This is a genomic window from Cognatishimia coralii, assembly GCF_037478305.1.
Lineage (GTDB): Bacteria > Pseudomonadota > Alphaproteobacteria > Rhodobacterales > Rhodobacteraceae > Cognatishimia > Cognatishimia coralii.
Genome location: NZ_JBBGAZ010000003.1, coordinates 54,365 through 169,707, shown reverse-complemented (window position 1 = coordinate 169,707; position 115,343 = coordinate 54,365). Strand labels below are relative to the sequence as shown.

Below are 115,343 nucleotides of genomic sequence, written 5' to 3'. Positions count from 1 at the left end.
TTGATAGGCATTGTCGGAATGCAGCATGGCGCGGTCGGCCACCGGCAGGGACAGATCCTGCGCCCAGCCACAACGGGCATAATGGCGGAAGTCGATGCCCAAAACGCGGCCCGTCTCGTCAAAACCGACATCATAGTCGATGCGGAAATCATGCCGCTTGCCGGTTATCACCATGTCATCGTCGCGGTCATAGCGCATTTTACAGGCGCGTCCGGTCTTTTGCGCGGCAATCGCGCAGGCCACGGCCAGCGCATTGCCTTGGCTTTCCTTGCCGCCAAAGCCACCACCCATGCGGCGTGTTTCCACACGGACCGCATTCATCGGCACCCCAATCGCATGGGCCACTTTGTGCTGGATCTCGGTCGGATGCTGGGTCGAGGAATTGACCACCATATCGCCATTGTCTTGCGGCTGGGCAAGGGCGGCTTGGCCTTCGAGATAGAAATGCTCTTGCCCGCCCATGGTGATGCTGCCCGACAGAGACTTTGGCGCATCCTTCAGAGCCTGCGCGGCGTCACCCGCCGACCAGATCCGGGGGGCGTCCTCAAACCGGCTATCGGCGGCCAAGGCATCCTCGATGGTGAGGATCGGGGTTTCTTGGGTGAAAGAGATCTCGCCGAGTCGAGCGGCCTTGCGTGCGTTCAGGTGACTGTCCGCGACAACAAGGAAGATAGGTTGACCCAGATAGTGGATAGCGCCATCGGTCAAAAGGGGTTCATCGTGGATCGACGGGCTGACGTCGTTGTCAAATGGCAGATCATCGGCCGTCAGAACCGCAACAACACCCGGAGCCGCGCGGGCTGCGGCGAGGTCCATGGATGTGATCCGGCCACGCGCAATCGAAGACAGTCCAAACGCCAGATGCAACGTGCCGCGGGGGGTAGGAATATCATCCACATAGCGCGCTTGTCCGGTCACATGCAGGGCAGCGCTGTCGTGGGGGCGAGAGGTGGCGACACTCATGGCGAGACCTCCAGAACTGAGGCCGCGATGCCTTGGTCTTCAAGCAAATAGCGGCGCAGCATATTGCGTGCTGTTTCAAGGCGATAGCTGGCCGAGGCGCGCATGTCGCTCATCGGTGTAAAATCCTCTGCGAATGCAGAAAGCGCCGGCGCGATACCCTCTTCGCTCCAGTCTGCCCCCATAAGGGCTTCCTCAACCGACGTCGCGCGTTTTGGCGTCGCGGCCATGCCTCCAAAAGCGATCCGAGCAGAGGTCACGACGCCTTCAGACACGCCAATATTGAACGCGCCCAAGACCGCGGAAATATCCTGATCAAAGCGTTTGGAGAGCTTATAGACCTTCAACCGATCCTCTTGCCGCGGGATCGTGATCCTCTCCACGAATTCTCCGGCTGCGCGATCCTGCTTGCCGTAGGCGATGAAGAAATCCTCGATCGGCATCGACCGTCGTGCATCACCTTTGCGCAGGTAAAGCGTTGCCCCCAGTGCGATCAAGGCGGGCGGGTTGTCCCCAATCGGAGATCCATTGGCCACATTCCCCCCAAGCGTTGCCGCATTGCGGATCTGCGTGCTCGCGTAACGGCGCAGCATTTCGCCATAGGACGGGTGATGCGGCTCAATCGCAGCCCGCATCGCGTTCATATCCACCATGGCGCCAAACGAAAGTTCTGTGTCAGAGACGCTGATATCTTTCAGATCGGCACAACGGCCAAGAAAAATCACCGGATCCAACTCGCGAAGCTGTTTTGTCACCCAAAGCCCCACATCTGTCGCGCCTGCGACCAAAGTGGCGTCGGGATGGGCGGCATAGACCTCGGCCAGCTCATCGCAGCTTGTGGGTTGGAACTTGGAGCCTGCCTCCACCTTCGGCAAGTCGTCTTTCACCCAAACGGGCACCGGTTTGTCCTGCGCCGCCTCCGCCGCACGGACGATCGGCGCATAGCCGGTGCAGCGACAGAGGTTGCCCGCCAACTGATCATCATGATCCGTCGCGCCATTGCTATGGGCCGCGACCATCGACGCAATGAACCCCGGCGTACAAAACCCGCACTGGCTACCATGATGCTCGATCATCGCTTCTTGCACAGGATGCAATTCACCGTCGGGGCCAGAAACGCCCTCAACAGTCCGCACCGATTTTCCCTGAAGCTGCGGCATAAACAGAATGCAGGCATTCAGCGCCTTGGTGCCGCCCTCGTCTTGCACAACGACCGAGCAGGCCCCGCAGTCGCCCTCATTGCAGCCCTCTTTGGTGCCGCTTAATCCACGTGTTTCCCGAAGCCAGTCCAGCAACGTCTGCGTTGCCTGGACATTGCGCACATGCGTGGTCTCTCCGTTCAGAAGAAACGTGACGTCCATGTGATAGAACCCGTCGCCTTACCGATGTCATGCCTTGGTGCGGAACTTCGATGCGACGTAGAAGATCCGCGGCCCCCTGGGTGTAACTATTTTCAGGATAGAAACAGCGCACCCGTCGTGGCAAGACAAAAGAGCCTGTTTTCCAAGCGTTTGCACAATTGGTGCGCGGGGTGGGCCGTGGGCGACCACACCTTAATCCCTTGAGACTCAAGATAATCGACTTGATTGTGTTGCAATCCAAGAAAGTCCTTCGGCCAAGACCGCGCCGAAATTTTAGGCACATCACAGCGGATTCACCCGTTTCCCCGCGCGTCTCTGTGAGCTAGCTTTGCCCCCATGAGCAGCCAACCCCGATTCATCCACCTCCGCGTCCATACCGAATATTCCCTGCTGGAAGGCGCGATGCGCGTCAAGAAACTGCCGGGGCTTTGTGCGGATATGGATATGCCCGCCGTCGCGATCACCGACACCAATAATATGTTCGCGGCTCTGGAGTTTTCCGTCGGCGCGCAAGGGGCAGGGGTGCAGCCGATTGTCGGCTGTCAGGTCGATCTGCAAATGCCCTATGACGATCCCTCGGGTCGCACACAAAAACCCGCGCCCGCGCCTTTGGTTTTGCTGAGCCAGCGCGAAGAGGGCTATGAGAACCTTATGAAGCTCTCCTCCTGCCTCTATGTCGATAAAGGCGGGCAGATGCCGCAAGTCACCATGGAGGAACTCGAGGCACAATCAGGTGGTCTCATCTGTCTGACCGGAGGCCCGGACGGCCCTATCGGTCGTCTGCTACAACAAGGCCAACGTCCCGCCGCCGAAGCGATGATGGAGCGTCTGCATCAGATTTTTGGCGACCGCCTCTATGTGGAACTGCAACGTCACCCCGGAGAAGACGGCGCGCCGCAGGCCGAGCGACTGACAGAGCGCGGTTTTGTCGAAATGGCCTATGCGCGAGACATCCCGCTGGTGGCCACGAATGACGTCTATTTCCCAAAGACTGAGATGTATGAGGCCCATGACGCGCTGATCTGTATCGCCGAGGGCGCCTATGTGGATCAGGCGGATGGCCGCCGTCGCCTGACCAACCAGCATTACTTCAAGTCGCAGCAAGAGATGATCACGCTCTTCGCCGACCTGCCCGAAGCGATTGAGAACACGGTCGAAATCGCCAAACGCTGCGCCTTTGCCACATATCGCCGCGATCCGATCCTACCGAAATTCGCCGATGACGAGGTCGCCGAACTCCGCCGTATCGCTAATGAAGGCCTGCAAAAGCGACTGGCCGTTATCCCTCATGCGGTCTCTGTCGAAGAATACCAAGAACGACTCGATTTCGAGCTGGGCATCATCGAGGGCATGGGCTTCCCGGGCTACTTCCTGATCGTTGCAGACTTTATCCAATGGGGCAAAGATCAGGGTATCCCTGTGGGGCCGGGCCGGGGCTCTGGTGCAGGCTCGCTCGTGGCCTATGCGCTCACGATCACCGACTTGGATCCGCTGCGCTATTCGTTGCTGTTTGAGCGGTTCCTCAACCCCGAACGGGTCTCGATGCCTGACTTCGACATCGACTTCTGTATGGACCGCCGCGAAGAGGTCATCCGCTATGTGCAGGAAAAATATGGCCGTGACAAAGTCGGGCAGATCATCACCTTCGGTGCGCTTTTGTCCAAAGCTGCGGTGCGCGACATTGGTCGTGTTCTGCAGATGCCCTATGGGCAGGTGGATCGCCTGTCCAAAATGATCCCGGTCGAGGGCGTCAAACCTGTCTCCATCGAAAAGGCGCTAAAGGACGAACCACGCCTGCGCGAGGAAGCCAAATCAGAAGAGGTCGTGGACCGACTTCTGAAATACGGCATGCAGGTGGAGGGCCTTTTGCGCAACGCCTCCACCCACGCCGCCGGCGTGGTGATCGGAGACCGACCGCTAGATGCTCTGGTGCCGCTCTACCAAGACCCGCGCTCGGATATGCCGGCCACCCAGTTCAACATGAAATGGGTCGAGCAGGCGGGGCTTGTGAAGTTTGACTTCTTGGGTCTGAAAACTCTGACCGTGGTCGAGAACGCCGTCAAACTGATCAAGAAATCCGGCCGCGACATCCATGTGACTGCCGAGGGCGTTCAGCTCTACGACCCGCCAGAAGGCGCGGTGAACGAGATCAACGCTATCCCGCTGGATGATGAGGCCACCTACAAACTCTACGCCGCCGCGAAAACCGTCGCCGTGTTCCAGGTGGAATCCACCGGCATGATGGACGCGCTCAAGCGCATGAAGCCCACCTGTATCGAGGATATCGTGGCACTCGTGGCGCTGTATCGTCCCGGTCCGATGGAGAACATCCCGACCTATTGTGAAGTCAAAAACGGGCTGCGTGAAATCGAATCTGTGCACCCCCTGATCGACCATATTCTTGAGGAAACTCAAGGGATTATCGTCTATCAGGAACAGGTTATGCAGATCGCTCAGGTGATGGCGGGCTATAGCCTTGGCGGCGCGGATCTGCTCCGCCGCGCCATGGGTAAAAAAATTAAGGAAGCGATGGACGCGGAACGTCCGAAATTCGAAGCAGGGGCCGCCGAAAACGGCGTCGACAAAAAGAAAGCCTCCGAGGTCTTCGACCTCTTGGAAAAGTTCGCCAACTACGGCTTCAACAAATCCCACGCGGCGGCCTATGCGGTCGTGAGCTACTACACCGCCTGGCTCAAGGCCAATCACCCGGTAGAGTTCATGGGCGGCGTGATGAACTGCGATATCCACCTCACAGACAAGCTCGCGGTCTATTTCGAAGAGGTCAAAAAGGCGCTGGGCCTGCCCTGGGTACCGCCCTGCGTGAACCGCTCCGAGGCGATGTTTACGGTGGTCGACGGCGCTCTGGTCTATGCGCTGGGCGCGTTGAAAAACGTTGGTGTCGAGGCGATGACCTTGGTGACCGAAGGCCGCAAAGTTGATGGTGTCGACAAACCCTTCGCAACGCTCTTTGATTTCGCCCGCCGCGTCGACCTGAAACGCGTGGGAAAACGCCCACTAGAAATGCTCGCGCGGTCTGGTGCGTTCGACCAACTCGACCGCAACCGCCGCAAAGTCTTCGAAAGCCTTGAGCAACTCGTGAACTATTCCGCCGCGATCCATGAACAAAAGGCCTCAAACCAAGTCAGCCTCTTTGGCGAAGCAGGTGATGACCTGCCCGAGCCGCGCCTTAGCAAAGTGGCCGATTGGCTGCCCGCCGAGAAACTGGATGAGGAAGCCAAAGCCATCGGCTTCTTCCTCTCAGGCCACCCGCTCGAAGACTATATGGGCGCGCTCAAACGCAAGCAGGTTCTGACGTTGGATGAGCTGACCGAAAAGGCACGTGGCGGGCCTTGCGTTGCGAAAATCGCGGGCCGCGTGTCCGGCCGCCAAGAACGCAAATCCGCCCGCGGCAACCGCTTTGCCTTTGCCCAGCTCTCTGACCCCACAGGCGCATATGAAATCACAATTTTCAGCGAAACGCTTGAAAAGTCACGCGAATATCTCGACGTCGGCTCCAAAGTCGTCGTCACGGCCGAGGCCACAATGGAAGCCGACCAGCTCAAGCTTCTCGCCAAATCCATCGGCCCGATTGATACGGTGGTTGCGGATGCAGGGTCGTCAGGGCTCAAGATCTATGTCGAAGGCGTCGAAGCAGTTGGCACAGTCGCCAGCATTCTTGAACGCGAACGTCACGCGGCCAAGTCTGGCCCCAAAGGCCCGGTTGTCTTTACCATGATGAGCGGAGACCTCCCCGGCGAAGTCGAGATCGATACGGGCAACGAATACCCCGTGAACCCGCAACTCCGCGGCGCGATCAAACATATTGATGGGGTGATGGCGGTGGAGGATTACTAAAGCAGCTCGCGCATCGCGCGCTGCCGCTCGGCTCTTCGCTCAATAATGCGGCGGCCGCTCATCCCCCAGAACAACGCCACCCGAGCCCGCCGACTCCCGATCCGCCTCGCGCTCCAACAGCATCTGAACCCGCCGCTTCAGCAGCACCAGTTCCGTATCCTGACGCGCAATCACGTCCGACAGTTCCTCAACCGTGCGGGTCAAATGGGCGATCTGTTCTTCTAGCTTTTCCATGCTCTCCACATAAGCCGCGCGCAAAGCCCCCGCAATCCCCCTCATTCTCTTGCCACAAATATCCGCGCCGCAGGCAAGCCGACAGGCTTTCGGTTGCCTGCCACCTAGGGGGCTGCTAAGGGGCAGGCATTATTTGAACCAAGGACCAGAGAGATGGCCAAAGTAAAGAAAGCCCCGCGCCCTAAGGCTCAGACGCCCAAGGGTTTCCGCGACTATTTCGGCAGCGAAGTGACTGAACGCGCCGAAATGCTGCATCAGATTGCAGGGGTTTATCATCGCTATGGTTTTGAGGCCTTGGAGAGCGCTGCGGTGGAAACCGTCGAGGCGCTTGGCAAATTTCTGCCCGATGTGGACCGCCCCAACGAAGGTGTCTTTGCCTGGCAAGAGGCCGATGAAGACGGGCAGGGCGATTGGATGGCCCTGCGCTATGACCTGACAGCCCCTTTGGCGCGCGTCTACGCGCAACATCGCAATGACCTGCCGACCCCGTATCGCCGCTATGCGATGGGACCGGTTTGGCGCAACGAAAAGCCAGGACCAGGTCGTTATCGTCAGTTCTATCAGTGTGACGCAGACACTGTGGGCACTGCCTCGATGGGCGCGGACGCCGAGATCTGTGCCATGCTCAGCGACACGCTGGAAACCGTTGGCATTCCACGCGGAGACTATCTGGTCCGCGTGAACAACCGTAAGGTCCTCAATGGCGTCCTTGAAGCTATGGGTCTTGGCGACGATCAAGCCGCCCGAGATAACGTGCTGCGGACCATCGACAAGTTCGACAAAGTTGGCGAGGCGGGCGTGCGCGAACTTTTGACCAAAGGTCGTCTGGATGCCTCCGGTGCTTTCATCGATGGCGTTGGTCTCAGCGACGATCAAGCCGAACCTGTTATTGCCTTCCTCACATCGAAAGCTGCGGATGTGGCCAAGACCTTCGAGAACCTGCGCGGCGCAGTCGGTAGTTCGGCCATTGGTGCCGAAGGCATCGCAGAGCTTGAGCAGATCGGAGACCTCTTGGCAGCAGGCGGCTACGGCAGCGACCGCATCGAAATTGACCCCTCTGTGGTGCGCGGTCTGGGCTACTACACGGGCCCCGTTTTCGAGGCAGAGCTGACCTTTGAGATCTTCGACGAAAAGGGGCGCAAACGTCAGTTTGGCTCTGTTTCTGGTGGGGGGCGCTATGATGACCTTGTGAAACGCTTCACGGGCCAATCGGTTCCTGCAACGGGTGTTTCGATTGGCGTGGATCGTCTGCTCGCAGCTCTGCGTGAAAAGGGCCGTATTGGTGGCGCGGTCACCGGCCCAGTGGTCGTGACCGTCATGGATCGCGACCGCATGGCGGATTACCAAGCCATGGTCACAGAGCTGCGCAACGCGGGCATTCGGGCCGAAGTCTATCTTGGCAATCCAAAGAACTTTGGCAATCAGCTGAAATATGCGGACAAGCGGAATTCTCCTATTGCGGTCATCGAAGGCGGCGATGAAAAGGCCAATGGCGTCATCCAGATCAAAGACCTGATCCTGGGTGCCAAAATCGCCGAAAGCGCCACGCTTGAGGAATGGAAAGAACGCCCAAGCCAGTTCGAAGTGCCGCGGGGCGACTTGGTCGCAAAGGTGCGCGAGATCCTTGCGGCGCAAGCGGAAGACTAAGCCATGGCTGACAAAGCAAAGATCCGCGCACGCGCCGCTGAACTGCGGGCGGGGTTTGAAGCGGCGGGGGCAACCGTCGCCGAAACCTCGGTTCTGCAGCCGGCCGAAGTGCTCTTGGACCTCTATGGCGAGGACATTCGGGGCCGCGCCTATGTGACCTCAGATGCGCTTTTGGGCGAGCAGATGCTGCGCCCGGATTTCACGGTGCCTGTTGTGCAGATGCATATGGCTGAAGGGGCAGAGCCCGCGCGCTATACCTATTCCGGCGAGGTCTTCCGTCGCCAAGAAGACGATAGCAGCCGCGCCAATGAATACACGCAGGTCGGCTATGAGGTCTTTGATCGTCAAAACCCAGCTGCTGCGGATGCCGAGGTCTTTACCCTCGTGCGCGATGCCGTGGCGCATTTGGACCTGCGGGCCGCAACCGGTGACATCGGCCTTTTGGCCGCAGCGGTTGCAGGCCTTGAGACCACCGAGCGTCGCAAGGCAGCCCTCGCGCGTCATCTCTGGCGGCCGCGCCGGTTCCGCGCTTTGCTGGATCGGTTTGCCAAACCAACGCCTTCGGACAGCCATCGCGCCAAATTGGCTTCCTCCGCTGATCCGTTTGCCGAGGCAGGCCCAATGATCGGTCTGCGTGGCGCGGATGAGATCGAAGCCCGGATTGCGGCGATCAAAGAAGACACCGCTGCGGAACCAATTTCGGCAGTTCAGGTTGACCTGATCGACGAGTTGCTGAACGTCCGCGAAACCCTGCCGTATGCGCTGGATCGTCTGCGCGACATCGCCGTTGACATGCCCGCGATCAGCGGCGCCGTCACGCGATTGGAACACCGCATCCGAGCCTTGTCTGAGCGCGGCGTCGACGTCGAGGCGCTGGAATTTGAGGCCAGCTATGGGCGCACCAGCATGGAATACTACGACGGCTTCGTCTTTGGGTTCTATTCTGATCAGCGTGGCGATCTTCCCGCCGTGGCCTCGGGCGGGCGCTATGACGCGCTGACGAGGGTCTTGGGCCAAGGCAACGAAATTCCCGCCGTCGGAGGCGTCATCCGCCCCGAAGTGGTCCTGCAACTGGAGGGCTCGGTATGACGATCAAGCTGGGTGTGCCCTCTAAGGGCCGTTTGATGGAAAAGACCTTTGACTGGTTTGGTGCACGTGGGATTTCGCTCGCACGGACCGGATCTGATCGCGAATATGCGGGCAAGGTCGACGGGATTGAAGGTGTTGAACTGGTCTTGCTCAGCGCCGGAGAAATCCCGCGTGAGTTGTCCGCGGGTCGGATCCATCTGGGTGTCACAGGGACCGATCTGGTGCGCGAAAAGCTGGGGATGTGGGAGCAGCAGGTCAAAGAACTCGCACCACTTGGCTTTGGCGGAGCGGATCTGATCCTTGCGGTCCCTGCCTGCTGGGTCGATGTGGAAACGCTGGATGATCTGGACGCCGTGGCCGCGGCCTTTCGCAAAACCCACGGATTCCGCCTGAGGATTGCGACGAAGTATCACCGGCTGGTGCGAGAGTTTCTGCGGGACGCAGGCGTGGCGGACTATCAGCTTGTTGATAGCCAAGGCGCGACCGAAGGCACGATCAAGAACCTCACCGCCGAAGCCGTCGCGGACATCACCTCAACGGGCGAGACTCTGCGGGCCAATCACCTCAAAATCCTGTCGGATGGGTTGATGTTGAAGTCCCAAGCGACGCTCTTCAAGTCGCGCAAAGCCCCGGTTGATGACGGAGAGAAAGCAATCCTGACTCGCCTGGTTGAACAACTCGGGATTGAGAACTAAACAAAAAAGCCCCGGAGCAGATGCCCGGGGCTTTGTTTCTGTTTGGTGGCTTTATTACCAGCAGCTGACCAAAACGGTCATTTCCCCTGCATATTCAGTAAGATCAACCGGATCGAGCGCACCCAGTTGGTCGCCACTCGCCGCGCTAAGGCCCGAAGCCGCCAAGAGCGATTGGATCGCGTCAGAGTCAGCTTTAAGGCTCACATCATTTGGCAATTGCCGAGCGCCAGTGTCGCGCGCCATCAGCATGCCGACCACATTGCCACCTATGTCAAAGACCGGCCCACCCGCATCACCCGGTTGCGGCGCCAGAGCCAGACGGGTCAGCTCCGTCTCTCCGCCCAGACCGCGAAGATCCTGGACGGTGCCATAGGTAAGGGTCGGCGCGCCCAGAAGGCCTTCAAAGGAATAGCCCGCAACCGCAACCTCAGACGTGCGCGGCAGAGCCGAGGCGCGGAAGGTTGCCACGGAAATCGGCGCGATACGTTCTTTCGGGCGCAGGACGGCAACACCGAGGCTGTCTTCCTGACCAACGACTTCGGCCTCGTAGTCTTCATTCACCGTGATGCGCTGGCAGGTGCCAATGGCCTCAGTTGTCGTCACAACCGTACCCGCGCCATCAGTGAAAAAGCCGGTGCGCGAGAATTTCGGACGGCGTACTTCCAGACCAGACAGCAGGTCGATGTCATCCAGCAATTCAAGCCCCGCATCCGGTGCCAAAGTCCCACCGATGCGGGTGAAAGATGTCCGCATTTCACCAAGGATCCGGCGGCGGCGTTCTTCGTCTCCAGTCGGCCAGACAAGGGTGAAGCCTTTGATTTGACCATCCCGCAGGCCGACTTCGGTGAACGAAACGATCTCGTCATCCGCGCCTTCCAGAGTGAAACCGTTCTTGGTCAGACGACGATCACCGTCCAGCGGCACAATCTTGAGCGTTTGCATGATCTCATAGAGGCCTGCCAGCGTCGTGCGGTTGCCGTCCTGGGAAATCAGGATCACCTGCGCGTCAATGTCGCCGCGTGGTTTGAAGGTGACAAAGGGGTAGATAGGGTCTGTCTTCGTGACAACACCGGTCGGGATCTGGATCTCGATGCCAGAGTCAAACTCAGTCACCAGACGCATGTCCATACCGTCCAGGATCGCATTATAGGCCCGCAGGATCTCGGCGCGCTGCAGGGTCGACATGACGCCGGTTGGCTCATATCCGTTGTCTTCCTGCCACGCAGCCATCGCGTTGCGGGTTCCGCGCCCATATGCGCCGTCGATTGCGGAATTGTAGAAGCCAGCCCATTGCAACAGGCGCTGCAGATCTTTCTTTTGCTCGCGATTGAGCTGATCTTCCGATGCCCGCGCTTCGCGAACCGTTTCGCCGGGATCTCTGAACTCTGGTTCTTCTGGGACAACTGGAACTGGCGTTGCCACCACTTCCGTGGTCGCGGTTTCTTCAGCCACTGCCTCTTCTTCGGTCGCGGCGACCGCTGGTGCCGCCCCGAGCGTGGTATTCAGAGGCCAGAATTGTTCGTCAAACGCCGAAGAGAAGGTGATGTAGGAATCGCGCGGGATGAGATTGCGCCGGCGCAAGTCTCGCAGCCGACGATCCGCTGTCACGCGGTCAAATGGCCCAAGCGCGATCGCGTACCAGCCGCCACCCAGAGCGAACCCATTCACGTCCTCAAGATCCTGCGCATATCGTTGCGCTTCGACGGTGGCCTCGGTCAGGCTCGGGCGGGCTTTGATCTGTACCCAAACGCCACTTGATTGCGCCGACGCAAATTGCGCACAAAGCAGCAGGGCAAAGACAAAAGAAAGAAACTTACAACGCATCGATAACATGGCCCTTTGGCTACAGAAATTTCCAGTCCAGCGCAGTTTTAACAATTCTCAAGGGGCATGCACTCGAAAATTGAGCTTTCGTGCAATTGACCCGCCGGTGTGTTGCGCATAGGAACTAAACGCGTTTGATATGGGCAAGGCAGAGCAATGACAGACGGTAAACCCAAGTCTTTCCAAGAGATCATTTTGCGGCTTCAGGCGTACTGGGCGGCAAAGGGCTGTGCGATTATGCAGCCTTACGACATGGAAGTGGGCGCGGGCACGTTTCACCCGGCGACCACCCTGCGCTCTTTGGGCAGCAAGCCTTGGGCCGCAGCCTATGTTCAGCCCTCACGCCGTCCGACCGATGGGCGCTACGGTGAGAACCCCAACCGCTTGCAGCATTATTATCAGTATCAGGTGCTGATCAAACCCAGCCCGCCGAACCTGCAAGAGCTCTATCTTGGGTCACTTGAGGCGATCGGCATCGATATGGAGCTTCACGACATCCGCTTTGTTGAGGATGACTGGGAAAGCCCTACGCTCGGTGCTTGGGGGCTTGGCTGGGAAGTGTGGTGCGACGGAATGGAAGTCAGCCAGTTCACTTATTTCCAACAGGTTGGCGGCCATGATTGCCATCCGGTGTCCGGCGAGCTGACCTATGGTCTGGAGCGTCTTGCGATGTATGTTCTGGGCGTCGACCACGTAATGGATATGCCGTTTAACGACCCATCTGCGCCGATTGCCTTGAAATACGGTGATGTGTTCAAGCAAACCGAAGAAGAATACGCGCGTTGGAATTTCGACGTTGCGAATACCGAAGTTCTTTTGCGCCATTTTGAGGAAGCTGAAGCGGAATGCGAAGCGATCCTGAGCCAAGAGCACGACGATCCCAAAACAGGCAAACGCATCATCATGGCGCATCCGGCGTATGATCAATGCATCAAGGCGAGCCATATCTTTAACCTGCTCGATGCGCGTGGCGTGATTTCTGTTACGGAACGTCAGGCCTACATTGGCCGTGTGCGGGCGCTAGCCAAGAAATGCGCGGATGCCTTTGTCTTGACCGAAGCAGGTGGCGGAGCGGCCGCGTGAACGGAAAAATCGTCGGAGCATTCATTCTTATGACGGCATTGGCAGCGGGCATCGCGCTCTATGTGTTTCAGGTCTATGCCTTTTATGAACCCGTAGAGGCCTCGGGCAACGCGGACGTTCAGATGACCCTGTTGGCCAGCAATCAGCCCGAAGTGATCCTCTATGAGAACTTTGAAGCGATTGACGCCGAGAGCTCTCCGATCCGCTATCGCGCGTGTTTCACGACGACCATGAGCCAGCCTCTGCTGACCGAGACCTACAAGCCCTATGACAAAGCCGTGCCGAATGTGGCGCCGGGTTGGTTTGACTGTTTCAACGCGGATGAAATCGGCGCGGCACTGTCCAGCGGCGAGGCACTGGCCTTTCTGGGCACCGAAAACATTCACTATGGCATCGACCGCGTGATCGCTGTGATGCCCGACGGCCGAGGCTTTGCCTGGCACCAGATCAACCCTTGCGGAGAGACCGTCTTTGACGGCGATCCCGCTCCGGCGGGCTGTCCGCCGCAACCCGAAGGCTGAGTGATATGCCCGATCTTTTGATTGAACTTTTCTCCGAGGAAATCCCCGCGCGTATGCAGGCGCGGGCCGCCGAGGATCTGAAAAAGCGCGTGACCGATGGGTTGGTGGCCGCGGGTCTGACATATGCGCATGCCTCCAGCTTTTCGACCCCGCGGCGTTTGACCCTCGCGCTTGAGGGGATGCTCGCGGAAAGCCCAACGGTGCGCGAAGAGCGCAAAGGCCCCAAGGTGGGCGCGCCGGAAAAGGCGATCGAAGGCTTTTTGCGCGGTGCTGGCCTCACCATGGATCAGCTTGAAGAACGCGACACGCCCAAGGGCGCGGTTTACTTTGCGACCATCGAGAAAGCCGGGCGACCGGCTGCCGAGATTGTGGCTGAGGTTCTGGAAGAAACCATCCGAAATTTCCCATGGCCCAAGGCGATGCGCTGGGGGGCAGGGGCCTTACGTTGGGTGCGGCCTTTGCATTCGATCCTGTGTTTGATCACGGATGAAGCCGGATCCACTGTTGTGCCGATGGATGTGGATGGGATTGCCGCTGGCGATACCACCGAAGGCCACCGCTTCATGGGCAATGGCCGTTTTGCGGTGACCTCTTTTGAGGACTATGAAGCGCAGCTAAAGCGCAATCATGTGATCCTGAATGCCACCGAACGCGCCGATGCGATCTGGGCCGATGCGCAGAACCTTGCCTTTGCACAAGGCCTAGACGTGGTTGAGGACAAAGGCCTTTTGGCCGAGGTTGCGGGACTTGTGGAATGGCCTGTGACCTTGATGGGCGACATCGCCGAGGACTTCCTCGGCCTGCCACCAGAGGTGCTGCAGACTTCGATGAAAGAACACCAAAAGTTCTTTTCCGTGAAGAACCCCAAAACGGGCCGTATCGAGAAATTCATCACCGTCGCCAACCGCGAGACCGCCGACCAAGGCGCGACCATTCTGGCGGGCAACCAGAAGGTTCTGTTCGCGCGTCTGTCGGATGCCAAGTTCTTCTGGGAGAACGATGTGCGTGTCGCCAAAACCGGCGCGAGCGAGTGGCTTGAGAAGCTGACCCATGTGACCTTCCACAATAAACTCGGCAGTCAGGGCGAGCGGATCGACCGCATCGCAGCCCTCGCGCGTGAGATCGCGCCGATTGTGGGGGCGGATGCGGATCTGGCCGAGAAGGCCGCGCGCTGGGCCAAGGCGGATCTCAGCTCTGAGATGGTCTATGAGTTCCCAGAGCTGCAGGGTCTGATGGGGCAATATTACGCGGAATACGCGGGTCATGAGTCGGAAGTCGCGGCGGCGGCGACTGAGCATTATTCGCCGCTGGGGCCATCGGATAATGTGCCGACCGCGCCGGTGTCTGTGGCCGTGGCGCTGGCGGATAAACTGGATGTTCTAACGGGCTTCTGGGCGATTGATGAAAAACCAACGGGGTCGAAGGATCCGTTCGCGCTGCGTCGTGCGGCGTTGGGGGTTATTCGGTTGGTGCTTGAGAATGGCGTTCAAACCAAATTGGATCGCTTTTTTGATACCCAGCTTATTCGCCACAAAGTGAAGTTGAACGAAGATACTTTGGACAGTGGCGAAACGGCCTTGCTCAAAGATCTGTTGACCGAAATCGCGCGACATGGCGTGTTTGGTGCAGCTCTTGAGACGATCAAACAGAAGTCGGCTGAAAGCCGAGCACCAGAGGTCGTTGCGCCTGTTCCCGATATTTCCGATGACCTGTTGGGCTTCTTCCACGACCGCCTCAAAGTCTTCCTGCGCGATCAGGGCATTCGCCATGACGTCATCGACGCCTGCATCGCGATGGAGGGCAATGACGACATCGCGCTGCTCGTGAACCGGGCGCAGGCGTTGCAGGCCTTCCTTGGCACGGATGACGGGGAAAACCTGCTGCAGGGCTTCAAACGCGCCAACAACATCCTGACCCAAGCCGAGGAAAAGGATGGCGTCGAATATTCCTTTGGGGCCGAGGTGAAATTCGCCGAAGACGCAGCTGAGAAAGATCTGTTTGCAGCGCTCGACAAGTTCGAGGCTCCGATTGCCGAGGCCATCCGGGGCGAGGATTTCGCCGCCGCCATGGCCGGCCTCGCAGGTCTGCGCGCGCCGATTGATGCTTTCTTTGAGGCCGTGCAGGTCAACAGCGACAACGACGTGGTGCGCCGCAATCGCCTGAACCTGCTCAATCGCATTCGCGTGCTGTGCGGCTCGGTCGCCGACCTGACCCGCGTTGAGGGCTAAGAGCGCTCTTCCAGAGTGTGAAACAGGTGGGTGAAGGTCGCGGCCCCCAAGATCGGGATCAAGAGGTTCACCAAGGGCACCGACAGCGGGATCGCCATCAGCGTTCCCGCGAGCCAGATGGTGGCGAAATGTTCGCGGCGCAGCTCTTTGGCGCCGTCACGGCCAATACGGCGCATGGCGGCGATGAAGAAATATTCGCGGCCCAGAAGGAAGCCGTTCAGTCCCCAAAAGATCAGCGGTGCAAAGGGCGGCAGCGCTAAATAGATCAGCAAAGCCAATATGTTGGCTCCGATGAGAACTCCTAGGAAGTTCACCGTGTCTTTCATTGCTTCGCTGAAGGGCACCGGATCAGCGGGCGGTAGATAGGCGAAATGTTTGTCCTCAACAGCGCTCGCGATGCGGTCAAGGAAGAGCGACGTAAAGGCCGAAGCCACGGGCACCATCAAAAAGACCGACAGCAGGATGATCGCAAAGAAAGAGGTCGCGTTGATAATCCACGCGCCCCATCCGCCTTCGCCCATTTGGGCCGCGGCCAGATCATAGAGGCCGAGTGTGTTGAGCACTGCCAAAAGCCCGAAATAAGCTGCGATCAACAGCCCGATTGTTAGGCCAAGCCCCAGAAACAGCACATTTCGAAACCGAGGGTCTCCCAGCTGTCCAAGTGCCTTGAAAAAGCTGGAAAATATTACGCCGAGTGCCATGTGACTTTCGCCTCTATATCAGGACGTGGGCGCTCTGGGGGTGCGGATTTCTCAGTCCCGATGTGGATCAAGCCTGCCACGCGCTCATGTGGCGCAAGGCCGAGGCCTTGTTCGACGAATTCCCGGTCGTGGCTCGCCCAGCCCGACAGCCAATTTGCGCCCCATCCGGCGGCCAAGGCTGCGTTCAAGAGCGCCAGACAGACGGCACCCGCAGAATAGGTCTGTTCGATCTGTGGGATTTTCTCTGAGATGACAGGGCTTTCGACAACGACCACGGCGAGGCCGCTGGTTTCAAATTGGATAGCCCCTTTGTCGATATCGGCTTGGTCTTTGCCCAGCCGCAGGCCGCAGTTCCGTGCCATTGGGGCGAGCTTTGCCAAAGCCGCGCGGTCCAGAACCATCAAACGCCAGGGCTCGAGTTTTCCGTGATCCGGCGTGCGCAGCGCGGCCGTTAGGATCGGCTCCAACGCAGTGCGATCTGGCACCGGATCGATCAGCGTCTTTTGCGGACGGGACCGGCGCGACAGGAGGAAATCGAGGGCGGCTTGGTTGCGGTCAGGCATAAATGACGGGGCCTTTCAGAAAAGTCTTAGGCCAGATGTCATTGTTCCTGACGTGATTTCAACCTTTCGGGGGTGGGTTTTTGAAGGTTTCCGCCATTTCGCGGATCAGCTCGGCGTAAAACGCCTGCGTCCGCGCGTTGGGTTGGCGGGTGCGCAGGGTGGCTTCCATTGGGTCGGGGGCTGCGATCTCGCTTTGGGCCAGTTCGGTCATGACTGCATGGCCGCAGAACGGGACATAGGCCTCGGAATAGCCGCCCTCATGCACGCAGACCACGCGACCGTCGCAGATATCATCGGCGAGGCGCATCACCTGTTTGGTCATCGCGGCAAAGGTCTCGGCCGTGGCCAGCATCCGCGAGAGGGGATCAAAGGCCGATGCGTCAAAGCCGCAGGCGACAATGATCATATCCGGCGCGAAATCGTGCAGAGCGGGCAGCACGATGTCTTGCATGACCGTCAGATATCCGTCATGGCCGACACCCGGCGGCAGGGGGATGTTGATATTGGCCCCAAGCCCAGCACCGCGCCCGCGATCCGCGATGTCTCCGGTATCCAGCGGATAGTTCTTTTCCTGATGGATCGAGATTGTCAGCACGTCGCCTCGGTCGTAGTACACCGCCTCTGTGCCATTGCCGTGGTGGACGTCCCAATCAAGAACCGCGACGCGTGGCATCAGGCCCTCGGCCTGCGCGGCCTCAATCGCGATGCCGATATTATTGAGCAAACAGAACCCGTTAGGCCAATCGGGCAAGCAATGATGCCCCGGCGGACGACAGAGCGCATAAGCGTTGTTGAGCTCGCCTTTTGCGACGGCGGCAACGGCGGCCTTGGCAAGACCTGCTGAGCGGGCCGCGATCTCAAAAGCACCAGGGCCGAAGGGCGTGCGCAGGCCCAGTTCTCCGCCCCCCGCATCCGAGGTGGCTTTGAATTCCTTGAGGTAGCTCTCTGGATGAACGCGGGCGAGGTCATCCCATTTGGCGCTTTCTGCGCCCGACATGACCAGCTCTTCGGCCAACCCGGTGATGTCCAAAAGGTTTTTAAACCGACGTTTGGTCTCCGGCCCCTCTGGCAAGCCTCCGGCGACCATGGGCTGCACCAATCCGCCGACCGGCAGTGTCAGCGCATAGTTGCCGCCTGCGTGCCAAAAGGTCTCTTCCGCCCAGAAAAACCCGGTCGCCATGTCGCTTTCTCCTTAGTCGCGCGCGATCTTGTAAACGCCCTCAGGCAGGTCCAACGCGGCGGCCAGATCCTCGGCCATATCAATGGACAGGGTGATCTTCTGCACCCGGTCGCTGCGCTCGTCATATTGTTCGATGGTGATGCAGTCTTCAAAAAGGTTGATCACCACATCCTCTTGAAGATGCGCGCCCTTTTCATCAACAAGCGTCACAACGGTGCTGTCAAATTCGTGCTCGATACTAAACATATCGCCAGCCTAACGCGCCGATGCGCGCTTGCAAGACATCATTGGAAAGTGACTTGGAATTGCGCGCACTCAGAGCCTATATTTGTGGCCAAGAACAGAGGCCCATCGATGCATTTAAAACTTTCAGCTTTATTATTGGCGTCATCCGTCTTGGCCGGATGCGTAGAGCCAACCAGCGCGCCGCCTGCGCAATCCACGCCCGTGGGGCCTAGCGCAAGCGACGAAGCTCGATACACGCGCGTGGTCAGCCGCATGGAACCCGTCATCGAACGCGAATGTGTGGCACGCGTGGCCTCAAACGTGAACTGCGATTTCGCCATTATTCTGGATGAGGATCCAGCCAAAGGCTCAAACGCCTATCAAACACTGGATCGCAATGGGCGACCGATCCTCGCATTTACCGCGCAGATCCTGCCAGAGTTTCAGAACGACGATGAGTTGGCCTTTGTTCTGGGCCATGAAGCGGCGCACCATATCGCAGGCCACATTGCCGAAACGCGTACCACCGCGACCACCGGCGCGATCCTGGGCGGTGCGATTGCGATTGTCTTAGGCGGGGGGCAATCTGCTGTCGACATCGGCATGGATCTCGGTACCACGGTCGGCGCACGCGCTTATTCAAAGGACCACGAACTCGAAGCCGATCGCCTTGGCGCGATCCTGACGCAACGCTCGGGATACAACGCCATCCGGGGCGCGCAATTCTTTGAACGCATCCCTGATCCCGGCGACCGTTTCCTCGGCACCCACCCGCCCAATGCGCAGCGGATCGCTGTTGTGACAGAGACGGTTCAGGGGCTTTAGGTGAAGCAGATCCTCAATGTGGTCACGGATCGCGGTAGCAAATATGCGGTCAGCGGATGCCCTGTTGAAAACCGCGCAGACATTGATGCCGCGCTCAAGGACCTTAAACGCAACAAGAAGTTCGCTAAGGCCACGCATAACACTTGGGCTGCGGTCCTGTCGGATGGCACCCCGCTTAAGGGCGACGACGGCGAAAGCGGTGCGGGGCTGGTGATTGTGCGGATGCTGGAGCGCGCGGAATTAACGGATCACCTGATCGTCGTCACCCGCTGGTATGGCGGTGTGAAACTCGGCGGCGACCGGTTTCGGCGGGTGCAGGATTGCGTGGCGGCCTATTTGGACGCGCACGGATAACCGACATTTGGGAATTCCCAAACCCCATGAAACCCGCTACATGCCTCCCCATGTCGCAAAACCCACCAAATCTCCGCCCGGACCTTGCCAGCGCGCAGGTCTCTTCTGACACCCGCGCCGGTCAGCCGACCATCGGCATGGTCAGCCTCGGCTGCCCCAAAGCGCTTGTGGACAGTGAGCGGATCCTCACGCGGCTTAGGGCCGAGGGCTATGGCATCTCTCCCGACTATTCCGGCGCGGATGCGGTGATTGTGAACACCTGCGGCTTTCTGGATTCCGCCAAGGCCGAGAGCCTGGATGCCATCGGCGAGGCCCTCGCCGAGAACGGCAAAGTCATCGTGACCGGCTGCCTTGGAGCCGAGCCCGACTACATCCGCGAACATCACCCCAAAATCCTCGCCGTCACCGGCCCGCATCAATATGAGCAGGTGCTGGATGCTGTGCATGGTGCAGTGCCACCGTCGCCGGATCCCTTTATCGACCTTCTGCCCAGCTCCAGCGTGCAACTGACGCCGCGCCACTACAGCTATCTCAAGATTTCCGAGGGCTGTAACCACAAGTGTAAGTTCTGCATCATTCCCGACATGCGAGGCAGACTTGCGTCCCGTCCTGCGCATGCTGTTCTGCGAGAGGCGGAAAAGCTGGTGGAGGCCGGGGTTAAAGAACTCTTGGTGATCTCTCAGGACACCTCCGCCTATGGGTTGGATCGGAAATATTCGATGCACCCATGGAAAGACCGCGAGGTGCGCAGCCATATCACCGATCTAGCGCGGGAATTGGGGCAGTTTGGCGCGTGGGTGCGTCTGCATTACGTTTACCCATATCCGCATGTGCGCGACCTGATCCCGCTGATGGCAGAGGGGCTGATCCTGCCTTATCTGGATATCCCGTTTCAGCATTCCCACCCTGACACGCTCAAACGCATGGCGCGGCCGGCGCATACGGCAAAGACGTTGGATGAGATCGCGAAATGGCGATCCGATTGCCCGGACATCACGCTGCGCTCGACTTTTATCGTGGGTTATCCGGGGGAAACCGAGGCCGAGTTCCAGCACCTTTTGGATTGGATGGATGAGGCCCAACTGGATCGCGTGGGCTGTTTTCAATACGAGAATGTGGATGGCGCGCGGTCCAATGATTTGCCGGATCACGTGGCGCCTGAGGTCAAGCAAGACCGCTGGGAGCGCTTTATGGAGAAAGCACAGGCGATCTCTGAGGCCAAGCTGGCGGCGAAAGTCGGCTCGGTTCAACAGGTCATTGTCGATGATATCGATGAGGACGGGATCGCGACCTGTCGGACCAAAGCGGATGCGCCTGAGATTGACGGGAACCTCTTTATTGATGAGGGAACCGACGGGTTGTCGGTTGGAGATCTGGTGACGGTGACTGTCGATGAGGCGGGGGAATATGATTTGTGGGGAACGCTAGGCTCTGGATAGAACAGTGCTTTTGCTCAGGGATTCAAACCATATGTGCGGGTTCGATAGCCAAGTTTTTATGGCTTTGAACGCTGTGTCGGGCGATCCAAGCGCCTTATCGCCCAAGGCACAGGCCTCCGGACTTGCCCAAGACCTTCTCAGCGGCTACCGATAACGCAGCTAATTCCAGAGGGCTCCTATGTTCCGCATTCTTCGCATCCTTCTTTCTATTGTTGCTGTCTTGGTCATCGCCGTCGGCGCGCTGATTTTCTTCTTGCCCGGCCAGCAAATCGCGCGGCTGGCCTCGGATCAGGTCAAAGAGCAATTCGGGCGTGATCTGATCATCGAAGGCGATGTGCAGCTGAGCTTTTTCCCGACCTTGGGGATCTCGACTGGACCGGTCACGCTGTCAAATGCGAGCTGGTCTTCGAATGGTCCGATGTTTCAGGCAGAAGGTGCCAAGATCGGCGTAGATGCGATGGCGCTGATCGGCGGAACAACCCATATCAAAAACATCACGCTGACCGCGCCGGATATCTTGCTGGAACAGGATGGAGCGGGGCAGGCCAACTGGGATGATTTCACCGGTCAGTCCGCGGCGGACGCAATTGCCGCGACCGATGAGGGGGCCGAAGAGAGCGCGGCCTTTACCTTGGATCAGATCCAGATCACGAACGCGCGTATTCGCTATCTGGATCCCAAAGGCACCAATCTGGAAATCCCCGATCTGACTGCAGACTTCGGTTGGGGCGAAGGCGCCGCGACTCTGGCCGCCACGGTTGTCATGGGCGGTGCTCCTATTGAGACGAGCATCGAAATCGGAGACCTGAACGACCTGATCGCAGGCGATGTGACACAGGTGAAACTGGCCGCAGACGTGGGCCAAAACAAGCTCAGCTTTGATGGTTTGGCCTCTACAACGCCCGAAGCCGATGGTCAGTTCAGCGCAGAGCTGCCGAGCCCGTCCGAGCTGTTTGCAGCCCTTGGCCAAGCCGATGCAGGTCTGCCGCCAACCGATTTCAAAGGACTGGTGACTCTGACCAAGGACAGTGTTTTCAGCCTGCGCGGTGGACGTATCACGCTGGACGGCAATGACCTAAGTGCCGAAGCGGACGTTAACTTTTCAGGCAAGCCGAATGTTGTCGCGAGCATCTCGGCGGGCGCGCTTGATCTGAAACCTTACTTGGGTGGCGAGACGGCGGGCGCGAGCTCTTCCGAGGCAAGCACGGGCTGGCCCTCCGATCCAATCGACGCAAGCGCCTTAGGATTGTTTGACGGCAAGATCACTCTGTCTGCCTCCTCTATCGATCTTGGCAGCCTGAACTTTGGCTCCTCGCGCGTTGCCATCGATGTCGACAATTCCCGCGCGGTGGCGACGCTTCATCAGTTGACCGGCTATGAGGGCACTGTCACGGGCCAGTTCGTGGCCAACAACCGCAGCGGTTTTTCCGTGGGCGGCGACATGACCATGAGCGACCTTGCGCTGCAGGGCCTTTTGTCAGACCTGATTGGAAGCGACCGCTTTACAGGCGCTGCCAACGCCCGCATGGCCTTTGTGGGGTCAGGCAGTTCTGTTGATGCGATCATGAACTCTTTGCGTGGTGATGGATCTTTGTCAGTCGGGAACGGGACCATTTCGGGACTGGATCTGGACCAATTGTTCCGGGGGCGTCCGAATTCCGGCACGACTATTTTTGACTCAATGAGCGCAAGCTGGACAATTGATGCGGGTGTGTTGACCAATAATGATCTGCTGATGGATCTGCCGAATGTGCAAGCCAAGGGCGCAGGCACCATCGGCCTTGGCGCGCAGAACTTGGATTATACATTTACGCCGCAACTGAAGAATGAGTCAGACACAGGCTTCTCTTTCCCTGTTCGCGTGACGGGCCCTTGGGCGTCCCCAAGCATTCGCCCAGACCTTGAAGCCGTGGCAAAACAGAACTTTCAGGAAGAGATCGACAAACTCGAGGAAAAGGCCGCCGAGGCCGTCGCAGATCGGCTGGGCACGACTGCGGATCAAGTCGAAAATTTGGGTCAAAACCTCGAACAAGAGCTTCAGAACAAGCTTGAAGAAGAGGTCGGCAATCGCTTGAAGAACCTCTTGGGCGGCAACTGATCCAGCCCAAATCCAAACAAAAAGCCCCGGCAAAGAACCGGGGCTTTTTTGAATTCTGAAACCGAACTTAGCGGCGACGATCGCGGCGCGAAGACATTGGCTGGAAGGCCACGCCTACGTGGGCTTCGCAATAAGGTTTGCCTGCTTGCACCGGCAGACCGCAGAACCAGAAGTGATCTGTGGCTGGGTCGCCGACAGGCCATTTGCAGGTGCGCTCTGTAAGTTCCATCAAAGTCAGCTTTTTAGCTTTCTTCTCGACCTCATTCACCTTGGCCAGCGCTTCTGGGCTGATCTCATTGGCCGAAGGTTGCGGCGGCAGAGGTTGGCCCGCAGGAATGATCGCCTTGCGATTTGCCGGAGTTGCCGCCGGACGCTGAGGCACCGCAGGTTCGGTCTTCATCTCTGGCATCGGGTCGGCCTTGGGCTTGGCTGCGGCCTTGGGCTTTGGTGCAGCCTTCGGTTTTGCTTCGGCCTTCGTTGCACTGTCAGATTTGGTCGACGTGGTCGCGCGGTTAGACAGGCCCAAACGGTGGACTTTGCCAATCACAGCGTTACGGGTCACGCCGCCAAGTTCCTTGGCGATCTGGCTGGCCGATTGGCCTTCGCCCCACATTTTTTTCAGAAGCTCGACGCGCTCATCAGTCCAGGACATCTTTGGTTCCTTGCCTTTATCGGTGGCATGCGGGCAGGCTGCGCCGCTTTTTCGGTCAGTCACCTATTTTAGTCACGCCACGCGCAGTTACAAGGCGCAGAATCAGGAATCAGCCCAGGATTTCAGAATCATTTGACCTGTTGCGCATTCACCGTCTCGCGCCAGACGAGGATTGCCGAGCCCGCGATGATCAAAAGCGCGCCCGATATGCTGATGATATCGGGAATGACGCCAAAGACGAGGCCGTCATAAAGCGTGGCAAACGCCAGTGTGGTGTAAAAGAACGGGGCGACAAAGCCCGTGTCCGCGCGGGCAATCGCGTTGATAAAACAGCTCTGCGCTGCCGCCATCAGGAACCCGACGCCCGCCAGCGCCACCCATTGCAGGGGCGTGGGTGAGATCCAGACGAAATAGGCCACGGCTGACGCAATTGTGCAGCCAATGATGTTGTTGACCAAAAGGATCTGGAGCGGCCCTTCGCGTCCGCTCAGCAATTTGATGAAAATCAGCTCCGCCCCTAGAAGAGCAGCTGACCCCAAAGCCAAAAGCGCTCCGAATTCGATCACGCCAGCACTCGGGCGGGTCAAAAGCATGGCGCCGGCAAAGGCGATGATCGCGGACATCACGCGCCATTTGCCAATCCGCTCACCTAGCAATGGGATTGCGAGCAACATGCCAATCACGGGGTTGAGGAAACTGATCGCTGTGGCGTCTGACAGGGGAATGAAGGCGGCGGCTGCAAACATCAGTGTGACGCCGCCCCAGCCAAAGGTGGACCTGCCAACATGAAGCCCCAGATGCGTGCGCTTGAACCTGGGCCGCACAATCAAAACCGCCGTGGAAATCGCGATCAGGGCAAAGATAAAGCGCCCCTGGCTGATCTGAAACGCATGGAGCGGCGGCCCCAGTGCTTCGGTGCCGAGGGCTTTGGCCAAGAGGGTCGTACCCGCCACAAAACTAGAGGCAAGCACAGTCAGGGCTGCAGCAAGAGGAGGATTGGGCTTCACGGTCATGTCCCGAGTGGTGCGCCTTTCGCGAAGGCTCTGCAAGGGGAAAGCACGCATTGCCCGCGAGATGGGATTTCAAAGAGGGTTCTCAAACGCCAGATGTGCGTGTATCAGCGGCCTATGGCGATTCTTGCGACATATATCCGCGTCCGACGACTGCGATAAATATCCAACCTGCACTTGACCTGCAGGCGCGCCTTTCGTGTTGGCGAAATGCCGACCAAACCTCACTAAACATCCGTAAAACACCGCAAGCCTGCGCACAGCCGTTGACAGTTCCTGTCCTGTGTTGCACGCACAACGTTCTAGAAAAAGGACCACGCTATGATCCCCGCTGTTCTACCGACCTATAATCGGGCCCCGCTGAACTTCGTCAAAGGCGAAGGCTGCTGGATGATCGAGGCGGATGGCCGACGTTTTCTGGATCTGGGCGCAGGGATTGCCGTGAATGTCTTGGGGCATGCGAACCCGAAACTGGTCGCCGCTTTGACCGATCAGGCGGAAACCCTGTGGCATGTGTCCAACCTCTATCAGATCCCACAGCAAGAGGCTCTGGCGGCCAAGCTGGTTGACGCGAGTTTCGCGGATACGGTCTTCTTTACCAATTCCGGCACCGAGTCCTGTGAACTCGCCGTCAAAATGGCGCGGAAATATTGGTATGAGAAGGGCGAGACCGAAAAGACCCAGATCATCGCGTTTGAAGGCGCGTTTCATGGCCGGTCTTCCGCCGGCATCGCGGCAGCGGGTAGCGAGAAGATGACCAAGGGCTTTGGTCCATTGCTGCCAGGGTTCACCCAGTTGCCTTGGGGAGATGTCGACGCCCTATCAGCCGCGATTGATGAGACGACAGCCGCCGTCATCCTTGAGCCTGTGCAAGGCGAGGGCGGCATTCGCCCGATGGATGACGCCGATCTGCGCGCGATCCGCACGCTTTGCGATGAGGCAGGCATCTTGTTGATCCTGGACGAAGTCCAATGTGGCGTGGGCCGGACAGGTAAACTCTTTGCGCATGAATGGGCAGGCATCACGCCTGATATCATGATGGTCGCAAAAGGCATCGGTGGGGGCTTCCCTCTGGGCGCTGTTTTGGCAACGGAAAACGCGGCCTCTGGCATGACCGCTGGCACCCATGGCTCGACCTATGGCGGCAACCCGCTGGCGTGCGCTGTGGGCAATGCGGTGATGGATGAGGTCGCAACGCCTGAGTTCCTTGAAGACGTGAACCGTCGCGCGGGGCTTTTGCGCCAGAAACTCGAAGGTCTGGTGGCAGCCAATCCTGATGTTTTCGAAGGTGTTCGCGGCGCGGGTTTGATGCTCGGTTTGAAATGCAAAGTGAACTGCATGGATGTGGTGAACGCGGGCTATGAGAGCCTCGTGGTCACCGTGCCAGCCGCTGACAATGTGGTGCGTTTGCTGCCGCCTCTGAACATCTCTGACGACGAAATTACCGAGGCTGTCGCGCGTATCGATGCGGCCGCACAGTCTCTGACAGCCAAAGCTTGAGGGCCGAGACATGACCCATTTTCTAGATATTCACAAAACCGATCCTGCGGATCTGAGGTCGATGATCGACACAGCGCGCACTATGAAAGAGGCGCGCGCGGGTCTGCCTAAGGGCACACCGGATGCGGATCAGCCTCTGGCCAACCACATGGTCGCACTGATCTTTGAAAAACCCTCGACCCGGACTCGCGTGTCCTTTGACGTTGGCGTGCGCCAGATGGGCGGGCAGACGATGGTGCTGTCAGGCAAAGAAATGCAGCTTGGTCATGGCGAGACGATTGCCGACACTGCGCGGGTTCTGAGCCGTTATGTGGATCTGATCATGATCCGGACGTTTGAAGAGCAGACGCTACTGGAACTCGCGGAATACGCAGATGTGCCGGTGATCAATGGCCTGACGGATCGCACGCACCCCTGCCAGATCATGGCCGATATCCTGACCTATGAAGAGCATCGCGGCTCGATCAAAGGCAAAAAGGTTGTGTGGTCGGGTGACGGCAACAACGTCTTTGCAAGCTTTGCCCATGCGGCAGGTCAGTTCGGGTTTGATCTGACCTTCACCGGGCCGGAACAGCTTGACCCTGAAGAAGAATTTCTGGAACTGGCGCGTTCCAAAGGCAGTAATGTTGTGATCGAGAGGGATCCGCAGAAGGCCGTTGAAGGCGCTGATTTGGTGGTCACGGACACTTGGGTGTCAATGCACGACGCGCAATCCGCGCGGGAACGTCGGCACAATTTGCTGCGGCCGTATCAGGTGGATGATGCTCTAATGAGTCACGCGAAACCCGACTCGCTTTTCATGCACTGCTTGCCAGCGCACCGTGACGAAGAGGCGACGTCTTCGGTCATGGATGGCCCGCATTCGGTGATCTTTGATGAGGCTGAAAACCGTCTGCATGCGCAGAAGGCGATTATGCGCTGGTGTTTGGGGAAATAGGGCTGGATAGGGGCTTTGCCCCCTTGGCTTAGGGCCAATTCCCCCAAGGATATTTTGAGCAAGAGAAAAGGGTCTACTTGCGCGGTTTTGCGCGCAGGGTGGGGTCGGCTTGAGTCGGGTCTTCGGGCCAGGGGTGTTTGGGATAGCGGCCCCGCATGTCTTTGCGCACGTCGGCATATGAGCTGGCCCAAAAGCCGGGGATATCCAGCGTGGTTTGCACCGGCCTGCGTGCTGGCGAGAGCAGTGTGACTCGTAGAGGGGTTCTGCCCACCATCGGGTGGGTGGTCTGGCCGAAGAGCTCTTGGAGTCTGAGGCTGATTTCGGGATGTTCACCGGCGTAGTCGATTGGGATTTTGTTTCCCAAAGGTGTGGTGAAATGCGCCGGTGCGAGACGGTCTAGCGTTTGGGTTTGGGCGTAGTCCAGACGCGCGCGCAGGGCATTCAGGCAGTCGAAACTGCGCCATTGGGCGGTGGTTTTGATCCCGTTGATATAGGGGAGCAGCCAATCCTCGAGCGTGTCCAAAAGCGCGTCTAGTGACATATCGGGGAGGTCTTCGCCTTCATCTCGGGCTAAGTTGACACGCGCTATGAACCTGTTGGCCGCGTCACTCAGCACCAGTCCGATCTCGCGTACCCCATCGAGCATCGCCATGGCGACGGCTTCGTCAGGGGCGTCTTTCCAGATTTGGTCTGACAGCGCGATTGCGCCCAGTCGTTCTTGCCTGCGCGCAATAACGCGTCCTTCGCGTTTGGACCAACTGCAGGTCTCTTCCCATGCAATCCCGTCGCCAAAGAGACCTCTGATTTCGGCCTCGCTGACGGTCACCGCTTGCCGGATCTTGGCCTCGCGTGGATTGCCGTCCAGATCCGTTGCCACGATCAATCGCGCCGAGGCCATTGGGTCGTCTTCGGCCATGATAGCCCCCTTGCCACCGGACAACACAAAGCGCGGCGCATCGCCTTTGCGGTGCAATCCGATGCGGTCGGGATAGGCGAGGGCGGCCATCTCTCCGAGGCTCATTGGGGATGATGCGGCAATCCCTTTGGCAAGGCGCTTGGCCTCGTCTTTGATCGTGTGAAGGGCGCCGCGGTTGACTTGATAGGGACGGCGGCTTTCGAAACCTTTCAAGTCTGCGAGCGCTTCGACTCGTAGGCCAAGGTCGCAGGGCGCGCCGCGAGACAGCGGATCTCGAGCCGCCAATAGAGCGGCCAACGGTGCGGCCCGCTGGCCTGCGGTCAAAAGCATATGCGCAAGGCGCGGGTGCAGTGGCAGCTTGGCAATCGCGCGGCCATGATCTGTGATCTGTCCGCGTGCATCCAGTGCGCCTAGCATTGCCAAAAGCGCGCGCGCCTCAGACAGCGTGGCCGCATTCGGGGGTGTGAGGAAAGCAAGGTCAGCAGCTTCTGCCCCCCATTGCGCCAGTTCCAGCGCCAGCCCAGTCAGGTCTGCGCTTTCGATTTCGGCCGGAGGGTAGGCCTGCAATGCGCCTTCCTCTCCTTTGGTCCAAAGCCGATAGCAGACACCTTCGGCAACGCGACCCGCCCGCCCTTGGCGTTGCGTGGCCTCGGCGCGGGTGACCTTTTCGGTGACCAGCCGTGACATACCAGAACCAGGATCAAATCGCGCCCGCCGCGCGCGGCCTGCGTCCACGACAACGCGGACGTCCTGAATGGTCAGAGAGGTCTCGGCGATTGATGTGGCCAATACGACCTTTCGCCCGGAAGACGCGGGTTGGATGGCGGCCCGTTGGGCTTTGAAATCCATCGCACCAAAGAGCATGTGGATCTGGCAATCAAGTGGCAAAGACAGCTGCGCGGCGACACGGCGGATTTCGCCTTCACCGGGCAGAAAGACCAGAACGCCGCCTTCGGTTTCCTCAACAGCCCTCTCAATGAGCGCGGCGCAAGCCTGTTCCAAGCGCATGTCTTTGCGCAAAGGTGAGTCGAGCCAGCGCGTTTCAACCGGAAAGCTGCGCCCTTCAGACGAGATCATCGGCGCGTCGCCCATGAGTTTCGCGACGGGTGCTGCGTCCAAGGTTGCGGACATGGCCAGCAGGATCAGGTCGTCCCTTAGGGCCTCGCGAACCTCAAGACACAGGGCAAGCCCAAGGTCGGCATTCAAAGATCGCTCGTGAAATTCATCGAATATGACGGCGCCAATGCCTGTCAACTCAGGGTCGGTTTGTAGCATGCGAGTCAGGATGCCTTCGGTGACGACCTCGATGCGGGTGGCCTTTGAGGTTTTGGTCTCTCCGCGGACGCGGTATCCGACGGTTTGGCCGACGGATTCGTCCAAAGTCTGCGCCATGCGTTCAGCGGCTGCCCGCGCCGCGAGGCGACGGGGTTCCAGCATCAGGATCTTGCCATTGGCCAGCCCCGCCCGCAGCATTTCCAGCGGCACGACCGTTGTTTTCCCCGCCCCCGGAGGCGCCTGCAAAACGGCATGTCCTGTATCGCGCAAGGCGCGCAATAGGTCTGGGATGGCAGAGTGGATCGGCAGCTCGGTCATGCTGCTTTATCGGGCAAGCCCAAGGGGGCGTAAAGCGCCAATCCGATGCGACAGAGACGCCAGGCTGTGAGGTTGGGCTGGACAGAGCCACCCTGCGCGGGCATGAAAGCAGCCCAAAGACCATAGGATCGCGACCGCAATGGATATCACTGAACTTCGGGACAGGATTTTGAACCAAGACCGCCGGGCTTTGGCGCGGGCGATCACTCTGGTGGAAAGCGGGCGCAGTGATCATCGCGAACAGGCGGCTGCGCTGTTGGACGCCTTGCGCCCTGCAGGCCGACAGGCGATCCGGATCGGCCTGTCTGGCACGCCGGGGGTCGGGAAATCTACGTTTATCGAGAGCTTTGGCATGTTTCTGACCGCGCAGGGCATGCGCGTGGCGGTGCTTGCGGTGGATCCGTCCTCGGCGCGCTCTGGCGGCTCGATCCTTGGCGACAAGACACGCATGGAGCGCCTTAGTCGCGACAAGCACGCATTTATCCGCCCATCCCCCAGCCAGACCCATCTGGGCGGTGTAGCGCGGCGGACTCGCGAGGCGGTTGCTCTTTGTGAGGCTGCGAATTTTGACGTTGTTCTGATCGAAACTGTTGGGGTCGGGCAGTCCGAAACGGTTGTTTCAGAGATGTCGGACCTTTTTCTCTTGCTCTTGGCCCCCGCCGGCGGCGACGAACTGCAAGGCGTGAAACGCGGCATCATGGAAATGGCGGATCTGATCCTCGTGAACAAGGCCGACGGAGACCTCAAGGCCACCGCCACCCGCACCTGTGCGGATTATTCCGGAGCGCTGCGTCTGTTGCGCAAGCGCCCACAGGATCCCGAAGGATTCCCTAAGGCCATGACCGTTTCAGCGATTGAGGAAAACGGTCTTGATGAAGCCTGGGCGCAAATGTGCGAGCTGACCTCATGGCGGCGCGCACAGGGACAGTGGGACAGCCGACGCGCCGCTCAGGCCCGCCATTGGTTCATCGAAGAGCTGCGGCAAACGGTTCTGGCACAGTTGGAAACCCCGAAAGCCCTGCAGGAAATCAACGGGTTGGCTGCGGATGTGGCCGAAAACAAGCTGAGCCCAAGTGCGGCTGCTGACCGCGTGCTTAAGGCGCTGCACATCCCGCAAGCCTAGGATTTTCTAGGCAGGTTTGGTAAATACGCAAAAGCCTCTGCGCGATTGTCATTTACCTGTCGTGAATCACTTGACCTCGCCCGGATTCAGGCCTAAAGACGCCCAACGAAATTCCGGGCGCTGTCTAAAGCGGCGCCCATTTGTATTCAAAGGCCTCGATTGGCCTTTTGACCGAAACACGAGGATGAACCCATGTCGCGCCGTTGCGAACTGACCGGAAAAGGCCCAATGACTGGCAACAATGTCAGCCACGCCAACAACAAAACCAAGCGTCGCTTCCTGCCGAACCTGAACGACGTGACCCTGCAATCCGAAGTGCTGGGCCGTGGCGTTAAGCTGCGCATCTCTGCAGCGGCTCTTCGCACTGTCGACCACCGCGGTGGTCTGGACGCGTTCATGGCGAAAGCAAAAGACAGCGAGCTGTCTGACAACGCTCTGAAAATCAAAAAAGAGATCGCAAAAGCGCAGGCTGCTCAAGCCTAAGCTGATCTCGTCCATCACTGGACAGTGATTTAAGCCCCGTCTGATCTCAGGCGGGGCTGTTTCCTTTTGTCGCTTTTCAAATGCGGCTTTCAGCGGATATACCGCCCGAGATGACTCGGCTTCGTTCTCATATCGCCTTTGTGCTGATCTTTGTGCTGACCCTGACGGGGCACAGCATGGCGATTGCGCGTGGGGCATCGGGGCCTGCGGGCTTTATGGAGCTTTGTACCGGCGCTGGTCCTGTCATGGTGGCCATCGACGAGAACGGAGAACCAACTGGCGAAAGCCATATCTGCCCCGAGTTCTCTTTGATGCTGCAGCACGCTCTGGGCGGAGACGCCGTTGTGCTCGTGGCCGCAGAATTCTCTGCGACGCGCCTCTGCTGTTTCACCAAGCGCCAAGCCGCGTCTATTGCGCGTCTTTCCCCTTCTGCGCGTGGGCCTCCGACCCTGGTTTGAACCCCTCTTTTCCTTTCAAACCAATATCCTACGCCGGAGACTCCTATGTCCGTCAAATCCCTGACCCTTGCGGCTGTCGCTGCTGCTTCTTTCGCTGTGCCTGCTTTTGCCGACACGCATATTATGATCCACGACCCTTACGCGCGCTCTGCTGGCAAAGCTGCAAAGGCAGGCGCTGCCTTTATGACCATCATGAACCACGGCGATGAGGCGGATCGCCTGATCTCTGTCACGTCCGACGCGGCGGCACGTGTTGAGTTGCACACACACATGGAGATTGGCGACGGCGTGATGAAAATGATGCACGTCGAAGAAGGCTTCGAAGTGCCTGCCGAAGGCGCACGTATGCTGGACCGTGGTGGCGACCACGTCATGTTCATGGGGCTGACCCAGCCTTGGGAGCAAGGCGACGTACTGACCGTCACATTCACCTTCGAGAAATCCGGAGAGATAGTGGTGGAAATCCCCGTCGATCTGGAACGCAAAGCTGGCATGGGACACGAACACATGAACCATGGCGAAGATCACAGCGGCCGCGGGGGCCACGACCACTAAGCCAAGCTAAAACTGCACAGACAGGCCAGAGGTTTCTCTGGCCTTTTCTTTATCGTGCGAGTTCTTCCTGCACCCAAGTGGGCACAATTTCTGAGGCCGGTCCAAAGCGACATTCCGCAAACCGCGAGGCGCCTGCTGAGGGTTCCAGGTTCAACTCAATGGTATGGGCTCCGAAATGATCGGCTTCGGCGACAAAATTCGCCGCCGGATAGACCTCGCCTGACGTGCCGATCGAGACGAAGACGTCGGCTTTGCTCAGTGCCTCGGCGATCTGGTCCATGTGGTAAGGGATCTCTCCGAACCAGACCACATCGGGGCGTGTGCTGGTTGCACCGCAGGCAGGGCAGGCGTCTGACGGGGTCATCCTGAGCGGAGCCTCCCAGCGATGATCGCAAGACGCACAGAGGGCGCCATTCAGGCGACCATGCATGTGCAGGACTGATACGCTTCCGGCTTTTTCATGCAAGGAATCAACGTTTTGCGTGACGATCAACATCTGGCCGTCCAGTTTTGCCTCTAATTCTGCCAAAGCAAGATGCGCGGAGTTTGGCACGGCCTCTGCGGCCTGGGCACGGCGCGCGTTATAGAAGTCATGCACCAGCTTCGGATTGCGCGCAAAGCCTTCGGGTGTCGCCACATCCTCGATCCGATGCTGCGCCCAAAGTCCGCCTTCGTCGCGAAAGGTGCCAAGGCCGCTTTCCGCCGAAATGCCTGCGCCGGTGAGGATCACGATATTGGTCATAGAGGGCGGCCTGTGCTGGTGATACTGTCGCCTCAACATTGCACGAAGGAAGAAGTCTATGAAGGTGCTCTTTGTCTGTCTTGGAAATATTTGCCGCAGCGCCTCTGCTGAGGGGGTATTTCGCGAGATATCTCAGGCCGAAACAGACAGCGCGGGCACCGGTGGCTGGCATGTCGGATCGCCGCCCTACGGTCCGATGTTAGAGGCAGCAGCGCGGCGGGGATACGATTTCTCGGACCTGCGGGCGCGGCAGTTCAGGGTGCGGGACTTTGAGGATTTTGACCTGATCATCGGCATGGATGCCAACAACATGCGCGACATCGAGGCTCTGCGGCCTGAGGGGAATGACACTCCGGTGCGGCTGTTCACGGAGTATGGGGACACAGACATGATCGAAGTCCCCGATCCCTATTACACGCGTGATTTCGATGGCGCGCTTGACCTGATCGAAATCTGCGCCGATGGGCTGAAACGCGACATCGGCTGATTTAAGAAAATCAAAATCAGATTAGTTGTCCAGTAGACGCAACTCGCCTTTAAGGAAGGGCTGTTTTTGAACCAACGGAGTGATCATGCGGTCGCCCACAAGCTGACGCAGACTCTGTCGTACATTCAGCGGCACGGCGTCGGCCCAGTCCGCGCTTGCAAAAACAGAAATCTGACGGTGGAACTGTCCAAAGGGTAGGGGATGCGCCACTACGTCGTCGTGAAACCGCGCCGCCCGCATGAACCCCAATGGCGTGGTGATCGCCCATCCAATGCCGCGCGCGACACAGGCCATCAAGGCCATGTGGCTGCCGATCTCAAACCGGTCTCCGAGGTCTTGTTTATACCGCGACAGATGCGCGTCGATCTGGCGTGAGATCAGCTGGCGGCGTTCGTAGCGCAAGAAGGGGAGGTCTTGGATGATATCTTCGACCGACTTGCCGCGTGGCGTTTGGGACGTTGGCGTCACAAGGATGAAGGGATCTCGAACGAGAGGATATTCTATAATGCCCTCAAGGACTTCCCCGGAACTCGCTGCAACGCCGAGGTGTAGGCTTTGATCCTTAAGGTCCGCGAGAATGTCGTGGCTGGCCGCCGTCACCATGCGGAAACTGCAGTTGGTGAGGCTTTCGGCCAAAGCGGTCACCAAGCGCGGTGTGATGTCATTGTCAAAATCATCAATAATCCCAATCGACAAGGATGTTAGATGGGTTAAGTCCATCACCGAAAGTTCGGATTGCGCAAGCCTGAGTTCTGACAAAACCGACCGCGTATGGCGCAGGAAATTCCGCCCCGCTGGCGTCAAGACCATCGGCCGCGTGCCGTGATCTACCAACGCGACGTCAAGGGCTGTTTCCAGATTGCGCAGCTGCTGACTGACGGCAGGTTGGCTCAGGCCCGTCGCCTCTGAGGCCTGAGCGACAGAGCCATGGGTGGCCAGCGCCTCAAATACCTCAAGCCCCCGCAATGTGACGCCTTTTTTGAGCATAGCTCCGCCCTCATAGATTTGGATTTCTCAAATCTATGCGTAAATGAGACTAAACGCAAAAGGGATGCGGATCAGACGATCAGACGCCTTTGCACATGACTTCGGCGGTGTCGCCAAAGGCCTTGTAGCGTTCCCAAAAGATCTCATGCGAGCGCGCGCGTGACGTGCGAATTTCCTGCGCCATATGCGGGTCGCGGAAAAACTTGGCCGCAAGGCGCTGGTCGGCCCGAGACAGCGACTGATTGGCGACGTGCTGCAGACACGTGCACATGCGCCAGGATGCGGCCTCTCGGTCGGACCTTACGCATGCGCTGGCAATGACGCCCGCGCTTGCGGAGGTGGAGGTGACCACGGAAATTAACAAAGCGCCCGCGGCGCCTTTCAGGAAGAGTTTCATGCTTTGCCTCATAGTGCCGACTTTTGCGGCTTTTGTTTGCGGGCAGTATGCCTGAACTTTTCACTCTTTTAAAGGTTGAACATTCGCCCGGATTTCAGACCTAGCGGGTGCTTTGGAAAAATCAGTGGCCTCGGGCCTCTTTGTCGCGTTAGGCTTGCCTTAGAAATAGGAGGCCTCATGCCAGCAATTGCCAAACGCAACGATTACCAGACTGTTATCACGACCTTTGAAATGACGCCGGGGACGTGTCAGGACCTCATAGATGCCCTGAACGAAGCCTATGCGGATTTCATTTCCAAACAGCCGGGTTTTATTGCTGCGGGGCTACATGTGAATGACGCGCAGACGCGCATTGCCAACTATTCTCAATGGGAGAAGCGCGAAGATTTTCAGGCGATGTTACGCACGCCCGAGATGCGCGAGCGCAATAGACATATCTCGGCGCTGTGTAAGAATTTCGAGCCGGTCATGTATGATGTGATCGACACCTATCGAACCTAGGCCACCCCAATGTACGCGCATATTCTCATGCCGGTGAGTTTGGATGAGGGGGCGGATCTTGCGCCCAAACTTTCTGTGGCCCGCCAACTGGCTGGCGAAGAAGCGCGTGTGACGTTGTTGCATGTGATGGGGAATATTCCAGAGTATGCCAGCAGCTATCTGCCCTATGGGTATCAGGACGAAACGCGGGCTCAGATCGAGTCCGCCCTCACTGAGATCGGTGGTAGCTTGAGCAATGTTGAAGGGGTCGTTCTGAACGGGAAGCCTGTGCAGGTGATTCCGGATTTCGCGAGATCCAAAGATGTGGATTGTGTGATCCTATCCGTCAGTCCCGAAAGCCGGCGAGAGCTAAAGTCGGTCGAAACCATTGCGCAATTGCTGCGTCAGCTGAACTGCGCGGTGCATATTCTGCGATAAATCCTGAAAATTTGATGCGCTTTGTCGTGCAGCTCGTGCTGCTGAGGTGGACATTTCGTCCATTTGGGCGGCCTGAGCGCGCAATTTCCGTAATTCACTGATATTCAATGCCTTTTTGGGTTGTGTGTAGGCGCTTGTGCACGTAGATTAACTTTCTGTGGATAAGTCAATTTCGCGGTTTCCCGCCAATTTTACCTGGCGTACCAATGACTGTTTCTTGATTTAAGAAAATCACCGAGTTTTCCACAGTTTTGTTCGATTATGGAAATTATAGTTTACCTAATGTGGATAAATTGCGGATTTGAGTCCAAAAATTGGAATGTGGATAAGTCAATTTGGCAGCGTATTTGCCGCTCAAAGCGGTCATTCTCTGACCGAAATTCGAGGTATCTTTGAGGGGAATTTGGCTTCGGTTTTGGTGCTCTTTTTGAAAGAACCCGAGTGTCGTTGGTCTCAATTGGACAAATGTTCAAAATTTCATGAACTTAAGACGCGTTCTTTATAGATTAATGGGCTGTAGCCTCTGAAAACCAAGCAAAGCGGGCACAAAGGACGTGCTAACGCCCGCGTCGCTTCACATTCCCGCCACGCTGACCAGGGCGGCCCGCGGTTGATCGCCCTTTGGTCGCCGCATCCGCCGCAGCATCAATCGCGGATTGCCGTGCAAGAGGGTCGTCCGCGACGGCCAGATCCACCGCCTCAAGACGCTTTACTTCGTCGCGAAGTCGCGCGGCTTCTTCGAACTCAAGGTTCTCGGCAGCCTTGCGCATCTCTTCGCGCAGGCCCTGCAGGTGGGCTTCCAGATTGGCCCCATGCATCGGCTTGTCGATGGTGGCTGTTACGCGGTTCATGTCGGTGTCGCCCTGATAGAGCCCCGCCAGAACATCTTCGACGTTCTTTTTGACCGTCGCGGGCGTGATGCCGTGTTCTTCGTTATAGGCGATCTGCTTTTCGCGACGGCGCTCGGTTTCCTTCAGCGCGCGCTCCATCGAGCCGGTGATCCGGTCGGCATACATGATGACACGCCCGTCTGCGTTCCGCGCGGCGCGGCCGATGGTCTGGATCAGAGAGGTTTCCGAGCGCAGGAAGCCTTCTTTGTCTGCATCCAGAATGGCTACCAATCCACATTCAGGAATGTCCAAACCCTCGCGCAGAAGGTTGATCCCGATCAAAACGTCAAAGGCCCCAAGACGCAGGTCGCGCAGGATCTCGATCCGCTCGAGCGTGTCGATGTCGCTGTGCATGTAGCGCACTTTGATGCCCTGTTCATGCAGGTATTCGGTGAGGTCCTCGGCCATGCGCTTGGTGAGCGTCGTCACCAAGGTGCGGAACCCGTTGGCGGTGACTTTGCGTACTTCGTCCAGCAGATCATCGACCTGCATCTCGACAGGGCGGATTTCGACCTCCGGATCCAAGAGGCCGGTCGGGCGGATCACCTGTTCAGTAAAGACGCCGCCGGATTGCTCCAGCTCCCAATTGGCGGGGGTGGCCGAGACAAACACCGACTGCGGGCGCATGGCGTCCCATTCCTCGAACTTCAGAGGGCGGTTGTCCATACACGAGGGCAGGCGGAACCCATGCTCGGCCAGCGTGAACTTGCGCCGATGGTCGCCTCGATACATGCCGCCGATCTGAGGCACAGAGACGTGGCTTTCATCAGCAAAGACAATCGCGTTGTCGGGGATGAACTCAAACAGGGTGGGGGGCGGCTCACCCGGCGCACGGCCCGTCAGATAGCGTGAATAGTTCTCGATCCCGTTGCAAAAGCCCTGCGCCTCAAGCATCTCGAGGTCAAAATTGGTACGTTGTTCCAGACGCTGTGCTTCCAGAAGCTTTCCATCATCCACCAATTGATCAAGCCGGATCTTGAGCTCTTTTTTGATGTTTAGAATGGCTTGGTTCAGCGTCGGCTTTGGCGTCACATAGTGGGAATTCGCATAGACGCGGATCTTTTCAAACGTATCCGTCTTTTCGCCGGTGAGCGGGTCGAATTCCGTAATCCCCTCAAGCTCTTCGCCGAAGAAAGACAGGCGCCAGGCGCGATCCTCTAGGTGGGCCGGAAAGATCTCGAGGCTGTCACCCCGTACGCGGAAGGAACCGCGCTGGAACGCCTGATCATTGCGCCGGTACTGTTGCGCCACCAGATCCGCCATGACCTGTCGCTGATCATAGTCTTGGCCCACAATCAGATCCTGCGTCATCGCGGAATAAGTCTCCACCGAGCCGATGCCGTAGATGCAGCTGACCGAGGCCACGATGATCACATCGTCCCGCTCTAGCAAAGCGCGGGTCGCAGAGTGACGCATCCGGTCGATCTGTTCGTTAATCTGGCTTTCTTTTTCGATATAAGTGTCAGACCGGGGAACATAGGCTTCTGGCTGATAGTAGTCGTAGAACGAAACGAAATATTCGACCGAGTTCTCGGGAAAGAAGCCTTTGAATTCGCCATAAAGCTGGGCCGCAAGCGTTTTGTTGGGTGCCAGAATAATCGCGGGGCGCTGCGTTTCCTCTATGACCTTCGCCATCGTGAACGTCTTGCCGGTGCCGGTTGCGCCCAACAGGACTTGATCGCGCTCTCCGTCGAAAACACCTTGGCTCAGCTCTGCAATCGCCGTGGGTTGGTCGCCAGCAGGGTCAAATTCCGTCGCCATGACAAAGCGTTTGCCGCCCTCGAGCTTTTCTCGCGGAGCGTTTTGGACGGGCGTGCTGTCGGAATTGGCGTAAGGCAATTTGCGCTCCTATTCTTGGGCCCTAATGTGCGATCTTTACGGTCAGGTGCAAGCCTGCTGTCAAACTTACAACAGGTTAGCGCTAAATTCCTGTCGGTTTTTGACAGTAAAGGGGCGGTTTTCTGGTGGTGACAGAATGTCGCAGTTTGGGTGGGAGACGACTGCAAAACGATGTGCGTTTACCTAGCGTAAAGCACAGAACCTACTGGTCTTACTTAGAAAATGTCAATTGTTGTACATTTGTACAAATGCGCCGGTGATCTTGGTCGGGAAATACCTCGCAAAAACAAAGTGATATTCCGTAAGTTTTTTTCGCATCCTTCTGTTGCACATAATTTGCAATGACACGTATATTTCTTGAGCAAGCAGCGCTTGGTTGCTGCTCGGTTCACATTTACCCCTCGCTCCCCGTGGACTGGACGGCAACCAAGTCTAACCTTTCCCCCCAAAATTCACCGACGTCGACTGGCTGCAATCTCGCGCTTTTCTCCCTTGCTCGAAAGCCAATATTTCGGGATAAAGCGCTCAGGACGAAGGAGCCCGAAATGATCGCACGTATCTATCAGCCTGCCCGCAATGCCATGACTTCTGGCACTGCAAATACCAAAACATGGGTGCTGGAATTTGCGCAGGCCTCAAGCCGCGACATTGATCCATTGATGGGCTGGACCGGATCTGACGACACGCAGTCTCAGGTGAAAATGACCTTTGCGTCCAAAGAGGCCGCGCTTGACTATGCCAAAGACCACGGCATCGAAGTTCAAGTGACAGATCCCCACAAGCGCAAGCCCAACATCCGCGCGCGTGGCTATGGCGAAAATTTCGCGCCAGATCGCCGTGCACCTTGGACACACTAAGCCTTATTTGACGTCGTCCTTAAGGATCCGCGTCAGCGCGCGGTCCAAACCGTCGAGATCATCTCCCAAACGGGCTTCAAAGTCCTTTTGCAAGGCGATCACCATTGGGATGAGCTCAGCCATCAGCGCTTCGCCATCCTCAGTGAGTTCGATATGAACAAGGCGACGGTCCATTGTGTCCGCGCGTTTCGTTAACAAGCCGCGGTCTTTAAGCCGGTCGGCTGCGCGGCTGACCTTGGACTTCTCCATGGTCACACGGGCTTCAATATCCCGAACCGAGGCTTTGCCTTCTTTCATTAAATGCGCAAGCACGCGCCATTCCGGAATCGAAAGACCGAATTTCTCGCGATAGATCGCCGCGACCTCTTCGCTGAAGGCGCGCGCAGCAACAGCAAGGCGGTACGGAATGAAATCCGCGATGTCAAAATTCGTGGCGCTGATGCCCTGATTTTCCTGATCTGTCATGGTTTTTCGCGGTGCCCGTAAGCATCCTCCCTCCGCAATTGGCACGGTCTTCGCACGAAACGCACAATTTTTCAAATCAAGGGCGACGTCCCAATCTGTGTCTGCGAATGACGGTTTCTCAAGGCTTTGAAACTTCCGTTAAAACTTTGGGCGCCGTGGACAAGAGGTGGTTTGACAAATCGCTATCAAGCGGCGAAACACATCTCAGCGGTCCCTTAGCTCAACTGGATAGAGCAGCTGACTTCTAATCAGCAGGTTGAGGGTTCGAGTCCTTCAGGGATCGCCAGTACAACAAAAATTCTTGAACGTTTTGTCGTTGAACCCTGAGAAAATGGGTTCGGAGGCCAATTTCGGGTGTATTTCGCTAGGGCATATTCTTTAAAACCCTGAGCCGCGAATTCTGACGGGATCGGCGCAAGTGCATGGCTCGCGGCTCAAGGTTATTCCAATGTTGGCAATGCTTCAGCTACGCAGCCACAGGCAGTTCCTTTACCAAGCTGCGCGCGATCAAGCCTTCCCAGTTGCGTTCAAAGACACCCGCGACACGTTCTGACAGACGGGCTTGCGAGTCTGGGATCTTGCTTAGATCCGCGGTCAGGCTGGCATCGATAGCCCGCGTCCAATCCGCAACGGTGTTGCGCGCGACGCGATGCGCGCCGTCTTCGAGTTGATCGCAAAGCCCATCCACAGGGGCCACCAAGGTCCGGCGACGCGCGGCGAGTGCTTCTTGCGCAACCAGCCCATAGGCTTCCCACCGAGAAGGTAGCAAGACGGCCTGCACCTCTGACATAGCGCGGACGGGGTCCGGGGCGTGGCCTTCCAATGTGATGCGCGGGTCGATCTGAGCCATGCGTTCCAATTCCTCGTGCTGACCACCGCGCCCAAAAATACGCAGACGCGCGTCAGGTTCCTGGCACTGGCTGAACGCCATGATCAGCGTATCAAACCCCTTCTGAGGTTCCAGCCGCCCGATGGCCCCAAACACGCGACAAGGGCCTGTGGGAGCCTCGAGCGCTGCGAAAGCCGAGAGATCCACGGCCGAGCGAATGACACAAGACCGTTCCGCGGCCACAAGATCACGTGTGACCAGCCAGCTGTATTGTGCGCGGCTGACGCCGACCACAGTGTCAAACAGCGAATAGGCCGTGCGCAGCAGGGAAAAGAACCTTTCACGTTTGGCCACATTCAGGGCCGTGAAACTTTGGGTATAGCTATGCTCGACATGAATCAGCGAAATGTTGGGATGTTTGGCGCGAAGGGCAATCAATCCCGCCAAGCCACGCCAACTGATAGTCAAATGCGAGACGATCAAATCCGCCTCAATCACCGGCACGTCGGCGGTGTTCTTGGGGATGACACGAATTTCGTGATGCGCTTGATTTGCCAACCGCTGCGAGTTGCAGATATGGGTCACGACGCGAGTTACGCCGCCTGTGGTAGTGTCGTCCAGCAGATGTACAATACGTGGTTTACTCATAATGATCTCCCTTAAGGATGGGTTGAAAAGGGGACTGCGAACTCTGTCGCAGTGTAGGCACATTGGCCTTAACAAGCGCTTTCTGCGCGGGGGCGGAAACTTTGAAGAGCGAGGCCACCGGAGCCGCCAAAATCGTGACGCCCGACTTGATGGGTTCGGCCCAAAGCGGCTCGTAAGACTGTGACCAAGCCCGTTTCAGATAGGCGCGTGCGGTTTTGCCATCGCCATTGCTGATGGCACGGCGCGCCAGATACCGCAGTTGGTAGGCGCGTGCCGCAGGTTCGTGGCGGGCGAAAAAAGCCGGGTGAAGGCTGCGATGCTTTGCAATCACATTTTCCCAGGAGTCCAATTGGCGCTCGGTCTTGGCAGAGAGCCCGTCGCCCGCGACCCGATAATACGTCAGCAGACCCCGGATGCCTTCAAAATCCCAATCGGTCAGAAGCGCGATGCGCAGCCAGCATTCGATGTCCTCGGACTGGCGGAAGGTCTCGTCGAAATAGGAAAAGGCGGAATAAGCCTCGTGATGGACATAGGCGATGTCATCAAACACCGCGCGACGAATGACAGCGGAGGAGCCATTTCCAATCGGGTTGCGCTTCAGAATATGGGCCGCTGTCACGCCGCGCAGCCTTGGGGATTGTTTGACCGACAAAAGACGACCCTCGGCGTCGATCATCTGAGAGCCCGCATAGCTCACGCCGACATTCGGATTGCGATCAAGGTGGCGAATATGGCGACGCAGCTTGTCAGGGTGCCAGAGGTCGTCGGCATCGCAGAAACCGATGAATTCACCGCTGGACTCGGCAATCCCTCGATTGCGCGCGCCGGAAAGGCCTCGGTTGGCCTGTTGGATATACCAAAACCGGCGATCGTCTAGGAATTGCTCGGCGACCTGTTTGGTATTGTCGGTAGAGCCGTCATCCACGATGATGACCTCAAAGTCCTGATAGGTTTGGGCCTGCAGAGAGGTCAGCGTGGCACCAAGGGTTGCGGCGACGTTGAAAGCAGGGACGACGATGGTTGCGCGATACATGTTGGCCTCGATTACTTAGAGAAAATTTTGCGTTGAACGGGTGCCGGCAGCAGCGGCGCGGCAAAGGCCGCAATCGCAGTGGCTGCACCGCGACGAAGTGGAAAGAGAAAACCGCGTGGACTCTTCAGCAGGCCTTGCAGAGCCAGCCCGCGCGCCACGCCACGCCCCTGATCCAGACGCAGCGCGCGGCGGGCCAGATAGCGTAGATAGACGGCTTCTTGCGCGGCATTGGGGGTAAATCCAAAGCGTGCAGCGGTGGTAAGTGCCAAATCCCGGGAATGCGCCATCCTGCGCAGATCGGCCGACAAACCGCCTGTCGAGGTGCGATACCAGACGAGCAGGCGATCAATCGGTTGAATAGTCGCGCCCATTCCGACAATGCGGATCAACCATTCCAGGTCTTCGTTGTGAACGAGGCCTTCGGCAAAACCACCGCAACGTTCAAAGACTGCGCGCCGCACTGCGATATTGCTCATGGTGCAGACGGGATTCTCGCCCATTAACTCTGGGATCGAAAGTTCCGATTTGCCGACAGTGGACGTCGTATCGATATCCCCAAATCTTTGGAAAAAGGCGATCTGGCCGTAGACTCCGTCGATGCGGCTGTCAGAGAATGCTTTGTCCAAAATGCTCAGTTTGGTTTCGACCCACAGATCGTCCGCGTCACAAAAACACAAGATTGTCCCCCGCGCGGCCTCGACACCGCGATTACGTGCGACGCTGGGGCCGGCATTGTCCTGCCGGATCAACTGGATCCGCGCGTCCGCCATCGCCCAACTTTGAAGTCGCTGCACGGTGCCATCGCTGGACCCGTCATCGACACAGATCAGCTCCCATTCCCAACGGGTTTGTGCGACCACGGCGGCGATTGTCGCATCCACCGTATTCACAGCATTGAAACAAGGCATGATGATCGAAAACTTTGGCATGTTTAAATCTCCTGAATTGGCTTGCTGAGGGACGGCAAAAATAGGGGGGCACTGGCCAGCAACAGGACAGCCGATGTGGTGACCAGGTAACCGGTTGCCATCGCGGTCAACCCCATGGGTGCGGTTACGACGGCGGACAGGGTAAGCATCAGAACAAGCAGCGCATCGACACCCAATTCGATCTCTGGCTGCCCTCTCAGGCGTAGGCGTGCGGCCGCAACGGTCCAGAGCGTCAGGGGCAGAGCACAAAGACAGAGGATCGAGACCGCGGGTACCACGTCGGCCCAGCTGTCTCCCAGCAAGAGCGGCACGTAAGTTGGAGCCAACAGCGCTTGTGCGATTATGAATGGGGAAATGACGATCAGGCTTAGGATCCCCGATTGGCGAGCATCCACGTCCAGACGCAGGCTTTGGCTTAGGTGGGAAAAGGCAATTTTCGCAAGTGCCGAGGCATAGGATGTGGCGATGTTCAGACCAGCATTGAAGGCCATGAAATAAAGCCCCAGTCCCTCGGCACCCAGCAAAGCTCCAACGATCAGCTTGTCAGAATGCATGCGCATCGCTTTGACCGCTTCAACACCCAAAACTGGCAGGCCATAGCGGACAAACGGGGCGATAGGCTCTGGCGTCACAGCCGCGCATTTGCGCCAAGGACGCAGGCGGCGCACCGCGATCAGCCAGATAGGCGCGGTCAACACACGAGGCAGGATCAATACAATGGGCGAGGGCAGAACAATGGCCAAGAGAATGGTCAGGACGTTCGCGCTGACAATCTGAACGCCTGCAATGGTGGCCACTTGGGGATGTCTGCCCTCGCGCATGGCCAAGGCGACCTGCACCTGTCCCCCTGGCATGAAAAGATATTCCAAAGCGGCAACGGCCACGAGGCCCGCGATCACCGGAAATCCGCATGCAAACAGCACGGCAGCCAGTCCGATTTGGAACGCAATCAGCGCCATGGCCCACCGCCAGAAAATCCAATGGGCGCGGGCGGCTGTCGCTTCCAGCTCGTTATCGCTCGCCGCGATAATTCGTTGCCCGACGCCATTTTCTGTCAACGCCTTGATGGTTTCGCAAATCGCGAAGGCAGCAGCCGCGAGGCCAACCTGCTCGGGCGCAAGCATGCGAGCGATCACGACAACAACGAAAAGGCGAGAGATCTTGGCAACCATTTCTGAGGCGCCATAGGACATAAGTCCTTTCAAATACGCTTTGTGAACCGCGGATACTTGCACTTGACACCTCTTGTGATTGCCTCTTCACTTTAGAGGGAGTGCGTGCGCTAAAAGGCTCCGCAAACGGTCAATGTTTGTCACACAAGCAGCAACGCCAACCCATTGGGATAGGTGCGTTCGCCAGAGTAGTTGAAGGGTGTGTGGAGGTTTCTTCGTTAATGTTAAGAGTATGTTCACTATTGGGATTTGATCAGTGATTAACGGATTTAAACAGGCTGTCTCTGCGCTGACACTCATCGCAGTAGCGGGCTGCGCCACCGTGCGTACCCCATACAATGTAGAACCCGTCAGTAGAGGCCACGCTTATCAAGCGCAGTATCGAGAGATCACCACGCCGCAGGACAATCGGTTCCTACGATCTGTTGAAATGAACCAAGTGCCGTGTTTGCCCCTACGCGGCGGTATCGCGGGCAAGAGCATCGCGATTGAAACGCTGCTCGGAGAGAAACTGACGCGGAACGACCTGCTGGATGTGCGTATTGGCACCGACGAAGAATTGTCCGGTAAATATGTGATTTCGCGTGACGGCACACTGAAGGTGCCGTTTATGCCTTCAATACAAGCGCAGGGTCGCTCGGGTCCGGAAATAGAACGCGCTCTGGCCAAAGCGTTGGAGCAAACGGGTCTCTATGACACCGCACCGCCGATCTCTGTGCGTGTGGCTGACTTTGCCTCTGTCAGCGTTGGCGTGTCAGGCGCGGTCTTTGAACCCCATCAGGTCGAAATCGGCGGGGTAGGGGACACAATCGACACCAACCGAGCCCAAGCGCTGGGAGCCTCGACTGAGGCACGCAATCTCTCTGCTGCGCTGCGCAACGCAGGTGGCATTCGGCCCGACGCAGATATCTCTGCAGTCGAACTGCGACGTGGGGGTAAACTCTACAAAATCGACATGCGCGGCGTCTTTGAAGGGCGCAATATGGTGGATGTCATGCTTTTGACCGGAGATCAGGTCTTTGTGCCGTCGCGCCAGTGTTTCCAGGACGATCTGATGCGCCCCAGCCCGATCAGCCCGCCTGGTGTGTCTTTGTTCCTGTCCAACCTGACGCAACCCGCGACGGGCAACGCGCCTTCTGCCATCGGACGCACGGTGCGAGAGATCCCCTATGGTACGCGCCACATGCAAGCAGTGATCGACACGAACTGTGTGGGGGGGGCGAGGACGACCAGCGCACATCGCTCGGCGATCCTTATGTCGCGCAATCCTGTTACAGGCGTCTCTGTGGTAATCGAGAGAGATATCGAGGACATGCTGCGGCGCGCGGATCGGGATGATTATGATCCCTACATGCTACCCGGCGACGGGATCGCCTGTTATGACAGTACCGTCACAAACGTTGCAGAAGCCGCGCGTGTTCTTGGGATGTTGGCAGTGGGTGCGGCGCTGAACTAAAGCGTCGCGCGCGTTTCTGTCCAAACTTCAACCAGCTCCGTGAGATACATTTCCACGTCGCCTCGTTTGGCGGCGTTCTCAGATTTGCGGAGCGCGTCCTGAAACGCCTTGGCGCCAAACATCGCTGCCGTGCTGATAAGTTTGTGACAATGATGCTCGACATCCCCTGGCGGTGTGTCTCCAGCCTTGATCCATTCGATCAATTTGTCCGCCTCATCGCGGAACCGTGCCAGGAAAGCGTCATAGTTGTCGCCCAAAAGGTCGCGGGCTTCGTTCGTTGGAAGCTGCGCCGATGAGCCTTTCATCATAGGGCGCACATGACCAACCATAACCGCTTGCAGAGCTGAACGAAGCTCTTCCATCTGGATCGGCTTGCCGATGAAGCCATCCATGCCGTTCTGCAAGAAACGGTCCTTGTCTTCGGGCAGAACATTGGCGGAAAAGGCCAGGATCGGTGTGGTTTTGGTAGCCTCGATCTCTGAACGCATCTTTTGCGTGGCCGTCAGCCCGTCCATGCGGGGCATATTGATGTCCATCAAGATCACATCGAACACCTGATGCTGAACGGCCTCAAGAGCTCGCAGGCCATCCTCGGCCAGTGTCACCGTATGCCCTTCTTTCTCAAGCATTTTTTGCGCGACAAAGGCGTTCATGTCGTTGTCTTCTGCCAAAAGTATCCGCAGCCCAGGCATCGGCGCGTTCTTTTGGTCCGCCAGCTCTGTTTCGGCCGGAGCCTCGACGATCTGCAAAGGAACAGAGAACCAGAACACGCTGCCTTCACCCGGTGTACTTTCCAATCCAATCTCGCCCTTCAAGAGGTTTACCAAGCGCGTCGCAATACCCAAGCCCAAACCCGTGCCGCCAGTCGCTGGCCCTGCACTCTCAAAATCCTCAAAGATCCGCTGCTGATCAGCTTCGGCGATACCAACCCCTGTATCGATGACGCGAAACTCGATTGATGTGTCATGAGTTTCGATCTCGATCTCTACGCGACCGCCTTTTGTGAATTTGATCGCATTGCCAACAAGGTTCAAAAGGATCTGCTCAATGTGATTTCGGTCAGATCGCATCCAGTCCACTGGGGTCCCAAGAAAGCGCCAGCTCAGCGTGGTTTGGTGCCGTTCTGCAGGCCCGCTTTGTCCGTCAAGGATCTCTTGGACAAGCTGACCCACGTGGAAGCTGCTCGTCCTGACGGGCATCTTGCCGCTTTCAAACCGCGCCACGTCAAGAACCGAGTTCACGTGTTTCATCAACTGGCGCCCTGAGATCTCCATGTTGTCTTGATACTGCGACTGTTCGCGCGACAAGCGCGTGTCGCCAAGCAAGGTCAGATTGCCCAACAGACCGTTGAGCGGCGTCCGGATTTCATGGCTCATGACGGCGAGGAAGTCGGATTTCGCCTTCTCGCCGGCCAGTGCCAGGTCACGTGCCTCGCGGAGCTCTTCTTCGGTCCGCACACGCTCCGAAATATCACGTAGGAAGGCGATGATGATTTCTCCGTCCAGCGTTTGTGCGCTTTCCAAGGCCAATTCCACTGGGAACTCTGTCCCATCCGCACGGCAAGCCGAGATTTGAATGTGTCCATGTCCCACGAGCCGTTTTTCCCCGGTCGCCTGCATGCGCTCCATACCTTGTTGGTGGGCCGCGCGCATGCCGTGCGGCACAATCAAATCCCGGATCAGCTTGCCTTTGATGTCTTCGAGCTTATAGCCAAACGTGCGTTCCGCTGCGGCGTTGAAGTCGATCACATGCCCTAAGGAATCTGACACGATCACGCTGTCCAGAGACGTTTCCAAAATAGTCTCCATCCGTGCGTTCGCGCTGACCAAAGCATGGCTTTGTCTGCGCAATTGCCGGTTGGTAGTGCGTGAATAGAGCGTTAAAATCGCAAGCAATACCAGCAACATGCCCGACGCTGCGGACAGCTCCAGCATCGTGTTCGCGAGCCGATTGCGTAGCAAATCGGACTGTTCGGCAAAATACCCGAGCCCAGAGATATATAGCGCGCGAACCGATGGCCTTAGAGCAAGCGTTTTGTCCAAGATGCTCGGTAGGCTAGACACCAAATGAGCATCCGAGCTGTCCATGATATTCGCGGTGCTATCCAGGAAAGCCTGGATCCGGTCCGTCGCATCGCCGAACTTTTTCTCAACCCGAGCATCATTGAAAAGTCGCCCCTCGGATACGATAGAAAGGCGGCTATAGAAAACGTCGAAATCCTTGCGCAGATCGGAAAGATTTGGGGTTGCCGCGCCGACCTGATTTTCAAGCGTCAACGCAAAATCCAGAAACTCGATTTCGACTTGCGAAAGCGTCCATTGCACTGTGTCGCGCTTTGCCGACCTGAGTTCGCTGAGATCGCGCGCAACCGACCCCGCAAGGAAAATAATCACAGCCAGACACGCGACGGCTGCACTAAAGAAAATCAGCTGCGCGGCACGAAAATTGCCATCAAGTTTGGTCACGATATAACTTTCTGCCCAAGCTTTCGCCTGATGCAATTACTCTTGGATCTGGATCTTATTAAGCTGCCAAATGCTGCGAGAGTAAATCGTTTCTGTGCGGAATTTTGCATCGCTGTCGAAAGGATAAACAACCCACAAGGGGCCTTTGTCTCGGCGGGACATTGTTTCACCATTCATCAAATATGCAACGATAGGGCCGCCATCAACGGCGTCGCTCGCCGGAATGGTGATCGAGTAATCGTTGATCGCGGTTGCCTGGATCGTGTTCCCCTCAGCATCAAGATGCTGCAAAAGATCGCTCAACAAAACACCAGTGAACTGGTGGACCCCATCGGTCCAGAGGGTAGACGTCTCAATCTCTGTCGCTCCCAAAACTTTGAGATCTTGCAGCGTAAAACATGTCACTTTGGTGGTAGTGGCTTGCAGGATATGATCATCGGATGAACATTCCATGGCATGTGCCGACACCGGCACATTAAGCGTGAGTGTGGTTAAAAGTGCCCAAAGTGAATGTTTAAAACGCATCTATGCCTCCATCTGGTGGGCACATAGTGGCAGAAAATTTCAGCCTTGCTCTGCCTCGAGAGAATAGAGACCTATCCGACTGGGTAGGTCTCTCTTTTCTTAGTAGGCACCTCGCCCGGTCAGGACAGCACGCAGGGTGAGTCCAATGATCATAATGTCCAGCATAGCTGAGCGTGATCGCGCATAGGCCAGATCCATTTCGACCATCTGATCAAAGCCAATGTCGGCGCGGCCCGAAACTTGCCACAGGCCGGTTAGGCCAGGCTTTGTACCAAGGCGTTTTTTGGCATGGTCCGAGTAGGCGGCAACTTCGCTCGGCAGGCCAGGGCGTGGCCCCACGATGGACATGTTGCCTAGTAAGACGTTGAAAATCTGAGGCAATTCATCAATCGAATAGCGGCGCAAAAACCGTCCGATCCGTGTGATGCGGGGGTCATCTTTGGCTTTGAAGCAGACGCCGGCGCGGTCGGACTGTGCTTCAAGCGCCTTCCGTCTCTGCTCTGCGTCCGCATACATTGACCGGAACTTGTATATCGTGAAATGACGCCCGTTTTGCCCAACACGCGTCTGGCTGAAGACCGGATTGCCCCGGCTCTCTATCCGAATGGCAAGAGTGATCGCGAGAAATACCGGTGCCAACAAGAGAAGCGCGGTCAAACTCAGGCAAAAATCCATTGCACGCTTGGCACTGTCACGCAGGGTGATTTGCTTCATTTGCGCGATAGCGACCCGTGCCAAGAACGTTACATTGCCAATCAAATACCGTCCCGCAAGGCGCCGAGGCTCCATAGCCAGCCGCCAGACCCACTCCATACGCGCTTCACGCATAAACGCGGGTGCCCGCGAAACATTGCCAGCCCAGAAGTCCAAAAGAGCACCAACACCCATTGCCAGCCGAACATTCAAATCTTTGAAGTGGCGGTCAATCCACAGCTCTTGCAGGGGCACGCCCAAGGCCACCAGCAAAATATCGGCGCCGGAGGCGTTGATGTCTTCGACAGCTCCAACAAGCCCGCCGAAACCATCGCGTGTTCCTGCAATCTGAAGGTCTGGGAATTGCATCGAGAGTCTTTGAGCCGCACGCTCTGCGGTTCCGGTCTCTCCGCCAAGCAAGTAGACCCGCAAGCCTTTTTCCGCGGCCATCCGCATCAGGTGCGGACCAAGGTCGGTTCCATTTAGATTTTCTTTCAGTGGAGCGGACGCAACCTTTGAAGCGATTTCAATTCCGATGCCATCGGGTAAGATTAGATCAGAGCGGTGTAGAGCGTGTGCATAGTCTTCGGATCGCGATGCCACGTTCATGCAGTGCGCGTTCATGAATGCTACGCGACGACGACCTGGGGCGACGAGGGCTTGCACAACCTCCGACGTGGTGGCGTTTACCATGTCAAAGCCCAGGACATGCGATGTCTCTAGTTCCGGCTTCACCGTTACCTGAGAAAAAATTTCGTCCGCTCTGTAGTGTTTCATTCCACTTCTCCGAGTTGGTCACTGGGGTAAGCATGGTAATTTCGATGGGAGAACACCTCAGCAAAGATGGACAACAAAACGGATTTTTGTGAACTTTGTCGCCCAGTGGGGAACAATGATCTATTCGTTAATCTTGGGCCCTATCCCATTGGATGAAGGCGTTAACCACATTTTACACCTTCTTGCTCCAAAAATGAGCCACATTTATACACGATAGGACAGAAGGCCTACTTCCTAGTTTGGTTAACAAGGACTTTAAGTATGAGAATTCTAATTGCTGACGACCACGATCTGCTGCGCGACTCTTTGGTGGCATTCATGCAGGCCGAGGGAAACATCGACACGGATACAGCTGCAAACCTCGATGAGGCTTGCGCGTTGATTGACGGGCATTACACCTACGATCTGGTGCTGCTCGACTACAATATGCCAGGTATGAACGGACTCGAGGGCCTGAAGACAGCGGCTGATCGCAATGGCGTGCACCGCGTTGCTCTGATGTCGGGCGAAGCCAGCCGCGAGATTGCTGAGCAGGCGCTTGAGATGGGTGCTATCGGCTTCATCCCCAAGACGCTGCCAGCGAAATCCCTGGTGAACGCGATCAAATTCATGGCCATGGGTGAAAAATACGCGCCTCTGGACTTTATGACTGCAGAGCCAGAGCCAAACAATCACCCGCTTCTCAAGTCGCTGACGGATCGAGAAACGCAGGTGCTTAAGGGCCTGACCGAAGGCAAATCCAACAAGGAAATCGCCCGCGACCTAGAGCTGTCAGAGCCAACAGTGAAGCTCCATGTGAAAACGCTCTATCATAAAATTGACGTGTCTAATCGCACGCAGGCCGCGATGGTCGCACGCGATCAGGGCGTCTTTTAAGCCAAACGGATAGGGGCGACCCAAACGCCCCTCTTTCCCTCCTTTTTCTCCCCAGAAAACAAACGCTTGGTGGTGCAATCTGCTCTCATAGAAAAGAGAGATCCACCCAATGGCATTTTACTCCGACATAGAGCCAGCTGCACCGCTGACCTTCCGGACCCTGATCCGCAGGCTACGATCAAAAAGCGCACGCGCGTTGTTGTTCAAGCGCGTTTTTCGCTACATCACGGTCTTTAGCATCTGGTGTGGCGTGATTTGGTCGCCGATCGTGACTTATCTTTCCTCAGCTGCACCGGTCTATACGTCCTCGATGTCGTTGATCCTGCCGGGGGCGGGGGTCTCGGCCTCCGTCAATATGGAAGGGATCGGTCAAGCCAGCTCTTTTGCGTCTTCGGCCTTTGCCTCCAACTCGATCAGCCCCACTCAAACCTACAAACGACTGATCCGCGCCGACCGGATCATGCAATCCGCGGCAGATCAACTGTCGATCCTACGTCGGGATTTGCCTCTGCCCAAAGTGACGCTGGTAGACCAGACCGGCTTGATCCACATCGAGCTGACGGGCCCTTCACCGATCGAAGCCCAAGCCCGCGCTGAGGCCGTGTTAAGCTCGTTTTTTCACGAGGTGGAACTGTTGCGCAACGATGACCAAATGGTCCGCGAAGAAGGCGCGATCCGAGCGATTGAGGAATATCGGAACTCGGTCTTGTCCACGCGAGAAGCGGTGAGTGATCTGCGCAATCAAACTGGGTTTCTGTCGCGCGATCAGTTCAATGCACAGGTCGAAGAAAACGACAACCGATACGCCAAACTGATCGAACTGCGCGCACAGCTCGAAGAAAAAACAGCTTATGTTCAAGCGCTGGAGGCCAGTGTGGGCTTCTCTGCAACCTATGCCGCCCGCGCTTTGGATCTCTATTCCGATCATCAATACCTCGCCCTGGTCGAGGACGCCGCAGTCAAGCGAACAGAGCTCCGAGAGGCGCGATCCATCTACGGATCCCGCCACCCAGAACTGCGCCGCGCCGAAGCCGCCTACACGGATGCACAACGCGCCACACTGCGCATGGCAAGTACACTCACGGGATTGCCCGCGTCCGATGCAGAACGCCTGAATGTTTCTCAATTCGGAGACAGGACGGCCCTGCTGGCAAAACTGGTGGAATGCGAGGCAGAGCGGGCGGGTGTTCAGGCGCAGTACAATGCTTTGAACACCCGTCACCTTGCTGAAAAGGCGCGCTTGGAAAAAGCGGCCATTGCGGCTGCCCAGCTCGAGGACCTTCAGAGGGATTTTCAGGTGGCGGAGGCTGTCTTTGCATCCGCGATCGCGCGGGCGCAGTCCTCGAAGGTCGATGTTTTTGCATCCTATCCTCTGGTACAGGTTCTGGAGAACCCATCTTTGCCAGACCGTCCAAGCTCCCCGCGCAAAAAACTTGCGGTTATCGCGGGTGTTGGGGCGACGTTTTTGATGGTGATTGCTCTGACCCTGGGGTGGGTGCGCCGCAGCCTCATTGCCTGGCTGATCGGTGTGAAACGCCGCGATGGATGATCTGACCCCCAGAAATCCGGCAGAGGCCATCGTTTACAAAAGCCTTGCTTGGACCTGGCCCTTGTACGCCATCGGAGGCCTCTATGTTGTTGGCCCAGTCCTTGGCTGGACATTGGGTGGCTTGGCCTTGGCGGCCTTGTATTTGGGGCCCGCGACGCGCGCGGATTTGCGGCCACACCCCATTCCACCCGTCATTTGGTTCTGGGTCATCGGGATGCTGGCCATGTTGCCGATCCTTTGGATTGGACATGTGAACTGGGGGTTTGGCACCAAAACGGTGATCCGCTCGACCATCGGTTGGGCCAAGGGCTGGGCTTTGATGGCTCTGTTTCCGCTGGCGGGGGCGATTCTGCCGATCCGGCGAGAGATCCTGATCCGCGGGCAATGCGTTGTCGGGCTTTGGATCCTGATCCTCGCACCGCTGATGATTGTCGCGCCTTACGCGGGGTTGCCGGGCAAGATCTTTGTCTCACCCCTAAAGGCCGTCGGCGGGCCGGGGCCTGAGTACTTCACCGTCTTTCTGTATTCCATCGATCCGTCGAGCGGCGCGGCACGGTGGCAGTTCTATGCGCCATGGTCTCCTTTCGCGGCCCTGTTGGGCGTGTTGATGGTGCTCTTTGCGACGGAAGAAAAGGTGGTGAAATGGAAAGCCATAGGCATCGCGGCGGGCACCTTGATGGTTTTGGCGTCAAAATCGCGCATGGGGCTGGTTGGGCTTGTCTTCTGCACCATCCCGCCAAGCCTTTTACCACAGCTTGGCAAGCGCTGGGCGTGGTTTGCGCTGTCGGGCATTCTGGTCAGCATTGGTTTGACGGTTGATCGGCTGATACAGGGCGTTGGCTCTGCCATCGACACTTTCAAAAACGCACGCGCCGACAGCACACGGGTGCGCGCAACCCTTCAGCGGATTGCCGAGGAACATTGGCGCGAAGAGGCAGTTTGGTTTGGCCATGGGCGAGTCGCGCCGGGACCGCATCTGGTGGAATATATGCCCATCGGCAGCCATCACACCTGGTATGGGCTGTTGTTTGTAAAAGGGGTGACAGGTTTCTTGGCCTTGTTGATCCCATTAGTATTCCAGATCTTTCTCGCCTTGGCCGATGCGCTGACCTCAACCCGAGGCCGTTTGCCGTTGGGCTTTGCCTTGGTCGTCATATTGCTTTCTTTTGGCGAGAACATTGAGATCCAAGCCTATCTCTTGTGGCCTGGCCTTATGATCTGGGGAATCCACGCCAGAGAGGTCGCTGAAAAGCCATTCCTGCCGGGGCTTGTCCCGAGCAATACCCCAGCTTGAGCGGCGCGACACAGCCAATGCTCGGCTTCGCCGCATTGCATCTCACTGTTCCAGTTTGGAAAAATGGTGGGCGACCTTGGAATCGAACCAAGCGTGAGTCGCCTCGAGGGAGTTACAGTCCCCTGCCACACCTTGCGGCCTGTCGCCCACCGGTCGGCAGTAGCTGCCGAATGTGAGGGGCTGATTACAGGCCATGTCAGGGGGCGTCAACAAGAAAATCGCTTGCAGATCGTGGCGACATTGCCCATTGCTGAGCGCCATATCACAGCGCAGGTGAAGATCATGAAAAAACCCAAGTGGGTCGTTGAAAAAGAGCAGGCGAAAAAGGCGCAAAACGCCGAGACTGTTTGGCTGTTTGGGTTGCATGCGGTGCGCGATGCGCTGCTCAATCCAGCGCGTGAAAAGCTGCGGTTGATGGTCACGAAGAACGCGCATGACAAACTGGCGGATGCGATTGAAACCGCTGGGATTGCGCCGGAAATGGTGGATCCGCGCAAGTTCAAAGCGCCGATTGATCCGCAATCCGTGCATCAGGGCGCGGCTTTGGAAGTGAAACCATTGAATTGGGGACGTCTCGCAGATCGGGCGATTCCTGACGATGACACGACGCCACGTCTGGTGCTTTTGGATCGGGTCACAGACCCTCACAATGTGGGCGCGATCTTGCGCTCGGCAGAAGTGTTCGGAGCGCAGGCCGTCATTGGAACACGACATCATTCTGCACCAGAGACCGGAGCCTTGGCGAAAACCGCGTCCGGTGCCTTGGAACGACAGCCTTACCTGCGGATGCGCAACCTTGCAGATACAATCGTTGAATTGCAGGGCATGGGGTATCTGGTGCTGGGTTTGGATGGCGAAGCCGAGCAGAGCATTGATGAGGCACTCGAAGGCAAACGTGATCGCGCCGTTGCGCTGGTTTTGGGCGCCGAAGGGCCAGGACTGCGCCAAAAGACCAAAGAGACCGTCGATCAACTCGTGAAAATCGACTTCGCGCGGGGCTTCGGGTCGCTCAATGTCTCCAACGCAGCGGCCGTCGCACTCTATGCCGCCAAGCCCTGACTCGATTTCTTTAAAAGAAATCGACATCGGAAACTTTCAAAGTTTCCGCCCCCGCCTTGCCTTGAAACGCGTGAAATAAACGCGATATCTGAAACAGAGTGAGGAGAGGAGCACCCATGGGCCAGAAAATCGCCACCTGCTGTTACTGCGGGACCCGCGCGGCTTTATCGCTTCATGGCAAGGTGCAACACGAACTTGCCTGCTCGTCTTGCGGCGCACCTTTGCACGATCTGAAAATGATGCCCGTAAAGGCTAAAAGCCACGAGGTTCATTATTCTAAGCCTTTGAAACAAAAGAAATCCAAAGGGCATAAGAAATATGACCGCGAAGACTATTACCGCACCAAAGATCGCAAAAAGAAGAAGTCCAAAAAGCTGAAAAGATGGGGTGAAAAGCTCTTTGACGGGGTCGACGATCTCTTCGATATTTTCGACTAGGAGCGTTTGAAACATTCTTCGCAAGCGCTCACAAAGCCGTGGGCGGGGATGTCACAGCGTTTTTGCACGCATATTGTCATGCCATCGCAACGATGGAGACCCCAATGCTGACCCGCCGCACCTTTGTTTTGACCGCCATGGCCGCCCCCGCCGCAGGCTTGCTTGCAACGCCCGCCCTCGCCATGACCCCCGAAGTTTTCGCCGTCGATGGTCTGGCCATCCGTGGCTATGACCCGGTCGCCTATTTCAAAGAGCAAACCGACGTCGAAGGCTCAGCCGAGCATGCCATCATGTGGAAAGGGGCCGAGTGGCGCTTTGCCAGTGCCGAAAACCTTGCGGACTTCGAAGCAAATCCCGAGCGTTGGGCACCCCAATACGGCGGCTACTGTGCCTATGCCGTCGCCAAAGGGTACACCGCCAAGACCGAGGCAAACGCCTGGTCGATCCACAACGACAAGCTTTATCTGAACTTCAGCCGCGCTGTTCGTGCCCGCTGGGCGTTGAACAAGGAAGGCTTCATCAAGGACGCTGACGCAAACTGGCCGCAAGTGCTGAACGCGTAACGATATGTTCACAAGCATATTACATGCTCTTCATTCCTCTCGTGGACGCACTATCTCATGAGAGAGGGGCAAGATCGGAACTCTTGCCTCTGACTTCACTGTCCCTCGTTCCGTGACTGCGCCTGGACTTCGGTCTGGGCGCATTTTTTGTTTTCCATTCATGGATTTGCTTTCTAGGGTGCAATGCATGGAAACCTATGATGATGCCTTTCTGAAATCCGTTCTGCAGCGCACCAAGACCGTGGCGGTCGTTGGCGTGTCCATGAATTCCGTGCGACCCAGCTACTATGTCGCACGTTACTTGGGGCTGAAGGGCTTTAAGGTCATTCCGGTCAATCCGGGCCACGCGGGTAAAATACTGTTTGGGCAAACTGTACGGGCGTCGCTCTCCGAGATCGACGAGCCAGTGGATATGGTCGACATCTTCCGTCGATCCGAGGCGGTACCGCCCATTGTCGATGAGGCGATGGAGCATCTGAAGGGCCTTAAGACTATCTGGATGCAGATCGGGGTCGAGCATGCCGAAGCCGCTGCCAAAGCGCGGGCTGCCGGCATCGACGTGATCATGAACCGATGCCCAAAGATCGAGTATCAGCGCCTTTTTGGCGAACTGCGCATGGGCGGGTTCGCAACAGGGATTATTTCGTCAAAGCTCTAGGTCGCATGCGCCATTGCAAAGGCGCGAAACTCCTCGAGCGCCTCTGGGTCGGCGTCCTTCCCGGTAAACCCATTGAGATACCCCGCAACGCGACCGAAACGTACGTCCATAGACTCGCGCACATCCAACGCGTGATAGCCGATCTGCATATAATAGAGAATCCGCGCGCGGCATTCAGCGTCATAGGCCTCGTAACCGTGCCTTAGAAACATCTCCGTCACCGCATGCAGACGCGTTTGATCGGCCAGATCAATACGCGCACGCACCGCCACATCCCGCCGTGCCCATTCGCGCACCGCGAAATCCAAACCATGATCAAACTGGCTTGTGTCTACAAAACAGCGGAAAAAGTTGCAGGCCCCTTCGCTGATCGTGCGCGAGGGCTGCCCGCATTTGCTGACCAAAGTCTTAGTGTTGCGGGTCTCCCATTCCTGTAAAAGCGCTTCCAGAAGGTCGCGGCGGTTCTCAAAATACCAATAGAAACTGGAGCGTGAAACACCGAGCTTCTCGGCCAAGATCGCGATCTTGATTTCGCCCACGCCCTCATCGACCAGCACATTACGCGCCAAGTTCAGCCAATCTTCGCGGGTGACTTTTACATTGCCAACCAGAGGTGCACGCGCGGGATCATCGCGCACAAGGGTAGGGGGTTTGCGTTTGCTCATCTGTTAACTTTCGGGCGGGGCACCGCCCTCTGATTTCCGCTTTTCGATGAAATTGCGCAGAGCTTCCACACGGGTCTCATCCACCTCGGGCCGTTTATCCGCCGCGAGGATGGATTTCCAGACCGCCGTAGCGCGGGTATTGGTGTCCTGCGCCCCACGCTCAGTCCAAGTGCCGAAATTGGCGTAGTCATGCACAACCGGTTCATAAAACTCGGAATTATAGCGCTCCATCGTTTGGCTGGAGGCAAAGAAATGGCCTGACGGATCGACTTCGGACAAAGCATTGTGGAAGCCGATCTCGTCTGCCGTCGCGGTCTTGCCCGCGCAAAGCTCAGCCACCATATTCAGCACTTCGGCGTCTGTGACGAGTTTCTCGTAGGACACCGTCAACCCACCCTCAAGCCAGCCCGCCGCGTGGATCACCACAGTGGCCCCTGCCATCAGACAGCCCCAAAGCCCCATCTGATTCTCATTGGCCGCCTGCACGTCATTCACGTTGCTCGCAGACCCCGCGGCCGACCGCCAGGGTAGGCCAAGGTGCCGAGCGAGCTGCCCTGCGGCGAGCGAGGCCTGGAAGTGGCTTGGTGTCCCGAAAGCAGGTGCGCCGGACTTCATGTCCACATTGCTGGTAAACGTCCCGTAACAAATCGGCGCGCCGGGTCTGGTAAGTTGCACCAGAGTGATCGCCGCCAAGGCCTCAGCGTGGCTGAGTGTGATCGACCCCGCCACTGTGATCGGCGCCATCGCCCCCATCAGCGTAAAGGGCGTGACAATCGACATCTGCCCGAATTTGGCGAAATCAATCAGCCCCTGCGCCATTGGGATGTCCAAGGTGCGTGGGCTGTTGGTGTTGATGATCGTGTAATTCCAAGGATTTGCCTGAAATTCATCATCAGAGATCCCACGGAAGTCGCGGATCATCTCAAAGCAATCCATCACCTGCGGTGTGCCGCGCGAGAAGGTAAACGGGAACTTGTCACTCAGCGTCAGCTGCATGTCCGACGTGAAATAATGCCGTTCGTGGATCGGCACATCCTGCGGTTCGACCTGCGGTGAGATCATCTGAAATACATCGAAATGATGGGTCAGCTGGATGTATTCCTTGTAATCCCGAGCTGATCCCGGCCTGCGCCCACGTTCCAGATCCGTCGCATTCGGAGCCCCAGCGCCTGGCTGAAACACCAGCGACCCCAGCTCCAGCGTGATATCGCGATGCCGCGCACCTGCCATGCCCTTGATCGACTTGGGTGCCGAGGCAACCGCCGCCTCGACCATATCGCGGCCGATATAGACCATCTCGGTGCTCTCATCGACGCGTGCGCCGCCTTTGGCATAGATCTTGCGAGCCTCGGGCAAAAGCACCTTGATGCCCAACTCCTCCAGCGTCCGAAGGGCGGTCTCGTGCATATTGGCGATCTCGTCGGCCGAGAACACATCCATTGTAGGAAACGGGTTCTTAAGCTGACGATAGTTCACCTCCCTCAGGGGGGCGGCGGCCTCGGGTTTACCCCCTCGGCCGCGCCGACCGCTGCGCGATCGGCCTTGTATGGCCTCTGTCATATCAGCCTCTCATTGCAGAGCCGGTTGGGTCGTAAGGGGACGGCGCAATGACCTTGGCCGCTTTTTCGACGCCAACGATGTGGACTTGCAGATCGGTGCCTTCGCCTGCGACCTCTTGGTTGACCATGGCGATGGCAAGCGACTTGCCGACCGTGTGCCCATAGCCGCCAGAGGTGACAAAGCCGACTTTCTTGCCGTCCTGCCAGACCGGTTCATAGCCAGAAGCATCCGCATCCGAAGCGTCAATTTCCAGCGTCACCTCGACCTGTGCAGGCCCATTCCCATCGCGCTCCGCAATCGCGGCATCCCGTCCGATGAAATCGCCTTTGTCCCAAGCGATCCAGCGATCCATTCCGGTTTGCGCGGCCGTGTAGAGCTGCGTGAATTCCGCAGACCAGATGCCGAAGCTCTTTTCGAGCCGCAGTGACAAAAGCGCATTGAACCCATATTCGCGAATGCCCAGATCCGCACCTGCCTCAAGCAGCATCCGGCGCAGGGTGATGTGGTCGCCATAGCGGCAGTTGATCTCATAACCGAGCTCCCCCGCCACCGACATCCGCGCCACTTTCGCGCGGATCATGCCGATGTCGAACTGGCCACAGCCCATGAATTTCAGGTCGCCAATCGGGCCATCCGTCAGTTTCTCGATCACCTTGCGCGAGTTTGGCCCCGCGAGCGAGAAGCCGCAGGTCTCTTCGCCCAGATCGCGGACGGTGACGCCTTCCATCATGTGGTCCTCAAACCAGCGAATGTGCCATTCGCGCAGGTAGTAAGATCCCATGATCCACCAGGATCCATCGCCCCAGTTAAAGACGGTCAGATCGCCCTTGAGCCGCCCGGTCTCTGACAGCATCGGCGCAAGTTTCGCGCGGCCCGGTTTGGGCAGGGCGCAGGCCATGACTTTATCGAGCCAGGCTTCAGCGTTCGGCCCCGTGACCTCAAACCGCGAAAACGCCGAGATATCCAAGAGGCCGACGGATTCACGCACGGCCTTACATTCCGCCGCCACATGCTCGAACGCGTTAGAGCGCTTGAGCGTCGGGGTTTCCTCAAAGCCCTTGGGCGCAAAATAAAGCGGCACTTCCATGTCCCAGCTCTGCCCCCAAACCGCGCCTGCCTCGTTCATTTCCGAATGTGCGGGTGCCATTTTCAAAGGCCGACCCGCAGGAAGCTGCTCGTTTGGGTAAGTCATCACGAAGCGACGGGAATAGAACTGGCCCGTGGTTTCTTTGATATACTGTTTGTTCTCGGCGAACTTGCCGTAGCGCGCGACGTCCATGCCATAGACGTCGGCCTCGGGTTCGCCATGGATCATCCATTCCGCCAGCGATTTGCCGACGCCGCCGCCTTGCAGGAAGCCTGCCATCACAGCGCAAGCACACCAATAGCCGGGCTTGCCGCGCACGGGGCCGACCAGAGGGTTGCCATCAGGCGAGAAGGTAAAGGCCCCGTTGACCCAAGTCTTTACGCCCACGTTCTGCAGGTCCGGATAGCGTTCAAACCCGAGAATCAGCTCTTTCTCGATCCGATCTGGGTCTTCTTGCTGCAGCTCAAAGCCGTATTCCCAAGGCGCGCCGTCCATGTTCCAGTGCTGGTGGTCGATCTCGTAGATGCCCAGCAGGATACCCTTTTGGTCCTGCCGCATATAGGTGAAGCCTTCGAGGTCGACGGTCATCGGCACCTCAAAGTCGAGCTTTTCCAGCGCGGGGATTGTGTCGGACACGAGGTAGTGGTGGTTGAGCGGGCTCACCGGAAGCTCGATCCCCGCCATGCGGCCCACTTGCTTTGCCCAAAGGCCCGCCGCGTTGACGACATGCTCGGTGTGGATCGTGCCTTTCTCGGTCACAACCTTCCAGCCGCCCTCGACCTGATGGAGTTCGAGCACGCGGTTATGTTCGATCACCTCAGCGCCGCGTTTCTTGGCGGCGGTGGCGTAGGCGTGGACGGTGCCTGTGGTGTCTACATAGCCCTCGCGGTCGGCCCACATACCACCGAGCATGCCGTCTGTGGACATGATCGGGCAGAGCTCGCCTGCTTCTTTCGGGGTCACAAGTCGGACGTCTTCGATGCCGATGGACTGGAAGGTGCGATAGGCCGATTGCAGCCATTCCCAACGGTCGGGCGTGCCCGCCATGGTGAGACCGCCCGTCATGTGCAGGCCGATGTCCTGACCCGATTCTTCCTGAATCTCGCTGAGCAGGTCGATGGTATAGGCCTGAAGGGCGGCGATATTGGGATCTGCGTTCAGGGCGTGAATGCCGCCTGCCGCGTGCCAGCTGGAGCCTGCGGTTAGGATCGAGCGTTCGATCAAACACACGTCTTTCCAGCCAAATTTCGCGAGATGGTACAGAACGGATGCGCCGACGACGCCTCCACCGATGACGACTGCGCGGTAGTGAGATTTCATGACATTCCTCCCCGGACGGCCCGCGTTTTTCCGCAGGCGGCGTGTTACTAAACAGATCTGTCTAGTACTCTGCGTGGGAATGGGCAGGTCTGTCTAGTTCTATCTGCGACAGATTTTGGGGGAGGCTTTGCCGTTTTTAGGATTTTGGGCGCGAGGCTTTTTCCGCGATGCCGCTGGTGCCTTGGCGTTTTTCGAGCTCTGCAAGCACGTCTTCCAATGTCACGCCGCGCGATTGCAGCATGACGAGCAGGTGGAAGAGCACGTCGGCGGATTCCGCAATCAAACCTTCTCGGTTGTCTTTGACCGCCTCGATGATGGCCTCAACCGCCTCTTCACCAAACTTTTCGGCGCATTTCTCGGGGCCTTTGGCCAAAAGCTTCGCTGTCCAACTGCTGTCCGGGTCGGCTTTGGCGCGCTGGGCGATGGTGTCGGCGAGGTCGTTTAGGGTACTCATGTCAGCCTCATTGGAATGCCATTGGCGATCATATGCGCCTTGGCTTCGCCCACAGTATAGTCGCCAAAGTGGAAAATCGAGGCCGCGAGCACGGCACTTGCCCCCCCTTTGGTCACGCCTTCGACGAGGTGATCCAGATTACCGACACCGCCCGAGGCAATCACCGGGACATTGACCGCATCCGAGATCGCGCGGGTCAGGGGCAGGTTAAAGCCCGATTTGGTGCCGTCGCGGTCCATTGAGGTCAGAAGGATTTCTCCGGCGCCTTTGGCAGCCACGAGTTTGGCGAATTCGACCGCGTCGATGAGGTTGCCGTCAGCATCCAGAGCCTCTTTGCGGCCGCCATGGGTGAAGATGCCCCATTTGTTTGGCGTGCCGTCCTCGTTATGGCCCACGGTTTTCGCGTCAATGGCGCAGACGATGCACTGGCTGCCGAATTGATCCGCAGACTCTGCGATCACATCTGGGTTCGCCACGGCTGCCGAATTAAACGAAACCTTATCCGCCCCCGCCAGCAATAGCGCACGGACGTCATCCTTGCTGCGCACGCCGCCACCGACGGTCAGAGGCACGAAACACTGCTCCGCAGTACGCTGGACCATGTCAAACATGGTGCCGCGGTTTTCATGGGTTGCGTGGATGTCCAGAAAGCAGATCTCGTCAGCGCCTTGCGCATCATAGGCGCGGGCCGCTTCGACCGGGTCTCCGGCGTCGCGCAGGCCGACGAAGTTCACGCCTTTGACCACACGGCCGTCGGCAACATCAAGGCAAGGAATGAGGCGGGTCTTTAGCATGGGCGTCTTATGGCGTGGATTTGGGGCTGGGGGAAGGGGCCTCTGCCCCCTCGGGCTGTGCCCTTCACCCCCGGAATATTTGGGGCAAGAGAAATCAGGCTTTGAGTAGGGCGAGGGCCTCGGCGAGGTCAATCGCACCGTCATAGAGCGCGCGGCCGGAGATGGCTCCGTTCAGAGGCGCGCCGCAGGATTTCAGTGCGCGTAGATCGTCCAGAGACGAGACGCCACCAGAGGCTATCACGGGGATGTCGACGGCATTGGCGAGATCGGCAGTGGATTGTACGTTCGGGCCTTTCATCGCGCCATCGCGCAGGATGTCGGTGTAGATGATGGCCGCGACGCCTGCGTCCTCGAAGGATTTCGCGAGATCCGTGACCTGCACGTCAGTTTCCTCAGCCCAGCCTTTGGTGGCGACAAAACCGTTGCGGGCGTCGATGCCGACAGCAACTTGTCCGGGGAAGGCCTTGGCGGCTTCGCGGACGAGGTCGGGGTTTTCTACCGCGACGGTACCAAGGATCACGCGGGCGAGGCCGTGGGTCAGCCACATCTCGATCGTCGCCATATCGCGAATGCCACCGCCGAGTTGGGCGGGGACTTTGGTCTGTGACAGGATCTCTTTTACCGGCGCTGCGTTCACCGGTTCGCCCGCAAAAGCGCCGTTGAGGTCCACGAGGTGCAGCCACTCACAGCCAGCTTCGACGAACTCGAGCGCCTGGGCGGCGGGGTTTTCGTTGAACACGGTCGTCTTGTCCATATCCCCATGCAAAAGGCGCACAGCATTGCCGTCTTTGAGGTCGATTGCAGGGTAAAGGATCATGGCGCGCATCCTGTTTTGTCAGGGCAGAGAACTGCTGTATTTTGGTCACGGGGGCTTTCGCACGCGAGGATGTGAAATGCAACCTGACCCAAAGTCAGGGTTGATCGAAAATCGTCTCTGTCTCATGATTTTCGCAAAATTGGGAGGAAATACTATGAAACATGTTCTGATCGCAGCCGCTGCGACTGTTTTTGGTGCAACAATGGCTCTGGCGGATCCGGTGCATGGCACCTGGCAAACCGCGAAAGATGACAATGGCAACTATGGCCACATCGAAGTCACCAACTGCGGGTCCACGATCTGTGGCACTCTGGTGAAGTCCTTTAATCCGGATGGCAGCAACCTTGAGACCGAAAACGTCGGCAAGAAGATCATCTGGGACATGGAGAACCTGGGTGGTGGCAATTATGGCAAGGGCAAGATCTGGTCGCCTGACCGTGACAAGACCTACAAGTCTAAGATGGTTCTCAGCGGCAACAGCCTGTCCGTGTCTGGCTGCGTTCTGGGTATCTGCCGTGACGGTGGCACCTGGAAGCGTGTGAACTAAATCAACGTGATTTCAAAGAAGAAAGAGCGCCTTTGAGGCGCTCTTTTTTTGTTGCTGCTAAGGCGTCCAGGTCAGGAAATTCCCGATCATTCTGAGGCCGACATGCTGGCTTTTTTCCGGGTGGAACTGCATGCCCACCATCGTCTCGCGCCCGATGATGGCCGTGATGTCCTGCCCATAGTCCACATAGGCGATACGGTCCTCGGGGCGGTGGGTTTTGAAGTGATAGGAGTGCACGAAATAGGTGTGATCGCCACTTTCGACACCGTCTAGCAGGGGGTGCGCCTGTTCTATCACAAGGTTGTTCCAGCCCATGTGGGGCACCTTTAGGCTGGCATCGCTTGGTTCGATCTTTTCAACATCTCCAGCGACCCAATTTAGACCCGGTGTCGTTTCATACTCGTGGCCTGTGGTCGCCATCAGCTGCATTCCGACACAGATCCCCAAGAAAGGACGGCCTTTGGCTTCAACCGCTTCAACCATTGCGTCATAGATGCCTTTGTGGCCGCGCAGCTCTGCGGCACAGGCCGGAAACGCGCCGTCACCGGGCAGAACAATCCGATCGGCGCGCGCGACGGTGCCCGCATCCGAAGTTACCACGACTTCGCCCGCGTCCAATTCTTGCGCCATGTGTTGAAAGGCCTTTTCTGCGGAGTGCAGATTGCCGCTTTCATAGTCGATGATGGCTGTCAGCATGGCATGCGGGTCCTTTGATCACTTGGGCTCTCAGTTGCCGCCAAAAGCGGGCAGGGTCAAGAGGGAGGGGTGCCGATCCGGTCCAAGAGCGCCATGACTTCGTCAAAGGGGCCGATGTCGATGTCAGGCGGAGGGGATCCGAATTCCCCAGCGATATACAGCAGAGTAAAGCCGTGAATCAGTGACCAGACCTGTGCCTCGATCACGCGTTCGTCGGTGCCTGCGGGCACAAATGGGGCGCAGACGCTGCGTAGGATCAAATAGGCGTGGGCCTCGTCTTTGCCCTCGGGGTTGGCGATGGCCGCGAGTCCGTCAAAGCCAAAGATCACGTTCAGCAGGCCGCGGTGGGTGAGGCCGAATTGCAGATACCCGCGACAGATCGATTTGAGGCGACCCCGCGCGGATTGTTCGCCCGCATCGATGGCCTCCTGCAAGTGATTAGAAAATATGACAAAAGCCTCGGTCGCGATGGCCTGTTTCAACCCGGGGAGCCCGTCGAAATGGTGCGCTGGAGCCGCGTGTGACACCCCGGCACGCGCGGCGCATTTTCGCAAAGTAAGCGCGTCAATCCCGCCTTCCTCCAAAAGCTCTAGCCCCGCTTTGATCAAGGCGGGACGCAGGTTTCCGTGGTGGTGTTTCTTGGCTGGTGTGATGGCACGCATGAACCCTAATTGCGTGACTGGGTTGACAGCGTCAAGTTAAAATGATTTTTACAGCGTCAAGTTTAAGTTGACAGTGTCAGGTTTGGAGGCCGATATGATGATGCAAAACACAGCAATGCGATGGTTTTTGGGGGTTCTTTGGGCGCTGACTTTTGTGGTCATTCTGGCGTCGCTTCGGTTTGCCTTTGTAGCGTTAGAGCTCGCGCAACCGGCAATGATCTATCACGCGTTGGAGCGCCCGTTGGTGTTTTACGGACATGTCGTCGGAGCCACCATCGCTTTGGCATTGGTGCCATTCCAGTTCTGGACACGCTTGAGGATGCGGCGCTTGACGCTGCACAGCTGGCTCGGGCGTCTCTATGCCGTTGCCATTCTTCTTGGCGGCATCTCGGGTGTTTGGCTGGCGATGACGACGCAAACGGGATCCGTCGCAGGCGCTGGTTTCGCTTTGCTAGGTGTGGCTTGGCTATATGTCACGGGCAACGCGGTGCGGCTTGCAATGTTGGGGGATATCGCGGCGCATCGGCGCTGGATGATCCGGTCGGCGGCGCTGACTTTGGCGGCCGTCACATTACGCATTTACCTGCCGATCCTAGCAGCAACTCTAGGGTTTGAAGCCGGCTACACATTGGTGGCCTGGCTCTGCTGGGTGCCAAACCTGCTCTTCGCGGAATGGCTCCTGCGCCGCGAGGGGCAGCGCAGGGCAGTGCCCGCTTAGAGCGTGCCTTTGGTCGACGGGATGTCACCCGCTTTGCGCGGATCGGTTTCGACCGCGATGCGCAACGCCCGCGCCACGGCTTTGAACGCAGCCTCCACGATGTGGTGGCTGTTCAGCCCGTGGATCTGGTCCACATGCAAGGTGATCCCGCCGTGGGTCGCAAAAGCCGTAAAAAACTCGCGCACCAGTTCAGTATCAAACTGACCGATTTTCTGGGTTGGAATATCCATATTCCACACCAGGTACGGCCGCGCAGACAGATCCAAAGCACAGCGCACCTGCGCGTCATCCATCGGCAAATGGCACTCGCCATAACGCCGGATGCCACGTTTTTCGCCAAGCGCCTGCACCAAGGCCTGACCCAAAGCGATCCCAGTGTCCTCGACCGTGTGGTGATCATCAATGTGATAATCCCCCTCAGCGCGGATCGTCATATCAATCAGCGAATGGCGCGACAGTTGATCCAGCATGTGATCAAAGAAGCCAACTCCCGTCTGGTTGTCATAGCTTCCGGTGCCGTCGAGATTGATCTCAACGTCGATCTTGGTTTCCGCAGTGGCGCGAGAGACGCTGGCTGTCCGCATGAGGCCTGTCCTTAGATTGTCGTCACGGCCTTATAGGCACGCCTGCGCGAATGTCCAAGCTATTGCGCGATTTATTGGAAGTTTGACCGATGGAGCGGGCGAGGCGATTCGAACGCCCGACCCTAACCTTGGCAAGGTTATGCTCTACCCCTGAGCTACGCCCGCAAACCATCGTCATATCTGATGCATGGGTGGTGCATCTGTCCCTAATTGGAGCGGGCGAGGCGATTCGAACGCCCGACCCTAACCTTGGCAAGGTTATGCTCTACCCCTGAGCTACGCCCGCTTCCTTAGGTGAGGCGTGGGATATAAACTCTGCTCGGAAGCCGCAAGGGAAAAAATGCAGCGATGTCAAAAAAATGTAAAATGGCGCGACGGAAGTCATTGGCTCGGGCGTTCTATTTGCCATGAAGACGGTTGATCCAACATATCCCCGCCTGACACGCCGCAGCTTTTGCGCGATGACCTTGGCCTTGCCGAGCTTGGCGTTCGCCCATGACGATCATGGCGCCGCAGACATCATTGCGGATGCTGAGGTTAAAAGCTTTGATGGCAGTACCCTCACGCTGAAGCTGTCGATCTATAATAGGTCTGCCCATGCCGTGACCCTGTTCGCGGTGTCTGCGCCCGGGGCCTTGGGCACTGAAGCGCTGTTTGTCACCATTGACAGCAGCACCCAGGCTGAGGCGCGTGCGACCTTGCGTTTTGAGGGCGCGGTTCCGGGCATTTTTACAGCGGTTCTGGACTTTGGCGAAGACGGGCAGGGGCCGGTGTTGGTGATGCCTTAGGAGAGCATCGAGGAGAAGAGCAATGTCCAAAACAACAAAGATCACAGCGGCGGTTGTCGCCAGCGCCCTGAGCCTAGGGTTGGTGGTGCAAGCCGACGCGCAAGGCAGACCGCATGCCCGGGCACATACCGCCACTGAGGCACAGGATTTGTCACTGGCACGCGCCACTCAGACCAAATCCGGTGGCAAAGTCTCAATTTCGGTGCGCGGCAACAAGCGCATCATTACGTCAAACGGCATTCCCGAACACCAAGTTGGCCGGTTCCCCAGTCGCGGCAATCCAAATCGGATCTCGGCGCAAAACTATCGCTTTGAGATGCCAACCAATCCGCGTTTGCGCAATTCACCGACCCAAAAGCGCGGGGTGCTCTTTGGCGTCGCCGTGAATGGAGTGCCCTTTGATCCGGGCACGGCCGAAGTCTGGAAGGGCAACCGGCGTTCGGGCTGGAACTATGAAGCCTTGGGAGGCGCGATCCCGCTGGGGTTGGACGCCAACTACGGTCATGTTCAACCTACCGGCGCCTATCACTATCACGGGCTTCCGGTGGGCCTGATGCAAGAGTTGGGCTGGTCGAAATCCAAAGCCTCACCTCTGATCGGCTATGCGGCGGATGGCTTTCCGATCTATGCGATTACAGCAGAGGTGAACGGCAAAGTGGTCGAGATGACCAGCTCCTATCGCTTGAAATCCGGCAACCGCCCGGGTGGGTCTCAGCCGTCCGGAGACTATGACGGAACCTTCGTTCAGGACTACGTCTATGTCGAAGGCGCGGGCACTCTGGATGAGTGCAACGGCGCAATTGTGACGACTGCGGATTATCCGAACGGCACCTACGCTTATTTCCTGACCAACGACTTCCCAGTCATCCCACGCTGTCACATGGGATCGCCTGACAGCAGCTTTAGCAAGCGGCGTCGTTAAGGATCAGATCAGAGCGGCCAGCAGCAAAGCAATGCTGGTCGCGATGAGTTGTATGAAGGTCAGCACCATACCGAGCTGACGCATCGGCAGGTTCATCGGCTTTGACGCAAACCCATAGGCATGGGCCGCGCGGCCCAAAAGCAGGCAGAGCCCCATTGCGTGGACAAAAACCACATTGCCGCTCTGCATTTCCAGCATCAGCAACAAGAGCAAACCAAAAGGCGCGTATTCTGCGCAATTGGCCTGAGCCCGCATACGGCGTAAGAGGCTGCGATTTCCTTCATCGCCCAGCGACAGTTTATGCGCCCGACGATAAGCGATCACACGCCAGCATAGGGCGAAAAAGATCAGGGCAATCAAGGATGCGTAAATCGGGGTAATCGTAACGGACATGGCTCTTCGCTTATGTTGTGCGTTTCACTTGCAAACGAGCTTAGAGCGCGGCCCCAACGGGTCAAACAAAAAGGCCCTGACTTTGCGTCAGGGCCTTTGTTGTTATTCCAGCTCGACCAGCAGATCCTTGGCGTCGATCTGGCCTCCGGCCTGAACATGGACCGCTTTCACGACCGCATCGCGTTCTGCGTGAATGCCGGTTTCCATCTTCATCGCCTCGATGGTGAGAAGAAGATCGCCTTCCTTCACCTCTTGGCCGACGACGGCCCCAACAGAGGCCACAACCCCTGGCATCGGCGCACCAACATGGTTGGCATTGCCGACTTCGGCCTTTGGCCGCGCCGCCGTGGCCGATTTTACCAGACGGTTTGGAACGCGAATGACACGTGGCTGACCGTTCAGTTCAAAGAAGACCTTCACTTCGCCGTTCTCATCGGTCTCACCCACGGCCTGCAGACGAATTTCCAGCGTTTTACCGGGATCGATCTCGGCCGTGATCTCTTCGCCAGGTTCCATGCCATAGAAGAACGTCCGCGTTGGCAGGGTCCGCACAGGGCCATACTGGCGGTGCCGGCCCATGTAGTCCTTAAAGACCTTTGGATACATCAGATAGCCATTGAGATCCTCGTCATCGACGCTGAACCCTTCAAGCTCTTTGGACAGCTCGGCGCGGGTGGCTTCGATGTCCACTGGCGCCAGATGCGCGCCGGGGCGTTCTATATTGGGCTGCTCACCCTTCAGAACCTTGTCGACAATGCTTTCAGGGAAACCGCCCGGAGGCTGGCCCAGATTGCCGCGCATCATGTCGACGACCGAGTCAGGGAAGGCTACATCGCGGCTTGGATCCTCAACTTCTTCGCGGGTTAGGCCTTGGCTGACCATCATCAGGGCCATGTCACCGACCACCTTGGAAGACGGCGTCACTTTGACGATATCGCCAAACATCTGGTTCACATCCGCATAGGTCTGCGCGACCTCATGCCAGCGTTCCTCAAGACCAAGGCTGCGGGCCTGTGCTTTGAGGTTGGTGAACTGGCCGCCGGGCATTTCGTGCAGATAGACCTCGGACGCCGGAGCCGCGAGACCGCTTTCAAAGGCCGTATATTGCGCGCGGACCGCTTCCCAATAATCGCTGATTTCGCGCACTGACTTGATGTCGATGCCGGTGTCGCGATCCGTGTTGCGCAGGGCTTCGACAATCGAGCCCATGCAGGGCTGCGACGTACCGCCAGAAAACGCGTCCATCGCGGCATCCACCGCATCCACACCTGCGTCGGCAGCAGCCAGAATGGTCGCGCCGGCGATGCCCGAGGTGTCATGGGTGTGGAAATGGATCGGCAGGCCGGTTTCTTCTTTCAAAGCGCGGATCAAGAGGCGCGCAGAGGCAGGTTTCAACAGGCCCGCCATGTCTTTCAGGCCAAGAACATGGGCACCAGCGGCCTCAAGTTCCTTCGCCATGCCGACATAATATTTGATGTCATATTTTGCGCGGTTCGGGTCGAGAATGTCACCGGTGTAGCACACGGTACCTTCACAGATCTTGCCGCTTTCAACGACTGCATCCATCGCGACGCGCATGTTTTCCACCCAGTTGAGGCTGTCAAACACGCGGAACACGTCGATGCCTTTCGCGGCCTCCGCCACAAAGCTCTGCACTACGTTGTCAGGGTAGTTCGTGTAGCCAACGCCATTGGAGGCGCGCAGCAGCATTTGGGTCATCAGGTTTGGCATCGCTTCGCGCAGATCGCGCAGGCGCTGCCATGGGCATTCTTGCAAGAAGCGATAGGCCACATCAAAGGTCGCGCCACCCCAGCATTCCATCGAGAAGAGCTGCGGCAGGTTCGCGGCATAGCTCGGTGCGACTTTCAGCATGTCAATCGAGCGCATGCGGGTCGCCAGCAGCGACTGGTGTCCATCGCGCATGGTGGTGTCGGTCAGCAGAAGTTGCTTCTGCTTTTTCATCCAATCGGCAACCGCCTGCGCGCCTTTTTGTTCGAGCAGATTGCGTGTTCCCATCGCGGGCTCTGCGCGTTTGGCAGGGGCAACGGCGGGTTTGAGATCGGCGGCAGGCGCCGCACGACCCTCGGTCTCGGGATGCCCGTTGACCGAAATATCCGCGATATAGTTCAGAACCTTGGTGCCGCGGTCGCGACGTTTCTTGAACCGGAACAGATCCTCGGTCTCGTCAATGAATTTCGTTGTGTATTCATTGGACAGGAAGGTCGGATGCTTCAGTAGGTTTTCGACAAAAGCGATGTTTGTGGAGACACCGCGCACACGGAATTCGCGCAGCGCCCGATCCATCCGCGCAATCGCTTTTTCAGGCGTTGGGGCCCAGGCTGTCACTTTGGTCAAAAGCGAGTCGTAGTACCGCGTGATGACGCCGCCCGCATAAGCCGTGCCGCCATCCAGACGGATTCCCATGCCAGTTGCCGAGCGATAGGCAGTGATCCGGCCATAGTCAGGGATAAAGTTGTTGAGAGGATCCTCTGTGGTCACACGTGTTTGCAGCGCATGTCCATTCAGGCGCACCTCGTCCTGCGCCGATTTGCCGGTTGCCTCGGCAATCGTCTTGCCCTCGGCAATCAGGATCTGAGACTGCACGATGTCGATACCCGTCACCTCTTCGGTCACCGTATGTTCGACCTGCACGCGCGGGTTCACTTCGATGAAGTAGAACTTGCCGCTTTCCATATCCATCAGGAATTCGACCGTGCCGGCACATTCATAATTCACGTGCTTACAGATCTTGTAGCCCAGTTCGCAGATCTCTTGACGCTGTTCATCGGTCAGATAGGGGGCAGGGGCGCGTTCCACGACCTTTTGGTTGCGGCGCTGAACGGAGCAATCGCGTTCAAACAGGTGGTACATGCCGCCGTGTTTGTCACCGAGGATCTGAACCTCGACGTGACGCGCGCGGGTGATCATCTTTTCCAGATAGCCTTCGCCATTGCCAAAGGCAGCTTCGGCTTCGCGGCGGCCCTCAAGGACTTTTTCTTCAAGCTCATCTTCGCCGAAAATCGGGCGCATGCCGCGACCGCCGCCGCCCCAGGAGGCCTTTAGCATCAAAGGATAGCCAACCTCTTTCGCCTCAGCTTTGATCGCCTCCATGTCGTCGCCAAGTACTTCGGTTGCCGGGATGACCGGAACGCCTGCTTCAATCGCTACACGGCGCGCGCTCGCTTTGTCGCCAAGGGCGCGCATGGTTTCCGCTTTCGGACCGATGAAGGTAATGCCGTTGGCAGCGCAGGCATCCACGAAGTCTGGGTTTTCAGACAAAAGTCCATAGCCCGGGTGGATCGCATCCGCCCCGCATTCCCGCGCCACGCGGATGATTTCGTCAATCGAGAGATAGGCCGCCACAGGCCCCATGCCTTCGCCGATGCGATAGGCCTCGTCGGCCTTAAATCGGTGCAGGCCCAGCTTGTCCTCTTCGGCGAAAACCGCGACCGTTTGCTTGCCCATTTCATTGGCCGCACGCATGACGCGGATTGCGATTTCACCTCGGTTGGCGACGAGAATTTTCTTAAATTCTGTCATATCGGACCCTCTCCCTTGGTACCAGTTTCTGCACTTGCGAAAGGGTTAGGGAGTGAAAACCTCTGAGGCAATACCCAATACGACGGATTTATGACGATCTCGTCGAATAAATCGGCGTTTTATCCGCCATCTCAGAAAAAAATTCAGGATCTTGTTAGGTCGTTGCTTTCGCAAGGAAAAAATCCCCCAAAAGCCATTGCGAACGCAATGATTTCTTCGATTCGAAATATTGCAGTTGCAGCATTTTCGCGGTGTTTGAGGTCACTCCGCAGCCAATGACGAGGAGGGCGGCACGGGCTTTGGTTTTGTTGCGGGCAGCTTGGCTTGCGTCTTTCCATAGATGCGGACCTGATTGCGGCCACCGTCTTTCGCTGCATAAAGCGCTTCGTCTGCCTGGCGCAGCAGGGCCTGGATATCGCGTTCATTGTCGGGAAAACAGGCGACCCCTGCCGAGATCGTCACGGTCGGCAGGTGCTTTTCCTGATAGAGCACGCGCATCGCTTCGACTTTTTCGCGCAGTTTATTCGCGCGGGCCTCGACGGTTTTTAGATCGCTGCCGGGCCAGATCAGCATGAACTCTTCGCCACCCATACGGCAGGCGACATCTTCGCCATCGCAGGCGTCCTGCAGACAGCTTGCCACTTCGCTCAGGACACTATCACCCGCGTCATGGCCGTGATTGTCGTTGAACTTCTTAAAGTGATCCACATCCAGATAGATCATATAGACCTTGTCGCCTTTTGCCTTGGCTGCGTTTAGGAGGCGGCGCAGACGGTCCAGCATATAGCGGCGATTGAACAGACCTGTCAGAGGATCGCGCGTTGACTGTTCTTGAAGCTGATCGCGCATGCGCACATTGGCAATTGCCATCGAAATCTGTTCGGCACACATCTGCGCCAGTTTCTTACATTTGTAGAAATCCTTGTTGCTGGATGTCATGCGGCGCCGCAAATTCATCAGCCCAACAGTTTCCCCATGCGCTAGGATCGGAAAACAGTAGTAGGGGCGATCATCATGCGGCTCTGCATGATCGCAACAAAAGTTCACTTCGTGACGACCAAATTCATAGGTGCGCCCACGGCGCAGCCCCCAGCAGTCTTCGGGATGGATATGAGGCTTGTATTCACCTCCGTTCCAAGCAGCACACCCGTCCAGCACGTCGCGTGAATTAGAATAGACATAGATCGAGCCTTCCGCGTCGGGCAACAAATGGCTCATGAAACGCGCGACCATGTCAAAGAGTTCGCTCAAGGACTGGCTGGACTGAAGCCATTCGTTGAGGTCGCCCAAGAGCTGTACCTCACGCGCGAGCTGCATCTGCTTTTCAACAAACTCACGCTCTTCTGCCGTTTGGCGTTTGGCCATTTTGACTTGGTATTGAGACGCCCGCGAAGAAATCCAAGCAGTGATTGTCAGTAACAGCGTTATTATCCCGGCAACAGCTGCAAAGGCAATTTGCATCCGTCGCAATGTAAGCTGATGCAGAGTCGTTGCATTCGTATAGAATTCAATAGCCCCAACAACTGTGCCACGTTCCAAAACAGGGACATAGACTTCGTAGACGATGTGTTTTTCGTCCATGTTCGTAAAGAGCGAATGAATTGCGAGACCATCAATCTCTTTAGCGTCTTTCTCCTCGCGTTGAACGTAGGTCTGCCCCTTTGCGACAACTTCCTTAAAATAGGCTTTGTCATTCACACTGCCAATTTCGCGATTGCGCGACGACCAGATTATCGTGCCTTCAAGGTCAAAAAGTTTGATACGGTAGATGTCCGACGCGTCGGGAACGCGCTTTAAATAGTTGATTTCATCAAGCGAAAGCTGGGCTTCGGTCAAGGGGCGCGCGACGTCGTCAAAATGTGCAAGCACGCGACGCTTCCACAGTTCCGCCTGTGTGACGTAGTCATGCGACAAAAGATAGTTCACGGCCCTTGGCGGGAGCTGAAGATACCCCCAATAGGACAACCCAACGCACGCCACAAAAAGAACCGCGACGGGCGCAGCCCTGAGACCAGATCTCAATTTTTCCAGAACCCACATCAAATTTCTCCAACACGACCTCTATTGGTTTGCCACGTCATGCTGCCGGAACCGTTAACACTGCCCGATAATCTGCGCGCAATTTAGTTAAATTCGTTGGCCTCTTCGCAAAATCCTTATGTGAACATTACGCGAACTTGGCTTTTCAACCCTGCTTTGAAACGTTAAGGTTTCACCCATGAGCAGCTTTGACGAATTTGACGCCTTTGAGGGCGCCTCCCTGTCCGCCCGCGCGATGGCGGCGCGGCCGATGCCGTATCTGGACGAGCTTAATCCGGCGCAACGTGAGGCCGTGGAAACCTTGGATGGTCCGGTTTTGATGCTGGCGGGGGCAGGGACCGGGAAAACCAAGGCTTTGACCGCGCGGATCGTGCATTTGCTGAACACGGGCCGCGCGCAGCCGAATGAAATTCTGGCGGTGACTTTTACCAACAAAGCCGCGCGTGAAATGAAGAACCGCGTGGGGCGCATGTTGGGACAGACTGTCGAAGGAATGCCCTGGCTTGGCACCTTCCATGCGATCTGCGTGAAACTCTTGCGCCGTCACGCGGAATTGGTGGGGCTTAAGTCCAACTTCACCATTCTGGACACCGACGATCAGATCCGCCTTCTGAAACAGCTCATCCAAGCCGCCAATATCGACGATAAACGCTGGCCTGCGCGGATGCTGTCCTCGATCATTGATGGATGGAAAAACAAAGCCTGGACGCCAGAGAACCTGCCTGCCTCGGAGGGTCAGGCCTATAACGACCGCGGCCCCGAGCTTTACGCGCAATATCAGACCCGTCTGCGCGAGCTGAATGCCGTCGACTTTGGCGATCTCCTCCTGCACATGGTCACGATTTTTCAGAAGCACAGTGACATCCTCGCGCAATATCAACGTTGGTTCCGCTACGTGCTGGTGGACGAATACCAAGATACCAACGTCGCCCAATACCTCTGGCTGCGCCTGATCGCGGCCGAGCATAAAAACATCTGCTGCGTCGGCGATGACGACCAGTCGATCTATGGTTGGCGTGGGGCTGAGGTGGGCAATATCCTGAAGTTCGAAAAGGATTTTCCCGGCGCGCATGTGGTCCGGCTGGAACAGAACTATCGCTCAACCCCGCATATTCTGGCCGGAGCCTCTGCGGTCATCGCAGGTAACGAAAACCGCCTGGGCAAGACGCTTTGGACCGAAGCTGAGGACGGCGACAAAATCCGTCTGATCGGCCACTGGGACGGTGAAGAAGAAGCGCGGTGGATCGGCGAAGACGTCGAGGCGCTGCAATCCGGCACCCGTGGCAAAGACCCCAAGAGCCTTGAGGACATGGCGATCCTCGTACGCGCCTCCCACCAAATGCGCGCCTTTGAGGATCGGTTTCTAACCATCGGTCTGCCCTATCGCGTGATTGGCGGGCCTCGGTTCTATGAGCGGATGGAGATCCGCGACGCGATGGCCTATTTCCGTGTTGTCACGAGCCCCGATGACGATCTGGCCTTTGAGCGCATCGTGAATACGCCCAAACGCGGCCTCGGCAATGTCGCCCAGCAAAAGATCCAGACCTGCGCGCGCGATCACGGGCTGTCGCTGGTCGAAGGTGCGCGCAAGCTTTTGGAACTCAAGGGAGTTGGCGGCAAAGGCGCGAAAGAATTGCAGCTCTTGATCGACGGCATCGACCGCTGGCGCGCGCTGGGCGTGCAGCGCGAGGTCGAAGTGCCGCTGAACGATGAAGAGGTCATCGACGATGGCCTTACGCGGACCACAACCACGTTCAACTCAGCCCAAGAGGCTCTGACCCATATCGAACTGGCCGAAGTCATTCTTGACGAGTCCGGCTACACTGCCATGTGGCAGAACGACAAGACGCCCGAGGCTCCGGGCCGTCTGGAAAACCTCAAGGAATTGGTCAAGGCCTTGGAATCCTTTGAGAACCTGCAAGGCTTCCTCGAACACGTCAGCCTGATCATGGACAATGAGAGTGAGGACACCGAGGAAAAGATCTCGATCATGACGCTGCACGCGGCCAAGGGCCTGGAGTTTCCCGTGGTGTTTTTGCCGGGCTGGGAGGACGGGCTGTTCCCGTCGCAACGCTCGATGGATGAAAGCGGTCTGAAGGGCCTCGAGGAAGAACGCCGCTTGGCCTATGTCGGCATTACGCGGGCCGAAGAGGTCTGTACGATCTCCTTTGCGGGCAACCGGCGGGTTTTCGGTCAATGGCAAAGCCAACTGCCGAGTCGGTTCATTGATGAGCTGCCCGAGGATCACGTCGAGGTTCTGACCGCGCCCGGTATTTACGGCGGCGGCTATGGCGCCGCGGCAGGGGATTTTGGTGGCGGCATGCAATCACGTATGCAAAGCGCCAATACCTATAACTCTCCGGGCTGGAAGCGGATGCAGGATCGGGCAGGGGAGCGCGGGATTTCTCAGCCACGCGAAAGCCGTGGGTCTGTGATTGATCTTGAGGCGGTGTCTAGCCATTCCGTTGGCGATCGGGTCTTCCACCAAAAGTTCGGCTATGGCGAGATCATGGAGATCGAAGGCGACAAGCTGGTGATCGAGTTTGATAAGGCGGGTGAAAAGAAGCTGGTCGCGAAATTTGTGACGGCGGCTGACGACGTGCCGTTTTAGAGAGCCCACCGGATCGCTTGTGATCCGGTTCGCACCCGACCCGCCCCCCTTGGGCGGGTGCGAAATAGCGACGTGTCAGAAAGATCAGGCGTTTTGAATGAAACGAGCGTTGTGCCAACGTGAGACCCCGCCCTCGGGTCGGGTGCGAACCTAACGTAGTGGTCTACTGCTTGCGAAGGGCCTCGGCATCTTTTGCCATTGGCGCAGCCAATAAGAACTCAAATTGAATGTCCGGATCTGTTTCAAAGGCCTCAAGCAGTCCCAAAGTACCAGGCTCTGCGCAATTCTTGATCCAAACTACATTGCGCCCCGGTTTGGCCGCGCGCTTGATAAAGGCCACGCAGATCTTTGCAGGCCAAGGAACATCGTGACCAGCGCCGCCCATCAGGTGGCGCTCCGCATCCCGTCGTGCGAGTTCCAGAACCGCTTCATCAGACGGCGTTTCATAAAAGATCTCGTCAGCTTCCTGCAGCCGCTCAACCGCGCGCAGGGAAATCAGATCAGCCGCGCCTGCCGCTGTATCCACGACAGTGACTTGCGCCGCGCGATTTTCGTCAAAACCACCGGTGATACGCTGCTTGAGGCTCTGCAAAGCCTCGCGTTCCGATCCGCGTTTGAAAGCCTGCCAGATGGGGCCTGCAAAGACCTCGCGCCAGAAGGCACGACGCTGCGATTGCGGCACATAGCGCGCAACCATCCCACGCAGACGCCCCGCAGCGGCGGCAAAGCGGCCGAGATTTGGGTCGAGCATCTGCTCGATCTGGGTTTTGATGCGACGGCCCAGAACAGGAGCGTTGCCCTCAGTGCCAATCGCCACAACAACCGGATCGCGGTCCACAATGGACGGCGTGGTCAGATCACAGAGTTCCGGACGGTCCACAACATTCACCAAAAGTCCGGCATCTTTGGCAATCGCATGGATCGCCACGTCCGCCGCAGGTGATCCGGTTGCGATGAAACCGATGGCTGCCTCAGCAAATGACGCGCGCTTGACGGGCCCCGCAAGATGGCGAATGCGACCCTGTTTGATCATCGCACTCAGTTCGTCATCCGGCTGATCTCCAAGCAGCAAAATGTCCGCGTCCGACTTCAACAACAGACGGCATTTCTGCGCAGCCTGCTCTCCGGCGCCGACGACGACAATCGTCCGGCCCGTAGTTTTGATGAACATCGGAAAGCTTTGCATGACCTATTCCGCCGCGGTTTTCAGATGGGCTCCAGCCAATATAGCAGAGATTTCCGGACGGCAAGAACCACAGTTGGTCCCGGCCTCAAGCGCTGAGCCAATTTCCTCAACCGTCGCGAGGTTCTGCGTCTCGATGGCGCGCAGGATCGTGTTGGCGCCGACGTTGAAACAGGCACACAGCGTCGGGCCGGGATCGGGCTGATCCGCGCCGGGGCGACCTGCGAGGATTGGGATATCTGATCCGATGGCGCTTGACACGAATTGTCGTGAGACTTCGACCGGAGTAGGCGCGGCAAAAAGAGCTGCCAAGACCTGACCGTCCTTTTGGAACGCAATGCGCGCCGATCCGGGTTTCGCGCCGGAGACCGACATGATGTCCACATCTCTAAGCCCAAAAACCTCCAGTGCAAAGCTCTGCCAATCCTCGGGCACCTCGTGATGGCTTAGCTCGACCTGCCAGCCAGCATTGGTCCGCGCGCGCGCCCAATAGTCGGTTTTGGCCTGCGGCTTCTGCGCCGACACCGCAAACCCATACCAGGCCGCCTTATAGGGCGAGATCGACACGGGCGTTGCCTTGCTTTCAGGCTGCCCCGAAAGCTTGTCGACATTGGGCGCGACCAAAGCATTCACACGACCCGTGGGGCAGGTGTCTTCAGTCCAATGAAGCGGCGCAAAGACCTCGCCCTGAGTAACGCGGTCGCTGATCATGACCCGCAGAATGGCGCTGCCGTGAGGGCTATCGACCTTGGCCAAAGTCGCGGCCGCCAGCCCAAGCTTGAGCGCGTCCTCGGGGTGGATTTCCAGATAGGGTTCGCCCATGTGCTGGGTCAGCCGCCCAGTCTGACCCGTGCGGGTCATCGTGTGCCACTGATCTCGGATCCGACCGGTGTTCAAACGATAGGGACGGTCCTCATCCGTCGCTTGCGCAAGGGGCCTGTGAGACACCGCCACCATGCGCGCGCGCCCGTCTTCGGTGAAAAACTTGCGGTCGCCAAAGAACCGGCCCCCAGTTTTCACGGCGCTGACGGGCCAGTGTTGGGGTTCAAACGTCTCGTAGTCGTCATCCGAAATCTCGGCGAGGCCCGAGATGTCGAAGTCTTTGTTAAACGCCGCCGCGATGCCCGACAGCGCCGCGTGCTCACGGAAAATCTCGGCAGGGCCGTGGTAGTTGAATGCTTCGCCAAACCCCATACGCCGCGCGACGCCGCAGATGATTTCCCAGTCGTGCCGCGCTTTGCCCGGAGCCGCGCGAAGCGCGCGCTGGCGGCTGATTAGGCGGTCTGAATTTGTGACGGTGCCGAATTTCTCACCCCAGCCGCTTGCAGGCAACACAACATCGGCAACCTGCGCCGTATCGGTCGTGTCATACATGTCGCTGACAACCACAAAGTCACAGCCCTTGATGGCCGCGCGCACGCGGTCGGCGTCGGGCAGGGACTGCGCGGGATTGGTACAAATCACCCAGAGCGCTTTGATGTCGCCGCGTTCCACCGCGTCAAACATGTCGATAGCTTTCAGGCCCTGCGCGGCGGGCATCACAGGGGCGTTCCAGAAGTCCTGTACGGCTTTGGAATGGTCGGGGTTTTCGATATCCAAATGACAGGCCAAAGTGTTCGCGAGCCCGCCGACCTCGCGGCCTCCCATAGCGTTGGGCTGCCCGGTCACAGACAAAGGCCCCATGCCGGCCTTGCCGATACGACCCGTCGCCAGATGGCAATTGATGATCGAATTGACCTTATCCACGCCGCTGGTGGATTGGTTCACGCCCTGAGAAAACACGGTCACGGTTTTCTCGTTGGCAAGCCACAGGTCGACGAAGGCAGCCAGATCTGCATCAGACAGGCCGGTCTCTGAAACATCATCTGCCCGCGCAGCATCTAAAGCGGCCTCAAACCCAGACACGGCCTCTGTCAAATAGGCCTCATCCACCAAGCCACGCTCGGAAATCTCAGCAAGCAGATGGTTAAACAGGGCCACATCCCCGCCTGGTGCAATCCTGAGGTGCAAATCTGCCAGATCACATGTCGCCGTCCTCCTCGGGTCCACGTTGATCACGCGCATCTCAGGCCGTGCCGCTTTCGCGGCCGCAAGCCGTTGATAAAGCACCGGATGACACCAGGCGAGATTGGACCCGACCAACACGACTGTGTCGGCCTCCTCCAGGTCCGTGTAGAGCCCCGGCACCGTGTCCGTGCCAAAGGCTCTTTTGTGGCCAACCACGGTCGAGGCCATACAGAGCCGCGAATTCGTGTCGATATTGGCCGTGCCAACAAAGCCCTTCGCGAGCTTGTTGATCACATAGTAGTCCTCGGTCAGCAGCTGACCCGAGACATAAAAGGCCACGGAGTCGGGCCCATGTTCGGCAATGGCGGCGGAAAACTTGTCTGCAACCAGATCAAGAGCCTCGTCCCAGCCTGCGCTACGGTCGCCGATCTGCGGCGCGAGAAGACGACCCTCGGTCCCGAGGGTCTCGCCGAGCGCCGAGCCTTTGGAACAGAGCCGCCCAAAGTTAGCCGGATGATCGGGATCGCCTTTGATCGCCACACCGTTAGGGCCGACATCCGCCAGAACCCCACAGCCGACACCGCAATAGGCGCAGGTGGTTTTGACACTCATGCTGCCGAGCGCTCCATGACCGCTGCATCTAGCATCAGACGCCCGTTTTCAACGCGGATTGCGTAGGTGTCGATCTTACCTTCGTCCGCGCCCTGAGCCTCGCCCGAGTTCAGATCAAATACCCAGTTGTGCAGAGGGCAGGTCACTGAGGTGCCATGCACGATACCCTCGCTCAAAGGGCCGCCTTTGTGCGGGCAGCGGTCCGAGGTCGCAAAGACCTCGTCCTCTGCCGTGCGAAAGACCGCAATACAGCCAAGTTTCGTCTTCACAACCCGCGCGCCGCGCACCGGGATTTGGTCGATAGATCCGATATCAATCCAGCTCATTCTGCGGCCTCCAATGTCAGATTTGCCAGAGGCGCGAATTTCGGAGCCTCTTCCTCTTGGGCCAGCTCGGCCCATGGGTCTTTTTGATAGATCGACTGGGACAGCTCGAAACGCTCAACTAAAGCCTTGCGGTTCTCGATATCCTCGACGATCTGCTCTTTGACCCAATCCAGCCCCACTTTCGCAACCCACTTATAAGGGCGGTCGAGGTACTTCGCGTTCTCGCGATAAAGCTGCATAAAGGCGGTCGCAACCTCGATGGTCTCTTCCTCGGTGGTGCAATCCATCAGACGTTCGGTTTCCTTAACGTCCATGCCTGCAGCCCCTGCGACGCCGACCTGATAGCCGCTGTCCACACAGACCACGCCGATGTCTTTACAAGTCGCCTCGGCACAGTTGCGTGGGCAACCGGACACGGCCAGCTTCACTTTATGCGGAGACCATGAACCCCAGAGTTTTTCCTCAAGCTTGATGCCCAAACCTGTGGAATCCTGCGTGCCAAAGCGACAGTGTTCTTTGCCGACGCAGGTTTTCACCGTCCGCAGACCCTTGGCATAGGCATGGCCCGAGACCATGCCCGCCGCGTTCAGATCCGCCCAGATCGCGGGCAGGTCTTCGCCTTTGACACCCAAAAGGTCGATCCGCTGACCGCCGGTGACGTGAACTGTCGGCACATTGTATTTCTCAGCCGCATCGGCAATCGCACGCAACTCATTTGGCGTGGTCATGCCGCCCCACATCCGAGGCACGACGGAATAGGTGCCGTCCTTTTGAATGTTGGCGTGTCTGCGTTCGTTGACAAAGCGCGACTGCGGATCGTCCTGATATTCCACCGGCCAATCGGCCAGCAGGTAATAGTTGATCGCAGGGCGGCAGACGTGACAGCCATTGCGGCTCTTCCAACCGAGTTCCTGCCAGACAGCCTCTTGGCTTTTCAGCTCTTTGGATTTGATCAGACGGCGCACGTCCTCATGGGTGAGGTCGGTGCAGCCACAGATCGAGGCCGGCGCGGGGATGACGAAATCATCGCCCAGCGTGGTCGCCAGAACCTGTTCGACCAATCCGGTACAGGTGCCGCAGGATGCGCTGGCTTTGGTGGTTGCCTTGATGGCCGCCAGATCCGTGGATCCGGCTTGGATGGCCTCAACGATCTGCCCCTTGCTCACGCCGTTACAACCGCAGATCTCCGCGTCAAGCGGTAAGGCTGCAACGGCCGCCATAGGGTCCAGGCTATCTCCCCCCTGATAGGCTGGGCCGAAAATCAAAGTTTCGCGCATTTCAGAGACGTCGGTCTTGTCTTTGATCAGACCGAAGAACCAGTTGCCGTCGGCTGTGTCGCCATACATGACAGCCCCGACCAGAACGTCGCCTTCCAGAACCAAACGTTTGTAAACACCGCGTGCAGGATCGCGGAAGACGATGTCCTCGCGGCGCGGGCCTTCGGCGAAATCACCGGCGCTGAAGAGGTCACAGCCGGTGACCTTGAGCTTGGTGGCAACCTCTTTGGGTTCAAATTCGGCGGCCTCATCGAGCAGCGTCTTGGCGACGACCTTTGCTTGGTCATAGAGCGGAGCCACCAGACCAAAAAGTTGGCCACGGTGTTCGACGCACTCGCCAACCGCAAGGACGTCCGGGTCGGAAGTGACCATCGCATCGCTTACGGTGATGCCGCGCTCAACATCCAAGGCAGTATCTGTCGCCAGACGTGTCTCTGGGCGGATACCAACAGCCATCACCACCAGATCGGCAGGGATGACGGTTTTGTCTTGCAGCATGACCGCTTCTACTTTGTCCTCACCCAGGATCGCAGCGGTCGAGGCCTGACATTTGATCTCGATGCCTTTGTCCTCAAGGCTGCGGCGCAATAGATAGCCTGCGGCCTCATCCAGCTGACGTTCCATCAAATGGCCCATCAGGTGCAGGACAGTCACATCCATGCCGCGCGCTTTCAGACCCGCTGCGGCTTCAAGACCCAAAAGGCCACCGCCGATGACAACGGCTTTGCCGCCTTCGATGCCAGAGGCCTCAATCATCGCGTTGGTGTCTTCCAGATCGCGGTAAGCGATGACGCCGGGCAGATCCTTGCCAGGCACCGGAATGATAAAGGGCGCAGAGCCCGTGGCGATCAGAAGCTTGTCATAGGCAACTTCGCCATTCTGACCCACCACCACTTTGCGCTCACGGTCGATTTGGGTGACGTGCTCGCCAAAGCGACAGGTCACGCCATTCTCTTCGTACCAATCGGCGTCATGGGTCACGATCTCCTCATAGGTTTTCTCACCCGAGAGGACCGGAGACAGCATGATCCGGTTATAGTTGCCGCGCGGTTCAGCATTGAACAGCGTGACGTCATAGGCCTCTTTGTCGGCCTCTAGCAGGTGCTCCAGCACCCGGCCCGAGGCCATACCGGCCCCGATGACAACAAGTTTCTTAGACACGATTTACTCCTTGCCCTTTTGTGCGGGCAGGGAGGGCCCGTGTTAGGCGGCGTCCGTATACGCCGCGTCTTTCATCATCGAGGCAATGCCGCGATAGGCCTTCTCCCAGGCCGCGATTTCCGCATCCGTTAACGTACGGGGCGCCATATCCTCGATCGCTTGGATCAAGGCCTCGCCCACCAGCTCGTAATGTTCCGCCTCGGCGTTGTAATTCACATGCCGCCGACCAAGTCGCTTGATCTTGCCGGTGAACAGCCAGGGTGTGCTGAGGTTGTTCACAAGGAAATCCAGCATGTCGCTGAACTTCTCGAGCTGGCCCGACATTTCCTCGGGAAACAATTCGCGCGCAGCCGGTGTGTTGCGAAACAGGATGCGATAGAAAGCCTCTGCCAGATAGCCCTGCTGCATCTTGATGCCGCGATAGCTGTCTTGGATAAGTTTCACTTCGTCTTTGGTCAGATCCGCCATGGACACTCTCCTCAATAAGAGAGTGCACATTAGGCAGGCTGGCTTTCGAAAGTCTGAACATCGCTGGTCCCAAACCCTTATTCCGCGGCGATCGCTTTTGCGGGAGTTTTGGCCTTGGGCTTGGCGCCATGCTCATACTCTTCAAGGAAATCAAGCACTTCCTGACGGAATTTGTAGTAATCCGGATGCTCAAGCAGGGCCTTGCGGCTGCGTGGGCGTGGCAGATTAACGTCTACAATTTTACCGACTGTCGCCTGTGGACCGTTGGTCATCATAACCACGCGGTCCGCCAGTAGGATGGCTTCGTCCACATCATGGGTCACACAGATCGCAGTGACTTTGGTGCGGTCCCAGACTTCCATCAAAACTTCCTGCAGCTCCCAGCGGGTGAGGCTGTCGAGCATGCCGAAGGGCTCATCCAGCAAGAGCAGTTTCGGCGACAGAGCAAAGGCTCGGGCGATGCCGACACGTTGCTTCATACCGTTGGACATGGAATGGGCCGGGCGATCCATGGCATCGGCCAGACCGACACGTTCCAGATAGTACTCGACCACATCCTGCTTTTCGGCCTGGCTGGCCTTCGGATAGACCTTGTCCACGCCAATCGCACAGTTCTCCCGAGCGCTCAGCCAAGGGAAGAGGTTTGGTGATTGAAACACCACTGCGCGCTCGGGATCTGCGCCTTCGACGTGACGACCATCCAGTCGGATCGCGCCTTTGGAAATGTCATTCAGTCCCGCCGCCATGGTCAGAACCGTGGATTTGCCACAGCCAGAGTGACCAATCAGAGAGATGAACTCGCCTCGGTTCAGTTTGAGGTTGAAATCCTCAACCACAGTCAGAGGGCCCTTGGGCGTCGGATAGATTTTGTGCAGCTGTGAGAAGTCGAGGAAGTTCTTGTCGATCATCCCTTTTTGCGCGTCCGCCACCGCCTTGGGTGCACCGTGGATCGGGGTGACATCCGGCAGGATCTTAGAGCCTTCGACCTTCGCCTCAATACCTACATCCATCAGGTATTTGGTCACATCCGCGCGCAGCTTTTTGAAGCCGTCGTGGTTGTTCATCTCCATGCGGTCACGTGGACGCGGGATCGAGACTTTGAACTCTTCACCCAAGGTGCCGTCAGGACGCAGCGCAATGATACGGTCGGCTAGAATGATGGCCTCGTCAACGTCATTGGTGATCAGCACACAGGTTTTCTTGTCGCCCTGCCAGATCGCCTCGATCTCATCCGCCAGATTGGCACGGGTGAGGGCGTCGAGTGCGGACAGTGGCTCGTCCAAGAGCAGCATCTCTGGGTTCATCGCCAGCGCACGCGCTACGTTCACCCGTTGACGCATCCCGCCCGACAGTTCCGCAGGGCGGCGGGTGGCTGCATGGGACAGGCCCACCATCTTGACGTAATGGGCTACTTTCTCTTCCTTTTCCGCCTTCGGCATATTCGGGAAAACAGAATCCAGCGCCAGTTTGACGTTTCCGTTCACCGTCAGCCAAGGCATCAGGGAATAGCTTTGGAAGATCACACCGCGCTCGGGGCTTGGGCCTTTGACCGGTTCGCCCTTGAAGGTAACGGACCCTTTGGTTGGCTCTTCTAGACCCGCCATCAGGTTGATCAGAGTGGTTTTGCCGGTGCCCGAGAAGCCCAGCAGGACGAGGAACTCGCCCTCCTGTACTTCTAGGTTGATGTTCTTCAGAACCTCGGTCTTGGCGGTGCCTTCGCCAAAGCTCTTGTCGACGTTTTCAAATTTGAAAAAGCTCATGTCGATCACCGGTTCGAGGTAAAGGTGAAGAGGGATTGTATGGCGTACATCACGCGGTCCAGAAGGAAGCCGATGATACCGATGGTCAGAACGGCGACCATGATTTTCGCCAAAGAGCTGGAGGAACCGTTCTGGAACTCATCCCAGACGAATTTGCCCAGACCCGGGTTTTGTGCCAGCATTTCAGCTGCAATCAGAACCATCCAGCCCACACCCAGGGACAGACGCAGACCGGTGAAGATCAGCGGCAGGGCAGAGGGCAGAACCAATTTGGTGATCTTGGTGTAAGTGTTCATTTTCAGAACTTTGGACACGGCCACCAGATCTTTGTCGATCGAAGCAACACCCAGCGCAGTGTTGATCAGCGTTGGCCACAAGGAACAGAGCGTCACGGTGATGGCCGACACAAGGAAGGATTTCGCAAACAGCCCGCCTTCGGACGCGGCAACGGCTGAAACGACCATGGTGACAATCGGCAGCCATGCCAGCGGAGACACCGGCTTAAAGATCTGAATAAGCGGGTTGATCGCAGAGTTCGCGGTCGGGCTGAGACCCGCCATAATCCCCAGTGGAACGGCGATCACAGTGGCGATCAAAAAGCCGAAGAACACGGTTTGGATCGAGGTCCAGATTTGCTGATAATAGCTTGGCGCGCCGGTGAAGGGGATGTCTTTGACCTTTTCAGGCTGGCCGTTTGCGATGAAACGCTCGTTGCGTTTTGCCACGCGCTCTTCGTGCTTTTCGCGCTTTTCGGCTTTGGCCTGCGCGTCTTCATGCAGGTTGACGGCTTCGGTCCAGACTTGCTGCGGCCCGGGGACCGCGCCCAGAGAGGTCTGAACGGTTGGCGCCAAAGTGCCCCACATCACAAGGAAGGCTGCAATCGCCAGCAATGGCACACACAAAAGGCGCCAGATTTCTTTCATTTGCGCGCGCGGGTTGTCGCCCGCTGCGGCTTTCAGGATCGGGGTGATCCAAGCAAGGCCCAGAACCTGAAACCAGGCGTCGGCTTTGTTGATACGCGTAAACAGACGCGCGCGTCGTGCCTCGCGATCTGCCTCGGTGATGGTTTGTGGGTCGATGGCTGTCATAGCACTGGTCCTGAGAATTCGAATAGCTGCGGTGTAAATCGCGGGGGGAGCCCTCTCCCCAAGGCGGGGAGAGGGTAATGGTGTGGGTTAGCCTTGGACTTCTGCACCAACCACGGTTTGGCCAGACTTCAAACCAATCGGCAGGCTTTCCAGATAAGCGTTCGGGGTGCGACCGTCGTATGGGATGCCGTCAATGATGTCGGCGGCTGGGGTCGGCGCTTTGTAGCCGTCGCTGTCCCAAGGGAAGTCCGCTTCGTTCGCCAGACCTTCTTCGACCAGCAGTTTCGCGGCTTCGAGATAGATCTCAGGCTTATAGACAGATTTCGCAACTTCGTCGTACCAGCTGTCAGGCTTGGTTTCGGCGATCTGGCCCCAGCGGCGCATCTGGGTCAGATACCAGATTGCGTCAGAGTAATAAGGGTAGGTCGCGTTGTAGCGGAAGAAAACGTTGAAATCTGGTACTTCGCGCTTGTCGCCTTTTTCATACTCGAAAGTACCGGTCATAGAGTTCGCGATAACCTCATAGTCCGCGCCCACATATTCAGGACGCGACAGGATTTCCACGGCTTCTTCGCGGTTCGCGTTGTCGTTTTCATCCAGCCACATTGCTGCGCGGATCAGAGCCTTCACCACAGCTTTGGTGGTGTTCGGGTACATTTCGGCGAATTCATTGGTGATGCCGAAGACTTTCTCTGGGTTGTTCTTCCAGAGCTCATAGTCGGTGATCACAGGTACACCGATGCCTTTGAACACGGCCTGTTGGTTCCAAGGCTCACCCACGCAGTAACCATAGATGGTGCCCGCTTCCATGGTCGCTGGCATCTGTGGAGGAGGGGTCACAGACAAAAGAACATCCGCGCCGATCTGGCCGGTGATGTTTTCTGGCGAATAGTAGCCTGGTTCCAGACCACCTGCCGCAAGCCAATAGCGCAGTTCATAGTTGTGCGTGGACACTGGGAAAACCATGCCCATGTTGAATGGCTTGCCTTCAGAAGTGTATTTCTCAACCACAGGCTTCAGAGAGGCGGCAGAGATTGGGTGCTGTGGACGGCCATCGTCCATCAGAGGCACATAAGGCTTCATCTCTTCCCAGATCTGGTTGGACACGGTGATGCCGTTGCCGTTCAGGTCCATCGAGAATGGTGTGATGATGTGGGCCTCGGTGCCGTAGCCGATGGTTGCAGCCAGAGGCTGACCCGCCAACATATGCGCGCCGTCAAGCTGGCCGTCGATCACACCATCCAGCAGAACTTTCCAGTTCGCTTGCGCTTCCAGCGTCACGAACAGGCCTTCGTCGTCAAAGAAGCCTTGCTCATACGCAACGGCCAAAGGTGCCATATCCGTCAGCTTGATAAAGCCAAAGGTCAGCTCGTCTTTTTCCAGTTCCAATTCAGCCCAAGCAGGCGCTGCCAGTAATGTGGTCGCTGCCAGGATCGAAGCAATGTTCTTCATGTCTTCTGTCCTCGTTGTTAAGCCCTGTTGGGCAAAATAAAAAAAGCCGCCGACGCATTTGGCCCCAGGGATAGGGGGTCAAAGGTCGAGCGACTTTGCTCAGAGAGTTCCCAGAACTTTGGGAGGGAGGGACACGACGCCGTTGTCGTGTTGTTAATCATCTTATGCGACGCACCCCTAAGGCTGGCGAGTCCATTTCTTTAATTTTTCTGCATTGCAGCGTTCATTCGCTGCGATTGCACAAAAAATGTGCAAACCTACCGCTGAGGGTCAAAGGTTTGCCCGTCAAAGAAGCGGTTTTGCCCAAGACTAAGGCTGCCAGTCACCGCACGGACCTCGGTCGACTCGGTGAGTCCGCCCTCAATTTTCGAATTGCTCAAGGGCATCGGCGCCCCCAATTGCCCCAAAGCACGGCGATAGAGGTCACTGCGAAAGATCTTGTGAACCTCGGCGGCCGCCACGTCGTCGACTGTCCCATGACGCGCCTTAAGGCGTTCGGCGATCCAATCGGCTTGTGATTGCCACGGAAAGGTAGCCCCCTCCGTGTGGAAACGCAGAAAATTGTCGTGATGCTTATTGGCCCCGGTACTGTTAAGCACCAAACGACCTGTCAAAGCCCTGTCAATCAGATCAGAGTTCACCCCCACATAGTCCTTGCGGGCCAAAACCTCTGCCAGAGCGACATGCTTGCTGGGCTGGTCCAACCATTGCCCAGCGCGCCACAAGGCGCGGATCAACTTGAGCGCTGTGTCTTCGTTTTGCTCGGCCCAGTCCGCGCGTGTCGCCAGAACTTTTTCGGGCGCTGCCGTCCAAATCGCGGCCCCCGGCAGGATCAGAGTACCATTCGCCGTATCTACAGTGACAGACCCCCAGGGTTCTCCCACACAAAAGATGTCGAGGTCTCCGTTCTTAATTGCTTGCGCCATCAAGGGCGGGGGCACGGCCTGGATCTGAAAGTCGTCTCCCGCCTTTAAACCCACAGCATTCAGCCAAATCGACACCAGTTCTGAATGCATCGACAGATAAAACGGCACGCCAATGCGCAAGGGTTTTGGCAGCGATGCAACGGCAAGCGCGGCTGCTTTGGCGTCTTTGAAATCAAACCCATAGCCGCGCACTTCCAACAGGGCCGCCATATTGGGGCTGACGCCAATGACATTGCCATTCATGCTGAGAACCGACAGAACCTGCAATTTCGGCAGCCCGTTCATCAATCCCAGATAAGAGGCCACGGGCACCGGCGACAACATATGTGCCGCCTGAATTTGCCCAAAGGCAAGTTGATCGCGAAGGGTGCTCCAACTTGGTGCACGTTCAAGCGACAGGTCGAGACCTTCTTCTTCTGCAAACCCGAGTTCTTTGGCGACGATCAAAGGGGCAGCGTCGACCAGAGGGATAAAGCCCGCTGCAATCGGAGTAAGGCTCATGACAATAGCTCCGAGGCCGTGACCAGCGCCTGGGCAACATCCGCCACGCGCTTGCTCTGATCCATCGCGGTTTTACGCAGCAGCGCATAGGCGTCCTCTTCGCCCACGCCCCGGGCTTTCATAATAATGCCCTTGGCCCGATCCACGATCTTGCGTTCCTCAAGCGCGCGTTTGGTGGTTTCCAATTCGGTGCGCATCCGCTGGAACATCTGAAACCGTGCAATGGCGGCGTCGAGGATCGGTTTGATCCGGTCATTCTGCAGCCCATCGACGATATAGGCCGAGACACCGGCCTCAATCGCTGCCTTGGTCAGTTGCGCATCGGAGCGATCAACGAACAGCGCAACCGGGCGCTCTAAAGGATCGGAGGCCAGAGCCAGTTGTTCAATCGCGTCGCGCGATGGATCGGTGACGTCGACCAAGACCACATCCGGGGCAAAGCGCGCGACGGAGCGTGCCAAGCCGCTGACCTCGGAAAGCACGTGAATCTTGTGTGAGCCGGTCTCAGCTAAGGAATCGACAATCGCGCAGGCGCGATCCCGATCTTTCTCGACGACAACGATGGTGAGGTTCTCTGACAAAATTTACTCGTATGGCTATGCAGACAGGGCTGGCTTGCGCCCTTCATAGTAAAACTGGCGGCCGCCTTGAATTTCTGCGTTGCAGCAATGGGTGAAAAATTGATGTGCTTGATTAATTTTTGAGCAAAATTTGCCAACTGTGCCGTGCCCGTACACCACATAGGACCCATTGGGGTATCTTTGGAATAGTAAGTCGCCGTTTTCACCTTGCCCCAAATACTCCCGCCGGAGGCATGCAGGGCCGCCAGTTACGCCTTCGGGTGCGTGCGGTTGTAAACCTCCATGAGGCGTGCGGTGTCCACAGCCGTATAGGCCTGCGTCGTCGACAGCGAAGCATGCCCCAAGAGTTCCTGTATCGCCCGCAGGTCTCCGCCGGCCTCAAGCAGATGGGTGGCAAAGCTGTGGCGCATTGCATGTGGTGTCGCGCTTGCGGGCAGTCCCAATTGCATACGTACATTCTGCATGACGCCCTGAATATGCCGCGCGTTCAGCCGTCCGCCACGTGCGCCGATAAACAAGGGTCGCTCGGGTTCCATCGGAAAGGGCGCTTGGCGCACGTAGTCGGCAACCGCATCTCGCGCAGCTGGGATAACAGGCACCAACCGCTCTTTGTTGCCCTTGCCCACAATCCGCAGGACATCGGGCAGGGGGTGAGCGTCTGCATTCAGCCCCAAAGCCTCAGATATCCGCAAACCGCAGCCATATAGAAGAGTGACAACAGCGATGTCGCGCGCCCCTTGCCAGCCTTCGCGCGTTTGAAATTCCACTGTCTCGATCACGGCCTTGGCCGCGTCCGGAGCCAAGGGGCGTGGGAGTTTCTTTTGAAACTTGGGCGCGCGCGTTGACAGAACAGCGGTTGGATCAAATCCCTCACGCTCTGCCAGCCACCTGAAAAATCCCTTCACCGCCGATAGCTTGCGCGCCAGCGTGCGCGGCCCCGCGTCGCCAGTCCGCATCCGCGCCATCCATGCGCGCATATCTGACACCGTGAGTTTTGAAAGCGGAGCCAACCCTTGCTGCGCGCCCTTATGTTCGCTCATGAAGGCGAGGAACTCTGTGACATCGGCAAAATAGGCCTTAAGCGTGTTGTCTGAATTGCCTTTCAAGGCCTTCTCGGCCTCAAGCCAACTGTCCCGCGCAGCAGTCGCCGCTGGCGAAATCACGACAACCAGCGCCGCATGGCGCGTTCAAAGACGCCCGCAAAGAAACTCAGCAAATCTGTGCCCTGCTGCGGCGTGAAATGGTGCGGATCTTCGGCGCCCATGACCAGCATACCAGGCAAGCGGCCTTCGCCGAAATCCAGTTTCAGGCAGGCCTCAGAACGGATGAAGTCAGCACGTTCCCCAAATACGGGTTTCGACCCACTTTCCATCTGGCGCAGAGTGACCTGCCGCGCAGGTACATTGCGACCTCCGGTCAGGTAGCGTTCGACAAAACCGGGTTCTGCAACGCTAAGTACGTCGCCCAAGCGTTTGATCTGCGCTTCTTTCTCGTCCTGCGCGGTCTCAAGCACCAGACGAACCGCATCAACGCGCAGAATGTTGGCAACTTCGCCGTCAAGATCCTTGAGGAACATCTCAAATTCCAGTGGATCCAGCATGCGCAGAATTGCGCGATGTACCTGATTGGTGCCCGCCAGATTTTCATAGGCTGCAGCGATAACACTGCGATGCGTGTCTTCCAGCCGGTCCAGTCGTGCCTCAAGACGCTCCATCGCGATGCCGCGCAAATCGACAATATTGCCGCCCATAGAGCGTTCGTTGGCCGCAATAAGCGCCTTCATAACATCTTGGTCTTCAAGGATAATCTCGGGTTTCGAGAGAATCTTGTCGCGCAGAGTATCTTCGATTTTTGCCGTGCTGCTCATGAGATGCCTGTTAGTCTTTTGTGGCACTCTAACAGAAGCCACTCGCAATATCTTGTGTTTTTTCTACCTGCGGGTGTTTTTTGAGGTGGGGTGGAGGGGCTTTGCCCCTCTGAGGCGATCTGCTGTGCAGAACGCCTCATTCACCCCAGGATATTTGGGGCAAGAGAAAGATCAGAGGATCTTGATGTCTGCCGCTGCGATGTCCGCGAGGAAGGCCGCTAGGCCTTTGTCGGTCAGCGGGTGGTTGACCATGCCTTTGATGACCGCAGGAGGTGCGGTGATCACGTCGGCGCCGATACGTGCACATTCCGCGATGTGGTTGGCGGTGCGGATCGAGGCCGCGAGGATCTGGGTCTCGTAGCCGTAGTTGTCGTACGCGGTGCGGATGTCTTCAATCAGGTCCATGCCGTCGAGGTTGATGTCATCCAGACGCCCGATGAACGGAGAGATAAAGGTCGCGCCAGCTTTCGCGGCGAGGATCGCCTGGTTCACAGAGAAACAGAGCGTGACGTTGACCATTTTGCCTTCGTCGGTGAGGGTCTTGCAGGCCTGCAGACCGTCCCAGGTCAGCGGGACTTTGACCGCGATATTGTCCGCGATCTCGGCCAGTTTGCGGCCTTCGGCGATCATGGTGTCTGCATCGGTCGCGGTGACCTCGGCGGAAACGGGGCCAGAGACCAGCTCGCAGATCTCTTTGGTGACTTCGATGATGTCACGGCCGGATTTTTTGATCAGCGATGGATTGGTGGTGACACCATCGACCATGCCAAAGTCGTTGAGTTCTGCGATTGCATCTATTTCTGCAGTGTCTACAAAGAATTTCATAACGCGCGTCCTGATTGGGTTGGCTTTTACGGGTTGGTCTAGGGTCGCGCCTCGTTTACCTCATCGAGGTGTTAGCGCAAACCCTTTTTGCGAGGCGGATTTGAAAGACCCGGACTTCTTTGACGCAGGTGATCTGGTTGCTGTCCTGACCACCCAGCCCTTGGACCGGACCTTGGATTACAAGGCTCCTGAAGGAGGATGCTGGTTGGGCGCGTTTGTAGAGGTTCCTTTGGGGCCGCGCAAGGTGCTGGGCGTGGTCTGGGGACGCGGACGCGGGGATTGGGATATCGCCAAAGTGCGGCCTGTCAATCGGGTGCTGGATGTGGCGCCGATGCGGTCAGAAATGCGCATGTTTCTGGAGAAGGCGGCGAGTTATACGCTGACCTCCATGCCTGCTATGCTGCGGCTCGCGACGCGGGCGCCGGGGCTGAGTGATCCGCCGTCTATGCGCAAGATTTATCGCCTTGGAGAAGGTGCGCCTGATCGCGTAACAGATGCCCGCACGCGGGTGATTGAGGCTTTGCGGGAGTATGGCGGGCTTGGGTTTACGCTAAAGGAAGTGTCCGAGTTGGCGGGGGTGACATCGTCCGTCGTGAAGGGCCTTGTTAAGCAAGGGGTTGTCCTGGAAGAGGACACACCGCGCGATCAGCCTTATCGGCGGATGGATGCGGATTTTGGGCCGAAAGAGCTGACTGAGGACCAGGCGGCTGCGGCTGAGAAGGTTTCGGCAGGTATCAAGGATGAAGTCTACGGCACTTCCTTGCTGCGTGGCGTCACGGGGTCTGGGAAGACCGAGGTTTATCTAGAGGCGGTGGCTGCCTGTATTGAAGCCGGACGGCAGGCTTTAGTGCTATTGCCCGAGATCGCTTTGACCGCCGAGTTCCTCACGCGGGTTGAGGCACGCTTTGGGGCTAAGCCTGCAGAATGGCATTCGGGCGTGACCATGACCGAACGCCGCCGGATCTGGCGAATGGTCGGGCAGGGCGGCGCTCAGGTGGTGATTGGGGCGCGCTCGGCCTTGTTCCTGCCGTTTCAGAACCTGGGTCTGATCGTGGTCGATGAGGAACATGACACCTCGTATAAGCAGGACGACGGGGTGCTTTATAACGCCCGCGATATGGCGGTTCTGCGTGCGAGCCTGTGTGGCGCACGGGTTATTCTGGCCTCTGCGACACCAAGCCTTGAGAGCTGGGCCAATGCGGATGCCGGAAAGTATGAGCGTATCGAGCTGACCTCGCGCTTTGGGCCGGCGGTTCTGCCGGATATGCGCGCGATTGATATGCGGGTTGAGGACCTGCCGAGCGCGCAATGGATTTCGCCGACCTTGCAGTCCGCTGTGCGCAGTCGGTTGGAAAAAGGTGAGCAATCGCTGTTGTTTATCAACCGCCGCGGCTATGCTCCGGTGACGATCTGTCGGGCCTGTGGGCATCAGGTCGGCTGCGACCATTGCGACGCACGGATGGTGGAGCATCGGTTCCTGAAACGTCTGCTCTGTCATCAATGCGGCGAGAGCAAACCTATGCCCGAGGCCTGCCCGAGTTGTGGGGTTGAGGGCAAGCTGGCGCCTGTGGGGCCGGGTGTGGAACGGCTTGCCGAAGAGGCGCAGGCGCATTTTCCAGAGGCGCGGTTGGCGGTTTTGTCCTCGGATCTCTTTGGCTCGGCGCGTGCGTTGAAAGAGGGGATCAACCAGATTGCCGAGGGTGGCGCGGATATCATCATCGGCACGCAATTGGTGGCCAAGGGGCATAACTTTCCTTTGTTGACCTTGGTGGGGGTGATTGATGCGGACCTTGGCCTTCAGGGCTCTGACATGCGCGCGGCAGAACGCACGTTTCAATTGATGCGTCAGGTGGCGGGGCGCGCGGGGCGTTCGGAACGAAAAGGCACGGCATTGATGCAGACGTTTCAGCCGGATCATCCGGTTATTCGTGCGATTTTATCCGGCGACGAAGAAGGGTTTTGGCAGGCCGAAGCTGATCAGCGCCGGCATGCAGGCGTGCCTCCTTATGGGCGCATGGCCGGGATCATTCTGTCCTCTCCTGATGTGCAGCAAGTCTTTGATATCGGGAACCAATTGGCGCGCAATGATGGGCCATTGCGCGAAATCGGCGCGCAGGTGTTTGGACCCGCGCCCGCGCCGATTGCTCGTGTCAGAGGTCGCCATCGCGTGCGCCTTTTGGTGAAGGCCGAGAAGTCCGCGCCGATCCAACAGGCTTTGGCAACGTGGGTAAGTCAGGTGAAACCAAAGGGCGATCTACGTCTGTCCGTCGATATCGATCCACAGAGTTTTTACTGACTACAACTGACAACTGTTCAGTTCCGCACACCTTAGGCGCGCGGATTTCGCTCGCCATAGGGTGAAAACAGGCGTAAGCGCGAAGTATGTTTGAAAAAGTCCCTTTAAGCGCGGCCTCTGACCGCCCCGTCTGGCAACGCCCCTTCGGCCTTTTGGTTCTGATGGCGATTGCCATGCCATTGGCGTTTTCGACCTGGTCGGCGCTGCTGAATAACTTCGTGATTGAAGTCGCCAATTTCGATGGTTCAGACATTGGCCTTTTGCACACGGTCCGCGAGATCCCAGGCTTTTTGTCCTTCCTCGTAATCTTTGTGATCATCTTTATTCGCGAGCAGGTGTTGGGGCTTTTGTCTCTCGTGCTGCTTGGTGCTGCAAGTGCCGTCACGGCTTGGTTCCCGACGCTTGGCGGCATTTTGATGATCACGTTGCTCAGCTCGATCGGCTTTCATTATTACGAGACGGTCAATCAATCCGTTCAACTTCAATGGCTTAAGAAAGAGCGTGCCCCGCAGGCGTTGGGTTGGTTGGCGGCTGTTGGGTCTGCCAGCACGCTGGTGATTTACGTGCTCATTGTGATGACCTGGGAAGGTCTTGGTCTGAGCTATAACTTTGTGTTTCTCGTTTCGGGTCTTTTGACGGTGGGGCTCGCGCTGTTCGCGCTCTTTGCCTATCCGCAATATGAATCCGAGACCCCGCAGATCAAAAAGATGATCCTGCGCAAGCGCTATTGGCTCTATTATGCGCTGACCTTTATGGCCGGTGCACGGCGTCAGATCTTTGTGGTCTTCGCAGGCTTTATGATGGTCGAACGCTTTGGCTTTGACGTGCATCACCTGACCGGTCTTTTTCTGATCAACCTGATCGCCAATATGATCTTTGCGCCCTTTATCGGCCAAATCGTTGCGCGGTTCGGAGAGCAACGGACGCTTTTGGTGGAATACATTGGGTTGGTTCTGGTCTTCCTCGCCTATGGGGGGATCTATTTCTTTGGATGGGGTGTCGTGCTTGCCATGGTGCTTTACGTGGTGGACCACCTGTTGTTTTCGATGGCCTTGGCGATGAAGACCTATTTCCAAAAGATCGCGGATCCGGCAGATATTGCGCCCACGGCGGCGGTGGCCTTTACGATCAACCATATTGCAGCAGTGTTCCTGCCGGTTCTTTTGGGGCTCTTGTGGCTCTATTCCCCAGCGATTGTGTTCATCATGGCAGCCGGGGGCGCTGCGATCTCTTTCTGTCTGGCGCTGCTTATTCCGCGCCATCCGGTCAAAGGCTATGAAACCCGTTTGCAACGCCCGTTGGCAGCTCCGGCGGAATAGCGATGGCAGAGCGCGGCAGATTCCTGGACGGATCCACAATGGGGCATGTGACACGCATGACCCTGTTGGGGGGCGTGGGGATTACCTTTGTGTTCCTCGTCGACCTCGTGAACCTCTTCTGGATCGCCTATTTCGGCAACGAGCAACTGGTGGCCGCCATCGGCTTTGCCTTTGCGGTGCAGTTCTTTTCCGTGTCCACGGGAGTGGGCATGATGATTGCCACAACGGCGATTGTCTCGCGCCAGATCGGACGGGGCGATATGGATCGAGCGCGCGAAGAGGCGACCTCGGCGATGATCCTGACCGTCGGCTTTCAGGCCTGCGTGGCAACGTTGATCGTTTTGTTCCGCTATCCCTTGCTGGAACTCGTGGGCGCGCAAGGCGAGACGCTTGAGATGGCCGCCCGCTATCTTTTGATCACGATCCCGTCCTTGGCGATTATGGCAATCGGCCTATCGGGCTCGGCGATTTTGCGCGCTGAAGGCGATGGGCGGCGCGCGATGTATGTGACGGTTAGTGGCGGTGTGTTGTTGCTGTTTATCGATCCTCCGCTGATTTATCTGCTTGGGCTGGACGGGGCGGCAATCGGAATTGTTCTGTTTCGCATCACACTGGCCATTCAGGCCATGCGGTTTCTGATCGGGAAACACGACCTGCTTGCGCCGCCCACCGTTGCCGCGCTGAAACGCTGTGTGTTGCCCTTTTTCGCCGTCGCGGGACCTGCCTTGCTGACACAAATGGCGACGCCCTTTGGCTATTATATCCTGACCTCGGTCATCGCCCCATTCGGCGACAGCGCCGTTGCAGGCTGGGCTGTTGTGAACCGCGTCAGCGTGGTTGCCTTCGGGTCGATCTTTTCGCTGTCAGGTGCGGTCGGAGGCATCTTTGGTCAGAACTATGGCGCTGAACTCTGGGCGCGGGTGCGCACGACATATCGCGACGCTCTGCTGTTCTGCTTGGGCTATACCGTTTTCGCCTGGGCCGTTTTGTCCTTGAGTGCCAGCAGCATTATCGCGGCCTTCAACCTGTCCTCCGAAGGGGCAGAGGTCTATCGCGCTTTCGGCTATGTCGGCTCGGCCAGCTTCATTTTGCTGGGTGGGTTGTTTGTCTCGGTGTCGGCCTTCAACTCTTTGGGCAAACCCATCCGCGCGACGCTGATGACCTGGCTCAGGGACGGCGTTTTGATGCTGCCCGTGGCCTGGTGGATGGCCAGCCTGACCGGCGCGACCGGCGCGGTTTATGCGCAAGCCATGGTTGGCTCTGCTGTCGGTATCCTATCGGCTTTCTGGGGATGGCGTTTTGTTGCGTCTCTTGGGCAGTCAGACCCAGCAACTTCCCAAGAGCCCGCTTGATCCCGGATCATATTTCCGCCAAAGGGATGCATCCCTACGCAAGAGGCCCCAAATGCCCACTTTCACAGCTCTGACCACCCTGACCGGCAAAGATAATGCTGACAAACTTGGCGAAGCGATGGAGAACCTTGATCCCATGCCAACCGGCGTGGGTGTGTTTGAAATCGAAGACGGGTCTGGGCTTTGGGAAGTCGGAGGCTATTTCACCGAAGCGCCGGACGAAGCCGGCTTGGCGCTTTTGGCGGCAGCCTTCGGCGCCAAGGATTTCGCGGTGAGCGAGCTGCCGGATACCGATTGGGTCGCCAAGGTCAAACGGGAGCTGTCTCCGGTGCAGGCGGGGCGGTTCTTTGTATACGGTAGCCATGACGCGGATCAGGTGCCAGAGGGATGCGAGCCTCTGCTGATTGAGGCAGCCATGGCCTTTGGCACCGGACATCATGGCACGACGCTGGGGTGTTTGCGCGCGCTGGATCGACTGGTGGACGGTGGTTTTCATGGCCATAACGTTGCGGATATCGGATGTGGTACAGCGGTTCTGGGTATGGCCGCCGCGCGGATCTGGCCGGAAACTGTTTTGGCCAGCGATATCGACCAGGTGGCTGTTGATGTGGCCGAAGCCAACGTCAAAGCCAATGATCTGGTCGGTCGTGTTATTTGCCTAGAGGCGGCCGGCTTTGGCCACGCGGATCTGCTGGCGAAAGCGCCCTTCGATCTGGTCTTTGCCAATATTCTGAAGGCTCCTTTGGTGATGCTGGCCCCTGATATGGGCCAGAACATCGCGCCAAAAGGCCACGCGATCCTTTCCGGCATTCTGAACGAGCAAGCTGACGAAGTCGTTGCGGCCTATGACGCAACCGGCTTTGATGTCACGCATCGCGAAGAGATCGGGGAATGGACCACGCTGACCCTCACACGCCGGGCGGACTAATCCCGGCTATTGCCTAAATCTCGCCACATTTGTCAGGCATACCGCGTCTCAGGCAGGGGCGCTGTCTGAGTATTGTTAACGTGGATATCCAACAGCAAGAATTCGAGTATCGTGTCAAGCGCTTGCGTCGCAAACGCTCTAAAGCCATGCGTTCAAATGCGCCGGCCTTCATCGATCAAGACGGCTATGTCATCGTGCAAGCCAAATCGCGCGCGCGGCGTGTGCCGTTTTTGGGAGTTTTTCTGTTGGCGCTCGGCTTTTTCGCGCTGAAAGGCCTGATGATTGCCGGGATCGGTGCAGATATCTATGCAATCCGTATTCAGGAACTCTTCACCAGTTCATCTATTGTCACTCAGATCGGCGCATGGACCATGCAGGGCGACGCTGTGTCACTGATGATGGCGGAAAACATCCAGAAAATTCTGTAATCCTTTCGGGCAAAGAAAAAGCCGCGGTTGAAATCTCAACCACGGCTTAACAACGACAGTGAAGGTCGGTTGTTTGCTTTAGAAGTCCGCGATGTTGCCGCGAGACAGGCCGATGTCAGCCAGCTCACGATCGGTCAGTTTGGACAGCTGCGCGCGGGTGCTGCGTGCTGCGTTCCACTGTGCGACAGTCGCGACGAGGGAGGAGAATGCAAACCCGATACGGCCGGAGAAACCAGCGTTGAGGGACTGCGCGGGGGTGTAGTCAAATGCGGCCATATCATACTTCCTTTTTTGGTCGGTGTTTCATTTGAGGTCGTCAGTAAGCCGCAGATAGTGTTAACAATTACCCCATGCAAATACCTTTTTTTCATAGCTGATATGCAGTTTTTGCATGTGTCAGATCGCGTGAATGAATTGCGGCATAGACTTGTAAAATTGCGACCGATTTGGGCGTTGATGATTTGGAAGCGACCCATGGATGTCGTAAATCGCTTGGCGCGTGTTCTTGTTTTGTGCTAGTGTTTTTGTAACGATCCGTGAGCGATCAGAGCAGGCACAGGAAAACATCATGCGAATTTTGGGAATCGACCCCGGTTTGCGCAACATGGGATGGGGAATTATCGACTCAGTTGGCAGCCGCCTTAGCCATGTCGCGAATGGGATTTGTCATTCAAAAGGCAGTGATGATCTGGCGCTGCGGCTGCATGATCTGCACCAGCAGCTGACGGATGTGATCCATCGCTATCAGCCGGATCATGCGGCTATTGAACAGACCTTTGTTAACAAAGATGCGGTGGCGACGTTGAAACTGGGCCAAGCACGCGGGATCGCGTTGTTGGTGCCCGCGCAAGCCGGTATAGAGATCGGTGAATATGCCCCCAACAAGGTGAAGAAAACCGTGGTTGGCGTGGGGCATGCGGAAAAGCATCAGGTGGAACATATGGTCAAACTGCAATTGCCCGGGGTTCAGATTGCTGGGGCGGATGCATCGGATGCCTTGGCCATCGCTATTTGCCACGCCCATTACGCGGGGGCATCGCGCGGGTTGGATCAGGCGCTGCGGCGGGCCTCGGCATGATTGGCAAGATTGCGGGGCGCGTCGACTATAAGGCGCTTGATCACGCTCTGATTGATGTGCGGGGCGTGGGTTACATCGTATATTGTTCCGAGCGCACGATGGCAGAATTGCCGCCTGCAGGCGAGGCAGTGGCGCTTTATACGGAACTCTTGGTGCGCGAAGACAATCTTCAGCTCTTTGGCTTCACGTCGCTGTTGGAAAAGGAATGGCACCGGTTGCTGATCTCCGTGCAAGGGATCGGGGCCAAGGCCTCTTTGGCGATCCTTGGGACCTTGGGGCCTGAAGGGGTCGGGCGCGCGATTGCTTTGGGCGATGTGACAGCGATCAAATCCGCGAAGGGCATCGGGCCGAAAACGGCGCAACGCGTGGTGCATGAGCTCAAAGACAAAGCACCAGCGGTCATGGCCTTGGGCGGCAGCCTGTCGGGTGCCGCGGGGGCGCCGGTTTCGGACGACGTGATTGAGGCACCCATTGCTTCACCGGCGGTCGCGAAACCTGCGTCAAAGGCGGCCGAGGGCAATGCGGCCGCACAGGCCGAGGCTCTGTCTGCTTTGGGCAATCTTGGCTACACGCCGGGCGATGCGGCGGGTGCTGTGGCGCAGGTGTCCGGAGAGATGCCAGAGGCGGATACGGCTGCATTGATTAAGGCGGCGTTGAAGCTGCTGGCTCCGAAAGGCTAGGGGATGAGTGAACCAGACCCAACTCTGCGCCCCGAAGCGCGCCCAGAGGATGCAGACCGCGCCTTGCGCCCGCAGGGCCTAGATGAATTCATCGGTCAGGCCGAAGCCCGCGCGAACCTGCGGATCTTTATTGAATCCGCGCGTCGTCGTGGTGAAGCCATGGACCATACGCTTTTCCACGGACCTCCGGGGCTTGGGAAAACCACCCTCGCGCAGATCATGGCCCGCGAGTTGGGCGTGAATTTCCGCATGACCTCGGGTCCGGTTTTGGCCAAAGCGGGCGATCTGGCCGCGATCCTCACCAATCTTGAGGCGCGCGATGTGCTCTTCATTGACGAGATCCATCGTCTCAACCCCGCCGTCGAAGAGGTGCTCTACCCCGCGATGGAGGATTTCGAGCTCGATCTGGTGATCGGTGAAGGCCCTGCTGCACGCACGGTCAGGATTGAACTGCAACCCTTCACTCTGGTCGGCGCGACCACGCGGCTTGGCTTGCTGACTACACCGCTTAGGGACCGTTTCGGCATTCCGACACGGTTGCAGTTCTACACCGAGGACGAACTCAACGAGATCGTGTCCCGCAACGCCCGCAAGCTCGCCGCACCTGCCGACGACAAAGGCTCTCGCGAGATCGCGCGGCGCGCGCGCGGGACGCCAAGGATCGCAGGACGGCTCTTGCGCCGCGTGGTGGACTTTGCGCTGGTGGAGGGCGATGGGCGGATCACGCAGGATCTGGCCGATGGCGCGCTCAATCGGTTGGGCGTGGATAATCTGGGCCTTGATGGCGCGGACCGCCGCTATCTGACCTTCATCGCGGAAAATTACGCAGGCGGGCCTGTCGGCGTGGAAACCATCTCGGCGGCGCTCAGCGAAAGTCGGGACGCCATTGAAGAGGTCATTGAACCCTTCCTCTTGCAACAGGGGCTTATTCAACGTACCCCCCGCGGGCGCATGCTGGCGCAGAAGGCCTGGACGCATCTGGGCCTCTCGGCACCTAAACCCCGTGCGCAGGATGATCTGTTCGAATAAACGCCCGGAGGCCTCTGATGAGCCTTTTTGCTGATCCTGCTGAGATCAAAACGCTGTTCACACGCCAAGACGGCTCTTATGCCTTCGCGCGCTGGGGCCGTCCGATTGCGCCAATTGTGTTCGGCGTGGATGACGCCACATTGCAGACGGTGAAAGGCGCGGTCGAGGCCGTGGTGACTTTGGCAGGCCATCAGATGGCCGAAACGGATCCCGAGCTTGGCTCAAACCTCATGTTCTTTTTCTTCCGCGATTGGGCGGAGCTGCTGGATGTACCGGATCTGGATCGCATGATCCCGGACCTCGCGCCCTTGGTGGAGCGTCTCAACAAAGCTGACGCCGCGCATTACCGTGCCTTTCGCTTTGACGACCAAAACGCGATCCAAGCCGCCTTTGTGTTTATCCGCATCGCTGGCGCCGCCGCCAAACAACCCGCCGAAGATCTTGCCCTCAGCCAGGCCGTGCAAATCATGCTGATGTGGGGCGATCAGGCCTTTGCGACGAAATCTCCGCTTGCCCTGATGCCGGGCCAAAACAGCGCAGTGCTGCGGCCAGAGATCGCGGGTGTCATCGCGGCCGCATATGACCGCATGATGCCCAGCTTTGCCGACGACAGCAGCCACGCCTTGCGCCTGTTTGCGCGCCTGCAAGCGCCCATCGTTAACCAGAGTTAACCAGAAATTCCTTGCAAAGCCGCCATGGCTTTTTTACCGCCTAACCAAGGGAGAGCGGTTTCATGCATGAGTTTCCAATTCGCGTCTACTACGAAGACACCGATATGGCAGGCATCGTCTATTACGCGAACTATCTGAAATTCATCGAACGCGCCCGCAGCGATTGGGTGCGTCAGAAGGGCGTCGATCAAAACGCCATGAAAGACGAGGACGGCGTGGTCTTTGCTGTGCGCAAGGTTGAAGCCGACTATCTGATGCCCGCGAAGTTTGACGACGAACTCTTGGTTGAGACCCGCGCCATTCAGGTCACCGGCGCTCGATTGGTCATGGAACAGATCGTCAAACGCGGCAATGAGCTGCTGTTTCAGGCCATCGTGACCATCGTTTGCGTGGGCGAAAACGGCCAGGCAGCCCGTTTGCCAGCAAATCTCCGCCTAATGCTGCATTGATTTCGGCAATTTTACCGATTTGAGGCGGAAGTCGTGGCTTTCCCCGTTCATCTTCTGTAGATTCTGCGCAAAATGGGTCCAAAGAGGCCACCGTAAAAGAACAGACGATAAAGAGCAGACTTATGGAAGCAGCCGTAGATTTCTCGATGTGGGGCCTATTCGCGCGCGCCACGCTGACTGTGAAACTGGTGATGGTGGTGTTGATCATCGCGTCCTTCTGGTCGTGGTCTGTGATCATTCAGAAACTGATGTCCTACCGTGTTGCGCGGCGCGAGGCTGCTCAGTTTGATCGGGCGTTTTGGTCGGGAGAGCCTCTGGATGCTCTTTATGAAGAGATGGGTCCCGATCCAGATGGCCGCTCAGCGCGGATCTTTGCGGCGGGGATGCTGGAATGGCATCGCAGTCATCGTCAAGACGGCGGGCTAATTGCCAATGCTACCAGCCGGATTGATCGGTCGATGGATGTGGCCGTCGCGAAAGAGGCCGAAGATCTGCAAAAGGGTCTGCCGATCCTTGCGACGATTGGCTCGACGGCACCCTTCGTGGGCCTCTTTGGCACCGTCTGGGGCATCATGAATGCCTTTATTGAGATTGCGGAACAACAGAACACCAACCTCGCCGTCGTGGCTCCGGGGATTGCTGAGGCACTCTTGGCGACAGGGCTTGGCCTCTTGGCCGCGATCCCTGCGGTGATTTTCTACAATAAACTCTCGGCAGACAGTGATCGCATCATCGCGGGCTATGAGGCCTTTATGGATGAATTCGCCACGATCCTCAGCCGTCAGTTGGACAGCTGATCCATGGGCGCTGGTGTCATCAAAAAAGAGGGCAGGGGGCGGCGGTCTCGACGCACCCGCAGCCAGCCGATGGCAGAGATCAACGTCACGCCTTTTGTGGATGTGATGCTGGTGCTTTTGATCATCTTTATGGTGGCGGCGCCCTTGTTGACGGTCGGCGTGCCGATTGAGCTACCAAAGACGGCAGCAAATCCTTTGCCGGGCGAACAGGAAGAGCCCCTGACCATTTCCGTCACGGCCGAAGGCACCGTTTTGATCCAGACGACCGAAACTCCAATGGCCGATCTTATCCCAAAATTGCGTGCCATCGCGGCTGAACGGGACTCAGATCGCGTCTATCTGCGCGCAGATGGCGCAATCCCCTATGAGGTAGTCGTGCAAGTTATGGGCGCGCTCAATGCCGGTGGCTTTAGTGACATCGGCCTGGTGACCGACATCGGAGGCCCGGGTTTGGATGGTGCGGGAACAGATGGCGAGAACGGCTGAAGCGCTCCCGCTCCATCTGGGGCATTATGTGTCGGGCAGCGCACATGTTCTGCTGATCGGCTGGGTGCTTTTTGGGGGCGTGTTTCGCTCGGCACCCGAACCCTTTGAAATCACCGGCGTTGAGATGATTTCCTTTGAGGAGTTTGACGCACTCTTTGCGCCGGAAAACGTCCCGTCGCCGGAAACCGCCGTGCAAACGCCCGTCGCGCCCGACGTGAGCGACGCGGCCCCCGCCCTGACGCCGACGCAAGATCCCCAGATCGAAACCGTGCCTGTGCCAGAGCCCACGCCGACCGTGCCAGATCCTGTGCCCGAGGTCGCACCACCAGCGCCGCCGTCTCCGATTATCCCCGACACACCCGTGGCCCCAGAGTTGCCAAGCATCGAGCCGCCCAGTAGCGCGCCAGAACAAGCCGTGCGACCCATCGCGCGGCCTGTGCGTCGCGTTGCGCCGACGCCCGTCGAGGCCCCAGATCCCGACCTGCGAATCGCAGAGATCGACCAAGCCCCGAGCGCACCGAGTGAGGACGCGGCCGCGACCGAAGAGGCCCCTGAGGCCACCGCGCGCGAAGAGGCCGCGACAGAAATCCCCACTGAGCCTCAGGATGTGGCTGCAGCCCCCACGACCTCGGTGCGTCCGCGCATCAGACCGCGCGGCGTGGCGCCCGCCGTGCCAACACCTGCGCCTGACACAACCAACGACAGCGTTGCTGCCGCTTTGGCTGAGGCGCAAGAGCAGGCTGAAACGCCCGCCCGCCCCAGCGGTCCGCAACTGTCCTTTGCTGAAAAAGAGTCCCTCAGGGTCTCGGTTCAGCAATGTTGGAACGTGGATGTGGGCAGTCAGGCCGCAAATGTGGTCGTGGTCTTGGGCATGTCACTGGATCGTGATGGTCGTGTGGTAGGCGGTACGTTAAGACTGCTGTCAGCAACCGGCGGCGACACCCGCGCCCAAAATGCAGCTTTTGAAGCCGCGCGGCGGGCGGTTTTGCGCTGTCAGCGTGGTGGATTTAATCTGCCGATTGAGAAATATGGCCATTGGCGTGATATAGAAATGACGTTCAATCCGGAGAAAATGAGACGTAGATGAAGACTTTCCTTAAATCATTGCTGTGCGCTTTGGCTCTTTTCCTGGGCGTAGCCCCGCTCGCGCAGGCCCAGAACGGTCCTCTCCGGATCGAAATCACCGATGGTGTGATTGAACCCTTGCCCTTCGCGGTGCCGAACTTTGTCGCCGAAACCATCGGCATGGAAGAGCTTGCGACCAACATCGCGCGCGTCGTTGCGGCGGATCTGAATGGCACGGGCCTCTTCCGCGAGATCCCAGAGAACGCCTTTATCAGCACGATCACGAATTTCTCCTCTCCGGTGCAATATTCTGACTGGAAGGCGATCAATGCGCAGGCGCTGATTTCCGGTGCGGTCAGCATGAACAATACGGGCGAGATGTCGGTGAAGTTCCGGGTTTATGACGTCTTCTCGGGCCAAGAGCTTGGCAATGGCCTGCGCTTCCGCGGCACCCGCGAGGGCTGGCGTCGGATTGCCCATAAGGTGGCCGATGCGGTCTATAGCCGGATCACCGGCGAAAGCGGCTATTTTGACAGCCGCGTCGTTTACGTCAGCGAAACTGGACCCAAGAACGAACGCCTAAAGCGCCTTGCGATCATGGATTATGACGGCGCGAACCTGCAGTTCCTGACGGACAGCAGCTCTATCGTGCTGGCCCCGCGCTTCTCGCCAAGTGGCGACCGCGTGCTTTATACATCTTATGAAACCGGCTTCCCGCGTGTGTTTGTTTTGGATGTGGGCTCTGCGACCCGTCGTGTGCTTGAGGATCAACCGGGCACCATGAGCTTCGCGCCGAGGTTCTCACCTGATGGAAACAGCGTTGTCTTCTCGATCACCGAGGGCGGCAACACCGATATCTATCTGATGGACATCAACAGCGGGTCTCGCAAACGCCTGACCAATGCGCCGTCAATCGAAACTGCTCCGTCGTTCAGCCCGGATGGCAAGCGGATCGTCTTTGAAAGCGACCGGTCGGGTAGCCAGCAGCTCTATATCATGTCTGCAAATGGCGGGCAGGCGCAGCGGATCAGCTTTGGGCAAGGGCGCTACGGCACGCCGGTCTGGAGCCCGCGGGGCGATCTTGTGGCCTTTACCAAACAGAACAAAGGCCGTTTCCACATCGGTGTCATGCGCGTGGATGGCTCGGAAGAACGTCTTTTGACCGCGAGTTTCTTGGATGAGGGCCCGACCTGGTCCCCCAATGGGCGTGTGATCATGTTCACCCGCGAAACGCAGGGCGCGAATGGATCGGCGTCGCTGTATTCGGTGGATGTCTCAGGGCGCAATCTCAAGCCAGTGCGCACGCAGGGCGGGGGGTCTGATCCCAGTTGGTCGCCGCTACAACAGTAAAGATATTCAGGAATGCCGGACTATGATAAGCTTGCAGCAAATCCTTAGATCCGGTCTGAGTGAGAAAAGAAGCGAGGGGTAAAGATGAGCAGCATGAAACTGACAGCCGCTTTGGCGGCGAGCTTGGCGCTGAGCGCCTGTACGGACGCTGGCCAATTCGGCGGTGGAGGCCTGTTTGGCGGCAATCGCCCCGCGGACGATACCCAATTCGGTGATCCGACAAGCCCCAGCTATTTCCAGCAGGCCATTGGCGACCGCGTGTTGTTCCCGGTGGATCAGGCCGTTCTGACAGACGAAGGCCGCGCGATCCTTGATGCGCAAGCAGGCTGGCTTGCCGTGAATTCTGACTATGTCGCCATCATCGAAGGCCATGCCGACGAGCAAGGTACGCGTGAATACAACCTCGCGCTGGGGGCGCGTCGCGCCAATGCGGTGCGCGAATATCTCTTGTCCAAAGGCGTCGCCGGCGTCCGTCTGCGCACCGTCAGCTACGGCAAAGAGCGCCCGATCGAGATCTGTTCGGCGGAAGCCTGCTATGAACAGAACCGCCGCGCAGTGACTGTCATTTCAGGCGGTCTCAGCAGCTAAGTTAAGGAATTTCGCCATGCGTTTCATTGCAGTCGCAGCTTTTGTGCTATGCTCTTTCGCTCCTGCGACGGTCTCGGCCCAGCAAGAAGAAACCTTGGCGGATATTCGTCAGCAGCTCTCGATCCTGTTTGTGGACGTACAGCGGCTGAAGAGGGAGTTGTCGACGACTTTGGCCCCGCGTGGGTCCGAGAACGAGGTGTCCGTTCTGTCGCGCATTGACGCGATTGAGCTGGAACTGCAGCGTTTGACCGGCAAGACGGAACAGCTGGAATTCCGTATCGAGCGGATCGTGAAAGACGGGACTAACCGGATTGGCGATCTTGAATTCCGCCTTGTCGAACTAGAAGGCGGCGACGTCAGCCAATTGGGCGAAACCACCACTCTGGGTGGCGACGTCGCGGGCACAATCGATCATCTTGAGGACACGGGGTCAGGCGACGGAGTCCCAACCGAATTGGCCGTGGGCGAAGAAGCGGATTTCCAGCGCGCTTATGATGCGCTGGATTCCGGGGATTTCCTTGCCGCCGCTGATCAATTCCGCGCCTTTAACGAAACCTATCCCGGTAGCCCTCTTTCTGCCGAAGCGTTTTTGCGTCAGGGCGAGGCTCTAGAGGGATCAGGCGCAACCGCAGATGCGGCGCGGGCCTATCTGGAAAGCTATTCCGGCCATCCCAACAACTACACGGCACCCGAAGCCTTGTTCCGCCTGGGAACGGCTCTTGGCAAGCTGGGTCAAACCCGCGAGGCCTGTGTGACGCTCAACGAGGTCGGTGTGCGCCATCCGGGCGACAGTTTCGTCGGTGATGCTCAAGCCGAGATGCAAAGGCTGCAATGTAGCTGATGCGCGACAGCAAGACGATTTTAACGAAAATCGCCAGTCGAGTGCCTGCTGAAGGCGCGATTGGCGTGGCCGTGTCAGGCGGCGGGGATTCCCTTGCGCTCTTGCTGGCCTTGCAGGAAATCGCAGAGACCACGGGGCAACAGATCGAGGCCATGACAGTCGATCACGGCCTGCGCGCCGAAGCGGCTGCCGAGGCGGATTACACCCGCAAAGTCTGTGTCAAACTGGGCATTCCCCACGCAACGGCGCGTTGGACGGGCTGGGGCGGGGAAGGCAACTTGCAGGATGCCGCGCGGCAAGGCCGGTATCGTTTGATTGCGGAGTGGGCCGAGCGTCGCAAACTGGCTGCGGTCTGCATTGGTCATACACAGGACGACGTGGCCGAGACTTTTGTCATGCGTCTGGGTCGCGAAAGCGGTGTCGACGGGCTGGCCAAAATGGCCGAGCGTTTCACGCGCCACGACGTGCAATTCTTGCGCCCAATGCTAGACATCGAACGTTCTGAACTGCGCGATTATCTGAAACGGCGCGGTGTTGATTGGGTCGATGATCCCTCAAACGACAACGAAGATTTTGACCGCGTCCGCATCCGCCGCGCGCTTGAGGTTTTGAAGGACGTCGGCATCTCGTCGGAAAACCTTGCTGCGGTGGCCGAGAACATGAGCCAAGTGCGCGACGTCATGAAAGATCGCGCTGCGGATTTCGCGGCTCGGGTGGCACGTCAGGACAAGGGTGATTTGGTATTGGATCTGGAGGGCTTTAAGGCCGCGCCCTATGAATTGCGTCGTCGCCTATTGAATGACGCGTTGGGCTGGGTGTCTCCAACACCGTATCCTGTGCGCCGAGGCACGTTGAGCGAGCTTGATCAGGCGATTTCCGAAGGTCGGAATTTCTCTTGTAATGGCTGTATCATTCAGCTGACCGCAAAATCGGCCCGCATTCTGCGCGAATTCAATGCCGTGCGCGAGCTGGTGGAATTTGCACCAAACTGGGATCGTTGGCACCTTGAAGGCCCTTGGACTGTGGGTCTCAAAGTCACCGCTTTGGGTGAACCAAGCCTTGCCGGATTGGACGATTGGCGCGCCTCAGGCGTCACGCGACAATCCTTGATGGCCTCGCCTGCCGTGTGGAAAGGCGACGAGTTGATCGCGGTTCCCTTGGCAAACTATGGCGAAGGGTGGACGTTAAACCTGCGTGAACCCGAATTTCACAAGTTTATGCTAGGATCCGCCTATTCGCATTGAACCTTGCGGCGTGATGTCTATTTATCACCCATGGAGGCTGTGATAGACACGGCTCCAACCGAATTTTAGGAGAATTGCCTTGGGCAACGCACGTAATATCGCTTTCTGGGTTGTGCTCTTCCTGCTGATCCTCGCGCTCTTCAATCTGCTAAGTGGCAACAGCAGCACCCTGCAAAGCCGTGAAATTGGCTATTCCGACTTTGTCGCCTCCGTCGAGGAGGGGACTGTCACCAGCGTCACCTTGGATGGCGAAAAGGTTGTGTATCGCACAGCAGACGGCACGGATTATGTCACCATCGCGCCCGAAGACGCCCGCGTGACCGAGCTTTTGCTGGCCCAGGACGTGCCTGTGAAAGCCGAGGCGCAAGAGCAATCGGGCTTCCAGGCCTTTATCCTTAGCCTGCTGCCTTTCCTTCTGCTGATCGGTGTTTGGATCTATTTCATGAACCGCATGCAGGGCGGTGGCAAAGGCGGCGCGATGGGCTTTGGCAAATCCAAAGCCAAGATGCTGACCGAAAAGCATGGCCGCGTGACCTTTGATGATGTCGCGGGCATCGATGAAGCGAAAGAAGAGCTCGAAGAGATTGTTGAGTTCCTGCGCAACCCTCAGAAATTCTCCCGCCTCGGCGGCAAGATCCCTAAGGGCGCGTTGCTCGTAGGGCCTCCGGGCACTGGTAAAACCCTGCTGGCGCGCGCGATTGCGGGTGAGGCGGGTGTGCCGTTCTTCACAATCTCTGGTTCTGACTTTGTTGAGATGTTCGTGGGTGTGGGTGCCTCTCGTGTCCGTGACATGTTCGAGCAAGCCAAGAAAAACGCGCCTTGTATCGTGTTCATCGACGAGATCGACGCCGTGGGTCGCCATCGTGGCGCAGGCTATGGCGGCGGCAATGACGAGCGTGAACAGACGCTCAACCAGCTGCTTGTCGAGATGGACGGTTTTGAAGCCAACGAAGGCGTGATCATTCTGGCCGCGACCAACCGGAAAGACGTGCTGGACCCAGCGCTGCTGCGCCCGGGCCGTTTTGACCGGAACGTCACCGTTGGCAATCCTGACATCAAAGGCCGTGAAAAGATCCTTGGCGTGCATGCGCGCAAGACGCCTCTGGGCCCAGACGTCGACCTGCGCATCATTGCGCGCGGTACGCCCGGTTTCTCAGGTGCGGATCTCGCGAACCTTGTGAATGAGGCCGCGCTGATGGCTGCCCGTGTAGGACGCCGCTTCGTCACAATGGAGGATTTTGAATCCGCCAAAGATAAGGTGATGATGGGGGCCGAGCGCCGCTCGATGGTTCTGACGCAGGATCAGAAAGAAAAGACCGCCTATCACGAAGCGGGCCACGCTGTTGTCGGCCTGAAGCTGCCGGAATGTGATCCTGTCTATAAGGCGACGATCATCCCGCGCGGTGGCGCTTTGGGCATGGTCGTGTCCCTGCCTGAAATGGACCGTCTGAACTACCACAAAGAGGAATGTAAGCAGAAGCTGGCCATGACCATGGCGGGTAAGGCTGCTGAGATCATCAAATACGGTGAGGACAATGTGTCCAACGGGCCTGCGGGCGATATCATGCAAGCCAGCCAATTGGCGCGCGCGATGGTTCTGCGTTGGGGCATGTCCGATAAGGTCGGCAACATCGACTATGCCGAGGCACATGAGGGCTATTCCGGCAATACCGGCGGTTTCTCTGTGTCGGCCAATACCAAAGAGCTGATCGAAGAAGAGGTCCGCGCCTTTATCCAAGGCGGCTATGACCGCGCCTACGAAATTCTGACCAAATACAAGGATGAGTGGGAACGTCTGGCGCAAGGCCTGTTGGAATACGAAACCCTGACGGGCGAAGAAATTCAGCGCGTCATGAACGGCGAGCCTCCGCAAGCGTCCGATGATGACGAAGGCTCAGCACCCAGTGCTGAGGACAAGCCATCAGTGACGGCGATCCCGAAAACCAAGCCGCGCAATAAGCCGGATGGCGGGATGGAGCCTGAGCCGACCGCCTAACGCGCTCGACAAGCAAAACAAATAAACCGGTGCTCGCATGAGCTCCGGTTTTTTGTTTGCGAAAGCATGGTGATCCAGACCGCTTGTTTGGCATAGGACGCGAAATGAGATTTCCGTTTCCCAAACGAAACCCCATCTATCGCGCAAGACGCAAGAATGCTTGTTTGTGTCGGAAATGCTCCGTGTACCGAGGCATTCTGTCGCTATTAATCGAGTCAAACACCACCTTTAGCGACTGGAAAGACCGCCATGGGATATAAATCAGACATCGAAATCGCACGCGAAGCGAACAAGAAACCGATCATGGAGATCGGCGCCAAGCTGGGCATGGAACCAAATGACCTGCTGCCCTATGGCCACGACAAAGCCAAGGTCAGCCAAGAGTTCATCAACTCGGTTCAGGGCAAAGAGGACGGCAAGCTGATCCTCGTAACCGCGATCAACCCGACCCCAGCGGGCGAAGGCAAGACCACCACCACCGTGGGTCTGGGCGACGGTCTGAACGCCATCGGCAAAAACGCGATGATCTGTATCCGCGAAGCGTCTTTGGGCCCGAACTTCGGCATGAAGGGCGGCGCGGCAGGCGGCGGTTACGCGCAGGTTGTGCCAATGGAGGAAATGAACCTCCACTTCACCGGCGACTTCCACGCAATCACCTCGGCGCACTCTTTGCTGTCGGCGATGATCGACAACCACATCTATTGGGGCAACGAGCAAGAGATCGACACCCGCCGTGTGGCATGGCGTCGTGTGGTCGACATGAACGACCGCGCGCTGCGTCAGATCACAGCGTCTCTGGGTGGCGTGTCCAACGGCTTCCCACGCGAGACCGGTTTTGACATCACCGTGGCCTCTGAGGTTATGGCGATCCTCTGCCTGGCAACCGACCTTGCGGATCTGGAGAAGCGTCTGGGCGACATCATCGTGGCCTACCGCCGCGACAAGACGCCGGTTTATTGCCGTGACATCAAAGCCTCCGGCGCGATGACTGTTCTGCTGAAAGATGCAATGCAGCCAAACCTCGTGCAGACGCTGGAAAACAACCCGGCCTTCGTCCACGGCGGCCCATTCGCGAATATCGCGCACGGCTGTAACTCTGTTATCGCCACCAAAACCGCGCTGAAAGTGGCGGATTACGTTGTGACCGAGGCGGGCTTTGGCGCGGACCTTGGTGCCGAGAAGTTCATGAACATCAAATGCCGCAAAGCAGGCCTTGCACCGGATTGTGTGGTGCTGGTGGCGACTGTGCGCGCGATGAAAATGAACGGCGGCGTGGCAAAGGCGGATCTCGGCGAAGAGAACGTCGCAGCGGTTCAAGACGGCTGCGCGAACCTTGGCCGTCACATCGGCAACGTCAAATCCTTCGGCGTGCCTGTGGTCGTCGCGATCAACCACTTTGTCACCGACACCGACGCCGAAGTTGCGGCTGTGAAGGAATACGTTGAAGGCCAAGGGTCTGAAGCGATCCTGTGTCAGCACTGGGCGCATGGTTCTGAAGGCACCAAGGAACTTGCGACCCGTGTGGCAGAGATCGCAGACTCCGGCGTCAGCCAATTTGCACCGCTCTATCGCGACGACATGCCTCTGTTTGAGAAAATCGAGACCATCGCGAAGCGCATCTACCGTGCGGACGAAGTTCTGGCCGACGCAAAGATCCGCAACCAGCTGCGCGAGTGGGAAGAGGCCGGCTATGGCAACCTGCCGGTCTGTATGGCGAAGACACAGTACAGCTTCTCGACCGACCCGAATCTGCGCGGCGCGCCTGTGGGTCACTCTGTGCCAGTGCGTGAGGTTCGCCTTTCTGCCGGTGCCGGTTTCATCGTCGTTGTCTGCGGTGAGATCATGACCATGCCAGGCCTGCCACGCAAACCGGCGGCCGAGACGATTTGCCTCAATGCAGATGGTGAAATCGAGGGCTTGTTCTAAGTTGAAAAATGCGCTCTCTGCGGCCACATAAAGAGTGGCCGCAGGAGACTCCCAATGACGACGCTGAAATCCCCTCAAGACTGTCAGAACATGCAGGAATTGCGGGAGGCCATCGATGGTCTGGATCGTCACTTGGTCGAGCTTTTGGTGGCGCGTGCGGGCATGATCGACCGCGCAATCGAGCTCAAACAGATAAACGGCTGGCCCGCCCGCATTCCCGAACGTGTGGAAGAGGTGGTTAGCAAGGTCAAAGCAACCTCGGCAACTGCGGGACTAGACCCCCAACTGACCGAGGATTTGTGGCGACGGCTGATAGATTGGTCCATTGCGCGCGAGGCGCAGGTGATCAAAGAGAACGCAGAGGCCTAGCCTCTTAGACTGTGGGGGACTGACAAGATGGCAGCTCAGATTATCGACGGCAAAGCCTTTGCCGCAACCGTGCGTGAAAAAGTGGCAGGCCATGTGGCGCGGCTGAAAGAAGAAAACGGCATCACGCCGGGCTTGGCTGTGGTTCTGGTCGGTGAAGACCCAGCAAGCCAGGTCTATGTGCGCTCTAAGGGCAAGCAGACCGTTGAGGCGGGCATGAATTCCTATGAGCACAAGCTGGACGCGGATACTTCTGAAGAGGATCTGCTGGCCGTTGTGAACCAGTTGAACAATGATCCGAATGTGCATGGCATTCTGGTGCAGTTGCCATTGCCGGGGCACCTGAACGAAGATCTGATCATCAACTCCATTGATCCGGCCAAAGATGTGGATGGGTTCCATATTTCCAACGTTGGTCTGCTGGGGACTGGTCAGAAATCTATGGTACCTTGTACTCCGCTCGGTTGTTTGATGATGCTGCGCGATCACCATGGGTCTCTGTCTGGTATGGATGCGGTTGTGATTGGCCGCTCCAACATCGTTGGCAAACCAATGGCGCAGCTTTTGCTGGGCGATAGTTGCACAGTGACCATCGCACATAGCCGCACCAAAGACCTGCCAGACGTGGTACGTCGTGCGGATATCGTTGTGGCCGCTGTGGGCCGTCCTGAAATGGTCCCCGGTGACTGGATCAAAGAAGGCGCGACCGTGATTGATGTGGGCATCAACCGCATCGAGCGTGACGGTAAAAACAAGCTTGTGGGCGACGTGGATTACGCATCCGCAGTCGAGCGTGCAGGGGCGATCACCCCAGTGCCGGGTGGCGTGGGTCCAATGACCATTGCCTGCCTCTTGGCGAACACGGTCACGGCTTGCTGCCGCGCAAACGGCCTGGCCGAGCCCGAAGGGCTCACCGCTTAAGCTTTTTCTTTGAAAGAAAAAAGACGTCGGATCCTTTCAAAGGATCCGCGCAGGCGGCCTAGGTCTTTGGATGGGCCGCCACCATTGTTCCCATTAAAATCGCGACGTGGATCGGGGCTTTCCCGTCACTCTCGCTGTAGACATCGGCCTGCGTGACGATCAGCCGCTTGCCGGGCTTGATCACACGCCCAACCGCACGAAGCCTTTGGCCTGCGGCGGGGGCAAGCAGGTTGATCTTCATCTCGGTCGTTAACACGTTGCCCTCCAAAGTCATGGTCGTAGCAGCGGCAAAGCCCGCTGCTGTGTCCCCCAGCGCAAAGGTCAGGCCCGCATGACCAACGCCATTGTGCTGTAAAAACGCCTCGCCCAGCGGCGCGGTGATTTCGGCACGGCCCAATTCGACCCCATGAATTTCCGCGCCAATCGTCTTCATAAAGGCCTGTGCATAAAAGGCTGCACGGATTTTCTCTTCGACAATTGGATCAAGGGACATAGGACACCTGCTGTTCGTAATCCCTTAGAGCATGCCGATCTGATCAGAGGTCACAACGAGAGCGTCGCGTCACTTTGGCAGCGGAACGATCCTTGGTGTCTGTCCCGTGACGATGGCTTGCGCCTCAGGGCGCATCAGGCTTTTCAGCGCGTCA

General features: G+C 57.8%; 106 protein-coding genes and 4 tRNA genes (2 of these 110 running past the window's edge). 56 read left to right on the top strand and 54 right to left on the bottom strand.

Going from position 1 to position 115,343, the window contains the following annotated elements:
- Together xdhB and xdhA are read right to left on the bottom strand one after the other, a co-directional pair.
- Positions 1–963 carry the 5' end (the start) of a xanthine dehydrogenase molybdopterin binding subunit gene (gene xdhB / locus WG622_RS08280; RefSeq protein WP_339403159.1) on the bottom strand. It extends 1,380 nt beyond the left edge of the window, so 963 of the gene's 2,343 nt are visible here — the first part of the coding sequence; its start codon is at positions 961–963; the stop codon falls past the left edge of the window.
- The gene (xdhA, locus tag WG622_RS08275) at positions 960–2,321 is read right to left on the bottom strand and encodes a xanthine dehydrogenase small subunit (protein ID WP_339403158.1); all 1,362 of its coding nucleotides are present in this window, start codon (positions 2,319–2,321) and stop codon (positions 960–962) included. Before xdhA ends, xdhB begins: the two co-directional genes overlap by 4 nt.
- Positions 2,322–2,657: 336 nt before the next feature.
- Here xdhA and dnaE point away from each other — a divergent pair, with 336 nt between their 5' ends.
- Positions 2,658–6,176, top strand: coding sequence for a DNA polymerase III subunit alpha (gene dnaE, locus WG622_RS08270; RefSeq protein ID WP_339403157.1), 3,519 nt, complete (start codon positions 2,658–2,660; stop codon positions 6,174–6,176).
- Between the two features lie 39 nt (positions 6,177–6,215).
- On the opposite strand, the gene WG622_RS08265 is transcribed toward dnaE, so the two are convergent.
- Positions 6,216–6,410, bottom strand: a complete 195-nt coding sequence (locus WG622_RS08265) for a SlyX family protein (RefSeq protein WP_209355574.1) — start codon at positions 6,408–6,410, stop codon at positions 6,216–6,218.
- Between the two features lie 153 nt (positions 6,411–6,563).
- Here WG622_RS08265 and hisS point away from each other — a divergent pair, with 153 nt between their 5' ends.
- From hisS to hisG, 3 genes are read left to right on the top strand one after another with little or no spacing between them, the layout of a single operon-like run.
- A complete protein-coding gene (gene hisS / locus WG622_RS08260; protein WP_339403156.1) occupies positions 6,564–8,057 on the top strand; it encodes a histidine--tRNA ligase in 1,494 nt (497 codons plus the stop codon).
- 3 nt (positions 8,058–8,060) lie between these two features.
- The gene (locus tag WG622_RS08255; protein WP_339403155.1) at positions 8,061–9,146 is read left to right on the top strand and encodes an ATP phosphoribosyltransferase regulatory subunit; all 1,086 of its coding nucleotides are present in this window, start codon (positions 8,061–8,063) and stop codon (positions 9,144–9,146) included.
- Entirely contained in the window at positions 9,143–9,841 is a 699-nt protein-coding gene (gene hisG / locus WG622_RS08250) for an ATP phosphoribosyltransferase (RefSeq protein ID WP_339403154.1), read from the top strand. The genes WG622_RS08255 and hisG overlap by 4 nt, the downstream gene beginning before the upstream one ends.
- A 54-nt stretch (positions 9,842–9,895) precedes the next feature.
- Here hisG and WG622_RS08245 read toward each other — a convergent pair whose 3' ends face one another.
- Complete coding sequence (locus WG622_RS08245; RefSeq protein WP_339403153.1) at positions 9,896–11,665, bottom strand: serine protease; 1,770 nt, start codon at positions 11,663–11,665, stop codon at positions 9,896–9,898.
- Between the two features lie 156 nt (positions 11,666–11,821).
- Here WG622_RS08245 and WG622_RS08240 point away from each other — a divergent pair, with 156 nt between their 5' ends.
- Genes WG622_RS08240 through glyS form a run of 3 tightly spaced genes read left to right on the top strand, consistent with a single transcriptional unit; the run spans position 11,822 to position 15,497 of the window.
- Positions 11,822–12,748, top strand: a complete 927-nt coding sequence (locus WG622_RS08240) for a glycine--tRNA ligase subunit alpha (protein ID WP_339403152.1) — start codon at positions 11,822–11,824, stop codon at positions 12,746–12,748.
- Complete coding sequence (locus tag WG622_RS08235; protein ID WP_339403151.1) at positions 12,745–13,269, top strand: DUF6446 family protein; 525 nt, start codon at positions 12,745–12,747, stop codon at positions 13,267–13,269. Before WG622_RS08240 ends, WG622_RS08235 begins: the two co-directional genes overlap by 4 nt.
- A gap of 5 nt (positions 13,270–13,274) precedes the next feature.
- Positions 13,275–15,497, top strand: a complete 2,223-nt coding sequence (glyS, locus tag WG622_RS08230; RefSeq protein ID WP_339403150.1) for a glycine--tRNA ligase subunit beta — start codon at positions 13,275–13,277, stop codon at positions 15,495–15,497.
- On the opposite strand, the gene WG622_RS08225 is transcribed toward glyS, so the two are convergent.
- From WG622_RS08225 to WG622_RS08210, 4 genes are read right to left on the bottom strand one after another with little or no spacing between them, the layout of a single operon-like run.
- On the bottom strand, positions 15,494–16,198 hold the full coding sequence (locus tag WG622_RS08225) for an EI24 domain-containing protein (protein ID WP_339403149.1): 705 nt from the start codon (positions 16,196–16,198) through the stop codon (positions 15,494–15,496). The two genes, glyS and WG622_RS08225, sit on opposite strands and share 4 nt — an antisense overlap.
- Complete coding sequence (locus tag WG622_RS08220) at positions 16,183–16,761, bottom strand: nitroreductase family protein (RefSeq protein ID WP_339403148.1); 579 nt, start codon at positions 16,759–16,761, stop codon at positions 16,183–16,185. Before WG622_RS08220 ends, WG622_RS08225 begins: the two co-directional genes overlap by 16 nt.
- Positions 16,762–16,819: 58 nt before the next feature.
- The gene (locus tag WG622_RS08215; protein WP_339403147.1) at positions 16,820–17,941 is read right to left on the bottom strand and encodes a class II histone deacetylase; all 1,122 of its coding nucleotides are present in this window, start codon (positions 17,939–17,941) and stop codon (positions 16,820–16,822) included.
- A gap of 12 nt (positions 17,942–17,953) precedes the next feature.
- The gene (locus tag WG622_RS08210; protein WP_209355584.1) at positions 17,954–18,187 is read right to left on the bottom strand and encodes a DUF8831 family protein; all 234 of its coding nucleotides are present in this window, start codon (positions 18,185–18,187) and stop codon (positions 17,954–17,956) included.
- Between the two features lie 108 nt (positions 18,188–18,295).
- Here WG622_RS08210 and WG622_RS08205 point away from each other — a divergent pair, with 108 nt between their 5' ends.
- From WG622_RS08205 to WG622_RS08190, 4 genes are all read left to right on the top strand, one after another.
- The gene (locus tag WG622_RS08205) at positions 18,296–18,991 is read left to right on the top strand and encodes a M48 family metalloprotease (protein WP_339403146.1); all 696 of its coding nucleotides are present in this window, start codon (positions 18,296–18,298) and stop codon (positions 18,989–18,991) included.
- Positions 18,992–19,345 (top strand): YigZ family protein, encoded by a 354-nt coding sequence (locus tag WG622_RS08200; RefSeq protein WP_339403145.1) that lies wholly within the window; start codon positions 18,992–18,994, stop codon positions 19,343–19,345.
- Between the two features lie 50 nt (positions 19,346–19,395).
- Complete coding sequence (rimO, locus tag WG622_RS08195; protein WP_339403262.1) at positions 19,396–20,784, top strand: 30S ribosomal protein S12 methylthiotransferase RimO; 1,389 nt, start codon at positions 19,396–19,398, stop codon at positions 20,782–20,784.
- A 178-nt stretch (positions 20,785–20,962) separates the two neighbouring features.
- The gene (locus tag WG622_RS08190; RefSeq protein ID WP_339403144.1) at positions 20,963–22,882 is read left to right on the top strand and encodes an AsmA family protein; all 1,920 of its coding nucleotides are present in this window, start codon (positions 20,963–20,965) and stop codon (positions 22,880–22,882) included.
- 67 nt (positions 22,883–22,949) lie between these two features.
- On the opposite strand, the gene WG622_RS08185 is transcribed toward WG622_RS08190, so the two are convergent.
- Positions 22,950–23,534 carry a GcrA family cell cycle regulator gene (locus tag WG622_RS08185; protein WP_209355588.1) on the bottom strand — a complete coding sequence of 195 codons (585 nt, stop codon included), beginning with the start codon at positions 23,532–23,534 and terminating at the stop codon, positions 22,950–22,952.
- Between the two features lie 128 nt (positions 23,535–23,662).
- Positions 23,663–24,541 (bottom strand): DMT family transporter, encoded by an 879-nt coding sequence (locus tag WG622_RS08180; protein WP_339403143.1) that lies wholly within the window; start codon positions 24,539–24,541, stop codon positions 23,663–23,665.
- A gap of 324 nt (positions 24,542–24,865) precedes the next feature.
- Between WG622_RS08180 and WG622_RS08175 the strand changes: the two genes are divergently transcribed.
- Both WG622_RS08175 and argF read left to right on the top strand, forming a co-directional pair.
- Complete coding sequence (locus WG622_RS08175) at positions 24,866–26,044, top strand: aspartate aminotransferase family protein (protein WP_339403142.1); 1,179 nt, start codon at positions 24,866–24,868, stop codon at positions 26,042–26,044.
- 10 nt (positions 26,045–26,054) lie between these two features.
- The gene (argF, locus tag WG622_RS08170; RefSeq protein ID WP_339403141.1) at positions 26,055–26,981 is read left to right on the top strand and encodes an ornithine carbamoyltransferase; all 927 of its coding nucleotides are present in this window, start codon (positions 26,055–26,057) and stop codon (positions 26,979–26,981) included.
- Between the two features lie 73 nt (positions 26,982–27,054).
- Here the strand turns inward: argF and hrpB are convergent, their stop codons facing one another.
- Positions 27,055–29,490 (bottom strand): ATP-dependent helicase HrpB, encoded by a 2,436-nt coding sequence (gene hrpB / locus WG622_RS08165; protein ID WP_339403140.1) that lies wholly within the window; start codon positions 29,488–29,490, stop codon positions 27,055–27,057.
- A gap of 139 nt (positions 29,491–29,629) precedes the next feature.
- Between hrpB and meaB the strand changes: the two genes are divergently transcribed.
- From meaB to WG622_RS08145, 4 genes are all read left to right on the top strand, one after another.
- On the top strand, positions 29,630–30,613 hold the full coding sequence (gene meaB, locus WG622_RS08160; RefSeq protein WP_339403139.1) for a methylmalonyl Co-A mutase-associated GTPase MeaB: 984 nt from the start codon (positions 29,630–29,632) through the stop codon (positions 30,611–30,613).
- A 192-nt stretch (positions 30,614–30,805) separates the two neighbouring features.
- Positions 30,806–31,096, top strand: coding sequence for a 50S ribosomal protein L28 (gene rpmB / locus WG622_RS08155; RefSeq protein ID WP_209355594.1), 291 nt, complete (start codon positions 30,806–30,808; stop codon positions 31,094–31,096).
- 110 nt (positions 31,097–31,206) lie between these two features.
- The gene (locus WG622_RS08150) at positions 31,207–31,554 is read left to right on the top strand and encodes a hypothetical protein (protein ID WP_339403138.1); all 348 of its coding nucleotides are present in this window, start codon (positions 31,207–31,209) and stop codon (positions 31,552–31,554) included.
- A gap of 45 nt (positions 31,555–31,599) precedes the next feature.
- Positions 31,600–32,109: a copper chaperone PCu(A)C gene (locus WG622_RS08145; RefSeq protein ID WP_339403137.1), complete on the top strand. Its 510-nt coding sequence runs from the start codon at positions 31,600–31,602 to the stop codon at positions 32,107–32,109.
- A gap of 49 nt (positions 32,110–32,158) precedes the next feature.
- Here WG622_RS08145 and WG622_RS08140 read toward each other — a convergent pair whose 3' ends face one another.
- Positions 32,159–32,851, bottom strand: a complete 693-nt coding sequence (locus WG622_RS08140; protein ID WP_339403136.1) for an NAD-dependent deacylase — start codon at positions 32,849–32,851, stop codon at positions 32,159–32,161.
- Between the two features lie 58 nt (positions 32,852–32,909).
- Here WG622_RS08140 and WG622_RS08135 point away from each other — a divergent pair, with 58 nt between their 5' ends.
- Positions 32,910–33,338: a low molecular weight protein-tyrosine-phosphatase gene (locus tag WG622_RS08135; RefSeq protein ID WP_339403135.1), complete on the top strand. Its 429-nt coding sequence runs from the start codon at positions 32,910–32,912 to the stop codon at positions 33,336–33,338.
- Positions 33,339–33,359: 21 nt separating this feature from the next.
- On the opposite strand, the gene WG622_RS08130 is transcribed toward WG622_RS08135, so the two are convergent.
- Entirely contained in the window at positions 33,360–34,325 is a 966-nt protein-coding gene (locus WG622_RS08130; protein ID WP_339403134.1) for a LysR family transcriptional regulator, read from the bottom strand.
- A 79-nt stretch (positions 34,326–34,404) separates the two neighbouring features.
- Positions 34,405–34,722, bottom strand: coding sequence for a hypothetical protein (locus WG622_RS08125; protein ID WP_209355600.1), 318 nt, complete (start codon positions 34,720–34,722; stop codon positions 34,405–34,407).
- A gap of 177 nt (positions 34,723–34,899) precedes the next feature.
- Here WG622_RS08125 and WG622_RS08120 point away from each other — a divergent pair, with 177 nt between their 5' ends.
- Positions 34,900–35,223, top strand: coding sequence for an antibiotic biosynthesis monooxygenase family protein (locus WG622_RS08120; RefSeq protein WP_209355601.1), 324 nt, complete (start codon positions 34,900–34,902; stop codon positions 35,221–35,223).
- 9 nt (positions 35,224–35,232) lie between these two features.
- Complete coding sequence (locus WG622_RS08115) at positions 35,233–35,640, top strand: universal stress protein (protein WP_339403133.1); 408 nt, start codon at positions 35,233–35,235, stop codon at positions 35,638–35,640.
- Positions 35,641–36,197: 557 nt separating this feature from the next.
- Here the strand turns inward: WG622_RS08115 and uvrB are convergent.
- Positions 36,198–38,369, bottom strand: a complete 2,172-nt coding sequence (uvrB, locus tag WG622_RS08110) for an excinuclease ABC subunit UvrB (RefSeq protein ID WP_339403132.1) — start codon at positions 38,367–38,369, stop codon at positions 36,198–36,200.
- A gap of 545 nt (positions 38,370–38,914) precedes the next feature.
- Here uvrB and WG622_RS08105 point away from each other — a divergent pair.
- Entirely contained in the window at positions 38,915–39,226 is a 312-nt protein-coding gene (locus tag WG622_RS08105; RefSeq protein ID WP_209355604.1) for an ETC complex I subunit, read from the top strand.
- Between the two features lie 3 nt (positions 39,227–39,229).
- On the opposite strand, the gene WG622_RS08100 is transcribed toward WG622_RS08105, so the two are convergent.
- Entirely contained in the window at positions 39,230–39,691 is a 462-nt protein-coding gene (locus WG622_RS08100) for a MarR family winged helix-turn-helix transcriptional regulator (protein ID WP_339403131.1), read from the bottom strand.
- A gap of 209 nt (positions 39,692–39,900) precedes the next feature.
- On the opposite strand from WG622_RS08100, the gene WG622_RS08095 reads away from it, so the two are divergent.
- Positions 39,901–39,977, top strand: a tRNA-Arg gene (locus tag WG622_RS08095).
- A gap of 180 nt (positions 39,978–40,157) precedes the next feature.
- On the opposite strand, the gene WG622_RS08090 is transcribed toward WG622_RS08095, so the two are convergent.
- The 4 genes from WG622_RS08090 to WG622_RS08075 are packed head-to-tail and all read right to left on the bottom strand — an operon-like array spanning position 40,158 to position 44,365.
- Entirely contained in the window at positions 40,158–41,168 is a 1,011-nt protein-coding gene (locus tag WG622_RS08090; RefSeq protein WP_339403130.1) for a glycosyltransferase family 4 protein, read from the bottom strand.
- Positions 41,161–42,201 (bottom strand): glycosyltransferase family 2 protein, encoded by a 1,041-nt coding sequence (locus WG622_RS08085; protein WP_339403129.1) that lies wholly within the window; start codon positions 42,199–42,201, stop codon positions 41,161–41,163. The genes WG622_RS08090 and WG622_RS08085 overlap by 8 nt, the downstream gene beginning before the upstream one ends.
- Before the next feature lie 11 nt (positions 42,202–42,212).
- The gene (locus WG622_RS08080; RefSeq protein ID WP_339403128.1) at positions 42,213–43,130 is read right to left on the bottom strand and encodes a glycosyltransferase family 2 protein; all 918 of its coding nucleotides are present in this window, start codon (positions 43,128–43,130) and stop codon (positions 42,213–42,215) included.
- Between the two features lie 2 nt (positions 43,131–43,132).
- Positions 43,133–44,365 carry an oligosaccharide flippase family protein gene (locus WG622_RS08075; protein WP_339403127.1) on the bottom strand — a complete coding sequence of 411 codons (1,233 nt, stop codon included), beginning with the start codon at positions 44,363–44,365 and terminating at the stop codon, positions 43,133–43,135.
- A 193-nt stretch (positions 44,366–44,558) separates the two neighbouring features.
- On the opposite strand from WG622_RS08075, the gene WG622_RS08070 reads away from it, so the two are divergent.
- A complete protein-coding gene (locus tag WG622_RS08070) occupies positions 44,559–45,758 on the top strand; it encodes a polysaccharide biosynthesis/export family protein (RefSeq protein WP_209355610.1) in 1,200 nt (399 codons plus the stop codon).
- On the opposite strand, the gene WG622_RS08065 is transcribed toward WG622_RS08070, so the two are convergent.
- The 3 genes from WG622_RS08065 to WG622_RS08055 all read right to left on the bottom strand — a co-directional run bounded on the left by WG622_RS08065 (position 45,755) and on the right by WG622_RS08055 (position 50,218).
- Positions 45,755–48,223, bottom strand: coding sequence for an ATP-binding protein (locus WG622_RS08065; protein WP_339403126.1), 2,469 nt, complete (start codon positions 48,221–48,223; stop codon positions 45,755–45,757). The two genes, WG622_RS08070 and WG622_RS08065, sit on opposite strands and share 4 nt — an antisense overlap.
- Positions 48,224–48,259: 36 nt before the next feature.
- A complete protein-coding gene (locus WG622_RS08060) occupies positions 48,260–48,748 on the bottom strand; it encodes a putative pterin-binding protein (protein ID WP_339403125.1) in 489 nt (162 codons plus the stop codon).
- Positions 48,749–48,847: 99 nt separating this feature from the next.
- On the bottom strand, positions 48,848–50,218 hold the full coding sequence (locus tag WG622_RS08055) for a WecB/TagA/CpsF family glycosyltransferase (protein ID WP_339403124.1): 1,371 nt from the start codon (positions 50,216–50,218) through the stop codon (positions 48,848–48,850).
- 261 nt (positions 50,219–50,479) lie between these two features.
- Between WG622_RS08055 and WG622_RS08050 the strand changes: the two genes are divergently transcribed.
- From WG622_RS08050 to WG622_RS08040, 3 genes are all read left to right on the top strand, one after another.
- Positions 50,480–51,094 carry a response regulator transcription factor gene (locus tag WG622_RS08050; RefSeq protein WP_339403123.1) on the top strand — a complete coding sequence of 205 codons (615 nt, stop codon included), beginning with the start codon at positions 50,480–50,482 and terminating at the stop codon, positions 51,092–51,094.
- A 109-nt stretch (positions 51,095–51,203) separates the two neighbouring features.
- Positions 51,204–52,643 (top strand): GumC family protein, encoded by a 1,440-nt coding sequence (locus WG622_RS08045; RefSeq protein ID WP_339403122.1) that lies wholly within the window; start codon positions 51,204–51,206, stop codon positions 52,641–52,643.
- On the top strand, positions 52,636–53,937 hold the full coding sequence (locus tag WG622_RS08040; RefSeq protein WP_339403121.1) for an O-antigen ligase domain-containing protein: 1,302 nt from the start codon (positions 52,636–52,638) through the stop codon (positions 53,935–53,937). The genes WG622_RS08045 and WG622_RS08040 overlap by 8 nt, the downstream gene beginning before the upstream one ends.
- Before the next feature lie 64 nt (positions 53,938–54,001).
- Here WG622_RS08040 and WG622_RS08035 read toward each other — a convergent pair.
- Positions 54,002–54,085: transfer RNA gene (locus WG622_RS08035), tRNA-Tyr, on the bottom strand.
- Between the two features lie 134 nt (positions 54,086–54,219).
- On the opposite strand from WG622_RS08035, the gene rlmB reads away from it, so the two are divergent.
- The 4 genes from rlmB to WG622_RS08015 all read left to right on the top strand — a co-directional run bounded on the left by rlmB (position 54,220) and on the right by WG622_RS08015 (position 56,654).
- Complete coding sequence (gene rlmB, locus WG622_RS08030) at positions 54,220–54,996, top strand: 23S rRNA (guanosine(2251)-2'-O)-methyltransferase RlmB (protein WP_339403120.1); 777 nt, start codon at positions 54,220–54,222, stop codon at positions 54,994–54,996.
- Between the two features lie 116 nt (positions 54,997–55,112).
- Complete coding sequence (locus tag WG622_RS08025; protein WP_339403119.1) at positions 55,113–55,433, top strand: hypothetical protein; 321 nt, start codon at positions 55,113–55,115, stop codon at positions 55,431–55,433.
- A gap of 104 nt (positions 55,434–55,537) precedes the next feature.
- Positions 55,538–55,996 carry a YHS domain-containing (seleno)protein gene (locus tag WG622_RS08020; protein WP_339403118.1) on the top strand — a complete coding sequence of 153 codons (459 nt, stop codon included), beginning with the start codon at positions 55,538–55,540 and terminating at the stop codon, positions 55,994–55,996.
- 187 nt (positions 55,997–56,183) lie between these two features.
- A complete protein-coding gene (locus WG622_RS08015; protein WP_339403117.1) occupies positions 56,184–56,654 on the top strand; it encodes a CoA-binding protein in 471 nt (156 codons plus the stop codon).
- Here the strand turns inward: WG622_RS08015 and WG622_RS08010 are convergent.
- The 6 genes from WG622_RS08010 to hisA all read right to left on the bottom strand — a co-directional run bounded on the left by WG622_RS08010 (position 56,651) and on the right by hisA (position 63,351).
- Positions 56,651–57,319: a TetR/AcrR family transcriptional regulator gene (locus WG622_RS08010; RefSeq protein WP_339403116.1), complete on the bottom strand. Its 669-nt coding sequence runs from the start codon at positions 57,317–57,319 to the stop codon at positions 56,651–56,653. The two genes, WG622_RS08015 and WG622_RS08010, sit on opposite strands and share 4 nt — an antisense overlap.
- Positions 57,320–57,322: 3 nt before the next feature.
- On the bottom strand, positions 57,323–58,879 hold the full coding sequence (locus WG622_RS08005; protein WP_339403115.1) for a trimethylamine methyltransferase family protein: 1,557 nt from the start codon (positions 58,877–58,879) through the stop codon (positions 57,323–57,325).
- 1 nt (position 58,880) lies between these two features.
- A complete protein-coding gene (locus tag WG622_RS08000; RefSeq protein ID WP_339403114.1) occupies positions 58,881–61,286 on the bottom strand; it encodes a GcvT family protein in 2,406 nt (801 codons plus the stop codon).
- Between the two features lie 136 nt (positions 61,287–61,422).
- Positions 61,423–61,740: a phosphoribosyl-ATP diphosphatase gene (locus WG622_RS07995; protein WP_339403113.1), complete on the bottom strand. Its 318-nt coding sequence runs from the start codon at positions 61,738–61,740 to the stop codon at positions 61,423–61,425.
- Positions 61,737–62,534: an imidazole glycerol phosphate synthase subunit HisF gene (gene hisF, locus WG622_RS07990; RefSeq protein ID WP_339403112.1), complete on the bottom strand. Its 798-nt coding sequence runs from the start codon at positions 62,532–62,534 to the stop codon at positions 61,737–61,739. The genes WG622_RS07995 and hisF overlap by 4 nt, the downstream gene beginning before the upstream one ends.
- A gap of 94 nt (positions 62,535–62,628) precedes the next feature.
- On the bottom strand, positions 62,629–63,351 hold the full coding sequence (gene hisA, locus WG622_RS07985) for a 1-(5-phosphoribosyl)-5-[(5-phosphoribosylamino)methylideneamino]imidazole-4-carboxamide isomerase (protein WP_339403111.1): 723 nt from the start codon (positions 63,349–63,351) through the stop codon (positions 62,629–62,631).
- Positions 63,352–63,505: 154 nt separating this feature from the next.
- Between hisA and WG622_RS07980 the strand changes: the two genes are divergently transcribed.
- Entirely contained in the window at positions 63,506–63,898 is a 393-nt protein-coding gene (locus tag WG622_RS07980) for a DUF2147 domain-containing protein (RefSeq protein ID WP_339403110.1), read from the top strand.
- A 57-nt stretch (positions 63,899–63,955) separates the two neighbouring features.
- On the opposite strand, the gene hisH is transcribed toward WG622_RS07980, so the two are convergent.
- On the bottom strand, positions 63,956–64,594 hold the full coding sequence (gene hisH / locus WG622_RS07975; RefSeq protein WP_339403109.1) for an imidazole glycerol phosphate synthase subunit HisH: 639 nt from the start codon (positions 64,592–64,594) through the stop codon (positions 63,956–63,958).
- A 56-nt stretch (positions 64,595–64,650) separates the two neighbouring features.
- Positions 64,651–65,256, bottom strand: coding sequence for a TetR/AcrR family transcriptional regulator (locus WG622_RS07970; RefSeq protein ID WP_339403108.1), 606 nt, complete (start codon positions 65,254–65,256; stop codon positions 64,651–64,653).
- Positions 65,257–65,350: 94 nt separating this feature from the next.
- Here WG622_RS07970 and WG622_RS07965 point away from each other — a divergent pair, with 94 nt between their 5' ends.
- On the top strand, positions 65,351–65,974 hold the full coding sequence (locus WG622_RS07965) for a DUF2306 domain-containing protein (RefSeq protein ID WP_339403107.1): 624 nt from the start codon (positions 65,351–65,353) through the stop codon (positions 65,972–65,974).
- On the opposite strand, the gene hisB is transcribed toward WG622_RS07965, so the two are convergent.
- The 3 genes from hisB to WG622_RS07950 form a co-directional block, all read right to left on the bottom strand.
- Positions 65,971–66,558 carry an imidazoleglycerol-phosphate dehydratase HisB gene (gene hisB, locus WG622_RS07960; RefSeq protein ID WP_339403106.1) on the bottom strand — a complete coding sequence of 196 codons (588 nt, stop codon included), beginning with the start codon at positions 66,556–66,558 and terminating at the stop codon, positions 65,971–65,973. The genes WG622_RS07965 and hisB overlap by 4 nt on opposite strands.
- Positions 66,559–66,648: 90 nt before the next feature.
- Positions 66,649–66,723: transfer RNA gene (locus WG622_RS07955), tRNA-Gly, on the bottom strand.
- Between the two features lie 46 nt (positions 66,724–66,769).
- Positions 66,770–66,844: transfer RNA gene (locus WG622_RS07950), tRNA-Gly, on the bottom strand.
- Positions 66,845–66,965: 121 nt separating this feature from the next.
- Here WG622_RS07950 and WG622_RS07945 point away from each other — a divergent pair.
- Together WG622_RS07945 and WG622_RS07940 are read left to right on the top strand one after the other, a co-directional pair.
- Positions 66,966–67,346 (top strand): hypothetical protein, encoded by a 381-nt coding sequence (locus WG622_RS07945; RefSeq protein ID WP_339403105.1) that lies wholly within the window; start codon positions 66,966–66,968, stop codon positions 67,344–67,346.
- 22 nt (positions 67,347–67,368) lie between these two features.
- A complete protein-coding gene (locus WG622_RS07940) occupies positions 67,369–68,268 on the top strand; it encodes a YHYH protein (RefSeq protein WP_339403104.1) in 900 nt (299 codons plus the stop codon).
- 3 nt (positions 68,269–68,271) lie between these two features.
- On the opposite strand, the gene WG622_RS07935 is transcribed toward WG622_RS07940, so the two are convergent.
- The 3 genes from WG622_RS07935 to WG622_RS07925 all read right to left on the bottom strand — a co-directional run bounded on the left by WG622_RS07935 (position 68,272) and on the right by WG622_RS07925 (position 74,241).
- Entirely contained in the window at positions 68,272–68,661 is a 390-nt protein-coding gene (locus tag WG622_RS07935) for an MAPEG family protein (RefSeq protein ID WP_339403103.1), read from the bottom strand.
- A 102-nt stretch (positions 68,662–68,763) separates the two neighbouring features.
- Positions 68,764–72,201: a pyruvate carboxylase gene (locus WG622_RS07930; RefSeq protein WP_339403102.1), complete on the bottom strand. Its 3,438-nt coding sequence runs from the start codon at positions 72,199–72,201 to the stop codon at positions 68,764–68,766.
- Between the two features lie 261 nt (positions 72,202–72,462).
- Positions 72,463–74,241: a sensor domain-containing diguanylate cyclase gene (locus WG622_RS07925; RefSeq protein WP_339403101.1), complete on the bottom strand. Its 1,779-nt coding sequence runs from the start codon at positions 74,239–74,241 to the stop codon at positions 72,463–72,465.
- Positions 74,242–74,419: 178 nt separating this feature from the next.
- On the opposite strand from WG622_RS07925, the gene WG622_RS07920 reads away from it, so the two are divergent.
- Entirely contained in the window at positions 74,420–76,852 is a 2,433-nt protein-coding gene (locus tag WG622_RS07920; RefSeq protein WP_339403100.1) for an ATP-dependent helicase, read from the top strand.
- A 163-nt stretch (positions 76,853–77,015) separates the two neighbouring features.
- Here the strand turns inward: WG622_RS07920 and WG622_RS07915 are convergent, their stop codons facing one another.
- From WG622_RS07915 to fsa, 13 genes are all read right to left on the bottom strand, one after another.
- Positions 77,016–78,038, bottom strand: coding sequence for an NAD(P)-dependent oxidoreductase (locus tag WG622_RS07915; protein WP_339403099.1), 1,023 nt, complete (start codon positions 78,036–78,038; stop codon positions 77,016–77,018).
- Positions 78,039–78,041: 3 nt separating this feature from the next.
- Positions 78,042–80,654: a molybdopterin-dependent oxidoreductase gene (locus WG622_RS07910; RefSeq protein ID WP_339403098.1), complete on the bottom strand. Its 2,613-nt coding sequence runs from the start codon at positions 80,652–80,654 to the stop codon at positions 78,042–78,044.
- Positions 80,651–80,980, bottom strand: a complete 330-nt coding sequence (gene nirD, locus WG622_RS07905) for a nitrite reductase small subunit NirD (RefSeq protein ID WP_339403097.1) — start codon at positions 80,978–80,980, stop codon at positions 80,651–80,653. The genes WG622_RS07910 and nirD overlap by 4 nt, the downstream gene beginning before the upstream one ends.
- Positions 80,977–83,418 (bottom strand): nitrite reductase large subunit NirB, encoded by a 2,442-nt coding sequence (gene nirB / locus WG622_RS07900; protein WP_339403096.1) that lies wholly within the window; start codon positions 83,416–83,418, stop codon positions 80,977–80,979. The genes nirD and nirB overlap by 4 nt, the downstream gene beginning before the upstream one ends.
- Positions 83,419–83,460: 42 nt before the next feature.
- Complete coding sequence (locus WG622_RS07895; protein WP_339403095.1) at positions 83,461–83,886, bottom strand: globin domain-containing protein; 426 nt, start codon at positions 83,884–83,886, stop codon at positions 83,461–83,463.
- 77 nt (positions 83,887–83,963) lie between these two features.
- The gene (locus WG622_RS07890) at positions 83,964–85,646 is read right to left on the bottom strand and encodes an ABC transporter ATP-binding protein (RefSeq protein WP_339403094.1); all 1,683 of its coding nucleotides are present in this window, start codon (positions 85,644–85,646) and stop codon (positions 83,964–83,966) included.
- Between the two features lie 5 nt (positions 85,647–85,651).
- Entirely contained in the window at positions 85,652–86,734 is a 1,083-nt protein-coding gene (locus WG622_RS07885) for an ABC transporter permease (RefSeq protein WP_339403093.1), read from the bottom strand.
- An 87-nt stretch (positions 86,735–86,821) separates the two neighbouring features.
- Positions 86,822–88,186 carry a CmpA/NrtA family ABC transporter substrate-binding protein gene (locus WG622_RS07880; RefSeq protein ID WP_339403092.1) on the bottom strand — a complete coding sequence of 455 codons (1,365 nt, stop codon included), beginning with the start codon at positions 88,184–88,186 and terminating at the stop codon, positions 86,822–86,824.
- 257 nt (positions 88,187–88,443) lie between these two features.
- Positions 88,444–89,613 (bottom strand): ABC transporter substrate-binding protein, encoded by a 1,170-nt coding sequence (locus WG622_RS07875; RefSeq protein ID WP_339403091.1) that lies wholly within the window; start codon positions 89,611–89,613, stop codon positions 88,444–88,446.
- Positions 89,610–90,194, bottom strand: a complete 585-nt coding sequence (locus WG622_RS07870; protein ID WP_339403090.1) for an ANTAR domain-containing response regulator — start codon at positions 90,192–90,194, stop codon at positions 89,610–89,612. Before WG622_RS07870 ends, WG622_RS07875 begins: the two co-directional genes overlap by 4 nt.
- A gap of 248 nt (positions 90,195–90,442) precedes the next feature.
- Positions 90,443–91,357, bottom strand: a complete 915-nt coding sequence (locus WG622_RS07865) for a tyrosine recombinase XerC (protein ID WP_438839161.1) — start codon at positions 91,355–91,357, stop codon at positions 90,443–90,445.
- Entirely contained in the window at positions 91,354–92,061 is a 708-nt protein-coding gene (locus tag WG622_RS07860) for a DUF484 family protein (RefSeq protein WP_339403089.1), read from the bottom strand. The genes WG622_RS07865 and WG622_RS07860 overlap by 4 nt, the downstream gene beginning before the upstream one ends.
- A gap of 171 nt (positions 92,062–92,232) precedes the next feature.
- Positions 92,233–92,886, bottom strand: coding sequence for a fructose-6-phosphate aldolase (gene fsa / locus WG622_RS07855; protein ID WP_209355649.1), 654 nt, complete (start codon positions 92,884–92,886; stop codon positions 92,233–92,235).
- Between the two features lie 100 nt (positions 92,887–92,986).
- Between fsa and WG622_RS07850 the strand changes: the two genes are divergently transcribed.
- The 5 genes from WG622_RS07850 (at position 92,987) to WG622_RS07830 (ending at position 99,209) form a co-directional block, all read left to right on the top strand.
- Entirely contained in the window at positions 92,987–95,182 is a 2,196-nt protein-coding gene (locus WG622_RS07850; RefSeq protein WP_339403088.1) for a primosomal protein N', read from the top strand.
- 86 nt (positions 95,183–95,268) lie between these two features.
- On the top strand, positions 95,269–96,501 hold the full coding sequence (locus WG622_RS07845; protein WP_339403087.1) for an MFS transporter: 1,233 nt from the start codon (positions 95,269–95,271) through the stop codon (positions 96,499–96,501).
- A gap of 2 nt (positions 96,502–96,503) precedes the next feature.
- A complete protein-coding gene (locus WG622_RS07840; protein WP_339403086.1) occupies positions 96,504–97,853 on the top strand; it encodes an MATE family efflux transporter in 1,350 nt (449 codons plus the stop codon).
- A gap of 52 nt (positions 97,854–97,905) precedes the next feature.
- Positions 97,906–98,781, top strand: coding sequence for a 50S ribosomal protein L11 methyltransferase (locus WG622_RS07835; RefSeq protein ID WP_339403085.1), 876 nt, complete (start codon positions 97,906–97,908; stop codon positions 98,779–98,781).
- An 80-nt stretch (positions 98,782–98,861) separates the two neighbouring features.
- Positions 98,862–99,209, top strand: a complete 348-nt coding sequence (locus WG622_RS07830; RefSeq protein WP_339403084.1) for a hypothetical protein — start codon at positions 98,862–98,864, stop codon at positions 99,207–99,209.
- Between the two features lie 78 nt (positions 99,210–99,287).
- Here WG622_RS07830 and WG622_RS07825 read toward each other — a convergent pair whose 3' ends face one another.
- Positions 99,288–99,485, bottom strand: coding sequence for a DUF1127 domain-containing protein (locus tag WG622_RS07825; protein WP_339403083.1), 198 nt, complete (start codon positions 99,483–99,485; stop codon positions 99,288–99,290).
- Between the two features lie 292 nt (positions 99,486–99,777).
- Between WG622_RS07825 and ruvC the strand changes: the two genes are divergently transcribed.
- From ruvC to folD, 16 genes are all read left to right on the top strand, one after another.
- Positions 99,778–100,287: a crossover junction endodeoxyribonuclease RuvC gene (gene ruvC / locus WG622_RS07820; RefSeq protein ID WP_209355654.1), complete on the top strand. Its 510-nt coding sequence runs from the start codon at positions 99,778–99,780 to the stop codon at positions 100,285–100,287.
- A complete protein-coding gene (gene ruvA / locus WG622_RS07815) occupies positions 100,284–100,967 on the top strand; it encodes a Holliday junction branch migration protein RuvA (RefSeq protein ID WP_339403082.1) in 684 nt (227 codons plus the stop codon). The genes ruvC and ruvA overlap by 4 nt, the downstream gene beginning before the upstream one ends.
- A 3-nt stretch (positions 100,968–100,970) precedes the next feature.
- Positions 100,971–101,996 carry a Holliday junction branch migration DNA helicase RuvB gene (ruvB, locus tag WG622_RS07810; protein ID WP_339403081.1) on the top strand — a complete coding sequence of 342 codons (1,026 nt, stop codon included), beginning with the start codon at positions 100,971–100,973 and terminating at the stop codon, positions 101,994–101,996.
- Positions 101,997–102,013: 17 nt separating this feature from the next.
- Positions 102,014–102,667 carry a hypothetical protein gene (locus WG622_RS07805; protein WP_339403080.1) on the top strand — a complete coding sequence of 218 codons (654 nt, stop codon included), beginning with the start codon at positions 102,014–102,016 and terminating at the stop codon, positions 102,665–102,667.
- Between the two features lie 62 nt (positions 102,668–102,729).
- Positions 102,730–103,116 carry a tol-pal system-associated acyl-CoA thioesterase gene (ybgC, locus tag WG622_RS07800; protein WP_209355658.1) on the top strand — a complete coding sequence of 129 codons (387 nt, stop codon included), beginning with the start codon at positions 102,730–102,732 and terminating at the stop codon, positions 103,114–103,116.
- 122 nt (positions 103,117–103,238) lie between these two features.
- Entirely contained in the window at positions 103,239–103,913 is a 675-nt protein-coding gene (tolQ, locus tag WG622_RS07795) for a protein TolQ (RefSeq protein ID WP_339403079.1), read from the top strand.
- 3 nt (positions 103,914–103,916) lie between these two features.
- Complete coding sequence (tolR, locus tag WG622_RS07790; protein ID WP_339403078.1) at positions 103,917–104,399, top strand: protein TolR; 483 nt, start codon at positions 103,917–103,919, stop codon at positions 104,397–104,399.
- Positions 104,383–105,486: a cell envelope integrity protein TolA gene (gene tolA, locus WG622_RS07785; RefSeq protein WP_339403077.1), complete on the top strand. Its 1,104-nt coding sequence runs from the start codon at positions 104,383–104,385 to the stop codon at positions 105,484–105,486. Before tolR ends, tolA begins: the two co-directional genes overlap by 17 nt.
- On the top strand, positions 105,483–106,814 hold the full coding sequence (gene tolB, locus WG622_RS07780; protein ID WP_339403076.1) for a Tol-Pal system beta propeller repeat protein TolB: 1,332 nt from the start codon (positions 105,483–105,485) through the stop codon (positions 106,812–106,814). Before tolA ends, tolB begins: the two co-directional genes overlap by 4 nt.
- Positions 106,815–106,898: 84 nt before the next feature.
- Entirely contained in the window at positions 106,899–107,402 is a 504-nt protein-coding gene (pal, locus tag WG622_RS07775) for a peptidoglycan-associated lipoprotein Pal (protein WP_339403075.1), read from the top strand.
- A gap of 16 nt (positions 107,403–107,418) precedes the next feature.
- The gene (gene ybgF, locus WG622_RS07770) at positions 107,419–108,243 is read left to right on the top strand and encodes a tol-pal system protein YbgF (RefSeq protein WP_339403074.1); all 825 of its coding nucleotides are present in this window, start codon (positions 107,419–107,421) and stop codon (positions 108,241–108,243) included.
- Positions 108,243–109,487 carry a tRNA lysidine(34) synthetase TilS gene (tilS, locus tag WG622_RS07765; RefSeq protein WP_339403073.1) on the top strand — a complete coding sequence of 415 codons (1,245 nt, stop codon included), beginning with the start codon at positions 108,243–108,245 and terminating at the stop codon, positions 109,485–109,487. The genes ybgF and tilS overlap by 1 nt, the downstream gene beginning before the upstream one ends.
- Before the next feature lie 79 nt (positions 109,488–109,566).
- Positions 109,567–111,483: an ATP-dependent zinc metalloprotease FtsH gene (gene ftsH / locus WG622_RS07760; protein WP_209355666.1), complete on the top strand. Its 1,917-nt coding sequence runs from the start codon at positions 109,567–109,569 to the stop codon at positions 111,481–111,483.
- Positions 111,484–111,732: 249 nt separating this feature from the next.
- On the top strand, positions 111,733–113,409 hold the full coding sequence (locus WG622_RS07755) for a formate--tetrahydrofolate ligase (protein ID WP_339403072.1): 1,677 nt from the start codon (positions 111,733–111,735) through the stop codon (positions 113,407–113,409).
- 54 nt (positions 113,410–113,463) lie between these two features.
- Positions 113,464–113,778, top strand: coding sequence for a chorismate mutase (locus tag WG622_RS07750; protein WP_339403071.1), 315 nt, complete (start codon positions 113,464–113,466; stop codon positions 113,776–113,778).
- A 27-nt stretch (positions 113,779–113,805) separates the two neighbouring features.
- On the top strand, positions 113,806–114,696 hold the full coding sequence (gene folD / locus WG622_RS07745) for a bifunctional methylenetetrahydrofolate dehydrogenase/methenyltetrahydrofolate cyclohydrolase FolD (protein ID WP_339403070.1): 891 nt from the start codon (positions 113,806–113,808) through the stop codon (positions 114,694–114,696).
- A gap of 58 nt (positions 114,697–114,754) precedes the next feature.
- Here folD and WG622_RS07740 read toward each other — a convergent pair whose 3' ends face one another.
- Both WG622_RS07740 and pdeM read right to left on the bottom strand, forming a co-directional pair.
- A complete protein-coding gene (locus WG622_RS07740; RefSeq protein WP_339403069.1) occupies positions 114,755–115,189 on the bottom strand; it encodes a PaaI family thioesterase in 435 nt (144 codons plus the stop codon).
- A 69-nt stretch (positions 115,190–115,258) separates the two neighbouring features.
- On the bottom strand, positions 115,259–115,343 hold the end of the coding sequence (gene pdeM, locus WG622_RS07735; protein WP_339403068.1) for a ligase-associated DNA damage response endonuclease PdeM. Its footprint extends 578 nt past the window's final position; 85 of the gene's 663 nt are visible here — the last part of the coding sequence; the start codon falls outside the window, past its right edge; its stop codon occupies positions 115,259–115,261.

Coding starts and splice junctions, on each gene's coding strand:
- WG622_RS07945 (WP_339403105.1), top strand. CDS start 66,966: ATGAAGACGGTTGATCCAACATATCCCCGCCTGACACGCCGCAGCTTT.
- argF (WP_339403141.1), top strand. CDS start 26,055: ATGACCCATTTTCTAGATATTCACAAAACCGATCCTGCGGATCTGAGG.
- WG622_RS07940 (WP_339403104.1), top strand. CDS start 67,369: ATGTCCAAAACAACAAAGATCACAGCGGCGGTTGTCGCCAGCGCCCTG.
- WG622_RS07805 (WP_339403080.1), top strand. CDS start 102,014: ATGAGCCTTTTTGCTGATCCTGCTGAGATCAAAACGCTGTTCACACGC.
- WG622_RS08120 (WP_209355601.1), top strand. CDS start 34,900: ATGCCAGCAATTGCCAAACGCAACGATTACCAGACTGTTATCACGACC.
- tolB (WP_339403076.1), top strand. CDS start 105,483: ATGAAGACTTTCCTTAAATCATTGCTGTGCGCTTTGGCTCTTTTCCTG.
- WG622_RS08010 (WP_339403116.1), bottom strand. CDS start 57,319: ATGAGCAAACGCAAACCCCCTACCCTTGTGCGCGATGATCCCGCGCGT.
- WG622_RS08225 (WP_339403149.1), bottom strand. CDS start 16,198: ATGGCACTCGGCGTAATATTTTCCAGCTTTTTCAAGGCACTTGGACAG.
- hisA (WP_339403111.1), bottom strand. CDS start 63,351: ATGATCCTTTACCCTGCAATCGACCTCAAAGACGGCAATGCTGTGCGC.
- WG622_RS08125 (WP_209355600.1), bottom strand. CDS start 34,722: ATGAAACTCTTCCTGAAAGGCGCCGCGGGCGCTTTGTTAATTTCCGTG.
- WG622_RS08055 (WP_339403124.1), bottom strand. CDS start 50,218: ATGAAACACTACAGAGCGGACGAAATTTTTTCTCAGGTAACGGTGAAG.
- WG622_RS07970 (WP_339403108.1), bottom strand. CDS start 65,256: ATGCGTGCCATCACACCAGCCAAGAAACACCACCACGGAAACCTGCGT.
- tilS (WP_339403073.1), top strand. CDS start 108,243: ATGCGCGACAGCAAGACGATTTTAACGAAAATCGCCAGTCGAGTGCCT.
- WG622_RS07845 (WP_339403087.1), top strand. CDS start 95,269: ATGTTTGAAAAAGTCCCTTTAAGCGCGGCCTCTGACCGCCCCGTCTGG.
- WG622_RS07915 (WP_339403099.1), bottom strand. CDS start 78,038: ATGCAAAGCTTTCCGATGTTCATCAAAACTACGGGCCGGACGATTGTC.
- nirD (WP_339403097.1), bottom strand. CDS start 80,980: ATGAGCTGGATTGATATCGGATCTATCGACCAAATCCCGGTGCGCGGC.
- hisH (WP_339403109.1), bottom strand. CDS start 64,594: ATGCTGACAGCCATCATCGACTATGAAAGCGGCAATCTGCACTCCGCA.
- dnaE (WP_339403157.1), top strand. CDS start 2,658: ATGAGCAGCCAACCCCGATTCATCCACCTCCGCGTCCATACCGAATAT.
- WG622_RS08140 (WP_339403136.1), bottom strand. CDS start 32,851: ATGACCAATATCGTGATCCTCACCGGCGCAGGCATTTCGGCGGAAAGC.
- hisF (WP_339403112.1), bottom strand. CDS start 62,534: ATGCTAAAGACCCGCCTCATTCCTTGCCTTGATGTTGCCGACGGCCGT.
- WG622_RS08040 (WP_339403121.1), top strand. CDS start 52,636: ATGGATGATCTGACCCCCAGAAATCCGGCAGAGGCCATCGTTTACAAA.
- WG622_RS08130 (WP_339403134.1), bottom strand. CDS start 34,325: ATGCTCAAAAAAGGCGTCACATTGCGGGGGCTTGAGGTATTTGAGGCG.
- rlmB (WP_339403120.1), top strand. CDS start 54,220: ATGAAAAAACCCAAGTGGGTCGTTGAAAAAGAGCAGGCGAAAAAGGCG.
- WG622_RS07920 (WP_339403100.1), top strand. CDS start 74,420: ATGAGCAGCTTTGACGAATTTGACGCCTTTGAGGGCGCCTCCCTGTCC.
- WG622_RS07925 (WP_339403101.1), bottom strand. CDS start 74,241: ATGTGGGTTCTGGAAAAATTGAGATCTGGTCTCAGGGCTGCGCCCGTC.
- fsa (WP_209355649.1), bottom strand. CDS start 92,886: ATGAAATTCTTTGTAGACACTGCAGAAATAGATGCAATCGCAGAACTC.
- WG622_RS07740 (WP_339403069.1), bottom strand. CDS start 115,189: ATGTCCCTTGATCCAATTGTCGAAGAGAAAATCCGTGCAGCCTTTTAT.
- WG622_RS08100 (WP_339403131.1), bottom strand. CDS start 39,691: ATGACAGATCAGGAAAATCAGGGCATCAGCGCCACGAATTTTGACATC.
- WG622_RS08045 (WP_339403122.1), top strand. CDS start 51,204: ATGGCATTTTACTCCGACATAGAGCCAGCTGCACCGCTGACCTTCCGG.
- WG622_RS07875 (WP_339403091.1), bottom strand. CDS start 89,613: ATGAGCCTTACTCCGATTGCAGCGGGCTTTATCCCTCTGGTCGACGCT.
- hisG (WP_339403154.1), top strand. CDS start 9,143: ATGACGATCAAGCTGGGTGTGCCCTCTAAGGGCCGTTTGATGGAAAAG.
- WG622_RS08000 (WP_339403114.1), bottom strand. CDS start 61,286: ATGAAATCTCACTACCGCGCAGTCGTCATCGGTGGAGGCGTCGTCGGC.
- WG622_RS07910 (WP_339403098.1), bottom strand. CDS start 80,654: ATGAGTGTCAAAACCACCTGCGCCTATTGCGGTGTCGGCTGTGGGGTT.
- meaB (WP_339403139.1), top strand. CDS start 29,630: ATGGATATCACTGAACTTCGGGACAGGATTTTGAACCAAGACCGCCGG.
- WG622_RS07930 (WP_339403102.1), bottom strand. CDS start 72,201: ATGACAGAATTTAAGAAAATTCTCGTCGCCAACCGAGGTGAAATCGCA.
- hrpB (WP_339403140.1), bottom strand. CDS start 29,490: ATGACCGAGCTGCCGATCCACTCTGCCATCCCAGACCTATTGCGCGCC.
- WG622_RS07750 (WP_339403071.1), top strand. CDS start 113,464: ATGACGACGCTGAAATCCCCTCAAGACTGTCAGAACATGCAGGAATTG.
- WG622_RS07840 (WP_339403086.1), top strand. CDS start 96,504: ATGGCAGAGCGCGGCAGATTCCTGGACGGATCCACAATGGGGCATGTG.
- ruvA (WP_339403082.1), top strand. CDS start 100,284: ATGATTGGCAAGATTGCGGGGCGCGTCGACTATAAGGCGCTTGATCAC.
- WG622_RS08105 (WP_209355604.1), top strand. CDS start 38,915: ATGATCGCACGTATCTATCAGCCTGCCCGCAATGCCATGACTTCTGGC.
- WG622_RS08115 (WP_339403133.1), top strand. CDS start 35,233: ATGTACGCGCATATTCTCATGCCGGTGAGTTTGGATGAGGGGGCGGAT.
- glyS (WP_339403150.1), top strand. CDS start 13,275: ATGCCCGATCTTTTGATTGAACTTTTCTCCGAGGAAATCCCCGCGCGT.
- WG622_RS08240 (WP_339403152.1), top strand. CDS start 11,822: ATGACAGACGGTAAACCCAAGTCTTTCCAAGAGATCATTTTGCGGCTT.
- WG622_RS08025 (WP_339403119.1), top strand. CDS start 55,113: ATGGGCCAGAAAATCGCCACCTGCTGTTACTGCGGGACCCGCGCGGCT.
- hisS (WP_339403156.1), top strand. CDS start 6,564: ATGGCCAAAGTAAAGAAAGCCCCGCGCCCTAAGGCTCAGACGCCCAAG.
- tolR (WP_339403078.1), top strand. CDS start 103,917: ATGGGCGCTGGTGTCATCAAAAAAGAGGGCAGGGGGCGGCGGTCTCGA.
- WG622_RS08015 (WP_339403117.1), top strand. CDS start 56,184: ATGGAAACCTATGATGATGCCTTTCTGAAATCCGTTCTGCAGCGCACC.
- ruvC (WP_209355654.1), top strand. CDS start 99,778: ATGCGAATTTTGGGAATCGACCCCGGTTTGCGCAACATGGGATGGGGA.
- rpmB (WP_209355594.1), top strand. CDS start 30,806: ATGTCGCGCCGTTGCGAACTGACCGGAAAAGGCCCAATGACTGGCAAC.
- WG622_RS08060 (WP_339403125.1), bottom strand. CDS start 48,748: ATGCGTTTTAAACATTCACTTTGGGCACTTTTAACCACACTCACGCTT.
- tolQ (WP_339403079.1), top strand. CDS start 103,239: ATGGAAGCAGCCGTAGATTTCTCGATGTGGGGCCTATTCGCGCGCGCC.
- WG622_RS07965 (WP_339403107.1), top strand. CDS start 65,351: ATGATGATGCAAAACACAGCAATGCGATGGTTTTTGGGGGTTCTTTGG.
- WG622_RS08265 (WP_209355574.1), bottom strand. CDS start 6,410: ATGGAAAAGCTAGAAGAACAGATCGCCCATTTGACCCGCACGGTTGAG.
- WG622_RS08210 (WP_209355584.1), bottom strand. CDS start 18,187: ATGTTTAGTATCGAGCACGAATTTGACAGCACCGTTGTGACGCTTGTT.
- WG622_RS08245 (WP_339403153.1), bottom strand. CDS start 11,665: ATGCGTTGTAAGTTTCTTTCTTTTGTCTTTGCCCTGCTGCTTTGTGCG.
- hisB (WP_339403106.1), bottom strand. CDS start 66,558: ATGCGGACAGCCAGCGTCTCTCGCGCCACTGCGGAAACCAAGATCGAC.
- WG622_RS08220 (WP_339403148.1), bottom strand. CDS start 16,761: ATGCCTGACCGCAACCAAGCCGCCCTCGATTTCCTCCTGTCGCGCCGG.
- ruvB (WP_339403081.1), top strand. CDS start 100,971: ATGAGTGAACCAGACCCAACTCTGCGCCCCGAAGCGCGCCCAGAGGAT.
- WG622_RS07995 (WP_339403113.1), bottom strand. CDS start 61,740: ATGAGTACCCTAAACGACCTCGCCGACACCATCGCCCAGCGCGCCAAA.
- folD (WP_339403070.1), top strand. CDS start 113,806: ATGGCAGCTCAGATTATCGACGGCAAAGCCTTTGCCGCAACCGTGCGT.
- WG622_RS08135 (WP_339403135.1), top strand. CDS start 32,910: ATGAAGGTGCTCTTTGTCTGTCTTGGAAATATTTGCCGCAGCGCCTCT.
- WG622_RS08175 (WP_339403142.1), top strand. CDS start 24,866: ATGATCCCCGCTGTTCTACCGACCTATAATCGGGCCCCGCTGAACTTC.
- WG622_RS08205 (WP_339403146.1), top strand. CDS start 18,296: ATGCATTTAAAACTTTCAGCTTTATTATTGGCGTCATCCGTCTTGGCC.
- WG622_RS08050 (WP_339403123.1), top strand. CDS start 50,480: ATGAGAATTCTAATTGCTGACGACCACGATCTGCTGCGCGACTCTTTG.
- WG622_RS08145 (WP_339403137.1), top strand. CDS start 31,600: ATGTCCGTCAAATCCCTGACCCTTGCGGCTGTCGCTGCTGCTTCTTTC.
- WG622_RS07885 (WP_339403093.1), bottom strand. CDS start 86,734: ATGACAGCCATCGACCCACAAACCATCACCGAGGCAGATCGCGAGGCA.
- WG622_RS07935 (WP_339403103.1), bottom strand. CDS start 68,661: ATGTCCGTTACGATTACCCCGATTTACGCATCCTTGATTGCCCTGATC.
- pal (WP_339403075.1), top strand. CDS start 106,899: ATGAGCAGCATGAAACTGACAGCCGCTTTGGCGGCGAGCTTGGCGCTG.
- WG622_RS08005 (WP_339403115.1), bottom strand. CDS start 58,879: ATGACAGAGGCCATACAAGGCCGATCGCGCAGCGGTCGGCGCGGCCGA.
- WG622_RS08190 (WP_339403144.1), top strand. CDS start 20,963: ATGTTCCGCATTCTTCGCATCCTTCTTTCTATTGTTGCTGTCTTGGTC.
- ybgF (WP_339403074.1), top strand. CDS start 107,419: ATGCGTTTCATTGCAGTCGCAGCTTTTGTGCTATGCTCTTTCGCTCCT.
- WG622_RS07890 (WP_339403094.1), bottom strand. CDS start 85,646: ATGAGCTTTTTCAAATTTGAAAACGTCGACAAGAGCTTTGGCGAAGGC.
- WG622_RS07835 (WP_339403085.1), top strand. CDS start 97,906: ATGCCCACTTTCACAGCTCTGACCACCCTGACCGGCAAAGATAATGCT.
- WG622_RS08085 (WP_339403129.1), bottom strand. CDS start 42,201: ATGTATCGCGCAACCATCGTCGTCCCTGCTTTCAACGTCGCCGCAACC.
- WG622_RS08150 (WP_339403138.1), top strand. CDS start 31,207: ATGACTCGGCTTCGTTCTCATATCGCCTTTGTGCTGATCTTTGTGCTG.
- WG622_RS08255 (WP_339403155.1), top strand. CDS start 8,061: ATGGCTGACAAAGCAAAGATCCGCGCACGCGCCGCTGAACTGCGGGCG.
- ybgC (WP_209355658.1), top strand. CDS start 102,730: ATGCATGAGTTTCCAATTCGCGTCTACTACGAAGACACCGATATGGCA.
- WG622_RS08080 (WP_339403128.1), bottom strand. CDS start 43,130: ATGCCAAAGTTTTCGATCATCATGCCTTGTTTCAATGCTGTGAATACG.
- WG622_RS07825 (WP_339403083.1), bottom strand. CDS start 99,485: ATGGCCGCATTTGACTACACCCCCGCGCAGTCCCTCAACGCTGGTTTC.
- WG622_RS08215 (WP_339403147.1), bottom strand. CDS start 17,941: ATGGCGACCGGGTTTTTCTGGGCGGAAGAGACCTTTTGGCACGCAGGC.
- WG622_RS07980 (WP_339403110.1), top strand. CDS start 63,506: ATGAAACATGTTCTGATCGCAGCCGCTGCGACTGTTTTTGGTGCAACA.
- rimO (WP_339403262.1), top strand. CDS start 19,396: ATGTCGCAAAACCCACCAAATCTCCGCCCGGACCTTGCCAGCGCGCAG.
- WG622_RS07880 (WP_339403092.1), bottom strand. CDS start 88,186: ATGAAGAACATTGCTTCGATCCTGGCAGCGACCACATTACTGGCAGCG.
- WG622_RS08020 (WP_339403118.1), top strand. CDS start 55,538: ATGCTGACCCGCCGCACCTTTGTTTTGACCGCCATGGCCGCCCCCGCC.
- tolA (WP_339403077.1), top strand. CDS start 104,383: ATGGCGAGAACGGCTGAAGCGCTCCCGCTCCATCTGGGGCATTATGTG.
- WG622_RS07860 (WP_339403089.1), bottom strand. CDS start 92,061: ATGAGCAGCACGGCAAAAATCGAAGATACTCTGCGCGACAAGATTCTC.
- xdhA (WP_339403158.1), bottom strand. CDS start 2,321: ATGGACGTCACGTTTCTTCTGAACGGAGAGACCACGCATGTGCGCAAT.
- WG622_RS08090 (WP_339403130.1), bottom strand. CDS start 41,168: ATGAGTAAACCACGTATTGTACATCTGCTGGACGACACTACCACAGGC.
- WG622_RS07755 (WP_339403072.1), top strand. CDS start 111,733: ATGGGATATAAATCAGACATCGAAATCGCACGCGAAGCGAACAAGAAA.
- WG622_RS08185 (WP_209355588.1), bottom strand. CDS start 23,534: ATGTCCTGGACTGATGAGCGCGTCGAGCTTCTGAAAAAAATGTGGGGC.
- WG622_RS07895 (WP_339403095.1), bottom strand. CDS start 83,886: ATGGCGGATCTGACCAAAGACGAAGTGAAACTTATCCAAGACAGCTAT.